103 protein-coding genes, 3 tRNA genes and 1 pseudogene (2 of these 107 cut by a window edge) are annotated in these 113,988 nt (G+C 61.7%); 57 read left to right on the top strand and 50 right to left on the bottom strand.

Translation table 11 applies throughout. The annotated features are described in order from the left end of the window. Positions 1–2,577, bottom strand: the 5' portion of a protein-coding gene (locus ACFSQT_RS38730) for a hypothetical protein (protein ID WP_379027237.1). The gene continues 822 nt to the left of window position 1, outside the view; the window shows 2,577 of its 3,399 coding nt (coding positions 1–2,577); the start codon lies at positions 2,575–2,577; its stop codon lies beyond the left edge, outside the window. Positions 2,578–2,672: 95 nt separating this feature from the next. On the opposite strand from ACFSQT_RS38730, the gene ACFSQT_RS38735 reads away from it, so the two are divergent. The 10 genes from ACFSQT_RS38735 (at position 2,673) to ACFSQT_RS38780 (ending at position 21,573) form a co-directional block, all read left to right on the top strand. Then, entirely contained in the window at positions 2,673–3,140 is a 468-nt protein-coding gene (locus tag ACFSQT_RS38735; protein ID WP_379027238.1) for a peroxiredoxin, read from the top strand. 144 nt (positions 3,141–3,284) lie between these two features. Then, a complete protein-coding gene (locus ACFSQT_RS38740; RefSeq protein WP_379027239.1) occupies positions 3,285–4,583 on the top strand; it encodes a M23 family metallopeptidase in 1,299 nt (432 codons plus the stop codon). Positions 4,584–4,866: 283 nt separating this feature from the next. After that, entirely contained in the window at positions 4,867–7,746 is a 2,880-nt protein-coding gene (locus tag ACFSQT_RS38745; RefSeq protein ID WP_379027240.1) for a hypothetical protein, read from the top strand. A 451-nt stretch (positions 7,747–8,197) separates the two neighbouring features. After that, positions 8,198–9,910, top strand: a complete 1,713-nt coding sequence (locus ACFSQT_RS38750; RefSeq protein WP_379027241.1) for a calcium-binding protein — start codon at positions 8,198–8,200, stop codon at positions 9,908–9,910. A 95-nt stretch (positions 9,911–10,005) separates the two neighbouring features. Further along, a complete protein-coding gene (locus ACFSQT_RS38755) occupies positions 10,006–10,962 on the top strand; it encodes a hypothetical protein (RefSeq protein ID WP_379027242.1) in 957 nt (318 codons plus the stop codon). Continuing rightward, on the top strand, positions 10,946–12,151 hold the full coding sequence (locus tag ACFSQT_RS38760; RefSeq protein ID WP_379027243.1) for a calcium-binding protein: 1,206 nt from the start codon (positions 10,946–10,948) through the stop codon (positions 12,149–12,151). Before ACFSQT_RS38755 ends, ACFSQT_RS38760 begins: the two co-directional genes overlap by 17 nt. 132 nt (positions 12,152–12,283) lie before the next feature. After that, positions 12,284–14,212, top strand: coding sequence for a calcium-binding protein (locus ACFSQT_RS38765; RefSeq protein WP_379027244.1), 1,929 nt, complete (start codon positions 12,284–12,286; stop codon positions 14,210–14,212). A gap of 395 nt (positions 14,213–14,607) precedes the next feature. Further along, a complete protein-coding gene (locus ACFSQT_RS38770; protein WP_379027245.1) occupies positions 14,608–16,884 on the top strand; it encodes a beta strand repeat-containing protein in 2,277 nt (758 codons plus the stop codon). A gap of 586 nt (positions 16,885–17,470) precedes the next feature. After that, positions 17,471–18,061, top strand: a complete 591-nt coding sequence (locus tag ACFSQT_RS38775; RefSeq protein ID WP_379027246.1) for a hypothetical protein — start codon at positions 17,471–17,473, stop codon at positions 18,059–18,061. 38 nt (positions 18,062–18,099) lie between these two features. Beyond that, positions 18,100–21,573, top strand: coding sequence for a beta strand repeat-containing protein (locus tag ACFSQT_RS38780; RefSeq protein WP_379027247.1), 3,474 nt, complete (start codon positions 18,100–18,102; stop codon positions 21,571–21,573). A 133-nt stretch (positions 21,574–21,706) separates the two neighbouring features. Here ACFSQT_RS38780 and ACFSQT_RS38785 read toward each other — a convergent pair. After that, positions 21,707–21,782, bottom strand: a tRNA-Val gene (locus ACFSQT_RS38785). A gap of 217 nt (positions 21,783–21,999) precedes the next feature. Between ACFSQT_RS38785 and ACFSQT_RS38790 the strand changes: the two genes are divergently transcribed. From ACFSQT_RS38790 to ACFSQT_RS38800, 3 genes are all read left to right on the top strand, one after another. Then, positions 22,000–22,076 (top strand) — tRNA-Asp (locus ACFSQT_RS38790). 312 nt (positions 22,077–22,388) lie between these two features. Continuing rightward, positions 22,389–22,949 carry a polysaccharide biosynthesis C-terminal domain-containing protein gene (locus tag ACFSQT_RS38795; RefSeq protein WP_379027248.1) on the top strand — a complete coding sequence of 187 codons (561 nt, stop codon included), beginning with the start codon at positions 22,389–22,391 and terminating at the stop codon, positions 22,947–22,949. After that, positions 22,943–24,184, top strand: coding sequence for a glycosyltransferase family 2 protein (locus tag ACFSQT_RS38800; RefSeq protein ID WP_379027249.1), 1,242 nt, complete (start codon positions 22,943–22,945; stop codon positions 24,182–24,184). Before ACFSQT_RS38795 ends, ACFSQT_RS38800 begins: the two co-directional genes overlap by 7 nt. A gap of 48 nt (positions 24,185–24,232) precedes the next feature. On the opposite strand, the gene rbsK is transcribed toward ACFSQT_RS38800, so the two are convergent. The 3 genes from rbsK to ACFSQT_RS38815 are packed head-to-tail and all read right to left on the bottom strand — an operon-like array spanning position 24,233 to position 26,701. After that, the gene (rbsK, locus tag ACFSQT_RS38805; RefSeq protein WP_379027250.1) at positions 24,233–25,162 is read right to left on the bottom strand and encodes a ribokinase; all 930 of its coding nucleotides are present in this window, start codon (positions 25,160–25,162) and stop codon (positions 24,233–24,235) included. A 4-nt stretch (positions 25,163–25,166) separates the two neighbouring features. Next, positions 25,167–25,619 (bottom strand): RbsD/FucU family protein, encoded by a 453-nt coding sequence (locus tag ACFSQT_RS38810; RefSeq protein WP_379027251.1) that lies wholly within the window; start codon positions 25,617–25,619, stop codon positions 25,167–25,169. 26 nt (positions 25,620–25,645) lie between these two features. After that, positions 25,646–26,701 (bottom strand): ABC transporter ATP-binding protein, encoded by a 1,056-nt coding sequence (locus tag ACFSQT_RS38815; protein ID WP_379027252.1) that lies wholly within the window; start codon positions 26,699–26,701, stop codon positions 25,646–25,648. Between the two features lie 287 nt (positions 26,702–26,988). On the opposite strand from ACFSQT_RS38815, the gene ACFSQT_RS38820 reads away from it, so the two are divergent. The 3 genes from ACFSQT_RS38820 to ACFSQT_RS38830 all read left to right on the top strand — a co-directional run bounded on the left by ACFSQT_RS38820 (position 26,989) and on the right by ACFSQT_RS38830 (position 30,806). Beyond that, positions 26,989–28,665, top strand: coding sequence for an ABC transporter substrate-binding protein (locus ACFSQT_RS38820; protein WP_379027253.1), 1,677 nt, complete (start codon positions 26,989–26,991; stop codon positions 28,663–28,665). Between the two features lie 95 nt (positions 28,666–28,760). After that, positions 28,761–29,882 (top strand): carbohydrate ABC transporter permease, encoded by a 1,122-nt coding sequence (locus ACFSQT_RS38825; protein WP_379027254.1) that lies wholly within the window; start codon positions 28,761–28,763, stop codon positions 29,880–29,882. 6 nt (positions 29,883–29,888) lie between these two features. Next, a complete protein-coding gene (locus ACFSQT_RS38830) occupies positions 29,889–30,806 on the top strand; it encodes a carbohydrate ABC transporter permease (RefSeq protein ID WP_379027255.1) in 918 nt (305 codons plus the stop codon). An 80-nt stretch (positions 30,807–30,886) separates the two neighbouring features. Here the strand turns inward: ACFSQT_RS38830 and ACFSQT_RS38835 are convergent, their stop codons facing one another. From ACFSQT_RS38835 to ACFSQT_RS38845, 3 genes are all read right to left on the bottom strand, one after another. Continuing rightward, a complete protein-coding gene (locus ACFSQT_RS38835; protein ID WP_379027256.1) occupies positions 30,887–31,228 on the bottom strand; it encodes a hypothetical protein in 342 nt (113 codons plus the stop codon). Positions 31,229–31,367: 139 nt separating this feature from the next. Further along, positions 31,368–32,111, bottom strand: a complete 744-nt coding sequence (locus ACFSQT_RS38840) for a creatininase family protein (RefSeq protein ID WP_379027257.1) — start codon at positions 32,109–32,111, stop codon at positions 31,368–31,370. Between the two features lie 3 nt (positions 32,112–32,114). Then, the gene (locus tag ACFSQT_RS38845; RefSeq protein WP_379027258.1) at positions 32,115–32,681 is read right to left on the bottom strand and encodes an SIS domain-containing protein; all 567 of its coding nucleotides are present in this window, start codon (positions 32,679–32,681) and stop codon (positions 32,115–32,117) included. Between the two features lie 152 nt (positions 32,682–32,833). Between ACFSQT_RS38845 and ACFSQT_RS38850 the strand changes: the two genes are divergently transcribed. Beyond that, entirely contained in the window at positions 32,834–33,856 is a 1,023-nt protein-coding gene (locus ACFSQT_RS38850; RefSeq protein WP_379027259.1) for an aldo/keto reductase, read from the top strand. A 166-nt stretch (positions 33,857–34,022) separates the two neighbouring features. On the opposite strand, the gene ACFSQT_RS38855 is transcribed toward ACFSQT_RS38850, so the two are convergent. From ACFSQT_RS38855 to clpP, 5 genes are all read right to left on the bottom strand, one after another. Beyond that, positions 34,023–34,205, bottom strand: a complete 183-nt coding sequence (locus ACFSQT_RS38855) for a hypothetical protein (protein WP_379027260.1) — start codon at positions 34,203–34,205, stop codon at positions 34,023–34,025. A gap of 391 nt (positions 34,206–34,596) precedes the next feature. After that, entirely contained in the window at positions 34,597–34,869 is a 273-nt protein-coding gene (locus ACFSQT_RS38860; RefSeq protein ID WP_006201846.1) for an HU family DNA-binding protein, read from the bottom strand. A gap of 299 nt (positions 34,870–35,168) precedes the next feature. Next, entirely contained in the window at positions 35,169–37,580 is a 2,412-nt protein-coding gene (lon, locus tag ACFSQT_RS38865) for an endopeptidase La (protein ID WP_379027261.1), read from the bottom strand. Positions 37,581–37,886: 306 nt separating this feature from the next. After that, positions 37,887–39,161 carry an ATP-dependent Clp protease ATP-binding subunit ClpX gene (gene clpX, locus ACFSQT_RS38870; RefSeq protein ID WP_023759839.1) on the bottom strand — a complete coding sequence of 425 codons (1,275 nt, stop codon included), beginning with the start codon at positions 39,159–39,161 and terminating at the stop codon, positions 37,887–37,889. 295 nt (positions 39,162–39,456) lie between these two features. Then, positions 39,457–40,086 (bottom strand): ATP-dependent Clp endopeptidase proteolytic subunit ClpP, encoded by a 630-nt coding sequence (clpP, locus tag ACFSQT_RS38875; protein ID WP_379027262.1) that lies wholly within the window; start codon positions 40,084–40,086, stop codon positions 39,457–39,459. Positions 40,087–40,411: 325 nt separating this feature from the next. Here clpP and ACFSQT_RS38880 point away from each other — a divergent pair, with 325 nt between their 5' ends. Beyond that, the gene (locus ACFSQT_RS38880; RefSeq protein ID WP_379027263.1) at positions 40,412–41,002 is read left to right on the top strand and encodes a hypothetical protein; all 591 of its coding nucleotides are present in this window, start codon (positions 40,412–40,414) and stop codon (positions 41,000–41,002) included. Between the two features lie 19 nt (positions 41,003–41,021). On the opposite strand, the gene ACFSQT_RS38885 is transcribed toward ACFSQT_RS38880, so the two are convergent. Next, positions 41,022–42,125, bottom strand: a complete 1,104-nt coding sequence (locus ACFSQT_RS38885) for an NAD(P)/FAD-dependent oxidoreductase (RefSeq protein WP_379027264.1) — start codon at positions 42,123–42,125, stop codon at positions 41,022–41,024. Positions 42,126–42,246: 121 nt separating this feature from the next. On the opposite strand from ACFSQT_RS38885, the gene ACFSQT_RS38890 reads away from it, so the two are divergent. Beyond that, a complete protein-coding gene (locus ACFSQT_RS38890) occupies positions 42,247–43,497 on the top strand; it encodes a cytochrome P450 (protein WP_379027265.1) in 1,251 nt (416 codons plus the stop codon). 81 nt (positions 43,498–43,578) lie between these two features. Continuing rightward, positions 43,579–44,589, top strand: coding sequence for a hypothetical protein (locus ACFSQT_RS38895; protein WP_379027266.1), 1,011 nt, complete (start codon positions 43,579–43,581; stop codon positions 44,587–44,589). Here the strand turns inward: ACFSQT_RS38895 and ACFSQT_RS38900 are convergent, their stop codons facing one another. From ACFSQT_RS38900 to ACFSQT_RS38925, 6 genes are all read right to left on the bottom strand, one after another. Next, entirely contained in the window at positions 44,590–44,934 is a 345-nt protein-coding gene (locus ACFSQT_RS38900) for a cupin domain-containing protein (RefSeq protein WP_379027267.1), read from the bottom strand. It lies immediately after the preceding gene. A gap of 6 nt (positions 44,935–44,940) precedes the next feature. Next, positions 44,941–46,221, bottom strand: a complete 1,281-nt coding sequence (locus ACFSQT_RS38905) for an O-acetylhomoserine aminocarboxypropyltransferase (RefSeq protein WP_379027268.1) — start codon at positions 46,219–46,221, stop codon at positions 44,941–44,943. A 147-nt stretch (positions 46,222–46,368) separates the two neighbouring features. Beyond that, positions 46,369–46,890: a CoA-binding protein gene (locus ACFSQT_RS38910; protein WP_379027269.1), complete on the bottom strand. Its 522-nt coding sequence runs from the start codon at positions 46,888–46,890 to the stop codon at positions 46,369–46,371. A 79-nt stretch (positions 46,891–46,969) separates the two neighbouring features. Next, positions 46,970–47,746 carry an AAA family ATPase gene (locus ACFSQT_RS38915; protein ID WP_379027270.1) on the bottom strand — a complete coding sequence of 259 codons (777 nt, stop codon included), beginning with the start codon at positions 47,744–47,746 and terminating at the stop codon, positions 46,970–46,972. Continuing rightward, positions 47,746–48,168 (bottom strand): VOC family protein, encoded by a 423-nt coding sequence (locus ACFSQT_RS38920; RefSeq protein ID WP_379027536.1) that lies wholly within the window; start codon positions 48,166–48,168, stop codon positions 47,746–47,748. Before ACFSQT_RS38920 ends, ACFSQT_RS38915 begins: the two co-directional genes overlap by 1 nt. Before the next feature lie 2 nt (positions 48,169–48,170). Then, positions 48,171–48,992, bottom strand: a complete 822-nt coding sequence (locus tag ACFSQT_RS38925) for an enoyl-CoA hydratase (protein WP_379027271.1) — start codon at positions 48,990–48,992, stop codon at positions 48,171–48,173. A 154-nt stretch (positions 48,993–49,146) separates the two neighbouring features. Between ACFSQT_RS38925 and ACFSQT_RS38930 the strand changes: the two genes are divergently transcribed. Then, on the top strand, positions 49,147–49,593 hold the full coding sequence (locus tag ACFSQT_RS38930; protein WP_379027272.1) for a PaaI family thioesterase: 447 nt from the start codon (positions 49,147–49,149) through the stop codon (positions 49,591–49,593). A 51-nt stretch (positions 49,594–49,644) separates the two neighbouring features. Here the strand turns inward: ACFSQT_RS38930 and ACFSQT_RS38935 are convergent, their stop codons facing one another. Further along, positions 49,645–50,229 (bottom strand): TetR/AcrR family transcriptional regulator, encoded by a 585-nt coding sequence (locus tag ACFSQT_RS38935; RefSeq protein WP_379027273.1) that lies wholly within the window; start codon positions 50,227–50,229, stop codon positions 49,645–49,647. Positions 50,230–50,320: 91 nt separating this feature from the next. Here ACFSQT_RS38935 and ACFSQT_RS38940 point away from each other — a divergent pair, with 91 nt between their 5' ends. The 3 genes from ACFSQT_RS38940 to rpsI all read left to right on the top strand — a co-directional run bounded on the left by ACFSQT_RS38940 (position 50,321) and on the right by rpsI (position 51,952). Then, a complete protein-coding gene (locus tag ACFSQT_RS38940; RefSeq protein WP_379027274.1) occupies positions 50,321–50,722 on the top strand; it encodes an SRPBCC family protein in 402 nt (133 codons plus the stop codon). 281 nt (positions 50,723–51,003) lie between these two features. Further along, positions 51,004–51,468: a 50S ribosomal protein L13 gene (gene rplM / locus ACFSQT_RS38945; protein ID WP_379027275.1), complete on the top strand. Its 465-nt coding sequence runs from the start codon at positions 51,004–51,006 to the stop codon at positions 51,466–51,468. 1 nt (position 51,469) lies between these two features. Further along, the gene (rpsI, locus tag ACFSQT_RS38950; RefSeq protein ID WP_095081242.1) at positions 51,470–51,952 is read left to right on the top strand and encodes a 30S ribosomal protein S9; all 483 of its coding nucleotides are present in this window, start codon (positions 51,470–51,472) and stop codon (positions 51,950–51,952) included. A 223-nt stretch (positions 51,953–52,175) separates the two neighbouring features. On the opposite strand, the gene ACFSQT_RS38955 is transcribed toward rpsI, so the two are convergent. Continuing rightward, positions 52,176–53,075: a LysR family transcriptional regulator gene (locus ACFSQT_RS38955; RefSeq protein WP_379027276.1), complete on the bottom strand. Its 900-nt coding sequence runs from the start codon at positions 53,073–53,075 to the stop codon at positions 52,176–52,178. 91 nt (positions 53,076–53,166) lie between these two features. Here ACFSQT_RS38955 and ACFSQT_RS38960 point away from each other — a divergent pair, with 91 nt between their 5' ends. Further along, positions 53,167–54,039 carry an aldo/keto reductase family oxidoreductase gene (locus tag ACFSQT_RS38960; RefSeq protein WP_379027277.1) on the top strand — a complete coding sequence of 291 codons (873 nt, stop codon included), beginning with the start codon at positions 53,167–53,169 and terminating at the stop codon, positions 54,037–54,039. A gap of 126 nt (positions 54,040–54,165) precedes the next feature. On the opposite strand, the gene ACFSQT_RS38965 is transcribed toward ACFSQT_RS38960, so the two are convergent. Further along, positions 54,166–55,224, bottom strand: coding sequence for a glycerophosphodiester phosphodiesterase family protein (locus ACFSQT_RS38965; protein WP_379027278.1), 1,059 nt, complete (start codon positions 55,222–55,224; stop codon positions 54,166–54,168). Positions 55,225–55,320: 96 nt separating this feature from the next. Continuing rightward, positions 55,321–56,529 carry an acyltransferase family protein gene (locus ACFSQT_RS38970; protein ID WP_379027279.1) on the bottom strand — a complete coding sequence of 403 codons (1,209 nt, stop codon included), beginning with the start codon at positions 56,527–56,529 and terminating at the stop codon, positions 55,321–55,323. 124 nt (positions 56,530–56,653) lie between these two features. Between ACFSQT_RS38970 and speB the strand changes: the two genes are divergently transcribed. The 3 genes and pseudogenes from speB to ACFSQT_RS38985 all read left to right on the top strand — a co-directional run bounded on the left by speB (position 56,654) and on the right by ACFSQT_RS38985 (position 59,454). Next, a complete protein-coding gene (speB, locus tag ACFSQT_RS38975; protein WP_379027280.1) occupies positions 56,654–57,661 on the top strand; it encodes an agmatinase in 1,008 nt (335 codons plus the stop codon). 30 nt (positions 57,662–57,691) lie between these two features. Then, positions 57,692–58,618 carry an N-acetyl-gamma-glutamyl-phosphate reductase gene (argC, locus tag ACFSQT_RS38980; RefSeq protein ID WP_379027281.1) on the top strand — a complete coding sequence of 309 codons (927 nt, stop codon included), beginning with the start codon at positions 57,692–57,694 and terminating at the stop codon, positions 58,616–58,618. After that, positions 58,615–59,454, top strand: a pseudogene (locus tag ACFSQT_RS38985) (aminoglycoside phosphotransferase family protein). Before argC ends, ACFSQT_RS38985 begins: the two are co-directional and overlap by 4 nt. Positions 59,455–59,473: 19 nt before the next feature. Here the strand turns inward: ACFSQT_RS38985 and ACFSQT_RS38990 are convergent. Next, complete coding sequence (locus ACFSQT_RS38990; RefSeq protein ID WP_379027282.1) at positions 59,474–60,634, bottom strand: COX15/CtaA family protein; 1,161 nt, start codon at positions 60,632–60,634, stop codon at positions 59,474–59,476. 309 nt (positions 60,635–60,943) lie between these two features. Between ACFSQT_RS38990 and ACFSQT_RS38995 the strand changes: the two genes are divergently transcribed. Then, positions 60,944–61,159, top strand: a complete 216-nt coding sequence (locus ACFSQT_RS38995; protein WP_379027283.1) for a DUF2842 domain-containing protein — start codon at positions 60,944–60,946, stop codon at positions 61,157–61,159. Between the two features lie 22 nt (positions 61,160–61,181). Here ACFSQT_RS38995 and ACFSQT_RS39000 read toward each other — a convergent pair whose 3' ends face one another. After that, positions 61,182–62,240, bottom strand: coding sequence for a polysaccharide deacetylase family protein (locus ACFSQT_RS39000; RefSeq protein WP_379027284.1), 1,059 nt, complete (start codon positions 62,238–62,240; stop codon positions 61,182–61,184). A gap of 91 nt (positions 62,241–62,331) precedes the next feature. On the opposite strand from ACFSQT_RS39000, the gene ACFSQT_RS39005 reads away from it, so the two are divergent. After that, positions 62,332–63,561 (top strand): GNAT family N-acetyltransferase, encoded by a 1,230-nt coding sequence (locus ACFSQT_RS39005; protein ID WP_379027285.1) that lies wholly within the window; start codon positions 62,332–62,334, stop codon positions 63,559–63,561. Between the two features lie 2 nt (positions 63,562–63,563). Here ACFSQT_RS39005 and ACFSQT_RS39010 read toward each other — a convergent pair whose 3' ends face one another. After that, positions 63,564–64,277, bottom strand: coding sequence for a GntR family transcriptional regulator (locus tag ACFSQT_RS39010; RefSeq protein ID WP_379027286.1), 714 nt, complete (start codon positions 64,275–64,277; stop codon positions 63,564–63,566). 262 nt (positions 64,278–64,539) lie between these two features. Between ACFSQT_RS39010 and ACFSQT_RS39015 the strand changes: the two genes are divergently transcribed. The 6 genes from ACFSQT_RS39015 (at position 64,540) to ACFSQT_RS39040 (ending at position 70,522) form a co-directional block, all read left to right on the top strand. Next, complete coding sequence (locus ACFSQT_RS39015) at positions 64,540–65,628, top strand: ABC transporter ATP-binding protein (RefSeq protein WP_379027287.1); 1,089 nt, start codon at positions 64,540–64,542, stop codon at positions 65,626–65,628. Positions 65,629–65,661: 33 nt separating this feature from the next. Further along, on the top strand, positions 65,662–66,951 hold the full coding sequence (locus tag ACFSQT_RS39020; protein ID WP_379027288.1) for an ABC transporter substrate-binding protein: 1,290 nt from the start codon (positions 65,662–65,664) through the stop codon (positions 66,949–66,951). Between the two features lie 248 nt (positions 66,952–67,199). Continuing rightward, entirely contained in the window at positions 67,200–68,111 is a 912-nt protein-coding gene (locus ACFSQT_RS39025; RefSeq protein WP_379027290.1) for an ABC transporter permease, read from the top strand. A 1-nt stretch (position 68,112) separates the two neighbouring features. Continuing rightward, the gene (locus ACFSQT_RS39030; RefSeq protein WP_379027292.1) at positions 68,113–68,931 is read left to right on the top strand and encodes an ABC transporter permease; all 819 of its coding nucleotides are present in this window, start codon (positions 68,113–68,115) and stop codon (positions 68,929–68,931) included. Positions 68,932–68,933: 2 nt separating this feature from the next. After that, positions 68,934–69,680 carry an aspartate/glutamate racemase family protein gene (locus tag ACFSQT_RS39035; protein WP_379027538.1) on the top strand — a complete coding sequence of 249 codons (747 nt, stop codon included), beginning with the start codon at positions 68,934–68,936 and terminating at the stop codon, positions 69,678–69,680. A gap of 5 nt (positions 69,681–69,685) precedes the next feature. Continuing rightward, complete coding sequence (locus tag ACFSQT_RS39040) at positions 69,686–70,522, top strand: GNAT family N-acetyltransferase (protein WP_379027294.1); 837 nt, start codon at positions 69,686–69,688, stop codon at positions 70,520–70,522. Between the two features lie 47 nt (positions 70,523–70,569). Here the strand turns inward: ACFSQT_RS39040 and ACFSQT_RS39045 are convergent, their stop codons facing one another. Next, complete coding sequence (locus tag ACFSQT_RS39045; RefSeq protein ID WP_379027296.1) at positions 70,570–72,804, bottom strand: GumC family protein; 2,235 nt, start codon at positions 72,802–72,804, stop codon at positions 70,570–70,572. Positions 72,805–73,062: 258 nt separating this feature from the next. Between ACFSQT_RS39045 and ACFSQT_RS39050 the strand changes: the two genes are divergently transcribed. The 4 genes from ACFSQT_RS39050 (at position 73,063) to ACFSQT_RS39065 (ending at position 77,661) form a co-directional block, all read left to right on the top strand. Further along, complete coding sequence (locus ACFSQT_RS39050; protein ID WP_013532220.1) at positions 73,063–73,626, top strand: polysaccharide biosynthesis/export family protein; 564 nt, start codon at positions 73,063–73,065, stop codon at positions 73,624–73,626. An 8-nt stretch (positions 73,627–73,634) separates the two neighbouring features. Further along, positions 73,635–74,765, top strand: a complete 1,131-nt coding sequence (locus ACFSQT_RS39055; RefSeq protein WP_379027299.1) for a glycosyltransferase family 4 protein — start codon at positions 73,635–73,637, stop codon at positions 74,763–74,765. Positions 74,766–74,860: 95 nt separating this feature from the next. Continuing rightward, positions 74,861–76,396 (top strand): undecaprenyl-phosphate glucose phosphotransferase, encoded by a 1,536-nt coding sequence (locus ACFSQT_RS39060; RefSeq protein ID WP_379027301.1) that lies wholly within the window; start codon positions 74,861–74,863, stop codon positions 76,394–76,396. Continuing rightward, entirely contained in the window at positions 76,393–77,661 is a 1,269-nt protein-coding gene (locus ACFSQT_RS39065; RefSeq protein ID WP_379027303.1) for an O-antigen ligase family protein, read from the top strand. Before ACFSQT_RS39060 ends, ACFSQT_RS39065 begins: the two co-directional genes overlap by 4 nt. 104 nt (positions 77,662–77,765) lie before the next feature. On the opposite strand, the gene ACFSQT_RS39070 is transcribed toward ACFSQT_RS39065, so the two are convergent. The 3 genes from ACFSQT_RS39070 to ACFSQT_RS39080 all read right to left on the bottom strand — a co-directional run bounded on the left by ACFSQT_RS39070 (position 77,766) and on the right by ACFSQT_RS39080 (position 80,796). Continuing rightward, on the bottom strand, positions 77,766–78,866 hold the full coding sequence (locus ACFSQT_RS39070) for a tyrosine-type recombinase/integrase (protein WP_379027305.1): 1,101 nt from the start codon (positions 78,864–78,866) through the stop codon (positions 77,766–77,768). Continuing rightward, positions 78,749–79,051 (bottom strand): helix-turn-helix domain-containing protein, encoded by a 303-nt coding sequence (locus ACFSQT_RS39075; RefSeq protein WP_379027306.1) that lies wholly within the window; start codon positions 79,049–79,051, stop codon positions 78,749–78,751. The genes ACFSQT_RS39070 and ACFSQT_RS39075 overlap by 118 nt, the downstream gene beginning before the upstream one ends. 404 nt (positions 79,052–79,455) lie before the next feature. Next, positions 79,456–80,796: a chloride channel protein gene (locus tag ACFSQT_RS39080; protein WP_379027308.1), complete on the bottom strand. Its 1,341-nt coding sequence runs from the start codon at positions 80,794–80,796 to the stop codon at positions 79,456–79,458. Between the two features lie 166 nt (positions 80,797–80,962). Between ACFSQT_RS39080 and ACFSQT_RS39085 the strand changes: the two genes are divergently transcribed. Together ACFSQT_RS39085 and ACFSQT_RS39090 are read left to right on the top strand one after the other, a co-directional pair. Continuing rightward, positions 80,963–81,262, top strand: coding sequence for a hypothetical protein (locus ACFSQT_RS39085; RefSeq protein WP_379027310.1), 300 nt, complete (start codon positions 80,963–80,965; stop codon positions 81,260–81,262). A gap of 171 nt (positions 81,263–81,433) precedes the next feature. Further along, entirely contained in the window at positions 81,434–82,339 is a 906-nt protein-coding gene (locus ACFSQT_RS39090; protein ID WP_379027312.1) for a LysR family transcriptional regulator, read from the top strand. Here the strand turns inward: ACFSQT_RS39090 and ACFSQT_RS39095 are convergent. From ACFSQT_RS39095 to ACFSQT_RS39115, 5 genes are all read right to left on the bottom strand, one after another. Then, on the bottom strand, positions 82,323–83,027 hold the full coding sequence (locus ACFSQT_RS39095; protein WP_379027314.1) for a peroxiredoxin-like family protein: 705 nt from the start codon (positions 83,025–83,027) through the stop codon (positions 82,323–82,325). The two genes, ACFSQT_RS39090 and ACFSQT_RS39095, sit on opposite strands and share 17 nt — an antisense overlap. 140 nt (positions 83,028–83,167) lie before the next feature. Beyond that, positions 83,168–84,514 carry a dihydrolipoyl dehydrogenase family protein gene (locus tag ACFSQT_RS39100; RefSeq protein ID WP_379027316.1) on the bottom strand — a complete coding sequence of 449 codons (1,347 nt, stop codon included), beginning with the start codon at positions 84,512–84,514 and terminating at the stop codon, positions 83,168–83,170. A 19-nt stretch (positions 84,515–84,533) separates the two neighbouring features. Next, complete coding sequence (locus ACFSQT_RS39105) at positions 84,534–85,928, bottom strand: NAD(P)/FAD-dependent oxidoreductase (protein ID WP_379027318.1); 1,395 nt, start codon at positions 85,926–85,928, stop codon at positions 84,534–84,536. Positions 85,929–85,970: 42 nt separating this feature from the next. Continuing rightward, positions 85,971–87,128 carry a patatin-like phospholipase family protein gene (locus tag ACFSQT_RS39110; protein ID WP_379027320.1) on the bottom strand — a complete coding sequence of 386 codons (1,158 nt, stop codon included), beginning with the start codon at positions 87,126–87,128 and terminating at the stop codon, positions 85,971–85,973. 24 nt (positions 87,129–87,152) lie between these two features. Further along, complete coding sequence (locus ACFSQT_RS39115) at positions 87,153–87,935, bottom strand: 3-hydroxybutyrate dehydrogenase (protein ID WP_379027322.1); 783 nt, start codon at positions 87,933–87,935, stop codon at positions 87,153–87,155. A 259-nt stretch (positions 87,936–88,194) separates the two neighbouring features. Here ACFSQT_RS39115 and ACFSQT_RS39120 point away from each other — a divergent pair, with 259 nt between their 5' ends. Continuing rightward, positions 88,195–89,112, top strand: coding sequence for a LysR family transcriptional regulator (locus ACFSQT_RS39120; protein WP_379027324.1), 918 nt, complete (start codon positions 88,195–88,197; stop codon positions 89,110–89,112). A 33-nt stretch (positions 89,113–89,145) separates the two neighbouring features. Here the strand turns inward: ACFSQT_RS39120 and ACFSQT_RS39125 are convergent, their stop codons facing one another. From ACFSQT_RS39125 to ACFSQT_RS39145, 5 genes are all read right to left on the bottom strand, one after another. Continuing rightward, the gene (locus ACFSQT_RS39125) at positions 89,146–89,610 is read right to left on the bottom strand and encodes a DUF302 domain-containing protein (RefSeq protein ID WP_379027326.1); all 465 of its coding nucleotides are present in this window, start codon (positions 89,608–89,610) and stop codon (positions 89,146–89,148) included. Between the two features lie 98 nt (positions 89,611–89,708). Next, positions 89,709–90,911, bottom strand: a complete 1,203-nt coding sequence (locus tag ACFSQT_RS39130) for an MFS transporter (RefSeq protein WP_379027328.1) — start codon at positions 90,909–90,911, stop codon at positions 89,709–89,711. A gap of 92 nt (positions 90,912–91,003) precedes the next feature. Continuing rightward, positions 91,004–91,486 carry a cupin domain-containing protein gene (locus tag ACFSQT_RS39135; protein WP_379027330.1) on the bottom strand — a complete coding sequence of 161 codons (483 nt, stop codon included), beginning with the start codon at positions 91,484–91,486 and terminating at the stop codon, positions 91,004–91,006. 194 nt (positions 91,487–91,680) lie between these two features. Further along, positions 91,681–92,595 carry a LysR family transcriptional regulator gene (locus ACFSQT_RS39140; RefSeq protein ID WP_379027332.1) on the bottom strand — a complete coding sequence of 305 codons (915 nt, stop codon included), beginning with the start codon at positions 92,593–92,595 and terminating at the stop codon, positions 91,681–91,683. A 224-nt stretch (positions 92,596–92,819) separates the two neighbouring features. Then, positions 92,820–93,128, bottom strand: coding sequence for a hypothetical protein (locus ACFSQT_RS39145; RefSeq protein WP_379027334.1), 309 nt, complete (start codon positions 93,126–93,128; stop codon positions 92,820–92,822). 194 nt (positions 93,129–93,322) lie between these two features. Here ACFSQT_RS39145 and ACFSQT_RS39150 point away from each other — a divergent pair, with 194 nt between their 5' ends. The 9 genes from ACFSQT_RS39150 (at position 93,323) to ACFSQT_RS39190 (ending at position 100,842) form a co-directional block, all read left to right on the top strand. After that, complete coding sequence (locus tag ACFSQT_RS39150) at positions 93,323–94,180, top strand: patatin-like phospholipase family protein (protein WP_379027336.1); 858 nt, start codon at positions 93,323–93,325, stop codon at positions 94,178–94,180. Positions 94,181–94,410: 230 nt separating this feature from the next. Further along, complete coding sequence (locus ACFSQT_RS39155) at positions 94,411–94,680, top strand: BufA1 family periplasmic bufferin-type metallophore (RefSeq protein ID WP_379027338.1); 270 nt, start codon at positions 94,411–94,413, stop codon at positions 94,678–94,680. Between the two features lie 41 nt (positions 94,681–94,721). Continuing rightward, on the top strand, positions 94,722–95,747 hold the full coding sequence (gene bufB, locus ACFSQT_RS39160; RefSeq protein ID WP_379027340.1) for an MNIO family bufferin maturase: 1,026 nt from the start codon (positions 94,722–94,724) through the stop codon (positions 95,745–95,747). Continuing rightward, entirely contained in the window at positions 95,734–96,519 is a 786-nt protein-coding gene (locus tag ACFSQT_RS39165; RefSeq protein ID WP_379027342.1) for an HvfC/BufC family peptide modification chaperone, read from the top strand. The genes bufB and ACFSQT_RS39165 overlap by 14 nt, the downstream gene beginning before the upstream one ends. An 11-nt stretch (positions 96,520–96,530) precedes the next feature. After that, positions 96,531–97,007: a DoxX family protein gene (locus tag ACFSQT_RS39170; RefSeq protein ID WP_379027344.1), complete on the top strand. Its 477-nt coding sequence runs from the start codon at positions 96,531–96,533 to the stop codon at positions 97,005–97,007. Between the two features lie 344 nt (positions 97,008–97,351). Further along, complete coding sequence (locus ACFSQT_RS39175) at positions 97,352–97,489, top strand: hypothetical protein (protein ID WP_379027346.1); 138 nt, start codon at positions 97,352–97,354, stop codon at positions 97,487–97,489. 145 nt (positions 97,490–97,634) lie between these two features. After that, positions 97,635–98,273, top strand: coding sequence for a DUF1326 domain-containing protein (locus ACFSQT_RS39180; RefSeq protein WP_379018816.1), 639 nt, complete (start codon positions 97,635–97,637; stop codon positions 98,271–98,273). A gap of 60 nt (positions 98,274–98,333) precedes the next feature. Then, positions 98,334–99,143, top strand: a complete 810-nt coding sequence (locus tag ACFSQT_RS39185) for a DUF2182 domain-containing protein (protein WP_379027347.1) — start codon at positions 98,334–98,336, stop codon at positions 99,141–99,143. 253 nt (positions 99,144–99,396) lie between these two features. Further along, a complete protein-coding gene (locus ACFSQT_RS39190) occupies positions 99,397–100,842 on the top strand; it encodes an adenylate/guanylate cyclase domain-containing protein (RefSeq protein ID WP_379027349.1) in 1,446 nt (481 codons plus the stop codon). Positions 100,843–101,169: 327 nt separating this feature from the next. Here ACFSQT_RS39190 and ACFSQT_RS39195 read toward each other — a convergent pair whose 3' ends face one another. Beyond that, positions 101,170–103,299 (bottom strand): alpha/beta fold hydrolase, encoded by a 2,130-nt coding sequence (locus ACFSQT_RS39195; protein ID WP_379027351.1) that lies wholly within the window; start codon positions 103,297–103,299, stop codon positions 101,170–101,172. A gap of 610 nt (positions 103,300–103,909) precedes the next feature. Here ACFSQT_RS39195 and ACFSQT_RS39200 point away from each other — a divergent pair. The 3 genes from ACFSQT_RS39200 (at position 103,910) to ACFSQT_RS39210 (ending at position 106,686) form a co-directional block, all read left to right on the top strand. Next, entirely contained in the window at positions 103,910–105,046 is a 1,137-nt protein-coding gene (locus ACFSQT_RS39200; RefSeq protein WP_379027353.1) for an alpha-hydroxy acid oxidase, read from the top strand. Positions 105,047–105,640: 594 nt separating this feature from the next. Next, a complete protein-coding gene (locus ACFSQT_RS39205; protein ID WP_379027354.1) occupies positions 105,641–106,507 on the top strand; it encodes a DUF1194 domain-containing protein in 867 nt (288 codons plus the stop codon). A gap of 102 nt (positions 106,508–106,609) precedes the next feature. After that, a tRNA-Pro gene (locus ACFSQT_RS39210) sits at positions 106,610–106,686 on the top strand. A 1,006-nt stretch (positions 106,687–107,692) separates the two neighbouring features. On the opposite strand, the gene ACFSQT_RS39215 is transcribed toward ACFSQT_RS39210, so the two are convergent. Further along, complete coding sequence (locus ACFSQT_RS39215) at positions 107,693–108,151, bottom strand: YbaK/EbsC family protein (protein WP_379027356.1); 459 nt, start codon at positions 108,149–108,151, stop codon at positions 107,693–107,695. Positions 108,152–108,338: 187 nt separating this feature from the next. Further along, complete coding sequence (locus ACFSQT_RS39220; protein ID WP_379027358.1) at positions 108,339–108,623, bottom strand: helix-turn-helix domain-containing protein; 285 nt, start codon at positions 108,621–108,623, stop codon at positions 108,339–108,341. A 276-nt stretch (positions 108,624–108,899) separates the two neighbouring features. Between ACFSQT_RS39220 and ACFSQT_RS39225 the strand changes: the two genes are divergently transcribed. Continuing rightward, entirely contained in the window at positions 108,900–109,514 is a 615-nt protein-coding gene (locus ACFSQT_RS39225) for a hypothetical protein (protein WP_379027360.1), read from the top strand. A gap of 191 nt (positions 109,515–109,705) precedes the next feature. Continuing rightward, on the top strand, positions 109,706–109,897 hold the full coding sequence (locus ACFSQT_RS39230; RefSeq protein WP_379027362.1) for a hypothetical protein: 192 nt from the start codon (positions 109,706–109,708) through the stop codon (positions 109,895–109,897). Positions 109,898–110,023: 126 nt separating this feature from the next. On the opposite strand, the gene ACFSQT_RS39235 is transcribed toward ACFSQT_RS39230, so the two are convergent. From ACFSQT_RS39235 to ACFSQT_RS39260, 6 genes are all read right to left on the bottom strand, one after another. Continuing rightward, complete coding sequence (locus ACFSQT_RS39235; RefSeq protein WP_379027364.1) at positions 110,024–110,326, bottom strand: hypothetical protein; 303 nt, start codon at positions 110,324–110,326, stop codon at positions 110,024–110,026. A gap of 94 nt (positions 110,327–110,420) precedes the next feature. Next, the gene (locus tag ACFSQT_RS39240) at positions 110,421–110,960 is read right to left on the bottom strand and encodes a MerR family transcriptional regulator (protein WP_027038390.1); all 540 of its coding nucleotides are present in this window, start codon (positions 110,958–110,960) and stop codon (positions 110,421–110,423) included. A 132-nt stretch (positions 110,961–111,092) separates the two neighbouring features. Then, a complete protein-coding gene (locus ACFSQT_RS39245) occupies positions 111,093–111,416 on the bottom strand; it encodes an integration host factor subunit alpha (protein WP_379027366.1) in 324 nt (107 codons plus the stop codon). A gap of 102 nt (positions 111,417–111,518) precedes the next feature. Further along, positions 111,519–112,490, bottom strand: a complete 972-nt coding sequence (locus ACFSQT_RS39250) for a beta-ketoacyl-ACP synthase III (RefSeq protein ID WP_379027368.1) — start codon at positions 112,488–112,490, stop codon at positions 111,519–111,521. A gap of 9 nt (positions 112,491–112,499) precedes the next feature. Then, the gene (gene plsX, locus ACFSQT_RS39255; RefSeq protein WP_379027370.1) at positions 112,500–113,570 is read right to left on the bottom strand and encodes a phosphate acyltransferase PlsX; all 1,071 of its coding nucleotides are present in this window, start codon (positions 113,568–113,570) and stop codon (positions 112,500–112,502) included. Between the two features lie 113 nt (positions 113,571–113,683). Then, a protein-coding gene (locus ACFSQT_RS39260) for a YceD family protein (RefSeq protein ID WP_379027372.1) crosses the window boundary here: on the bottom strand, positions 113,684–113,988 show its 3' portion. Its footprint extends 244 nt past the window's final position; 305 of the gene's 549 nt are visible here — the last part of the coding sequence; its start codon lies off the right edge, out of view; the stop codon is at positions 113,684–113,686.

The raw sequence follows: 113,988 nt of genomic DNA on the forward strand, positions 1-113,988 counted from the left end.
GATGAGAGAGCGGGCATCCAGCGCGTTGCCTGATATGTCGACCGCATAGCCCTTGCCGGATCGTTTCACCGACACCGCGACGTCGTCGCCCCTGTTCAAGGCGACCTTGCTGAACTTTGCGGAAGACAAAGCGCCATTGACCAGCACGATGCCGCCGTCGACGGAAAAGGTCTTTCCGTCGAGGTTGAAGTCGGACAGCGTCGTGGTGTCGCCGGACTTGGTCATGACGAATGTGACAGTGGCGGGGACCCCTGCCCCTTTGCTCCAGCCCGTCCAGGGTATGTCCAGCCTGGCGTTGGTCAGATCGGCCGAGACGTTCTGGTCGCCACTGCCGCTCTTGTCGATCGCGACCTTCACCGTTCCGGAAAGCAGCGGCGTCAAACCGGGCATCGCGGCGGCACGGATCTTGTCGTCGAGCACCAGGGCCACTTTGCGGCTGGGCGGCGGCCCGCCATCTCCGAGCGGGTCAACCAGGTCGAGTTCGGCCGGAATGCCGTTCAGCGACGCCTTGGCGGAGATCACCGCCTTCTCCGGATCGATGGTGATCGAACCGTCGGCATCGGTCACGGTCTGGCCCTCGAACGGCTTGGCCAATGACATGCCGCTATAGTCGAGCGACACCAGCCAATCGAGCTTGGAACTATCCACACCCGACTGCAGCGGAATATCGGCCCTGACATGGCCGGTGACACTGCCCGACAGGTCTTCCGGTAAAAGGCCGACATGGCGCATGGCGTTGATCGGCTCGTAGGAGGCGAGTTCGGCGATGGCGGACGCGTCGCCGTCAACGTCGATGTCGAGCGCGCCGATGACCGGCGGATGGTTGGCCGCCTTGACCGTCAGCGTGCCGTTGCTGGCCGCCACGGTGCGGCCGCTGGGCATGTAGACGGTGCCCGAGGAGAGCGAGATGTCGACGTCGTTGCCATGGAATCCGACGACGCCGACCGCGTCGCGTATCGGTGGAATGCGGCCGGCCGTGTCAAACCGCGATCCCGCGATCTGGAAGCGGCCGAACACCTCATCGGCGGACAGCGGCACGCCATTGCCGAGACGGTCCGGGACGACGTGGAACTGGAGGTTGGCGTCGACGACGCGGCCGCCGAACAAATTGGACAGCACCCACAGCCGGGCGTTGCGTGCCGAAAACCACGGCCAAAGCTGCTTGACGTGAGAGACCTGCATATTGTGGACGTTGAACGCCAGATTGATCCCCGGCGCCTTGCCGTCGACGAACTCCACGGCGGCGGTGCCTAGCACCTCGCCGGAGGCGGCGGAGCGAAGCGCGATCTGCTCGGCCACCAGTCTGTGGCTCACCGTGTTGTAGACCCCGGCAATCCGGGCGAGGAAGGTGAGCGCAGGCTCAGGCGACTCCGAGGGCGCCAGCGACGAACCGTCGCTGGTCAGGTCGTAGCGATAGGACGGTTCCTCACCTGCCGCTCCGGTTGCCGGCTTCGGCCCGATCGAGCCGGCGAAATCGAATGTCGACCGGCCGGTCTTCAGCAGCAATCTGTCCACCTGGACCTTGTTGCTGCCGGCAACCAACGTCGCGTTGACATCGACATCGGCTGGCAGCAACCCGCGTGTGCCAAGATCGAGCACGGAACCCGTTGATGACAGGGCGGCCGTCAGCCGCGATGCATTCGTGCCGGAGCCTTCCGATCCCGTCAGCTTCAGCGCGACCGCGCCCAACTTTCCGGCAGCGGCCGTGGTGTCAGCGGCGCCCGTGGCAAGACTGGCATCCGCCAGATCGATGCTCGCATCCAATGCCGTCACGCGGTGTGCCGCGATATCGCGGGTGGCGGACGCGGTAACGGCAACCGCCCTGCCGTCGACATCCGCTTGCGACGAAAACTGCATGCCGCCCGGTCCCGACTGCACGACCGCGGCGTCGGTGACTTTGACCAGCTTGATCGTTCCGGTTTCGGGCAGCACGAATTCGACATTGCGAAGATCGATCCGGTTGAGCGAATCTTGCCGCACGGCGTCGAGCGCGCTGTGGACGTTGCCGAACACCGCGGCGGACAGTTTCTCGGGATCGATGAGGCCGTCCTGATTGCGCAGCGCCACAGTCCAGTCGCCGCCGGACGGCATTGCCGCCACGACGATGCGCGCGTCGGAAATCCTGGCGCTGGTCAGCCGCACGTCCCCCCACAGCAGCGGTATCAGGCGCACGCCGAAGCGCACGCGGCCCGCATCGGCCATCGGCCTGCCGTCGGCGGTCTTGAGGCTGATGTCGCTGACTTGCAATGCAATGAAGCTCGATCCGTCAAGGGTGATGCGCGCCGGTCCGACCGAAACGTCGACATCGACGCCGGCCAGTTTCTCGATGGCGGTTTCCGCTTCCGTGCGAAGCCGCTCGGAGCCAACGCCGGACACTCCGACCAGATAGACGATGACTACCGACAACAAGACGAAGCTTGCGAAACCGGCGAACACCCTTGCCAGGATACGCAATCCGCGCCCGATCCGCGCCTGACCGAGCGGCGGCACGCGACACGCGGACGGAAACGTCCCCAGGTCGGTGATCTCATCCCGCCTGAACCGGATCTTCTCGTGCTGCGGTTGCTCCTGATCCACGCAATTTTCCGTTGTACGAACTCGATCGTGGACGAATCCCCGCTCGACACTATATCGCTGTGGCTCCGCGCGTAACCACCAACAAGGGCATCGGTATGGCTGACCTCGACATAGGCGATCTCGCGCCGCAATTCGACCTGCCGCGGGACGGCGGCGGATCGCTCAGCCTCGCCGCATCCTCCGGCAAGCCCATTGTGCTCTATTTCTATCCGCAGGACGACACAACAAGCTGCACGCAAGAGGCGATCAGCTTTTCGCAGCTGAAGCCGGAATTCGAGAAGGCCGGCGCCGTCGTGATCGGCCTGTCGCCTGATAACGTAAAGAAGCACGACAAGTTCAAATCGAAATACAGCCTCACCATCGACCTCGCCGCCGACGAGGAGCGCAAGGTGATCGAGGCCTACCATCTATGGGTCGAGAAATCGATGTATGGCCGCAAATACATGGGTGTCGAGCGTGCGACGTTCCTGATCGGCCGCGACGGGCGGATCGCCAGGATCTGGCGCAAGGTCCGGGTCAAGGGCCATGCCGAAGAGGTGCTGGAAGCCATTCGCGCGCTTTGAGATGTTGGCGACACAGCCGACACCCCACAACCTCATTCCCGCGTGGCGGGCAATCGTTGACGGAAAGCCCGCAGCGCAAAACTTTGTTAACCCTAATAATGTGTAATCAAGCTGTCGTGGTGTCGTAAACGAAAGCTTGGTCCCGTGAAGGCAACCGGTCAGTCAGCAGTCTTCGGCAGGCGCAAGGAGCCCCATACGATCATCATCGCCCGGGGCAATGAGATCAGGCACTTTACGATCCGACCTTGGCTCGCCGCCTTTGTCGGCTCGGCGCTGGCGGCAATCGCCATCGGTTACCTCCTGGCCACCTCCTATCTGGTGCTACGCGACGACCTGATCGGGGCCACCACGGCACGGCAGGCACGCATGCAGCAGGCCTATGAAGATCGCATTTCGGCGCTTCGCGCCCAGGTCGACCGCATCACCAGCCGCCAGTTGCTCGACCAGCAGTTGATGGAAACCAAGGTCAGCGAACTTCTCGAACGTCAAAGCCAGTTGAGCCAGCGTCATGGCCGCCTCGGCCCGTTGCTCGAACGCGCCGAGAATGAAGTCGGCACGGCGCCAGCCGAAGATCCGGCAGCGGCCGGCAAGCCGGACAAACGCGCCGAAGTGACCGGCAGCATCAACCCGCCGGCGCGGAACTACGCGGTTGCCAGTCTGAGCGCAGACCTTGGCGCCGGCGACACCAGGCCGTTCTCGCTGTGGTCGACCCGCTCCGATCCGCTGCCCAACGATTCAGCCGCCGATCGTGCCGACAAGCTGTTCGTGTCGATCAACCAGTCGCTGAAGTCCATCGAGAGCGATCAGCTCACCCGCATCAGAACGCTTGCCGACAATGCCTACAAGAATGCCGACGCCATTACGCAGGCGCTCGAAGCGGCCGGACTGCCCGTCGCCAGCGATTTCGGCAAGAGCGATGTCGGCGGGCCGCTGATCCCGCTCGACAGTTCGATGATCTTCGACAGCAAGGTCAAGGAACTGGACGAGGCGCTGGACGCGCTCGACCAACTCAAAAAGGAAGCGCGTCAACTGCCGCTGACCAATCCCGCCCCCGGCCACCCCGTCACCAGCCCGTTCGGCGTGCGCACCGATCCCATCCTCGGCACCGCGGCGCTGCATTCGGGCATGGATTTCAGGGCGCCGATCGGCATGGCCGCCAAGGTCACGGCGCCCGGTGTCGTCACCAAGGCAGGCTGGAACGGCGGCTATGGCCGCATGGTGGAAGTCGACCACGGCAATGGTTTTGCGACGCGCTACGGGCATCTCAGCGAAATCGACGTGACCGTGGGCGAAAAGCTGGACGCCGGCGCCGTCATCGGCAAGACCGGCAGCAGCGGCCGCTCGACCGGCCCGCATCTGCATTACGAAGTCCGCCACAATGGCGAAGCGATCGATCCGTTGCGCTTCCTCACGGTCGGCAAGAAGGTCGCCCAGTATCTCTGAGGCGCGCAGGCCCCGAACTCAGCGGCGGCACCCAATACCTCCAGAGGCGCGGGCTTATTGTATTCCGGCGCTAGCGCAGCAGCACGTAGGCGCCCAGAGCTGCGATGAGGAGGCGGACGCCAGCCTGTTGCACCCAATGCTTGACCGCTAATAGGACTGCCCCGCGGGCGAAAGTCCTAAAGTCACCGCCACAAGGCCGAATAGTGCTGCTTGGCCTGTACTTTAGCGGAATATAATCTACCGTGGCGCTCGGAATATTGGGGATTGCCCAAGGGGGACTGGCATGGCTTTGACCACCACCTACTCCGTCGCGCCGCTGCTCGAGCGTATCTTCCCGGCCGCGGACCCCGCCTTGAACTCGGACACAGTGGCCTTGACCGGCGGCGGCTTCGCGACCGTTGCCGACGTTCCGGTAGGGTATTCGGTCCCCATCTTCTACGACGCCGCCGGCAACCAGCAGCCCCAGACTATCGCCTCATTTGCACCCGATGCCAAAATCGCGCAGCTGACGGATGGCACCGTTGCGATCGTGGGAACGCATAGTGGCGTGGGCATTGATTTGGTCATGCAGACGGCCACCGGCATCATCATCGGTCCATCTGCTATTTCGGTTGCAACCGCCTCGAACCCCGACGTCGCCGCCGTAGCCGACGGCGTTGTCGTTGCCTATCAGGTGCCCATCGGTGGGGCAAACAATGACATCCTGATCTACAACCCCTCCGGGGATTTCGGCTTTACATTTAGCGTGGACTCTTCATCGGCCAACGACCAGAACGCCAGCGTGGCGGGGCTCGCCGACGGCGGCTTCGCTGTTGCCTGGGAGCGGATAGACGCCGGCGGCAACAGCGCGATCTGGTACGCCGTCTACAACCACGACAGCTCCGTGCGGAAGATGCCAGCCGTGGTCTATTCCGGTCACCAGCCGAATGTGACGGCACTCCAATCCGGCGGTTTCGCGATCGGGCTCGCCAGTGAGGTGTTCTGGGGAGGACAGACCGACGCAATGGTGGCAAGCTTCGATTCGGCCGGACAGTCCCTGCATAGCAGTGTGGTGGGCCAGCTGCCCACCGATGACAGCGAGGTCGCCGTTACACAACTGTCCAACGGCATGGTCCTGTCGACCTTCACCAACCTTTCCGATCCCGTCCACGATGATCACGATATCCGCGGAGCACTGGTTGATCCAGCAACCGGAGATTTTATCACCGACACTCACGACCCGCTGACAATCGCCTCCTCAGCGGATGACAACACTCAATCATCGGTCTCGGCGTTTGGCCTTGCGCAGTTCGTGGTGAGCTACAGCGGCAACACATCAGGTGATGTCACTCAAAAGACCTTCCAGCTTGTGCGGACCGTGACCGGCGACGCCGCCGCCGACAGCTTTACCGGCGATGATGCCGTCGACATCGTGAATGGCCTGGGCGGCAGCGACAACCTCGCTGGCGGCGCCAATGACGACACGCTCAACGGCGGCGACGGCAACGACTATCTCGTTGGCGGCAACGGCAACGATACGCTCAACGGCGGAACGGGGGCTGACGCCTTGCTGGGTGGTTCCGGCAATGACGCTTACTATGTCGACAATGCGAGCGACGTGGTCGATGAGGGCATCGCAGCCCTTGGTGCTGGCATCGATACCGTCAACGGCTACATCTCGATCAACCTTGCCGACACCGCCCAGTTCATCGGCAGCATCGATAATGTGGCGCTGCGTGGGCCGACCAGCATCAATGCCACCGGCAATGGCTTGAGCAACACGCTGACTGGCAATTCCGGCAACAACATCCTCAACGGCGGTGCGGGCGCCGATCACATGATCGGTGCGCAGGGCAACGACGCTTACTATGTCGACAATGCGGGCGACGTGGTCAATGAGGGCAGTATGGTCCTCGGCGCCGGCATCGATACCGTCAACGGCTACATCTCGATCAACCTTGCCGACACCGCCCAATTCATCGGTGACATCGAAAATGTGGCGCTGCGCAGCTCGGCTTCCATCAACGGCACCGGCAATGCTCTTGCCAACATCATCAATGGCAATTCCGGCAGCAACATCATCGACGGCCTCGGCGGCGCCGACACGATGAGCGGTGCTCAGGGCGACGACACCTACTATGTCGACAATGCCGGCGACCATGTCATCGAGACCATCGGCCAGGGCACCGACAATGTGCAGGCCTATGTCAGCTTCAACCTCTCCGGCCAGGAGCTCGAAAACCTGCAGCTGCGCACTTCGGCGAACATCAACGGCACCGGCAATTCCATTGCCAACATCATCAATGGCAATTCCGGCAACAACATCATCGACGGCCTCGGCGGCGCCGACACGATGAGCGGTGCTCAGGGCAATGACACCTATTATGTCGACAATGCCGGCGACCATGTCATCGACGTGATTGGCCAGGGCATCGACAATGTGCAGGCCTATGTCAGCTTCAACCTGTCCGGCCAGGAGCTCGAAAACCTGCAGCTGCGCACCTCGGCCTCGATCAACGGCACCGGCAACTCCATTGCCAACATCATCAATGGCAATTCCGGCAACAACATCATCGACGGCCTCGGCGGCGCCGACACGATGAGCGGTGCTCAGGGCAATGACACCTATTATGTCGACAATGCCGGCGACCATGTCATCGAGACCATCGGCCAGGGCATCGACAATGTGCAGGCCTATGTCAGCTTCAACCTCTCCGGTCAGGAGCTGGAGAACCTGCAGCTGCGCAGTTCGGCGTCGATCAACGGCACCGGCAACTCCATCGCCAATGTTATCAACGGCAATTCCGGCAACAACGTCATCAACGGCCTCGGCGGCAACGACACGCTGTCCGGCGCACAGGGCAACGATGCCTTCGTCTTCACCACGGCGCTCAACGCCTCGACCAATGTCGACCACATCACCGACTTCTCGGTGGCCGAGGACGCCATGTGGGTCGATAATGCGATCTTTGCCGCACTTGGTGGCAACGGCACGCTGACCGCCGACCAGTTCATCAAGAACACCACCGGTCTTGCCGGCGACGGCAATGACCACATCATCTACGAGACCGACACCGGCTGGCTCACCTATGACAGCAACGGCAGCGCGGCGGGCGGTTCCACCCATTTTGCCACGCTGGCCGCCAACCTGGCACTGACCAACGCCGATTTCGTCGTGGTGTGACCCTGTCGGTCCGCCCAAAGCGGATCGGGAAAACATCCAACTGACCATCGACGCAGTAATGCCTTCGAAGAACGGCGGTCCGGTTCAAGACATATTTCGGCGACATAGGCCGGATACAGAGCGCACATAGACCGCATCGATCTAAAGCGTCGCGTTGAAAACGGATTCGGGCTACGCGCTGCAAGTCTTTGTTCTATGCATGTGGTTGCCCCAAACCGGGACCGCTTCTGGGCGACATGTACTAGCTGCACCAAAAGTAATTTGAAATGGCACCGATCATGGATGCCATCCCCAGCGCTTTGGAGAACATATGTCTGCCCTCAACGTCACCACGACACATGATTACGCCCCAGACGATTTGACCAATATTACTGCAATCAATTTCACGGGGCCGGTGTATGCGGGGGCAATTTTCAGCGCCAGCCAATTTGGCTCGGGAAAAATCTCAAATTTGGTCGCCATCAACGGCAGCTTTCATGGCGACGAGATCGATATCCGCCTGATCGCCGGAGGCAGTTTTTCGGCGCAAGCATGGACCTTCGGTGGCTGGACCCCCCCTACCGATGCGATTAGCTTCATTGGTACCAGTGGCGCGGACACCGTCACTGGTTCGAGCATGATGGATACCTTCTACACCTATGGTGGCGTCGACATCATCCATGGCGGCTTCGGCGACGACTTCTTTTTGTTTCTGCCATCAGATACGGCCCGCGCCGGTTCGACCTTTGACGGTGGATCAGGTAGCGACACCATTGATCTCAATGCAGGCTTCGGGGGCGTCGGGGTCTATGATTTCTCCACCTCGACTGTCACCGAGATGGAAATATTGCGGGCGCTGAACTCCGATTTTACGGCCATGCTTGGTTCGGAGCAAATCGGCGCTGGCCATATTCATCAGATTGTCGGCAACACGGCGAATACACAGGCGCTGATCGTCAGCGGTGCAAGTATCGATCTTTCAGGCGTGACGTTCGATAACTGGGGTGGCGCACATCAGAGCATCACCCTGAATGGCACCGTTGGTATCGATCACCTGATCGGTTCGAGCCAAAATGATCTGCTTAACGGGGGCATCGGCGCCGACACCATGCAAGGCGGCCTCGGCAACGACACCTACTATGTCGACAATGTCGGCGACCATGTCATCGACGTGATTGGCCAGGGCACCGACAATGTGCAGGCCTATGTCTCGTTCAACCTCTCCGGTCAGGAACTCGAAAACCTGCAGCTGCGCACCAGCGCCTCGATCAACGGCACCGGCAACTCCATTGCCAACATCATCAACGGCAATTCCGGCAACAACATCATCGACGGCCTTGGCGGCGCCGACACCATAAGCGGTGCTCAGGGCAACGACACCTATTATGTCGACAATGCCGGTGACCACGTGGTCGAGACGATCGGTCAGGGCATCGACAATGTGCAGGCCTATGTCAGCTTCAACCTGTCCGGCCAGGAGCTGGAAAACCTGCAGCTGCGCACCAGCGCCTCGATCAACGGCACCGGCAATTCCATTGCCAACATCATCAATGGCAATTCCGGCAACAACATCATCGACGGCCTCGGCGGCGCCGACACGATGAGCGGTGCTCAGGGCAACGACACCTATTATGTCGACAATGCCGGCGACCATGTCATCGACGTGATTGGCCAGGGCACCGACAATGTGCAGGCCTATGTCTCGTTCAACCTCTCCGGCCAAGAGCTGGAGAACCTGGCGCTGCGCACCTCGGCCTCGATCAACGGCACCGGCAACTCCATCGACAATGTCATCAACGGCAATTCCGGCAACAACATCATCAACGGCCTTGGCGGCAACGATACGCTCTCCGGCGCTCAAGGTCAGGACAGCTTCGTCTTCACCACGGCGCTCAATGCCTCGACCAATGTCGACCACATCACCGACTTCGTGGTGGTCGAAGACACCATCCAGGTCGACCATGCCATCTTTTCAGCGCTTGGCGGCAACGGCACGCTGACGGCCGACCAGTTCATCAAGAACACCACCGGGCTTGCCGGCGACGGCAATGATCACATCATCTACGAGACCAATTCGGGCTGGCTCTACTATGACAGCAACGGCAGTGCGGCGGGCGGCTCCACCCATTTCGCCACCCTCGCCGCCAACCTGGCACTGACCAACGCCGATTTCGTCGTGGTGTAGGTGCAGAGCAAGCATAAACGACAGCCTCCGCCACCCGATTGCGCGTGTAGCACCTTGTCAACGAGAAGACCGCAAATATCCTGGAGGAAATCGCCTTGGCCACAGTCAGCTTTGCCAACAATGATCAGAATTTCGATATTAGCGAAGACATAGTCGACTACTCGGGTGGCGTATTGGACGCAACAACTTCCAGCTTACGGAGCTGGATCAGCCCTTTTGGCCATGACAGCGACATCCTCGGCACGGGCTTTACCTACGACGTCGTCCACGCCCCCACCGGCGGCACCGTTGCCGAGTTGGTGCTCGACCTGAACAACGACAACGGGCTTGCCGAACTGCACATAACGGGTCTTTCCTTCAATGCGACGCTGCTGGCGCCGCTCGTCAACGGCGGTCTCACGCCGGAGCAGCAGAATGATCTTTACTGGCGGACCTTCCTGTCCGGCAACGACACGGTCGACCTGGGAAACACAGCTACCACGGGCAACTTCTATGTTGTTTTCGCTGGTGACGGCCGCAACGTCGCATCTGGCCAGACGTTTGTCGGCGGCAACGACATCATCACTGGCGACGCGGGCGGTGGTTACGCCCTGGGTGACTTTATGCGGATCAATGCGGGCGGCTCGGTTTTCGGCGGCAACGATACGATCACCCTTACCGGAGGCACCGGTCTTGGCGACGCATTCAATGTCACCGGTCTCTTGTCCGGCGGCGACGACAAGCTGGCGGGTGGCAGTGCCAGCACGCTGTTTGGCGATGCTTACCGAGTCTACCTTGGCGGCACTGTCATTGGAGGCAATGACACGCTGACGTTATCCGGCGACGCGTATGCCGTGGGCGACATATACCAGGTTGTCGGCAATCTCGCGGGCGGCGACGACATCATCAATGGCAGTGCCGGCGACGATCATCTCATTGGCGATGCAGTAATTATCTACCGGCGGTGGGGCACAGGGTGGCGCCGATACGATCCATGGCGGCGGCGGCGGCGACTTTATCTTCGGCGACTGGCAATTCTTGGAGACAGGCACTGTCGTGATTGGCGGCGATGACCAGCTCTACGGCGATGCCGGCAATGACACGATTTTTGGCGATGACGGCAACGACTTCATTGACGGCGGCGCGGATGCCGACACGATGGAAGGCGGCACCGGCAACGACACCTATTATGTCGACAATGCCGGCGACCATGTCATCGAGACCATCGGCCAGGGCACCGACAATGTGCAGGCCTATGTCAGCTTCAACCTCTCCGGCCAGGAGCTGGAGAACCTGCAGCTGCGCACCTCGGCTTCGATCAACGGCACCGGCAACTCCATCGCCAATGTCATCACCGGCAATTCGGGCATCAACATCCTGATCGGCCTTGGCGGCGACGATACGCTGGACGGCAACACCGGCGCCGACACCATGCAAGGCGGCATCGGCAACGACACCTACTATGTCGACAATGCCGGCGACCACGTGGTTGAGACCATTGGCCAGGGCACCGACAATGTGCAGGCCTATGTCGGCTTCAACCTCTCCGGCCAGGAGCTCGAAAACCTGCAGCTGCGCACCTCAGCTTCCATCAACGGCACCGGCAATTCCATCGCCAACATCATCAACGGCAATTCCGGCAACAACATCATCGACGGCCTCGGCGGCGCCGACACGATGAGCGGCGCTCAGGGCAACGACACCTATTATGTCGACAATGCCGGCGACCATGTCATCGAGACGATCGGCCAGGGCATCGACAATGTGCAAGCCTATGTCTCGTTCAACCTGTCCGGCCAGGAGCTCGAAAACCTGCAGCTGCGCAGTTCGGCGTCGATCAACGGCACCGGCAACTCGATCGCGAATGTCATCGCTGGCAACAGTGGCAACAACATCATCAACGGCCTCGGCGGCAACGACACGCTGAGCGGCAGCACCGGCCAGGACACCTTCGTCTTCACCACCGCGCTCAACGCCTCGACCAATGTCGACCTCATCACCGACTTCTCGGTGGTCGACGACACCATCTGGGTCGACAATGCGATCTTCGCAGCGCTTGGCGGTAACGGCACGTTGACGGCCAACCAGTTCGTCAAGAACACCACAGGTCTTGCCGGCGACGGCGACGATCACATCATCTACGAGACCGATACGGGCTGGCTGACCTATGACAGCAACGGCAGTGCGGCAGGCGGCTCAACCCACTTCGCCACCCTCGCCGCGAACCTGGCGCTGACCAACGCCGATTTCGTCGTGGTGTGAGGAAATTGATAGCCGCGTACTGACTGAAGCTGGCCCGAGGCCTGGCAGCATACCTGCGCGGCTTTTCAACGTTCGAGCCGAAGGCTTACGTTCGAATTGAAGACTATTCTGTGACAAACGATGGGGGCAACTATGACCGACATTCCAGCAGACACGAGTTCGACAGTCACCTTTGAAGGCGATCCGGTGAGCTTCGCTTCAATCTCCGGCGAGTTCGAGACCTTCGGCGACCAAGATTGGATCAGGATAAGCCTGGAGGAGGGGCAAACCTATACCTTCTTCGGTAGCTCCGAAAGGCCTGGTGCAAACGCGGGCAATTCCTACCTGCAGCTCATGAATTCGGCGGGGACGGTGATCGCCGATGATTACGATGGTGGGGTCGGATATAATTCCGTCCTCACGTTCTCGGTGGCCACGAGCGGCGTGTATTTTGTAGGCATTTCCGAGACGGCTGGCAGCCCCGGTCAATATTCCCTTGGCGTGACCGCTAATTCATTGCTGCCCCTTAGCGAGGGTACGGATGCTGATGACGTGGCCACATTCGCCGGAGGAACTGTATGGAAGCTCGGCGGAAAGGGCGACGACATGTTCACGGATTTTAGTCATGTCCTTGGCGAGCAAGGAGACGATACGCTGACTGGATCCACTGGTGACGATGTGATGTCGGGCGGCCTCGGCAACGATACCATCTTTGGTTCGAGTGGTGAGGACAGGCTGTTCGGTGACGCCGGTGGCGATTATATCGACGGCGGCGACGGCACGGACCTGATATTCGGCGGCGACGGCGGCGATGAGATCCATGGCCGCTCTGGCTTCAACCAGATACATGGAGGTTCAGGCAGTGATCAGATCGTCGGGGACATCGATGCCGAGAGTTTGTGGGGCGATGACGGGGACGACTATCTCAACGGCTTTGATGGTGCAGACACGATATTGGGTGGAACAGGAAACGACACGTTAGACGGTGGTACAGGCGCCGACACCTTGCAGGGGGGTATCGGCAGCGACACTTACTATGTCGACAATGCCGGCGACCATGTCATCGACGTGATTGGCCAGGGCACCGACACCGTCTTCAGTTCCGTCTCCTTCAATCTCTCCGGTCAGGAGCTGGAGAATCTGACGCTGACAGGCGCGGCTTCCATCGACGGCACCGGCAATTCCATTGCCAACACTATCACCGGCAACAGTGGCAGCAACGTCATCAACGGTCTCGGCGGCGCCGACACCATGCAGGGCGGCACCGGCAACGACACCTACTATGTCGACAATGCCGGCGATCATGTGATCGATGTCATCGGCCAGGGCACCGACAATGTGCAGGCCTATGTCAGCTTCAACCTTTCCGGCCAGGAGCTCGAAAACCTGCAACTGCGCAGTTCGGGGTCCATCAACGGCACCGGCAATTCGATTGCCAACATCATCAATGGCAATAGTGGCAACAACATCATCGACGGCCTTGGCGGCGCCGACACCATGAGCGGTGCACAGGGCAACGACACCTATTACGTGGACAATGTCGGCGACCATGTCATCGACGTGATTGGCCAGGGCATCGACAATGTGCAGGCCTATGTCAGCTTCAACCTGTCCGGCCAGGAGCTCGAAAACCTTCAGCTGCGTAGCGCGGCTTCCATCAACGGCACCGGCAATTCGATTGCCAACGTCATTGGCGGCAACAGCGGCAACAACATCATCAATGGCCTTGGCGGCAACGACACGCTGAGCGGCAGCACCGGCCAGGACACCTTCGTCTTCACCACCGCGCTCAACGCCTCGACCAATGTCGATACCATCACCGACTTCTCGGTGGTCGACGACACCATCTGGGTCGACAATGCGATCTTCGCAGCGCTTGGCGGCAACGGCACGCTGACGGCCAACCAGTTCGTCAAGAACACGACAGGTCTCGCCGCCGACGGTGACGATCACATCATCTATGAGACCGACACCGGCTGGCTCACCTACGACACCAACGGCAACGCGTCAGGCGGCTCGACCCACTTCGCCACTCTGGCCGCAAACCTCGCGCTGACCAACGCCGATTTCGTGGTGGTGTGAGAGGCTGAATAGCAGCAAAAACTTGCTTAAGGACCGGAGCGGGCGCTGCTAAACTGAATCCAGTTGTGACGGTCGGGCGTCTTACCAATCGCTAGCCAACAAGAAATACAGACAGATAGACAGCCGCCCTCTGCCGGGGCGGCTTTTGTTCTTCCTGTTCCTCACGGTGTTCCTGAGAATCGAGCCAGTAAGCGACTGACCGGCGCCTCCAAACTGTAGTGCTTTCTCGAAAAACTTCGGTTCTGCCAAACAATACTATTGCCACTCGAATTTCCAGATACCTCGTTGGCGAGAAACAGAATGGCTCTAAGACTCTCTCTGTATGAGATGACTCTAATGCAACCTTCAGCTACGATGTTCCTTGGGGCAATACCAAACAGCGCGGGAGGACTAAAATGGCTGTCATCAACGGAACCATCGGCAACGACATCGATCCCGACATTCAGGACCTGGTCGGCAACGACACCATCAACGCATTGGCCGGCGACGACTACATTCGCATGGCGATCGGCGGCACCGACCAGGTGAATGGCGGGGACGGAACCGATGTTGTTATCTACGAGACCTACACAAACGGTTTGACCATCAACATGCAGACTGGTGTCGTCACCGACGGCTTGGGCAACACCGATACGCTCAACAGTGTCGAGGGGCTGAACGCCAGCCACTTCGCAGACAACATCACGATGCGAAATGACGGCTTTTATGTATTTGCCCGGGCAGGCAACGACATTATCCATCTGGGATCAAGCGGCGGCTTGGTATTCGCGGGAAGCGGCGCGGACACCATAATTGGCGGTGCCGGCGAGGATACGATTTCCTATAGGGACGACAGTCTTGACTATGGAGTTGACGTCGACGGCGGCGGCATCATCACGCATGGCGCAACGATCAATTTGGCGAACGGCACGGCAATCGACGGCTGGGGCTTCACGGACACCCTGAGCGGCATCGAGGACGCTGAAGGCAGCCAGTTCGCCGACACAATCACCGGCACAGCCGGCAGCAACTATCTTTTCGGTGACGACGGCGGCGATACAATCAATGGCGGCATGGCGGCCACTGTGGACGACTTCGATTTCTTGAGTGGCGGCAACGGCAACGACACCTTGACGGTGGTTGCCGGTAGCGTGCTGGGAGGCCAGGGCAATGACAGAATCATTGCGCAGACCTCCGGAAACACAGACATCGACTATGCCGAGGTCCGCTACGACAGCGCGACGACTGCCATCGTGGCTAACCTTACGGCGCAGGCTCGCGCTGGCCTTGCGGCCGGATCGAACGCCATCGGTTTTGCCATCGCGGATGGGCAAGGTGGTGTCGATCGCGTATCCGGTATTCACTCCATCGTCGACACCGCCTTTGGCGATACTTTCGTCGTCGATGCCTCGTTCACCAACACATTCGGCGGCTACATGGATTTCTATCTATCGGCCGGAAACGATGTTGTAAGATTCCTGGCCGGGGCGACGGGAGGCCGGGTCAACTACAACCAGGCGGACGGTGCGGTTCTGGTCGATCTGCAGGGCGGCTATGCCCAAGACATGGATGAGAGCAACCTCTTCATCGGCTACGACACATTGGTCGGCGTGAACAACGCGCGTGGAACGGCGTTCAACGACGCGCTTTATGGCAACGCGGCTGACAATTCGATGCGTGGCCGCGGCGGCAACGATGTGCTGATGGGCCACGATGGCAACGACACGCTCTGGGGCGATGAGCGTGACGGTAACGGCGACCCGAACTACGGCAATGATTCAATTTACGGCGAAGGCGGAAACGACACGTTGTATGGCGGCCGGGGCGTCGATCTTCTGGATGGCGGCACAGGCGCCGACACAATGCGTGGAGGTGGCGAAAACGACACCTACTATGTCGACAATGCCGGCGATCTTGTCATCGAGACCATCGGCCAGGGCACCGACAATGTGCAGGCCTATGTCAGCTTCAACCTGTCCGGCCAGGAGCTCGAAAACCTGCAGCTGCGCAGTTCGGGGTCCATCAACGGCACCGGCAATTCCATTGCCAACATCATCAATGGCAATAGTGGCAACAACATCATCGACGGCCTTGGCGGCGCCGACACCATGAGCGGTGCACAGGGCAACGACACCTATTACGTGGACAATGTCGGCGACCATGTCATCGACGTGATTGGCCAGGGCATCGACAATGTGCAGGCCTATGTCAGCTTCAACCTTTCTGGCCAGGAGCTCGAAAACCTTCAGCTGCGTAGCGCGGCTTCCATCAACGGCACCGGCAATTCGATTGCCAACGTCATTGGCGGCAACAGCGGCAACAACATCATCAATGGCCTTGGCGGCAACGACACGCTGAGCGGCAGCACCGGCCAGGACACCTTCGTCTTCACCACCGCGCTCAACGCCTCGACCAATGTCGATACCATCACCGACTTCTCGGTGGTCGACGACACCATCTGGGTCGACAATGCGATCTTCGCAGCGCTTGGCGGCAACGGCACGCTGACGGCCAACCAGTTCGTCAAGAACACGACAGGTCTCGCCGCCGACGGTGACGATCACATCATCTATGAGACCGACACCGGCTGGCTCACCTACGACACCAACGGCAACGCGTCAGGCGGCTCGACCCACTTCGCCACTCTGGCCGCAAACCTCGCGCTGACCAACGCCGATTTCGTGGTGGTGTGACGCCGAATGTTAGGGATGCGCGCGCCTGCGCTACGACGGATAGTAAAAGGCGCGGGCACGGGGGCGATCTGCCTTCCACGACCACAGCTACCTCCGAATTAAGTATTGGACTATTAACCTTAAATAAGATATCGCTAAAATGAGGGAAAAACTGGGGAAGCTACCCAAAAAAGGGCGGCTGCGGAGATAAATTCGGGAGGCCTCAACCATCCGAAGTGGGTCACTTGTTGCGCAGAGCGGACTAACCGCCAGCAGCGAGCTCCGAGCTACTCCCATCACCGGGTAAAACCCCATGGTATTGTGAGGGATGTGTACCATGGTGAGCAAGTTGCCAAAAATAATAAGGCCGCCAAGTACGGCATCAAAGACCGGCTTTCCTGAATGGTCTTCCGAGACTCTGTTCGCGATAGATTGATCGCATGCTCTATCTTAAGTTCTCGGCCTTTCAGGGGAAGCCCGCTGGGTTTGCGGCGCCCATAAACATCGCCGATACCGACAATCTCCGTACAAATTTGTTAACTCAACTTTTTTAGACGTCAGCAAGAAACGTAATACCTACGTCCGCCAAGTAATCGAGTAGGCAAGAATGGGTAACATCATCAATTTTGCCGATGCAGCCGGAACGACAGTGTCGTTCTCTTTTTCAGAGGATCAGCTAAGCTTCGATGGACTGTTCTCTGCCGGCAAGCAGACGCTTATGCAGCTTGGCTCGGATGTGGCAGTGACGTGCAACGGCACTACGGTCACGCTCGCTGCTGTCACCATAGATGAATTGCTGGATGCCGATTTCGCGTTCGCCGACGGTAGCGTCGTTCGTTTCGATACTTCTAATCAGCTGACGGGGTCGGACCAAGCCGACTATTTCTATTTTCGCAACAGCAGTTCTGACGCCGTAACGGCCGGCGCCGCGGACGACACGATCGTTGTGGGAGATCACCTAGAAGCAACCGATGCCATAGATGGCGGCGGCGGCAACGACACGGTGACCGTTTCTGGCAGTCTCTCGGTCGCGCTTTCACCAACAACGATCACTGAAGCGTCAGGGATGAGCATCACAAGCGTCGCCACACGCTGTATTGGCTTCAGGCGGTTCCGGATCGCTCTGACCGGGCGAAAGCGATCCCACCCTGTCCGGTCAAAGCGCGCTTCTGTCGCTCCACACATAAGTTCTCAATGAACGATTTTCGACTGCATTGAAGTATCTGGGAGGGTGAAATGGCCGACAGGTTTGGAACTAATGGCAGCGATGTCATCAATGGCACGGCGGACGACGATTTCATGTCTGGCGGTCCCCAGGGCGGGGACCCGGCGCTCGAGACCGGGGACGACGTGATCAATGGCGAGGGCGGCAACGACACCATCCTTGGGCTTGGCGGCAACGACACGCTGACCGGGGGCGACGGCAGCGATACAATCGAGGGCGGCGACGGCGAAGACGAACTTCACGGCGGCGCCGGCGATGACACGATGCTCGGCGGCGATGGCTCGGACGTGTTCCACGGCGGGGCAGGCAATGACACTTTTGACGGCCAGGGCGATTTCGATGACGTCTGGTACGCCGGTGAGGGTGGCCTGCAGGGGGTTGCCGTCGATCTGGCTGCCGGGACCGCGACGGATACGTTCGGCGATACCGACACGCTGACCAGCATTTCCGGCATCGCCGGATCTGATCTCGCGGACACGCTTCTCGGTGATGACGAAGACAACATTATCCGTTCCTTCCGCGGCAACGACATTGTCGACGGACGCGGCGGCAGCGACGAAGCGCACTATGCCAATGACCAGAATCTCATCTCCGTGACAGTGAACCTGGCCTTGGGCACGGCGGTGGAGGTCTATGGGGATGGCACGTCCACCGACACACTCATCGGGATTGAGCGGATCCGAGGAAGCCTCGGTGACGATTCACTCACTGGCGACGACGGGAGCAACAGAATCCGAGGTATTGCAGGCGACGATTTGATCAATGGCGCCGGCGGCCGCGACATGGCGGATTACAGCCAAGACGCGCGGTACGGCGGCAACCAGGGGGTAACTGTCAATCTAGACACAGGCAGCGCTGTCGACGGATTCGGCGACACCGACACGTTGACGGGTATTGAAGACGTTCGCGGCACCATGTTTGGCGACATTCTTACTGGCGATGATGGTGAGAACCAACTGGAGGGCGATGGCGGCGACGACACCATCAATGGCCTTGGCGGCGCCGACACGATGAGCGGCGCTCAAGGCAACGACACCTACTATGTCGACAATGTGGGCGACCAAGTCATCGACGTGACTGGCCAGGGCACCGACAGCGTCTTCAGTTCGGTCACCTTCAATCTTTCCGGCCAGGAACTGGAGACCCTGACATTGACCGGCGCGGTGTCCATCAACGGCACCGGTAATTCCATTGCCAACATCATCACCGGCAACAGCGGCAACAACATCATCAACGGCCTTGGCGGCGCCGACACCATGCAGGGCGGTCTCGGCAACGACACCTACTATGTCGACAATGCCGGCGACAAAGCCATAGACGCGACTGGCCAGGGCACCGACAACGTCTTCAGTTCGGTCACCTTCAACCTCTCCGGCCAGGAACTGGAAACCCTGACGCTGACCGGCGCAGCGTCCATCAACGGTACCGGCAACTCGATTGCCAACATCATCACCGGCAACAGCGGCAACAACATCATCAACGGCCTTGGTGGCGCCGACACCATGCAGGGCGGTCTCGGCAACGACACCTACTATGTCGACAATGTGGGCGACCAAGTCATCGACGTGACTGGCCAGGGCACCGACAGCGTCTTCAGTTCGGTCACCTTCAATCTTTCCGGCCAGGAACTGGAGACCCTGACATTGACCGGCGCGGTGTCCATCAACGGTACCGGCAACTCGATTGCCAACATCATCACCGGCAACAGCGGCAACAACATCATCAACGGCCTTGGTGGCGCCGACACCATGCAGGGCGGTCTCGGCAACGACACCTACTATGTCGACAATGTGGGCGACCAAGTCATCGACGTGACTGGCCAGGGCACCGACAACGTCTTCAGTTCGGTCACCTTCAACCTCTCCGGCCAGGAACTGGAAACCCTGACGCTGACCGGCGCAGCGTCCATCAACGGTACCGGCAACTCGATTGCCAACATCATCACCGGCAACAGCGGCAACAACATCATCAACGGCCTTGGTGGCGCCGACACCATGCAGGGCGGTCTCGGCAGCGACACCTACTATGTCGACAATGCCGGCGACAAAGCCATAGACGCGACTGGCCAGGGCACCGACAACGTCTTCAGTTCGGTCAGCTTCAACCTCTCCGGCCAGGAACTGGAGACCCTGACATTGACCGGCGCGGCGTCCATCAACGGCACCGGCAATTCGATCGCCAACGTCATCACCGGCAATTCAGGCATCAACACGCTGACCGGTCTCGGCGGCAACGATACGCTGGACGGCAAGGCCGGCGCCGACACCATGCAAGGCGGCATCGGCAACGACACCTATTATGTCGACAATGCGGGCGACCATGTGGTTGAGACCATCGGCCAGGGCACCGACAACGTCTTCAGTTCCGTCTCCTTCAATCTCTCCGGCCAGGAGCTGGAGACCCTGACACTGACAGGCGCGGCGAACATCAACGGCACCGGCAATTCGATTGCCAACATCATCACTGGCAACAGCGGTGTAAATACACTTTTGGGCCTCGGCGGCAACGACATCTTCAGAGGAGGCCTCGGTCATGATGTTATGGATGGTGGAGATGGTCTCGACACGGCCGACTACAGCAACCAGGTCGCTGCTGTTGCTGTAAGTCTAACCAATGCCGTTGACGCTCAAGTCACGATCGGCGGGATCGCGGAAGATACTATTCGCAACATCGAGAATGTCACCGGCGGCAGTGGTGGCGACACATTGACCGGCGATGGTTTCGTCAACGTTCTCATCGGTGGAGGCGGCAACGATACAATAAGCGGCAGGGACGGGAACGACACGCTCATTGGGGGAGACGGGAATGACATCATCAACGGCAACTCAGGCGACGACAGGCTGATTGGCGGACGTGGAAATGATACGATCAATGGCAATTCCGGCCTTGACACGGTCGACTACAGTACCGACGTCAACAGCGGCGCCGTACATGGTATCGTCGTCAATCTCTGGGCTGGCGGCGCGCAACTCGGGGTGGCAGCCGATACCGCAACGGATTCGTTTGGGAATACGGATGTCGTAACCAATATCCGCAATGTCACCGGTACGCAGTTTGCGGATCAGATATTTGGCGGCGGGCATGACAACATCCTGACTGCCGGCGCGGGCAACGACGTCCTCGACGGCCACCTGGGCAACGACACACTGATCGGCGGAACTGGCAGCGACTTCTTCGTTTTCCATACAGCGCTCGACGCGTTGACCAATGTCGATACCATCACCGACTTCGCGGTGGTCGACGACACCATCCAGGCCGACAATTTGATCTTTGCAGCGCTTGGCGGCAACGGCACGCTGACGGCCAACCAGTTCGTCAAGAACACCACTGGTCTTGCCGGCGACGGTGACGATCACATCATCTATGAGACCGACACCGGCTGGCTCACCTATGACAGCAACGGCAATGCGGCGGGCGGTTCCACCCACTTCGCCACGCTCGCCGCAAACCTCGCGCTCACCAACGCCGATTTCGTCGTGGTGTGAGGAGGTAACGCAAACAGCCCGTCACATGGGGCCCGCCACATCAAGGACTGTGTGACGGGCTCTCGACGCCAGTTGAGGCTGTGCGGTTGCTGGCTCCAGGGGAAGCGCCACAGGGCTTTTTGTTGGAGAAATCTGGTGGGCGATGACGGGCTCGAACCGCCGACATCTTCGGTGTAAACGAAGCGCTCTACCAACTGAGCTAATCGCCCGCTCCGGGCCGGACCTTTAAGCGGTCGAGGTCGGCTTCGCAAGGCCAAATGAGTGGGGGATGCCCTGGTTGGAGGCTGGATTTGCCAACAAAACGCCGGCTGTCAAAAAACCTTCTCCTGTTTGCTGTTATGCTGTCTTGCCGCGCTTGACACCCGGTGGCGAACCCCTTATCCAGCGGCCCAACGACGAACACGGCTGACACGTGCTCGTCAATGCGCGGGTGTAGCTCAGTTGGTTAGAGTGCCGGCCTGTCACGCCGGAGGTCGCGGGTTCGAGCCCCGTCACTCGCGCCATTTCTCCCAAGGGATCAAACCCTTGGCTTCGGAGAAATGTCGACGTAATTGTCAAAAAAATCATCTCGGATGAGGCAACTCGGATCTTCTCGGATCTGAGTTTGATCTCTCAAGCCTGAACCCAGGAACACGCTCACGGGCCGGGCCGGGGAACGTCTCGGGCAGAGCCGAGCTACCCCACACCTGCGGTTCGGCTCCGGCGCCCGAAAAAGTCATCCTCGCTACGCGAACCTGTTGGCCGATCGGGACATCCATCGCAAATTGTGAGAGTTAGGGCCGATCTGAGGCGGCCAAATAGCAGGGACTTCGTTCATGAGCGACCACACCAGCCCGAATCTTCTGGAGGCCACACTAGCCGCCGCTCAGCAGGATCAACGCACTCTGGATGAGCAGCGGCAAAGCATTGCGCCACTCGTGGACGGCATGTCCTTTTTCGACAGCGTCCGGCACAATGACGACCGTGGCAGCGTCACGGAGGTCTATGACCCGCGCTGGGGTTGGCATGCCGACCCGCTGGTCTTTTCCTACATCTTCACAATTCGCCCCGGTGTGGTGAAGGGCTGGGGCCTGCACAAGCTGCACGAGGACCGCTATTTTGTGATCAGCGGCGAGCTGGAACTGGTCCTTTACGACCCTCGCCCCGAATCCAGCACATACGGCAAGATTTCGAAGGTCTACCTCTCCGGTGATCGCCCCCGCCTGGTCAATATTCCGAAGTTCGTCTGGCATGCCGACCGGAGCATCGGAACATCCGACCTCGTCGTCATCAACTTCCCGACAATACAGTACGATCACTCGAATCCCGACAAGTACCGCCTGCCCATCGACACCGATCTCATTCCCCATGATTTCGGCAGCGCCAAGGGATGGTGAGCAAGCCCCGCTTTTCCATCCTGATGCCGACCCACTCGCGCGTGGATGTCATCGGCATGGCCATCCAGTCGGTGCTGGATCAAACCGTCGAGGACCTTGAGCTGCTGGTCGTCGGCGACGGCTGCGCGCCCGGCACGGCCGAAGTGGTCGAGGCCTTTCAGGACGCCCGCATTCGCTTCTTCGATTTGCCCAAGGCGCCGAACTTTGGCTACGCGAACCGCAATATCGCGCTGCGCGAGGCACGCGGCGAGCTGATTGGCTTTGCCGCCGATGACGATCTCCTGTTTCCGGATCATCTGGAGATCCTGGCGGACGGCCTCAAAGGTGGGGCTGCCATCGCCTACAGTCAGGCGCTGTGGGTTTCCACCGATGGCATCGCAGCCCCCTTCCTGACCAATCTGGAGCTGGCCGACGAGTTCAGGGTGTTCATGGAGGTCGGCAACACGATACCCGCCAGCTGCTTCCTGTATCGCGCCGATTGCCTGCCGTCGCGCGATGTCTGGCCGGAAGACGTCGCATCGGCCGGGGACTGGCAGATATGGCGGCGACTCATTCGCGAGAACCCGCGCAACCCCCTCGCCTATTGCCGCGTTCCAACCGTCCTGCATTTCAGCGCCAAATGGAAAAACTCGCGTCACTCCCAGGCACCGCAACTGGCTATTCTTCTCGATATCGCGGACGAGGCAGGCTGGTGGCCCCCAGCCTTGCGCGTTTGGATACCGAACGCCAGCAAGGAACAATCCGAGTATTCGCGCCTCATGCGCGGTGATCCCGCCGCCTGGAGCGAGCAGATGCGGCGCGCCGCCGGCGATCTGGTGGCGCGGCTTGCCTGGGAGGATGTGCAAACGATCCGACCGATGCTTGCAGGCGCCGAGGCCGAAAAAGCGACGCTGCAGCTTGAAATCTCAAGGCTGCATAGTGAGCTGCAGTTGGCTCAGCAGGGCAATGCCGAGCTACAGAGGGCCGCTTCGGATGCGCTCAACAAGGAAGCTGCGTTGCAACCGGAAATCTCGAGGCTGCGCGATGAGCTCGATCTGGCTCGCCAAAGCAACGTCGAGCTACGGAGCGCCGCTTCGGAGGCAAGGAACGAGAAAGACGAGATCGAACAAGCGCTGCAAGCGTGCCAAATGCAAATCGCGGCCTTGCATCAGTCCAGAAGCTGGCGCTTCACAGGTCCCCTGCGCAGGATCTCAACAGGCTTGCGTTCGAAGAAATCTCCAGGCTCAAAGTCTTAAGCCAAGCTTGCTTGCCGCAGCCGGCGTCAGCGGTTCACCACGCCGACCTCACAAACTGGCCAGCAGCGCCTCGACTTCCTGCAGCGTCGGCATCGACGGCGCGGTGCCGGGCCTCGTCACCGAAATGCCGGCGACCGCGCTGGCGAAGCGCACCGCCTGCAACGGCTCGACACCGCGCGACAGCGCCGCGGCGAGCCCGCCATTGAAGGCGTCGCCCGCGCCTGTCGTTTCGACCACCGGGCCGGCATTGACCACGCCGACATGGTCGGAACGATGCGCCGTGTGCAGCAGCGCGCCTTTTTCGCCGAGCGTCACGACAACTGTGCCGACGCCCTTTGCGAGCAGGCTGTCGGCGGCGCGGCGGGCGTCATCGATGGAGGAGACCTTGATGCCGGTCAGTTCCCCGGCCTCGGTCTCGTTGGGCGTGAGATAGTCGCACAGCGTGTAGATGCGGTCGGGAAGCGTTGCCGCCGGGGCCGGGTTGAGGATGGTCGTCACCCCTGCCCCGCGTGCGATCTCCAGCGCCCGCAGCGCGGCGTCGATCGGCTGTTCGAGCTGGGTGACAAAGACGCCGGCGCCACCGATCAGCCCGGCATTGGCCTCGATATCGGCCGGCGAGATCAGCATCGCCGCCCCGGGGCTGACGATGATGGCGTTGTTGCCGGTCGTCTCCTCGACGAAGATGTAGGCCGCACCGGTGTAGCTTTCCGGCGTGTCGATGACGGCATTCTTGACGCCCGCCTGGGCCCAGGTCTGCATGGCCATGTCGGCGAAGGGGTCGACGCCGAGGCGCGTCAGGAAGGTGACGTCGGCGCCGAGCTTGCCGGCGGCGACCGCCTGGTTCGAGCCCTTGCCGCCCGGCCCCAGCTTGAACGAGTTGCCGAGGATCGTCTCGCCCATGCGCGGCTGGCGATCGGCGCGATAGGCGGTATCGGCGACGAACACACCCAGGATGACGATCGGCTTGCCCGAGGCCATGGCGCTACTCCGCATCCGGGGGCACGACGCCCTTGCGGAAGGCGAAGCAGCCATAGAAGCGGCGCTCACCGGTCTGGATGACGCAATAGGCCTGCTTGGCGCGCTCGTAGAAGGCGTAGCGCTCGACCGCCATCATCGGCCACGACTTGCCTTCGGCTGCGTCGACCTCCTTTTGCACTTCCTTCTGCACGGGCGGAATCTCGTCCGGCTTGCCGACGATCTCCATGCGCGCGGCGGCATCGTCGACAAACGTATCCAGCGGATAAAGCGACAGCACCGCCTTGACCACCTCGGCAGCCGGCGCATCGATGCGCAGCAGGCGGCCGAGCGCCGTCTGGCGCGCCACCGAATCGGACGGGAAGTTGGTGTCGGCGATGATCAGATCATCGCCGTGCCCCATCGCCCGCAATGCCTGCAGCACATCGGCATTGAGCAACGGATTGATCCCTTTGAGCATGGTATTCCTCGTGAAGTCGTTTGAAATCAGAGACGCTTGCCGGTCTCGGCGTCGAAGAGATGGATCTGGTCGAGCCGCGGCTTCAAGGTGAGCGTGTCGCCGGGCTTGAAGTCGTGGCGCTCGCGAAACAGCGCCACCATCTCGCCGTCGCCGAAGCGCAGGAACACCAGCGTCTCCGAGCCGGTCGGCTCGACCACCGAAATCTTCGCCGGCACACCATCGGGATGGATCTCGAGATGCTCCGGCCGCACGCCATAGACGACCGCCTGCCCGTCCTGCGCGGCATTGTCGGCAATCGGGAATAATGTGCCTGCGATCTCGACGCCGGCCTTGGCGCCCTTGCGCATGGTGCCCTTGAGCAGGTTCATCGAAGGCGAACCGATGAAACCGGCGACGAACAGGTTGGCCGGCCGGTCGAACAGCTCCAGCGGCGCGCCGACCTGCTCGATGCGGCCATCGCGCATGACGACGATCTTGTCGGCCATGGTCATGGCCTCGATCTGGTCATGCGTAACGTAGATGGTGGTGGTCTTCAGCCGCTGGTGCAGTTCCTTGATCTCGGTGCGCATCTGCACGCGCAGCTTGGCGTCGAGGTTGGACAGCGGCTCGTCGAACAGGAACACTTGCGGATTGCGCACGATGGCGCGGCCCATCGCCACGCGCTGGCGCTGGCCGCCCGAGAGCTGCCGGGGATAGCGTTTCAGGTAGGGATTGAGATCGAGGATGTCGGCGGCGCGCTTGACCCGCTCGGCGACCACGGCCGGATCGGTTTTCCGCAGTTTGAGGGCAAAGGCCATGTTCTGCTCGACCGTCTTGTGCGGATAGAGCGCATAGTTCTGGAACACCATGGCGATATCGCGCTTGGCCGGCGGCAAATGATTGACGACGCGATCGCCGATGGCGATCGTGCCGCCGGAGACGGTTTCGAGCCCGGCCACCATTCTGAGCAGCGTGGACTTGCCGCAACCCGAAGGGCCAACCAGCACCACGAACTGCCCGTCGGCGATGTCGACGCTGACTTCGTGCAGAACCTTGACGGTTCCAAATGCCTTGGCCACCTTGCTGATTGCGACTTGAGCCATATCTCCCCCATCGGCCCCACTGGCCGTAGGCAGAAGCTAACCAACGCGACCTGCCAGGGCAAGTCGGTCTCTTATAGATAAAAACCGTTCTCGTTGACACGGCGTTTGGTTGCGAGAATAGTGGCAGGCGCTGGTCTAAATGTCGTTACCTGATCCGCAATCGGAACCTAAAATCGACGCAGGGTGGGGTCCTGCCCAATTCGTTTCCGAGCCGGGAGAATCGCTGGTGCTCCAGCGTCCGACAGGTTGGCCACATCCATCACACTGGTGTTTTGGGAGGAATTGCGATGAGAACAGGTCTTTACGAGAAACTGGTTCGTGCCGGCGCCACCAGGCGCGATATATTGAAGGGAGCGGCCAGCATGGCCGCTATCGCAGCCGCATCCGGCGCCGGGCTTGGCGCCCTGACGCGCCCTGCTTCCGCGGCAAGCGACCTGCGCGCCAAAATCCTGCAGATCCCCGGCGTCGGCAAAGGCCAGCCCACGGATGCCGATTTCCAGAAAGTCGGTGAACTCTGCCTCGACGCGACCAAGGCCAATGTCAAGGAAGGCGAATTCGCCGGCGTCGAACTCACCTTCATGGGCCTCAACAACCAGAACCTGCACAACGTGCTGTTCCGCGGCTTCCTGAAGCCGTGGGAGACCTATACCGGCGCCAAGATCAACTGGATCGACCTGGCGCAGGCTGACTACAACCCACGCCTGCAGCAGGCGATCGCCACCAATACAATCGATTTTGATATCGTCGAGATGGGTGCGCCTTTCGAAGGCGATGTCTGCGGCAAGGGCCTCACCTCCGAAATGCCGGACTGGGTGAAGAAGCAGATAGATATGGACGACCTGGTGGCCTATCTGAAGCCGCCGGTCGGCACCTGGAATGGCAAGCAATATCGGGTGACCGTCGACGGCGACACGCACAACTTCAACTACCGCACCGACGTGTTCTCCGACTCTGATCTGGCAGCAGCTTGGAAAGCAGACGGTGGCGACAAGGCAGGCCTGACGGAATGGGGCGTGCCGAAGACCTGGCAGCAGGTGCAGGTCGTGACCAAATTCCTCAAGGGCAAGCAGGTGAAGGGCCAAGACGTCTATGGCTATCTCGACGCGCCCAAGCCCTGGGGCGGTTTCGGCTTCTACTTCCTTGGCAGCCGCGCCAGCGCCTATGCCAAGCATCCCGACGACAAGGCATGGCTGTTCGATCCGGATACGATGAAACCGCGTGTCAACAACCCGGCCTGGGTGCGGGCGATCCAGGACGTGATCGACGCGCTGCCTTTCGAACCGAAAGATCAAATCAACGCCGACCCTAACCAGACCTGTTTCTCCCAGTTCCTGGGCGGCACTGGTTCGATGCTGGCTTGGTGGGGAGATGCTGGCTCGAATGCGAAGACCAGCGACTCCTCGGTCGTCGGGGACGTCACCGGCTTCTCGATCCTGCCGGGCTCCGACGATGTCTACAATTCCAAGACCGGCAAGTGGGACAAACTCGCCAGCGGCCCGAACTACGCGCCGAACTGCGCCTATCTCGGCTGGGGGGTCTATGTCATGGCGCGCGTCGACAGCGACGAGAAGAAGAAAAAGGCAGCCTGGTCGGCGGCAGCCCATCTCGGCGGCAAGGACCTGTCACTCTGGTGCGCGGCGTATCCGTCCGGCTTCCAGCCGTACCGCAATTCCCATTTCGACATTCCGGAGTGGGTGGCGGCCGGCTATGACGAGGCGTTCATCACCTCGTATCTCAAGTCGGAAGCCGACAGCTACAACCATCCCAACGCGGCCATCGAACCGCGCATCCCCGGTATCTTCCAGTATTACAGCGCCGCCGAGGATATCCTGGCCAACACCTTCGCCGGCAAGATGAAGGCGCAGGAAGGCGCCGACGCGATCGCGGCTGCTTGGGAGAAGCTGACCGACCAGATCGGCCGCGACAACCAGGTCAAGCTCTACAAGGCCTCGCTCGGCATGTAGGCTGATATCATAGTGAACCGTGTCCGGCGGCTTTCGCCGCCGGACCTCGACCGGCCGCAAGCCGGTCGAGGAGCTTGTTTGAACGGACGGGACGCGTGGCTGATCAGACTTTGCCCACCGATGCATGGCCGGCAAACGGCGTTCCAGGCGATCTGGTCGCACCGGGCCGCAAGCGGCTCGGTTGGGCTTTGATGGCGGCTGCAACGCTTGGCCTGCTGGCGACGATCGCGCTGGAGATTCTGTACAAGACCGAAGCCATCACTGTCGGCTTCGAAACCTGGCGCCCTGTCGTCTACGCCTATGTGTTGTGGGGCGTGGCGCTTGGCATCGGCCAGGTGCTGACGCGCGGCGAGGACGGCCAGCGTGCGCTGTTCCTGCTGCCGGCGCTGTTGTTTACCATCGCCATGGTGATCTTCCCGACACTGTTCGGTTTCTACATCGCGCTGACCGACTGGAACCTCAGTTCCTTCTCCGGGCGAAAATTCAACGGGCTCGCCAATTTCTGGCAGATGCTGGGCGATCCCTACTACCGCAACGCACTGTTCAACATGGTGCTCTATGTGCTGGCGGTGGCGGTCGAATACGTCATTGCCTTTGGCCTGGCCCTATTGCTCAACGCCCAGATCCGGGCGCGAAAATTCTTCCGCGTTGTCTTCCTCTTGCCCTTGATGCTGTCACCCGTCGCGGTGTCGTGGATGATCGGCAAATCGCTGATGGAGTACCGCTTCGGACCGGCGGCGACGCTGGCGCGCCATCTCGGCTGGGACAATCCTGCCTTCTTCTCCGACCCGATCACCGCCCGCATATCGATCATGGTGCTCGACGCCTGGACCTTTATCCCCTTCATGATGATCATGCTGCTTGCCGGCTTGCAGGCGATGTCGCGCGAGGTGCTCGAAGCCGCACGCGTCGACGGCGCCACCGCCTGGCAGACCTTCTGGCAAGTCACCTTCCCGCTGATGCTGCCGGTGTCGGTGACGGCGGTGATCCTGCGCATCATCTTCAAGCTGAAGCTTGCCGACATCATCATCACGGTGACTTCGGGCGGTCCGGGCGGCGCCACCGATTCGGTGTCGAGCTTCATCTACCGCGAATACCGCGACCGTTCGAATGTCGGTTACGGCACCATGCTGGCGATGGCCTATCTCATCATCATCGTCGTGTTCGTCACGTGGCTGTTGAAATTTGCCAACCGCTTCGTGCGCAATGTGAATTGAGACAAGATGAGCGTTCAGACCACCGAATACGTCGCCTCTGAGATTCGCTCGCCCGCGAGATTCGTCGCCAACCGCGCCTTCATCTATGGCGCGCTGGTTTTCTGGGCCTTCATCTGCCTGTTCCCGATCTATTGGACGATCACCACTTCGTTCAAGACGGCGGTCGACGTCACCCAAGGCCACCTGATCCCGTTCGTCGACTTCCAACCGGACTGGAAGGGCTGGCGCTCACTCGGCCTGTCGCCGGACTCGATCTTCCAGACCTCGACGGTGCGCGAGGAATTCCTCAAGCGCTTCATGAACTCGGTCATCACCTCGGTCGGCGCGTCGAGCCTCGCCATCATCATCGGCAGCCTCGCCGCCTACGGGCTGACCCGCTATCGCTACCATTTCGCCTGGTTCAAGAACGAGGACATCTCGTTCTTCTTCCTGTCGCAGCTGATCCTGCCGCCGGTGGTGCTCGCTTTGCCCTTCCTGGTGCTCTACCGGGAAGTCGGGCTGCTCGACACACGCATCGGGCTGATCCTGCTCTACACGCTGATGGTGCTGCCGATCGTCATCTGGATCATGCGCGACCAGTTCAATTCGATACCGGTCGAACTCGAGGAGGCAGCGCTTGTCGACGGGCTGTCGATCTGGGGCGCCTTCTTCCGCATCGTGATGCCGATCGCGCTGCCGGGCATGGTCGCCGCCTTCATCCTGGCGATGGTGCTGTGCTGGAACGAGTATTTCTTCGCCGCGCTTTTGACCTCGACCGACGCCAAGACAATCCCGGTCATGGTTGCGAGCCAGACCGGCTCGCAAGGCATCAACTGGTGGTCGATGGCGGCACTCGCCACCGCCGCGATTGCGCCGCTCGCGGTCATCGGCATTGCGCTGGAGCGCTACCTGATCATGGGCATGACGGCCGGAGCGGTGAAGTAGGCATGGCGATGCCGGCGAGCGCCCTGATCGGCTATTGATCGCCGGGTACGGGGGGTCGATCGGCGTGGGGCGAGCATGCCCTACATCGCCTCCGACGGCGCAAAGAAGCAGTTTTCGTGCTCCTCGGTCGGATGCAGGCAGATATGGAAGTTGTCGTCACCGGACGGAATGACACTGTCGTAGGGAACGAAATATCGGTTTTGGTGAGTGACCTTCTGATGGTCGCCTGGCCGCAAAATGATCACGTAGCCATCGGCCTGCGGTGTCACGGTGATGCTGGGAATCGTGCCGCACTCGCCTGTCGTTGGATCGCCGTGGCAGCAGGCCGGCGGATAAATCCAGCCGCTTTCGGCATTGTGCGCAAACGCAGAAACATTCTGAAGTGCCGCAGCCGTGGCGATCACGCCTGCCAAGCTTGCCATGCATCGTTTTCCGACCGCGTGCACCGGAACGGCTCCAATGGCCAACGGCGTGGTTGGAGCTATTATATATTATTCTCACTTGCTAATATATGGACGGCAGTGCGTCCTGATGTTCTGGTTCGAAAAGGCATCAGCCAGACTAGCCCCTAAACGTCGTGCGCAGATGATCGAGGATCATGGCGACGCCTTTGTTCCCCAGTTCCGCCGAGGCTTCCGGCGCGCTCACCGTGTACCAGCCTGTATTGGCGGCGAAGTGAGCGACGTCGACGGCTTCGGGGCATAGCGCCAGCATGAGCGAGGTCTCGCCGATGCCGGCATGGTCGAACGGATACTTGCCGTTCATTGCCGCCGGCATCAGCGGATGCACCTGCACCCAGTTGAAGAAATTGCCGCCCTCGGCGTGCTCGGCGTAGTAGCCGGCCATCGCCTGCGAGCCCCACCAGCCCTCGCCGCGTTCCTTCTCGAGGAAGCGGAAGATCGCCTGGCGGCCGGCGGTCTTGAAGGCGAGGTCGGTCGGCATGCCGGCGGCGAAGTTCTCTGTCTGGTGGTGGATGATGGCGTGGATGTTGCGAAAGCCGATGCGCAGCAGGCTGTAGAACAGCTCCTCACCGAACGGCGCCAGCGCATTGCCGCCGACCTGCACCGAGCCGCTGCCTTCCGGCGCCGCGACGGCATAGCTTGCCGCGCCATAGTAGAAGGGCGGCAGGATGACGATGTCGGCCTCCTTCTCGAACAGTTCCAGCGTCTTGATGACGGCCAGCGTGTCCATGCCGACGGCCATGTGCTCGCCATGGTATTCGAGCACGCCGAGCGGCAATACGACCGGCCAGTTCTCGGCGATCGCCTTGCGGATCTGGTGCGGCAGCATCAGTTCGTAGCGCATGGTCTATTCCATGTTGGTGTGGCGAGAGCGCATGGCTTCCGGCGACGCGTTGGTCAATTCCCTGAGCTTCAGCACCATCACCTCGAACATAAGGAACAGCGCCCCTTCGAACACCGATCCCATCGGCAGCGCCGAGGTTTTTTTGGTCCCCTGGTCGCTGGCCATGGTTTGCGCGGGAATGAGCAGCGTGAAATCGGCCTGCCCTGCAGCACTGCTGTCGGCCTGAGCGGTCAGCAGGAGGTTCGTTGCACCGGCACCGTGCGCGACCTGCATCAAGGTCAACACGGTCGAGGTTTCTCCCGGCCCCGAACTGACGAGAAAGACATCGCCAGGCCCAAGCGGCGGCGTGGTCATGTCGCCGACCACCGACACCGGCAGGCCGAGATGATAGAGCCGCATGGCAAAGCCCTTGACCTGCAAGGCCTCGCGGCCACAGCCGTAGACGACGATCTGTCTGGCGCCGGCGAGCATCTTGCAGGCGGCGTCGATGCGGCTCTCGTCGACGCGCGCCAGCACGCCGCCGAGTTCGCCAAGTGCCGTCGAGAACGGGTTTTCGTTGTTGTCGCTCACGGCGAACCTGCCATCGAAATCATCCCGGGAAGCTTGATTTCGTTCATGCTAGCAACGGCGAAAAAGCGTGTCCAACGGTCCGCAACGCTTTTGCCGAGCCACAGGCATGATAGTGTCATGTCAGACAAATCACGTGAGGCAACCAGCAGGATATGAAGACACGGCATTTCGACCGCATCGGCAATGGCGGCATCACTTTTACCGAGCTCGGCTTCGGAACGGCGCCGCTCGGCAATCTCTACCGCGCCGTCTCGGACGAGGACGCCAATGCCACGCTGGAGACCGCCTGGGCGACCGGATGCCGCTACTACGACACCGCGCCGCTCTACGGGCTTGGCCTGTCGGAAACGCGGCTCAACCCGTTCCTGCGCTCCAAGAAGCGCGACGACTATGTACTGTCGAGCAAGGTCGGCCGCATCATGCGCGCCTGCCCGCCGGAAGAGCGCACCGGCATCGGCAAATTCTTCGACACGCCGTCGCGCCGCGAGGTCTACGACTACAGCTATGACGGCGTCATGCGCTCGTTCGAAGCCTCGCTCGAGCGCCTCGGCGTCGACCGTATCGACATCCTCTTCGTGCACGATGTCGACATCTTCACGCATGGCAGCAAGGAAGCGTCCGACCGGCGCATCGAGGAATTCATGCGTTCAGGCTATTACGGGCTGCTGGCGCTGCGCGACCAGGGCGTCATCAAGGCGTTCGGCGGCGGCATCAATGAGTGGCCGGTTGCCCAGACGCTGGCCGAGCGCGGCGATTTCGACCTGTTCCTGCTTGCCGGGCGCTATACGCTGCTGGAACAGGAGGCGCTGGCATCCTTCCTGCCGCTCTGCCAGGCGCGCGGCATCGGCATCGTTCTCGGCGGCCCTTACAATTCCGGCATCCTGGCAACCGGGCCGAAGCCTGGCGCCCACTACAATTACAGCGAAGCGCCCAGGGACATCCTTGACCGGGTCGCCAGCATCGAGAGCGTCTGCAAGCGCCATGGCGTGCGGCTGATCGAGGCGGCGCTGCAATTCCCGTTGCTGCACCCCTCGGTCGTCTCGGTGATCCCCGGCGGCCAGCGGCCGAGCGAAGTCGAGAGCAACCGCTCGCTGCTCGACGCGAAGCTGCCGGCAGCGCTTTGGGCCGATCTCAAGAAGGAAGGCTTGATGCGCGCCGACGCGCCGAATGGCTAATGCATGTCGCCCAAAGGTGGACCCGGTTTTGGGACAACGACATGCATAAGAACAAAGACCCAAAGCGCGTCGCCTGAATCCGCTCATGGTACACGACCCAGGCGTGTTTTGAGATCATCCTGGATCGTGCGGACCAGGGGGTTAGCCCTCTACCCCTTGGCCGCCATCACCGTTGATTGTCCTGATTTCGCCGCAACACCTTGCGTACCACCAGTGCAATTCCGATGGCGAGCAGAACGATCCCGGCAGCCATATATCCCGTCGATGCGGCCCGGTAACCCGATGCCGCCAGCAGGAAGCCAAGGACGATAAAGACCAATCCGGCAAGCTTGTCGATCAATAGGTTCATTTCCGAACACCCCTAGGCATGGGGAACCTCTTCCCGACGTGGAGCAGCACCGCCAATGCCCTAGGTCCAGGATAGTATGGCCAGGGCAATCGGTCGAGCGCAAAACGCGGACTCGCGTTAAGCGCCCTTCCATCCCGGTTCTCTGGACTCGCGAGTTTGGCTGCTTCGCGCCCTCATTTTCCGGACGGCCTGACCCAGAGATTGTCCACTCCAGGCCCGGCAAATGAAAAGCCGGGCAAGCCCGGCTTTTCTGGTCGCGTGTACCGGCGTCGGGCACAAAAATGAAAAGCCGGGCAAGCTCGGCTTTTCTGGTCGCGTGTACCGGCGCCGGACACAAAAATGAAAAGCCGGGCAAGCCCGGCTTTTCTGGTCTCTGAAAGAAAAAAGGCGCTTAGTTGACTGCGTCCTTGAGGCCCTTGCCGGCCGAGAACTTCGGCACGGTGCGTGCCGGGATCTTCACTTCGGCGCCGGTCTGAGGATTGCGGCCGGTCGACGCCGCACGCTTTGACACGGTGAAATTGCCAAAGCCGACAAGCCGGACATCGCCGCCCTTCTTCAGTTCGCCGGTGATCACGGAAAAGACCGCATCGACCGCCGACTGCGCGTCACCCTTCGAAATGCTCGCGGCGTCGGCGACAGCGGACACCAGTTCGTTCTTGTTCATAAAAATTCCCTTCCATGAGAACACCGGAACTTACGACTCATCCGGCAGGAAACGGACTTTAGAAAGAAGCGTTGCCGCAACCAAGTCGAAATACCCAAGAAAAAGCGGAAAAAGCCCGGAATTCCGGGGTTTTTCACATGAAAAAGCCGGGCGCGAAGCCCGGCTCTCTGTTTGTGCACTGCAACCTTGGCGAAAACCAACGCAAGGCCCCGAAAACCGTAGTCGGTTTTCGGAAAGGACCATGCGCAAGTCTTAGGCATTAGAGCGTCCTTTGCGCGTCCAAGTGGACGCGCGGCGCTCTAGTGCGCCAGCGTCTTGCCGGCATCGTCCGCGCTGTCGGTCGCTGCCGGCGGATTGACCGGTTCGACCCATTCGATCGGCTCCGGCATACGCACTAGCGCGTGGCGCAACACCTCACCGACCCGCGAGACCGGAATGATTTCCATGCCGTTCTTCACGTTGTCCGGAATCTCCGCCAGGTCCTTGGCGTTGTCTTCCGGGATCAGCACCTTCTTGATGCCGCCGCGCAATGCGGCCAGCAGCTTCTCCTTGAGGCCGCCGATCGGCAGCACCCTGCCGCGCAGCGTGATCTCGCCGGTCATCGCCACATCGGCCTTGATCGGAATGCCGGTCAGCACCGAGATGATCGCGGTCGCCATCGCCACGCCGGCCGACGGTCCATCCTTGGGCGTGGCGCCTTCCGGCACGTGCACGTGGATGTCGCGCTTGTCGAACAGCGGCGGCTCGATGCCGAAATCGATGGCGCGCGAGCGGACATAGGAGGCCGCCGCCGAAATCGATTCCTTCATCACGTCGCGCAGGTTGCCGGTCACCGTCATGCGGCCCTTGCCGGGCATCATGACGCCTTCGACCGTCAGCAGCTCGCCGCCGACTTCCGTCCAGGCAAGCCCGGTGACGACACCGACCTGATCGTCAGCCTCGACCTGACCGAAGCGGAAGCGCGGAACACCGAGGTAGTCGGCGAGGTTCGCCGCCGTGATGCTCACCGTCTTCTTCTTCGTCTTCAGGATCTCGGTCACCGCCTTGCGCCCGAGCTTCATCAGCTCGCGCTCCAGGCTTCTGACGCCCGCTTCACGGGTGTAGGTCTGGATGATGGCGCGGATCGCGTCCTCGCCGACGGAGAACTCCTTCGGCTGCAGGGCATGGTCGCGCACCACCTTCGGCATCAGGTGCCGCTTGGCGATTTCGATCTTCTCGTCCTCGGTGTAGCCGGCGATACGGATGATCTCCATGCGGTCCATCAGAGGCGCAGGGATGTTCAGCGTGTTCGCCGTCGTCACGAACATAACGCTCGACAGATCGTATTCGACCTCGAGGTAGTGGTCCATGAACGTCGAGTTCTGTTCGGGATCGAGCACCTCGAGCAGCGCCGACGACGGATCGCCACGGAAGTCCTGGCCCATCTTGTCGATCTCGTCGAGCAGGAAGAGCGGGTTGGACTTCTTCGCCTTCTTCATCGACTGGATGACCTTGCCGGGCATCGAGCCGATATAGGTGCGCCGATGGCCACGGATCTCGGCTTCGTCACGCACGCCGCCCAGCGCCATGCGGATGAATTCGCGACCGGTCGCCTTGGCGATCGACTTGCCGAGCGAGGTCTTGCCGACGCCGGGAGGGCCGACGAGGCACAGGATCGGCCCCTTCAGCTTCTTCTGGCGGCTTTGCACGGCAAGGTACTCGACGATGCGGTCCTTGACCTTGTCGAGGCCGAAATGGTCGGTGTCGAGCACGTTCTGCGCGAAAGCCAGGTCCTGCTTGACCTTGGAGTTCTTGCCCCACGGGATCGACAGGATCCAGTCGAGATAGTTGCGCACCACGGTCGATTCAGCCGACATCGGCGACATCGTCCTGAGCTTCTTCAACTCGGCTTCCGCCTTTTCGCGGGCCTCCTTGGAGAGCTTGGTCTTCTTGATGCGTGCCTCGATCTCGGCAGCCTCGTCGCGGCCGTCCTCGCCCTCGCCGAGCTCCTTCTGGATCGCCTTCATCTGCTCGTTGAGGTAGTATTCGCGCTGCGTCTTCTCCATCTGGCGCTTGACGCGCGAGCGGATACGCTTCTCCACCTGCAGGACGGAGATTTCGGCTTCCATGAAGCCCATCGCCTTTTCCAGCCGCTCCTTGACCGAGAGCGTGGCCAGCATTTCCTGCTTCTCGGGGATCTTGATGGCGAGATGCGAGGCGACCGTGTCGGCGAGCTTGGAATAGTCGTCGATCTGGCTGGCGGCACCCACCACTTCGGGCGAGATCTTCTTGTTCAGCTTGACGTAGTTCTCGAAGTCGGTGACGACCGAACGCGCCAGCGCCTCGACCTCGACCTCTTCCTCTTCCGGCTCGACCAGCGCCGTGGCGCGGGCCTCATGGAAGTCGGGACGGTCGGTGAACGAGACGATTTTCGCGCGCGAGGCGCCTTCGACCAGAACCTTGACGGTGCCGTCGGGCAGCTTCAGCAATTGCAGCACATTGGCAAGCGTGCCGATGTCGAATATGGCATCGGGCTCGGGATCGTCGTCGGCGGCATTCATCTGGGTGGCAAGCAGGATCTGCTTCTCCTGACCCATCACCTCTTCCAGCGCCTTGATCGACTTCTCACGCCCGACGAAGAGCGGAACGATCATGTGCGGGAACACCACGATGTCGCGCAGTGGGAGGACTGCGAAGACGCCGTCGCTGGGAGCCTTGGATATTTTGGCCATTGTCCAACCTTTCATGTCGCGGCCGCCAATCGGCCAACCGCGAATCCTATATTAACGACCGGGGATCGTTCCGCCTACCACCGTTTATGACGGGAGTTTTACAGCACAGAAATCGGGCACCTCGGCCTTCTCCAGTTAGTTGGATGCACGATCCACAAAGATCAAGGGGCCAGTACAAATCCGCTCCTCCAACGTGCCCGCAAGTGACCGATTTGCGACGGCAAGACCGGACGCAGCCGCAAAACCCTGCGTGACAGCAAAACGGCGCCTTGCGGCGCCGTTTCAAAACTCCGCTGCGGGCTCATGTCAGGCGCTGACATTGCCCTTCTTTTCCTTCTGCTCGGAGTAGATATAGAGCGGCCGGGCGCTGCCGGTAACCACCTCTTCCGAAATCACCACTTCGCGCACGCCTTCGAGTGCGGGAAGTTCGAACATCGTGTCGAGCAGGATCGCTTCCATGATCGAGCGCAGACCGCGCGCGCCGGTCTTGCGCTCGATGGCGCGCTTGGCGATCGCCGACAGGGCGTTCTCGTGGAACGTCAGGTCGACATTCTCCATCTCGAACAGCCGCTGATACTGCTTGACCAGCGCGTTCTTCGGCTCGGTCAGGATCTGGATCAGCGCCGGCTCGTCAAGGTCCTCCAGCGTCGCCAGGACCGGCAGACGGCCGACAAATTCGGGGATAAGACCGAATTTCAAGAGATCCTCCGGCTCGACCAGGCGGAAGACATCGCCGGTGCGGCGATCCTCGGGCGAAGCGACGATGGCGCCGAAGCCGATCGAGGTTTTTCTGCCGCGATCCGAGATGATCTTGTCCAGCCCGGCGAAGGCGCCGCCGCAGATGAACAGGATGTTGGCGGTGTCGACCTGCAGGAACTCCTGCTGCGGGTGCTTCCTGCCGCCCTGCGGCGGCACGGAGGCGACGGTGCCTTCCATGATCTTCAAGAGCGCCTGCTGCACGCCCTCGCCCGACACGTCGCGGGTGATCGAGGGATTGTCGGACTTGCGCGAAATCTTGTCGATCTCGTCGATGTAGACGATGCCGCGCTGGGCCCGCTCGACATTGTAGTCGGCCGACTGCAACAGCTTCAGGATGATGTTTTCGACGTCCTCGCCGACATAACCGGCTTCGGTCAGCGTCGTCGCGTCAGCCATGGTGAAGGGCACGTCGATGATGCGGGCCAGCGTCTGCGCCAGCAGCGTCTTGCCGCAACCGGTCGGGCCGATCAGCAGGATGTTCGACTTCGCCAGCTCGACATCGTTGTTCTTGCCGGCATGCGCGAGGCGCTTGTAGTGGTTGTGGACCGCCACCGACAGCACGCGCTTGGCGTAGGGCTGGCCGATGACATAGTCGTCGAGAACCTTGAGGATCTCCTGCGGTGTCGGCACGCCCTCGCGCGACTTCACCATCGAGGTCTTGTTCTCCTCGCGGATGATGTCCATGCACAGCTCGACGCACTCGTCGCAGATGAAGACCGTCGGACCGGCGATCAGCTTGCGCACCTCGTGCTGGCTTTTGCCGCAAAACGAGCAGTAAAGCGTGTTCTTTGAGTCGCCGCTGTTGTTGCCGACCTTGCTCATTTTCATGTCCTTTCATGGCCGCCCGCCGATGGTCTGGCTGAAAGGGCGCATACTCAATCTATCGCGGGAATCCGCCGCCGCCAGTATCCCGGCTCCCGCAACGCATTCCGTACGAAACACAAATCAGAAAACGTGGCAATGATTCGCGACAGCCCCGCATAAAGCTAAGCCGCCGAAACTCAACATAGCCTTAACGTAGGCAATCCTGTCCGCCGAGGGAACAGCCAATTGTGGCCGAAATGCCGCAAGACGCGCCAAAAGCGTGTGATGCCGCCATCCAACTGCCAACTAGCCCTTATGCCACAGCGCTTTCCGCCGCCTCGCGCGACGAAATGACCTTGTCGATGAGGCCGAACTCCCTGGCTTCGTCGGCGGTCATGAAATGGTCGCGGTCGAGCGTCCTCTCGATCTCTTCGTAGCTCTTGCCGGTGTGCTGGACGTAGACCTCGTTGAGGCGACGCTTTAGCTTGATGATGTCCTGGGCATGGCGCTCGATGTCAGACGCCTGGCCCTGGAAGCCGCCGGACGGCTGGTGAACCATGATGCGGGCATTCGGCGTGGCGAAGCGCATGCCCTTGTGGCCGGCGGTCAGAAGCAGCGAGCCCATCGAGGCCGCCTGGCCGATGCAGAGCGTCGACACGGCCGGCTTGATGAACTGCATGGTGTCGTAGATCGCCATGCCCGAGGTGACGACGCCACCCGGTGAATTGATGTAGAGGTTGATTTCCTTCTTCGGATTCTCGGCTTCGAGGAACAGAAGCTGCGCGCAGACCAGGGTCGCCATGCCGTCCTCGACCGGACCGGTGATGAAAATGATGCGCTCCTTGAGGAGGCGGGAGAAAATGTCGTAGGCCCGCTCGCCGCGATTGGTCTGTTCGACCACCATCGGAACGAGGTTCATGTAGGTTTCGACGGGGTTCTTCATTAGTTATCTCTTATCTCGCGGTGGGATTCCGGCGCCGGGACACTGGAAGATCGGGCAGAATCGGTACTGGATCGTTATTCTGTAAATAGGATGCCGGCTCATCCTTGTGCAAGGCCGACCCGTCCTAGCCATCTGGGTAAGTCGAATCAAGGTTATTCGCGGGATTCATCGACCAGCGCCATCGTCGTTCGCCGACGTCGCCGCCATCCGTAGCAATTTCTTAACCGCATCGCTTAACGAAATGCGGCAAATCCCCTTTTCCCGGACGCCTCTTCCCCTACAATCCAACGTTGAACGTCATCGGCCGTTCAACAGGGGGAGTGTCATGTTCAGGAAAACCGCATGCTTCACCATTGCCGGGCTGACCATGCTCGGCACGATTTCGCAGACAGCGGCCGGCGGCCGCGCCGTCGAATGCTATGAACCGGTCCGCACGCCTGATGTCTACGACACGGTCTACGAAGACGTGCTGGTGAGCCCGCCCGGCCAGCAGGTCGACTATGTTCCGGCCATCTACGGCACCCGCGAACGCGTGGTGATGACGGTTCCGGCGCAAGTCACCTACGAGGTCGTGCCTGCCATCACCCGCACCGTCTACCACACGGTCCAGGTCGACGATGGCGGCTATTCCTGGGAATGGCGCGTCATTCATGGCCGCAAGGTGCTGTGCAAGATCTGGCACAAGGCGCGCTACGGGCGCGTCGCCGAGACCGTGGTGATCCAGCCCGAACGCACCCGGCGTGTCGTCACCCCGGCGCAGTACGACAGCATCGCCGAGGAGGTGCTGGTGCAGCCGGAACAAAGGCGTATCATCAATGTTCCGGCGTCCTACCAGACGGTCGCGCGGCGCGTGCTGGTCCGCGAAGGTTCATCCAGCTGGCGGCGGGTGCATATTCCGAGGCACTGCCAGAATTAGGTCAAGCGCCGGCGGCGTTTCAAGCGACCTCCGCCCGCAGCCATGCCTTCAGGCCGGCGACGTCGCCATCGCCGACTGCGGCGGCTACGCGCCGGCCGACCGCTGCACCGAATTTATAGCCATGGCCCGAGCAAGCCGAGACGATCAGGCACCTGCCCTTTTCGTGCGCCATGAATTTCTCGTCGGCGGTGAAGGTGTAGGCGCAGGTCACGACCTCGGTCACCCGGTACTCATCGATGCGGGCGATCGGCGGCGAAAACAGGTTGCGGATCGCCTCGCCCTCGCCTGGCACCGGCTCACGGTTCCAGTCGGCGTCACTGGTCGGCACCCGGTGCAGCCCGGAACCGAATTTCATGCCGGCGCCGCCGGAAGGCGGGATCACATAGCCGTCGACCGCGCCGCCGATATCGAGAACGACCGGTGCCGCCTGCCAGGCGGCCTTGAGATCGGACGGCGGTTCGACATAGGCAAGTGCCGTCCGATAGGTCTTCAACTCGCCGTCCAGGTCCGGGAACAGTTTCAACACCCAGGCGCCGGCAGCGACGACGATGCGATCGGCCTGCATGGTTTCGCCGCTTTCGAGCACGACGCGGCCGGCCTCGGCATCGACTTCGACGACCTTGCTGTGCTCGTAGACATTGGCGCCATTGGCGCGCAGCCATTTGGCGAGGCCGGACGCGATCTTGCGGCAATGCAGCGCGCCGCCTTCGGTTGAAAAATAGGCATAGCGGAACGAACCTGGCACAAGGAACGGCCAGCGTTGCGCGGCAGCAGCCGCTTCCAGCAATTCGAACGGGAAATTCCCCTCCTCCAGGCCCTCGCGGTATTCCTCGGCCTCATCGCCCGGCTCGCGCGAAATGCAGACGAAGCCGCGCGCATCGAGGTGGCTTTCGCCGAGATCGGCCCACATTTCATCCCAGGCCTGATAGGCCTCGGTGATCAGCCGGCCATAGCCGGTTCCGGCCCGGTAGGCGCGGCGGATGACGCGGTGATGGTCGCCCGATGCGGCCAGCGGATTGGGGATCGGTCCCTGCTCGACGATGGACACGCTGTGGCCGGCCTTGACCAGGGACCACGCCGTGGAAAGACCGGCAATGCCCGCGCCGACAACGATCACATTCATCAGGTCAGTCTTTCCGCAGCCGTGTCGGCTGGCTCAACGCATTGGGCCGCCGATGTTTTTGTTCACGGGCCGCCAACATACGGTCTGGAACCAGGCTGGCAAGCCGCGCTATTGGTCTGGCATGACCAAATTGACGCCACCCTATCTGGCCTTTGATCCCGCCACTCGCCAGCTCAGGCTCGACCCGCACGAACCTGCCTTTTTCCAGGACCCGTACGAGGCCTATGCCTTCCTGCACGGCGCATCGAACGCATTCTTCTGGGAAGAGTTCGGCATCTGGTGCTTTGGCGGCTTCGACGACGTCAACCGGCTGCTGCGCGACCGCCGCTTCGGCCGCCAGAACCCGGCCGGCATTCCAGACAGGCGCGGCACCGGTCAGGACCGAACTCATCTCAGGGCATTCGACGGCATCGAAGCCAATTCGATGCTGGAGCTGGAGCCGCCGGTGCACACGCGGCTGAGAACGCTGGTCAACCGTGCCTTCGTCTCGCGCCAGGTCGAACGGCTGCGGCCGCGTGTCGAAGCGCTCGCCAACGACCTGATCGACCGTCTCGAACCAGGCGGGGCCGTCGATCTGCTGCCCGCCTTCGCGGCGCCGCTGCCGATCACCATCATTGCCGAAATGCTCGGCGTGCCGGTCGAGATGGGGCCGCAACTGCTCGACTGGTCGCACCGGATGGTCGCCATGTACATGCACAGCCGCACGCGCGAAACCGAGGAGACGGCCAACCGGGCCGCAAGCGATTTTGCCGATTTCCTGCGCTTCCATGTCACCGAGCGGCGCAAGAACCCCGGCGACGATCTGCTGTCGCTGCTGATCTCGGCGCAGGAGGACGGCCAGAAACTGTCGGAGGACGAGATGGTGTCCTCGGCGATCCTGCTGCTCAATGCCGGCCACGAGGCGACCGTGCATCAGACCGGCAACGCCGTGCGCTCGATCCTGGCGCAAGGCGGCGACCCGCGCCGCTTCTTCGGCTCACCCGAAGCAACCGCGGCAACGGTCGAGGAATGCCTGCGCTTCGATGCGCCGCTGCACATGTTCACGCGCTACGCCTATCAGGACATCGAAGTCGCCCCCGGTATCGTCGTGCAGCCGGGCCAGACGATCGGATTGCTGCTGGGCATGGCCAATCATGACCCGCGCGCCTTCGCCGAGCCGCTGGCCTTTCGGCCCGATCGTGCGGACCAGAAGAACGTGTCCTTCGGCGCCGGCATCCATTTCTGCATCGGCGCGCCGCTCGCCCGGCTCGAGTTGCAGGTGTCGCTGAAAACCTTGTTCGACCGGCAGCCAAAGCTGCATCTTGCCGAACGGCCGCGCTTCCGCGACACTTACCACTTCCATGGGCTGGAAACGCTCGCCGTCGGCTTCTGACGATCGCGGGCCTGGGGCTGCGACATGAGGTTGTTTTCGAGACGGGCGACATCTTTCGCCCTGGCTCTGGCATGGGCAGGCATGGCCAGCGCATGGGCACAAGAGCAGCCGGAAAACATCCCGCAGGAAAACAGTGACGCCATCGCCCGGGCCATGGCTGGCGGCCTGCTTGAACGTCAAACGGGGGCGGCTGTGCCTGCGGACAAGTTCTGGGCATATGAGGCCGACTTCAACCTCGACGGTTTGTCCGAAATCTATGCCTATGTCGCGGATCCCAACTGCGATGGCGTGAAATGCGGGCTGTTCCTTTTCGTGCTGGAAGGCGACAGCTACCGCGAGGTTTTTGGCGATATTCCCGGTGCCAGGCTGACGCCTCCAGACAAGGTCAGCCTCGGTGCTTTCAAGCGCAATGGCTTTTTCGACCTGCAACTCGACAAGAAGCTGTTTGGCTGGACGGGCGATCATTACGCGGATGTCTCGACCCTCCCCGCCACGTCGCTCGACGGCACCGCCTTCATCGCGGCCTGCCAGAAAAGCAAATCAAGCGAACAGCCCGAAGAAGGCGAGGCCGAGCGGGTCGCCGGTGAATGCCAGTGCCAGCTCAACCGGTTTCAGACGATCGGCTTCGCACAGGCCGACCTTGACCAATATGCCGCCTCGCTGGGAGAGAATTTCGAATATCCCGACGGCGGCAAGGACAAGGCATGGCAAGCCGTGGCCACGAACGGCAGCGACGTCGCAACCGGCTGCGATGTCGCCAGCGGCAAGAGCCAATGGCCGCCGCCCTATTTCAATCATGGCGACCAGCCGCAACAGAGGCTCGATTTCGACGGCTTCATCGCCGCCTGCCCGGCACAGGATTTCATCCTCACCAACCACAAGGTCGGCTCACCGGACCGTGCGCTCAGCCTGTGCAGCTGCATTGCCCGCGAGATGCCGACCCAGGGCATCAGCCAGGAGGGACTCGATCTCGTGGCGCAATATTATCGCAACGAGATCTCCGACGCCGACGTCGAGGCACAGGACGCCGACGCCCTGGCTTTCCACGACAAGGCGTCGGAGGCGTGCCTCAGCCAGTTTCCGGGGAAGTGATCAAAGCTTGATCACATACTCCTTGCGGGTCGTTTCAAGCACTTCCCAGCTGCCCTTGAAGCCGGGCCTGAGCACAAAGCTGTCGCCGGCCTTGACGGTACGCGCTTGCCCACCGTCCTCCGCGATCACCGAAACGCCGGACAGGATGTGGCAGAATTCCCATTCGTCATAGACGATGCGCCACTTGCCCGGGGTCGATTCCCAGATGCCGGCATAGAGGCCGCCGTCCCGCTCCTCGACATTCCAGGTGCGGAATTTCGGATCGCCCGAGATCAGCCGATCCGGCGCCGGCGCGCCGGATTCGGGCTCGACGTTTTTGGTGTCGACGGAAAGAAACGCGGTCATGAGCGATCAGACCTTGGCAAGCGCCTGTTCGAGGTCGGCGACGATGTCGTTGACGTCCTCGATGCCGATGGAAAGCCGCACGGTGTCCGGACCGGCTCCTGCCTTGACCTTCTGCTCGTCGGAAAGCTGGCGGTGCGTGGTCGAGGCCGGATGAATGACCAGCGACTTGGTGTCGCCGACATTGGCCAGGTGCGAGAACAGTTCGAGCGCCTCGACGAATTTGACGCCGGCGTCATAGCCGCCCTTGAGGCCGAAGGTGAACACCGCGCCGGCGCCTTGCGGCGAGTATTTCTTCTGCAGCGCGTTGTTCTTGTCTGAGGGCAGGCCGGGGTAATTCACCGAGGCGACCTTGGGGTGGTTGGACAGCCAGGCGGCAACCGTCACTGCATTGTCGCAGTGGCGCTGCATGCGCAGCGGCAAGGTCTCCAGGCCGGTCAGGATCAGGAAGGCGTTGAACGGCGAGATCGCAGGGCCGAGGTCGCGCAGGCCAAGCACGCGCGCGGCGATGGCGAAAGCGAAATTGCCGAAGGTTTCGTGCAGGACGAGGCCGCCATATTCGGGGCGCGGCTCCGACAGCATCGGGTACTTGCCCGATTTCGACCAGTCGAAGGTGCCGCCGTCGACGATGGCGCCGCCGATCGAATTGCCGTGGCCGCCGATGAACTTGGTCAGCGAATGGACGACGATATCGGCACCGTGCTCGATTGGCCGGATCAAGTAGGGTGAAGCGAGCGTATTGTCGACGATGAGCGGCAGGCCGTGCTTGCGGGCGATGTCGCCGATCTTCTCGATGTCGACGAAAGTGCCGCCCGGATTGGCAAGGCTCTCGATGAAGATCGCCTTGGTCCTGTCGTCGATCTGGCTCTCGAAGGTCGAGAGGTCGTTGGTGTCGGCCCAGCGCACCTCCCAGCCATAATTCTTGAAGGCATGGCCGAACTGGTTGATCGAACCGCCATAGAGCTTGTTGGCGGCGACGAAATTGTCGCCCGGCTGCATCAGATTGTGGAACACGATGATCTGCGCCGCATGGCCGGAGGCGACCGCAAGTGCTGCCGTGCCGCCCTCGAGGGCCGCGATGCGCTCTTCCAGCACCGCCTGCGTCGGGTTCATGATGCGGGTGTAGATGTTGCCGAAGGCCTTCAGCCCGAACAGCGAGGCGGCGTGATCAGCATCGTCGAAGACGAAGGAGGTCGTCTGGTAGATCGGCGTGGCGCGGGCGCCGGTGGCCGGGTCAGGCTTGGCGCCGGCATGGACGGCGAGCGTGTTGAAACCGGGCGTGCGGGTCATCGAAAACCTCCCTTTTGAAAACTCTTGAAATGGCCGGGCATTCTTGGCGAAGCCCGGGCGCGAATGCAAAGAAGAAAATGCCCTTCGGCGAACGATCTGCGGCCGGGACGCGAGAAAATACACCGCCTTGCGGAATAATTTTTGCTTCTACTTCTGGCGCACACCAAAACTCTGGAATCCGGACCGCATCAGCGGTTTCTTCGACGACAAGACGCCGGAATTGACGCCGGTCCAGCCGATCTCGCCGGACAGCTTGCCATATTCGATCTTGGGGCAGCGGTTCATCACCACCTTGATCCCGGCGGCCTCGGCGCGTGCGGCTGCCTCGTCATGACGCACGCCAAGCTGCATCCAGAGGACTTTCGGCAAGGGATCGAGCCGCAACACCTCATCGACAATGCCGGGCACCGCGGTCGCCGCGCGAAAGATATCGACCATGTCGATCGGTTCGGGAATTTCGGCCAGCCTGGCATAGGTCATCCGGCCGAGGATTTCCTTGCCGGCCTGGCCAGGATTGATCGGGAACACCGAAAACCCCTTGGCCAGCAGATACTTCAGCACGAAATAGCTTGGCCGCACGTCGTTGGCGGACGCGCCGACCATGGCGATGGTCTTCACCGAATTGAGGATGCCGGCGATGTAGGTGTTGTCGTAACTATCGTGGTTCATGCGTGTTCCTGCGGTGGGGAGACGGCCGGCCAGATGTTGCGGCAGGCCTGCTCGATGCGCCAATTGAGATCGTCGTTAGTCACGCGTCGTCCTCTCTCAGCGCTTCCTCCATAAAGGCCTGCGGGTCGGAGCAGAAGTCGCGCATCATGCGAAAATGGTCGGTGTCGCTGAAATCGGTCGGATCGAGGCCGAAGCGGCTGATGCGGAACAGCCGCGCGCCGGGGCAGGCCATCAGCAGCGGCGAATGCGTCGCAATGATGACTTGCGCGGTGCCCGACTGGTCCATCCGCCGCAGCATCTTGAGCAGTTCGATCTGGCGCGACGGGGAGAGCGCGCTCTCGGGCTCGTCGAGGATGTAGATGCCTTGCCTGCGGCAGCGCTCCTCGAAGAAGCGGATGAAACCCTCGCCATGCGACCAGGACAGGAAGTCCGGTGGCGTCCCGCCCGATTCCCTAGCTGCCTCGTCGAGGTAACGGGCAACGGAATAGAAGGATTCGGCGCGAAAGAACCAACCGGCGGTAACCTTGGGCAGCCAGTGGCAACGAAAATTGTCGGCCAGTGCGGCACCGCTCTTGTCGATGGCACGAGAGTGGTCGACCGGCATGTAGCCCTTGCCGCCACCGGCCTCATCATAGCCGGCGAGTGCGCCGATCGCCTCGAGCAGCGTCGATTTGCCGGTGCCGTTCTCGCCGACGATGATGGTGATCGGCGTGGTGAATTCGAGTTCGAAGTCGTGGCCGCGAAACAGCGGCAGGTTCCAGGGATATTTTTCCCAGTCCGCGACCCGCGCCGGGTCAAGCAGGATGCGCTTGAGATAAGGTGCCTTGAGCCGCGTCAGCTGCTTGCGGTAAGCCATTAATCGGGCAGCGAAATCGTGCCGTCTTCCGCGATCGGGAAGGCCGGATTGTGCGCCACTTCCCAGACATGCCCATCCGCATCGGCGAAATAACCGTACCAGCCGCCCCAGAAGGCGCGGCCGGCCGGCTTGACGATACGCCCGCCGGCTTTTTCCGCCATGGCCAGCACCTCGTCGACTTCAGCATCGGAGCGGGTGTTGTAGGCGAGATAGACCGCGGACGGCGCCCCAGCGAAGGCAACGCCCGAATCCTCCTCGGCGCTGGCGCGCGGGAACAGGCCGAGAATGGCGCCGCCCATCTGGAAGAAAGCGACGCCGTCGGTGATGCCGGCATGACGGGCGAGGCCCATCGCCTCGTAGAAGCGCACGGCGCGGTCGAGATCGTCTGTCGCGATGGTGATGATGGAGATGCGCGGCTCCACGATTACTCGTCCGTCCATTGCGGCTTGCGCTTGCTGATGAAGGCGCCGATGCCCTCCTCCGCGTCACGCGCCAGCATGTTTTCGACCATGATGCGGCCGGTATAGGCATAGGCGTCGGCCAGCCCCATCTCGGCCTGCGCGTAAAAGGCTCCCTTGCCGGTCTTGACCACCAAAGATGATTTGGAAGCAATGGTTTGCGCGTATTTGGTGATGATCTGATTCAGATATTCGCGCGGCACGACGCGGTTGACCAGGCCGAACTCCTTGGCGGTTGCCGCGTCGATCGTCTCGCCGGTCAACAGCATCTCCATCGCATGCTTGCGCGAGACGTTGCGCGACAGCGCCACCATCGGCGTCGAGCAGAACAGGCCGATGTTGACGCCCGGCGTGCAGAAGGTCGCCTCATGCGACGCAATCGCCAGATCGCAGCTGGCGACCAGTTGCAGCCCGGCGGCGGTGGCCAGGCCGTCGACTTCGGCAATCACAGGCAAGGGATGGCGCACGATCGCCTGCATCAGCGCCGCGCAAGCGGCGAAGGTCTGTTCGAAGAAGGCCTTGCCACGATCGGCGTCAGCGCGCCGCGCGGTCATTTCCTTGAGATCGTGGCCGGCGCAGAACACCTTGCCGGCCGCCGACAGCACGATGACGCGAACCGCCTTGTCAGCCTTGGCACGATCGAGTTCCGCCGTCAGTGCCGCCATCACCGCCAGCGACAGAGCGTTGGCGGGCGGATTGGCGAGCGTCAGGCGCAGCACGCCGTTGTCCAGTTGTGCGACAACCGGACCGTCAACGGCGGCAGGCTTGATGGCAAGGATTTCAGCCATGGATCGGGTCTCCGCGATTCCGCTCAGGGTTGGGAGAATATCTAATATCGGATCGGGTTTCATCCAACACCGATCGCTTGCGCCAGGAATGAAGGTGTTGCCAGAAATGCCGCGCTGCGTTCATACAGGGCCTGGCGCAAAACGAGAGGCCGACATGCCCGCCCAAACCAATCTCAAGCCCGTGCTGACCGCAGCGCAAGTCAATGCGCTGATGGAGACGGTCTATCCCCAACTCAACGACCAGTTCAAATATTACGAGGCAATCGACGTGTTCCCAGGCGGCTGCACCGTGCGGCTCCATGCCGACGAACAGCACCTGCGTCCCGGCGGAACCGTGTCCGGTCCATCGCTGTTCACGCTGGCCGACATTGGCGGATATGTCTGTGTGCTCTCGCATGCCGGGCCGGACGCGCTTTCCGTTACCGTCAATCTCGACATCAACTTCGTCCGCAAGGCCGAGGCCGGGCCGATCGACGGCCATTGCCGCATCCTGAAGTTGGGAAAAAGCCTGATGGTGTTCGACATCGACATCGTCGCCGGCGAGGGCGGACACACGGTCGCGCACGCCACCGGCACCTATTCGATCCCGCCGAAGCGTTAGACGAATTCCTCCCGCCAGTGTTTCCCAACGCAGGACCATCTGCGTCTGCTGCTATGTGCCTGCCGACGGCCCCAGAATGCGCATAACCGTCTCGCGAATGAGGCGTCGCAAGTTTGCAGGTTTATCAAGATGGCTGGCGACCAGCAGTCCGTCGTTGGCAACCGTCAGCACATCGGCCGTGGTTTCGGGATCCGGGCTACCGTCGGCTCCAAGTAGACCGCGCAGGAGATCACGCTTCCATTGCCTGTGCTCGTCAATCGCCTGCCGTACTGGATGGCTCGGCTCGGGATATTCGGCGGCAGCATTCAGAAACGGGCAGCCGCGGTAGCCAGGCTGAGCGGCGGCGTCCGCAACGAGATCAAAAATAGCCAGGATCGAATCCCGCGCAGATCGCTCGCTGATCCTGTCGATCATGGCCCTCCCTTGCCGGCTTTGGTTCTGAATGTAGGCGCGGACGAGTTCGTCCTTGGCCGGAAAGTACTTGTAGAAAGTGGCCTTGGCCACGCCCGCCTCAGCAATGATCCGGTCGATGCCGACCGCGTGCACGCCCTCGGCATAGAACAGGTTCGTGGCCGTATCGAGTATGCGGCTGCGCGCAGCACTTTCCCGGCCGATATCAGTAGCGTGGTTTACCATATCAAATACCCTTTGACGTCAACCCTATTCCGCCATACAGACAGACTTGTCTAGTAGACAATCCTGTCTGCTCTTGAACGAAAGGTGCCAAATGGGATCAGTTATCAGAGAAATGATAGTCGACGCATCGCCGGAGAAGGTCTGGCAGACCGTAGGCAACTTCGCCGAGGGGCCGCGACTGACAACGCCAGATATTTTCGTGGATTGCCTGTTGATCGAGCCCGACTTGAGGCAAATGACCTTCGCCGATGGCAAGATCGTGCGGGAGAGGCTCATCGCCCGCGACGAACCGGCGCGCCGCATTGTCTGGGCGTGGCAAGGGGAAGAGGTGAAGCACGACAACACCTCGATGCAGGTCTTTGCAGAGTGTGATGGACGTAGCCGGTTGGTATGGATTCATGACACATCGCCGGACGACCTTTGCGACTGGCTTGCCGTCGCAATGGACCAGCTTGCGCCGGAGATACGCCGCTCGCTAGAACGAGCCAACTGAAGACCGGGTCGGTCAATGGACGTTCCGGCCATGCTCCGGAACGTTCTTTCTTGCGGTATTATAATACCGCTTTATCAACCCATTGTTTTTGCATGATCTTTTGGTAATACTCCCGAAACGGCAGACTTGACGTGCCCCCTCGCCCTCGCCTATAAGCCGTCACGAAGCAGCGGCCCGCAAAGGCCGCCGTTTTGTTATTGGCGGCGGGCAGGCGCTTTTCGCCAATCCAAGCAACAAGAAACGCCTTCCCTTTGTGAAGGTCCGAACCGAAAGCAGAAAATATGACAACCTTTTCGCAGAAGCCTGCGGATGTGGTGAAGAAGTGGATCCTGATCGACGCCGAGGGTCTCGTCGTCGGCCGTCTCGCCACTGTCATCGCCAATCATCTTCGCGGCAAGCACAAGCCGACCTTCACCCCGCATGTCGACGACGGCGACAACGTCATTGTCATCAATGCCGACAAGGTGGTGTTCACCGGCAAGAAGTTCGCCGACAAGGTCTATTACTGGCACACCGGCCACCCCGGCGGCATCAAGGAGCGCACCGCGCGCCAGCTGCTCGAGGGTCGTTTCCCCGAGCGTGTCGTCGAGAAGGCCGTTGAGCGCATGGTGCCGCGTGGCCCGCTCGGCCGTCGGCAGATGAAGAACCTGCGCGTCTATGCAGGTGCAGAGCATCCGCATGTCGCCCAGCAGCCCGAAGTTCTCGACGTGGCCAAGCTGAATTCCAAGAACAAGAAGGTCGCATAAGATGGCTGAGCTTTCCTCGCTCGCAGAACTGGGCGCCGCCACCGGCAACACCAACGCGCAAGCCGCGGCCCCCGTCCACGTCCAGAAGCTCGACAAGTCGGGCCGCGCCTATGCCACCGGCAAGCGCAAGAACGCCATCGCGCGTGTCTGGGTGAAGCCGGGTTCCGGCAAGATCATCGTCAACGACAAGGAATTCGCGACCTATTTCGCGCGTCCGGTCCTGCAGATGATCCTCAACCAGCCGATCATCGCCTCCAACCGCTCGGGCCAGTACGACATCGTCGCCACCGTCATCGGCGGCGGCCTCTCGGGCCAGGCCGGCGCTGTGCGTCACGGCATCTCCAAGGCGCTGACCTACTACGAGCCGGCGCTGCGCGCAGTGCTCAAGAAGGGTGGCTTCCTGACCCGCGACAGCCGCGTCGTCGAGCGCAAGAAGTACGGCAAGGCGAAAGCCCGCCGCTCGTTCCAGTTCTCGAAGCGCTAAGCGCTCCGCAGTTTTACCAATCGAAAAGGCCGCCTTCGGGCGGCCTTTTTGCGTTTAGGGCTCTTTGTTTGCGGCTCGGCATTCACCCCACCCGGCGCTGCGCCGACCTCCCCATCAAGGGGAGGTAGGGCGCCGTGCTCTTCGACCTCCCCTCGAGGGGAGGTCGCGCCGAAGGCGCGGGTGGGGTGGCAGCGCCGACGCAGGCCATGCCTGGCGCCAGGTCTCAGGTTCTGCCGGTCTTGATGAAGTCGATGAACGCCCGCAGCGGGGCAGGCACAAGGCGCCGGCCGGGGTAGTAGAGGAACGGCCCGGTAAAGCTCTGCCACCACGGTTCGAGAATGGGCTCAAGCGCGCCGCTTTCGAAGTGAGGGCGAAGCCAGCCCTCGAAGAGGCCGATGATGCCGGTGCCGGCGATGGCCGCATCGACGGCCAGATCGGTCGCGCCGCCGATTCGCACGATCAGCGGCCCCGTCGGATCGATGCGCACCACCTCACCCTCGCGCTCGAATTCCCATGGCAGCATGGCGCCGCTGGCGAAGCGGCCGCGCACGCAAGCGTGGCCGAGCAGGTCGCTCGGATGTTGCGGCCGTCCATGGCGATCGAGATAGGCAGGGCTAGCGGCGGTGGCGAAACGCTGCACGCGCGGCCCGATCGGCACCGCGATCATGTCCTGTTCCAGCCGCTCGTCGTAGCGGATGCCGGCGTCGCAGCCGGCCGCCAGCACGTCGACAAAGTTTTCGTCGGCGATCACCTCGAGCCGGATGCCGGGATAGGCAGCAAGGAAGCGAGGGACAATGTCGGGCAGTATCAGCCGTGCGGCGCTGACCGGTACATTGAGGCGCAGCGAGCCCGCCGGCCTGTCACGAAAGCCATTCACAACGTCGAGCGCCGCCTCCACCTCCGACAGCGCCGGACCGAGCCGCTCCAGCAGGCTGAGGCCCGCTTCGGTCGGGACGACACTGCGCGTGGTGCGGTTGAACAGCCTGACACCGAGCTGCACTTCCAGGCGACGCACCGCCTCGCTCAAGCCCGAGGCGCTGCTGCCACTGGCACGCGCACCGTCGCGAAAACCACCGGCGTGCGCCACCGCCACGAAGGCGTTCAGATCACTGAGGTTCATCATTGTTCGCCATTCCGCACAGCCCGTGTGGATTGTAGCCGATTATCACGCGGTTGAGCAGCGCCTATCTTCGCCTCCTCACAGGAGATCGATCATGTCCAATATCCAACCGGCCGGCACCTTCACCCTTGGCAGCCACACCGTGAAACGGCTCGGCTACGGTGCCATGCAGCTTGCCGGGCCCGGTGTGTTCGGGCCGCCCAGGGACCATGACGCGGCAGTGGCCGTGCTGCGCGAGGCCGTTGCTCAGGGGATTGACCATATCGACACCAGCGACTTCTATGGCCCGCACGTCACCAATCGGCTGATCCGCGAGGCGCTGGCCCCCTACCCCCAGGATCTGGTCATCGTCACCAAGATCGGCGCCCGGCGCGGCGCGGATGGATCGTGGCTGCCGGCCTTTTCCGCCGAAGCGCTGACCCAGGCGGTGCACGACAATCTGCGCAATCTCGGCCTCGAGGCGCTCGATGTGGTCAATTTGCGCATCATGTTCGACACGCATGGTCCCGCCGAAGGATCGATCGAAGCGCCGCTCACCGTCCTGGCCGAGCTTCAGCGGCAGGGTCTGGTCAGGCACATCGGACTGAGCAACGTGACATCGGCGCAGATCAAGGAAGGACGCCGGATTGCCGAGATCGTCTGTGTGCAGAACCAGTACAATCTGGCGCATCGCGGCGACGACGGCCTGATCGACGGCCTTGCCCGCGACGGCATCGCCTATGTGCCGTTCTTCCCGCTCGGCGGCTTCAACCCGCTGCAGTCTTCGACGCTGTCCGATGTGGCGCGGCGCCTCGGTGCCACCCCGATGCAGGTCGCGCTCGCCTGGTTGCTGCGTCGTGCGCCCAACATCCTGCTGATCCCCGGCACATCGTCGGTCGCGCATTTGCGGGAAAACCTCGCCGCGGCAGAGCTTGCGCTTTCGGATGAGGTGCTTGAGGCGTTGGATGGGATTGCGATGGCCGCTTGACGGCAGGCGCTGCGCGCAGTTGCATAAGCAAAGGGCCGTCCTTCGGCCGGCCTGTTAGGGCTCGGCAGTCACCCCCGGGTGGGGTGATGGCGCCGGCGCTCCCAGGCGGGTGCGGCACCAGTGCTCCTAGTTGATGCTCGCTGTATTCGCCGGCTCGGCCGATCGCGCCTCGTCGGCATAGGGCACGCGAAAACCGTTGGCCGCCAGCCAGTCGATTGCCGCCTTCGGCTCGTCGGTCTGGATGATGGTGGCGCCGCGATCGGCCCAGAAACCCCAGGCTTCGCGCGGCAGGCTGGCCTTCACCGCCAGTTCGTCGCCGCGGCCGCCGGCGAGGAAGCCGCCCGGCTTGTTGACGATGGCGTAGGTGTCGGCCCAGATGTGCCAGTTGCCCCGCACCGCGGCCGCGCGCATGCGCGTGCTGAACAGCGGTCCGCCGGTCTCGGTCAGCGTCTCGGCGCCTGCCCGCCAATTGATCAGCTCGGTCGCGCGCGGCGAGAAGGCGTGGTCGACCGTTTCGGCGAAACCGGCATCATGCACCGCGTCGTCGGCGATGATCGGCATGAACTGGAAGCCACCGCCGATGGCATCCATGGCGGCCTTGACCGAGGCAATCCTGTTCTGGTTCCACAGGTTTTCCTTGACGATGACCTGTTCGGCCATGCCGAGCTCACGAGCCACCGCGATCATGCCTGTGAGATCGCCGACCTCGAGCTTGTTGTCGAGGTTGATGAGGATCCTGTCCCTGGTCGCCATCAGCATCTCGCGCAGCGTCGAAACCGTTTCACCCGACACCGCGCCGGTGCCTTCGACCACCAGCCTGCAGGTTTTCAGTTCGGCCAGCGTGTACGTGACCACCTCGCCCTTGCAGGTCGTGGTGCGGTCGAGCCAGCTGTCATGCATGACGACGAACTCACCATCCTTCGAGCGTCTGATGTCGACCTCGACGATTTCGGCGCCCATGGCGATCGAGCCTTTCACGGCCGCGATCGAATTTTCGGGATAGAGCGTCTTGCCGGCCTGCATGCTGCCGGCGCGGTGCGCGGCGATCATGACGTGGTCGCGCCACTGGTTGGCATGCTCGAAGCGGTCGAGAATCTGCCTGGCGCGGGTTTTGCCGGCCACGGCCTGGCCAGAGGAAGCCGCAAGTGCCGCGGAAAGCAGAAGGCTCAGACAGATGGTCCGCATCGAGAATCGCTCCTTGCCGGGTCGAGACCCGGATAGGCGATGCCCGTGACAGGCGGGTGAACGAAGCCGGCTAGAAGCTTTCGCGTCAGGTGCGCGTCAGATGCGTTTCGAGAGCCGGCGGAACCAGGCCATGGCCGGCATTTCGACAAAACGCCAGGTGATCCAGGAGACGGCAATGGTGGCGACGAGCATGACGGCAATCGCCACGGCCCCTGTCCAGCCGGCGCCGAAGCCAGTCGCCGGCTGCCCGCGCAGCACGATGTCGCCGACGACGCCAAAGCCGAGCTTGCGCTCGACCAGCCCGGCGACGTTGATCATGCGCGCCTGGACGAAGATGTGGACCATGTAAATCGAATAGGACAGTGCGCCCAGCGTCAGCATGAACGGCGTCCTCAACAGGGCGCTGATCCAGCCGCCCTCGTGGCCGAAAAGAAACAGCGCCAGCGCGAACACCAGTGGCGCCGCGATGCCGAAATCATTGTTTCCCGCCAGCGAGACAAAAATCACGATGACGGCCACCATGACGATCTCGGCAAGGGTCCAGGCCATGCGCGGGTCGCCCTTGGCCAGCGCCAGTCGCGCCTCCGCAATCGAATCATGCTGAAACCAGGCAAGCAGGGCGCCGAGCGAGAAGCCGTACAGGCAGCGGATGAAGCCGAAATCGAAGGACACATCCATATGATGGGTCGAGAAGCCAAGCAGGAACAGCGGCGCGGTGACGGCAGCGGCGACGAACCATACCCAGGCGCGCGCGCCGGCGACGAAGACCACGCCCGCAAACAGGAGATAGGCGAAGAACTCGGCCGAAATGCTCCAGCTTGGCGCGTTCCAGGTCAGTTGATCCTCGAAGCCGACGCCTTGCAGCAAGAGAAGATTGGCAAGCAGGCTCCTGAGGTCGAAGCCACCGGTGAAGGGAGCTGCCCCGGTACCATGCAGTTGCGGCAGCACCAGCCGCAGCAGCTCGAAGCCGGCAAAGGCGGCCAGCATGAGCAGATGCAGCGGGTAGATGCGGCCGAAGCGGACCAGGGCGAAGCGAGCCACCTCTTCCGGCTGGCTCAGCCGGTTGCCGTAGCTGCTGGCGATGACGAAACCGGAAAGAACGAAGAAGAAGTCGACGAAAAGATAGGACGAACCGACGAAGGCGCTTTGCGAAATCGTCGAACCGGTCGGGAAGTGAAACAGCGCCACCAGCAGCGCGCAGATGCCGCGCCACGAATCGAGAACCAGGAAGCGTTCGCCGGCGATCGTGCCTATGTGGGTCGACACCACGGCGCGGGGAGGATTAAGAAACGCCGTCTGCGTCATGGTGATACAAATCCTGTTTTGTCATGGCATTTGAGGGGCGCCGTTTCGTCTCGCCAAGCTGTGACTGGCATGTTGCGTGCCGGTTCTGTAGTTGTTGCACCCCGATGAAGAACAAGGATCCGTAATGGCGACCAAGAACATCGACCACGCCTTCACCGCCCGTTCCAAAACGGGCGCTGCCCTCGAGCCGACCTATGCCGGCGCGCTGTCGTTCATGCGGCGCAAATACACGAAGGACGTGAAGGGCGCGGACGCGGTGGTATGGGGCATTCCCTTCGACGCCGCCGTCACCAACCGGCCCGGCGCCCGCTTCGGGCCGCAGGCGATTCGCCGCGCCTCGGCGATCCTCGACAATGACCCGCAATACCCGTTTTCACGCGACCTGTTCGAGCATCTCGCGGTGGTCGACTATGGCGATTGCCTGCTCGACTCCGGCAACCACCAGAAGACGCCCGGCACCATCGAGCGCGAAGCGTCGAAGATCCTGAAATCCGGCGCCTTCCTGTTGTCGCTGGGCGGCGACCATTTCGTCACCTGGCCGCTGCTCAAGGCGCATGCCGCCATCCACGGCCCGCTTGCCCTGGTGCAGTTCGATGCCCATCAGGACACCTGGCCGGACGACGGCAAGCGCATCGATCATGGTTCCTTCGTCGGCCGCGCCGTCAATGAAGGCATCATCGATCCCGACCGTTCGATCCAGATCGGCATCCGCACCCATGCGCCGGACACGTTCGGCATCAAAATCCTCTACGGCCATGAAATCGAGGAGATGCGGGCGTCCGACATCGCCTACGCCATCGTCGACCGCACCGGCGGCAAGAAGACTTATCTCACCTTCGACATCGACTGCCTCGATCCGGCCTATGCGCCCGGCACCGGCACGCCGGTTGCGGGCGGGCCGTCCTCGGCAAAAATCCTGTCGACGCTGCGCCAGCTCAACCAGATCGATATTGTCGGCGCCGACGTCGTCGAGGTTGCGCCGGCCTATGATCACGCCGATATAACGGCGATTGCCGGCTCGATGGTGGCCATGCAGTATCTCGGTTTGCTGGCGGAACGAAAAGCACGGCTTGAAGAGCTGAACAACGGCAACCACAATGCTGCCGCGGTGAATCAGGGTCATGGCATATAGTCTTGAAATCTCAGGGAATTTGATCAGGCAATGAAACCGAAAATCTTCATCGACGGCGAGCACGGCACCACCGGCCTGCAGATCCGGGCGCTGCTTGCCGAGCGCGGCGACCTGGAGATCATCTCCATCCCGGCCGAGCGCCGCAAGGAAACGGCGGCGCGCGCCGAGTTCCTCAATGCGGCCGATGTCGCGATCCTGTGCCTGCCCGACGATGCGGCAAAGGAAAGTGTCTCGCTGATCGCCAACGACACCACCAAGGTCATCGATGCGTCGACCGCGCATCGCGTCGCCGAAGGCTGGGCATATGGTTTCGCCGAGATGGACAAGGAGCAGGCCAAGACGATCGCCTCGGCCAAGCGCGTCGCCAACCCCGGCTGCTGGCCGCAGGGACCGATCGCGACACTGCGGCCGCTGGTCACCGCTGGCCTGCTACCGGCGGATTTCCCGATCGCGGTCAACGGCATTTCGGGCTATTCGGGCGGCGGACGGCCGATGATCGAGGACTATGTCGCCAAGGGCGAGGACGCCTCGGAGTTCCTGCCCTATGGCCTCACCTTGCAGCACAAACACGTGCCGGAACTAAGGGCCTATGCCAGGCTGTCGCACGATCCGATCATGCAGCCGGCGGTCGGCAATTTCGCGCAAGGCATGATCACGGTGGTGCCGCTGCAGCTCGGCGGTCTCGACCGCGTGCCGACGGGTGCGGAGCTTCATGCGGCGATTGCCGACCATTTCGCCGCCATCAAGGGCAGCGTGGTCGAGGTGGCACCCTATGCGCATCTGGAGCGCGTGCCGGAGATCGATCCGGAGATCTACAACGGCACAAACCGGATGAAGGTCTACGTCTTCGCCAACGACAAGCGCGCGCAGGCCCTGCTGCTGGCGGTTTACGACAATCTCGGCAAGGGCGCCTCGGGTGCCGCCGTCCAGAACATGGATCTGATGCTCGGCCTCTGATGGACGCGCCGGCATTTCCGGCGCGCTGGAAGGTCAGCGCGCCCGAACTCATCGCCGACCTTTTCGAGCCGCATCTGGAAAGTACGGCGCGAGGACGGTTCGCCGGCGATCGTCAAGGCGCTCAGGCCCTTCGATGACGTCGCCGACGAATTGCGCGGCGAGCATTTCCTCGCCTGGCGGTGCGGCGAGGGCGCGGTGTGCCTGCTCGGCCGCGACGGCCACGGCATTCTGCTCGAATACGCCGGTAAACCCTGCTGCAGCAGGTTCTCTGCGAACAGGGCGACAACGCCGCGACCGCAATCGCGGCGGATGTAATGGCAAGACTGTTTTCGCCTGCGAAAGACCCCTTCCCGCCCGAGCTCCAACCGCTCAAGGAGCGGTTTTCAGGCCTGTTCAGAAAGGCCGCGACCGACCGCGATGCCGGCCATGACAGCATCTATGTCGAGGCCGCCGTCATTGCCGACCGGTTGCTCGCCAATCCGCACGATACCAGGCCTCTGCATGGCGACCTGCACCACGACAACATCCTGCATGGGCCGCGCGGCTGGCGGGCGATCGATCCGAAGGGCGTTCTCGGCGATCCCGGCTTCGATGCCGCCAACATGTTCTACAACCCGCTCGACCGGGACGATCTTTGCCTCGATCCGGAGCGGATCGCGCATATCGCCGAAGTCTTTGCCAGGACACTGGGCCAAGCACCGCCAGCCATCCTCGACCACGCCATCGCCTATGGTTGCCTGTCGGCCGCGTGGCACCGCGAGGACGGGAATGTGGTCGATGAGACCCGTGAGCTGTCTGTCGCCGAGACGGTCCGACAGGTGCGGCTCAGCTTCTGAGCGCCGCAGTCACATCGCGTTAGACGTAGCGAGGCAGTTCGATTGCAATGTAGACTATTGCAGCTGCCAAGAGACCAAAGAGAATGTATCTGCGTTTCATGGGTGGCCGTGTCGGCAGTGGATAGGCGCCCTTGGTGCCGCGCCAATGCGCGGCGGCAAAGCCCAATACGATCAAAGCAAATGCCTGATGCGTCAGTGCCATATGCAGCGGCACCTGCATCAACAGCGTGCCGATGCCGATCGAAGCCTGCACCAGAACCAGCAGAAACAACAGCGTCGCGCGGCGGGCATGGGTCGAGCCGGGCAGCCGACGACGCGTGGCGATCATGTGCCAGAGCGCGACAGCGAAGACCGTGTAGGCGCCGAGCCGATGGATGAACTGCACCGTCTTCGGGCTCTCGAAGAAATTGCGCCACGCCGGCTCGAGGATCAGCAAATCACCCGGGATGATCTTGCCGTCCATCAGCGGCCAGGTGTTGTAGCTCAGGCCGGCGTCGAGCCCTGCGACAAGGCCGCCGAGATAAATCTGGATCAGCGCCAGAAGCACGATGAAACCGGCCAGCCTCTGCGTCGACCGATCGGCGGCGGGTTCGGAATGTGGCGCCAGCCCACGCGCCACGACCATGGTGGCGGTGAAGATCAGTGCCGCCAGCGTCAGGTGGGTCGCCAGCCGGTACTGGCTGACAGAGACCCGGTCGACCAGACCGGACGCCACCATCCACCAGCCGATGGCGCCCTGCAGGCCACCGATCAAAAGGATGCCCACGAGTTTCGGCCCGAGGCCACGCTCGATGCGGCGCGTCGCCCAGAAGAACAGCAGCGGCAAGGCGAAGACCAGGCCGACGCTGCGTGCCAGGATGCGATGCACCCATTCCCACCAGAAGATCGACTTGAACGCCTCGATGCTCATGCCCTTGTTGAGCTCGGCATATTGCGGGATCTGCTGATAAAGCTGGAATTCCTCTTGCCACTCGGCGTCGTTGAGCGGCGGGATCACGCCGTGAATCGGCTTCCACTCGGTGATCGACAGCCCGGCACCGGTGAGCCTGGTGGCGCCGCCGACCAGCACCAGCGCAAACAGCACCAGCACCACCACATAGAGCCAGCCGCGCAGCAGCGCCCGGTTGTACAGGTCGCGGTCGCGGGCCACGAGGGGCGCGGCAGCTGATATGGCAGCCATGGTCTTGTCCCGGCAGGTTGATTTGGCGGATTGGTGGACCATCCCACCCGTGCTGGCAAGACCAGACAGCGCGGCACGCCGTCGCGCCGCGTCTCACCGGTTGCACAGGGTCGCGTCAAGGCCTATGCGAAGCCGACACACTGAGCTTGCCGGATCGTTACCCGAATTCCAGGCAGCCTCGACCAGAGCCGGATGATTTCAGGTCGAATCGACCTGAAATCTGAATCCGCCTCTAACTCAAAGAGATAGAGCATGATGTCGTCCGAAAACCGCTTCACACTTTTCGGCATCATGCTCTAGGAGCCAACCATGCCCGTGCGCCTGAAGAAGCTGATCGGAGCGTTTCTGCTGGTGGCGCTTGTCATCATCTATGCGCTGTTGGCATCGATCTTCGCGGTCGCCCAGCTGTCGGAGTCGGGCCCGTGGGTGCATTTCCTGTTCTTCCTGCTCAGTGGTTTGCTGTGGGTGCTGCCGGCGATGGGCATCATCAAGTGGCTGATGCTGGAGCCAAAAGCGAAGCGCTAAGCCGTGCCTCGGCCGGCTGCCGTCAAATGGTGACGACCATCTTGCCGGCATTGGCGAGCGGCGTCGTCACGCCCGACAGCATGGTGCGGATGTGGGCGAGGCTCTGGTAGCGGCCATTGACCGAAATACGCGGCAAGGCATGCAGGAAGCCGGAATGTTCGGCGCGCAGCACGCCGTGGCGCGTGGTCACGGCGGAGGTATAGCCGGCGTCGCGGACAAAGCCCACTTCGCGGCAGCCTACGGCGCTGGCATAGCCATAGGGATAGGCGAAATGGCTGGGCTTTTCGCCGAGCTCAGCCTGCAGGATGTCGCGCACGGCGCCGATCTCGTGCCGCGCATCGGCTTCGGAAAGCCGCTTCAGATTGCTGTGATTGATCGTGTGGGCGCCAATCGCCACCAGCGGATGCGCGGCGATGCTGCGGATTTCGTTCCAGCTCATCAACGTCCGCTGGCGCGGGCCGTCGGCGTCGACGCCATTTGAGCGAGCCAGGTCACGCAGCACGGCCTGCAGATCCTCCTCGCGGACCTCGGAGGTGAGATAGGCGTGCAGGCGTGCGTTGGCCTGCAATTTCTTCGCAGGCGTAGAGCAGTCGATCGTCAGGGGACCGTTCGGCCGCGTCAGAGTGAGGCTGTCGCGTGCGTTGACAACGTCCTCGACCACATCCCACCACAGGTCGGCGGTGCCGTTGATCAGCCCGGGCGCGACATAGATGGTGATCGGCGCGCCGTGCTTTTCCAGCACCGGCAGCGCCTCGGTCATGTTGTCGCGATAGGCGTCGTCGGCGGTGATGGTGGCGAACTCGCCACCCTTGCCGCCTACCTTGATGCGCTCGACGGCTTCGTCCATGGAGACGAAGGCATAGCCGCTCGCCTTCATGTCGGCGATCACGGCATCGAGGAAGCCAGGCGCGATGTTCAGATGCCGGTTGACGCTGTCCGGCTTTTCCGGCGTCGCGGTAACGCGGTGCAGCATCAATATGGCGCCAATGCCGCCGATGAACGGCTTGGCCAGCGGTGCAAGCCCGGTATAACGGGCGACGTTCAGCGCCAGTTTCCGGATTGCCTCGCCCCCGTCGATCATTCATTCACCTTTTGCGCCTAGGCTGATCCAAGCACGGAATGCGCCTACGCGAACCCCCAAATTGCGATCAATACGCCCTAAGGATTGAGGTATGGTTGACGCAACAGCGTCATTTGACGGCAATCGGCTTGCAGCGACCGAGTCGTCTTCGCGCGCCTTGCCACTGCATCAGGCCGGCCTGTCGATTTCCGTGGTGTCCGCGGAAGGGCTAGCCGCCTATGCCGAGTTCTGCCGCTCGGCCCTGTTCGCGCCGGCGCAGAGTGCTGCCTGGATCCTGAACTGGGCCGGGCAGGCCGGACCGAATCTGGTTGTCGCGACGCTGAGTGCCGAAGGCCGGCCGGTTTTTGCGCTGGCCCTGGAGGTCACCGTCAGAGGTCCGTTCCGCGTCGCCTGCTTCATGGGCGGCCGCCATGCCAATGGCAATTTCGTCGCCGCCGACCCGGACTGGCTGGCCAAGGCGGATGTCGCGGCCATCCGATCGATGCTGGGGGCAATCGCCAAGGCGCGTCCGGACATCGATCTCGTCGCGCTGGAGCGGTTGCTGCCCGATCTCGACGGCGTCGCCAACCCACTCGCCCTGCTCGACCATTTCGCCAGTCCCAATTTGTCGCTGGCCGTCGACCTCGCCGGTGGCTTCGACGCGCTGCTTTCTCGCGCCAGCGGCAAACGCAAGCGCAAGAAGCACCGCTCGCAGATGCGCAAGTTCGAGGCCGTCGGCAGCCACCGGCGCATCGAGGCGCGCACGGCGGACGAGGTGGACAGGCTGCTCGATGCCTTTTTCGAGATGAAGGAACTCCGTTTTCGCAAGATGGGCATCATCAACGTCTTCGGCGACGACCGCGTGCGCGCCTTCTTCCGCGCGCTGTTCACGGACGCGCTCGCCGAGGACAGACCTTGCTTCGTGCTGCACGGGCTCGAGGTTGCCGGCAAGCTTCGCGCCGTCACCGGGTCAAGCCGCTCGGGCAAGCGCCTGATCTGCGAGTTCGGGGCCATCGCCGAGGATGATCTCGGCCATACCAGCCCCGGCGACTTCCTGTTCTTCGACAACATCCAGGAGGCCTGCCAGACCGGCATCGAGGTCTACGACTTCTCCGTCGGCGACGAGCCCTACAAGCGGCTGTGGTGCGATATCGAAACCCAGCATTTCGAGGTGCTGGTTCCCTTGACCCTGAAGGGTCGCGTGCTGGCGCTGACGCTTCGGCAAGGGGCTGGGATCAAGGCCTTCATCAAGAACAGTCCGACGATTTGGAAGCTGACCAAGATGCTGCGCCGCAAGGCGGCCGGACAGGCAGCGGCCGCGACCGGCGAGGATGAGAGCTAGTCTCAGAAGTTGAGGGCTTCGCGGAGCGCTGGGCCAGCCCTGACGCGCAGATCGAGGTCCGCCTCGATGTGGTCGATGTGGTGCAGCATCAGCCGGCTCGCCAAACTGGAATCGCCGCTCTCCAACGCGCCGACAATCCCCGTGTGCTCGCTATGCCCGCAGGCTGACACGCCAGACCGCCCGTAAAGCGCGATGACCAGCGAGGAGCGCGCCACCAGTTCCTCCATGAAGCGCTGCAGGATGGCATTGCCGGCGACCGAGGCCAGCAGCAGATGGAAATCGCCCGACGCCTTGATCTCGGAACGCCGCGCATTGGGGCCTCGCTCGGCGATGAAGCGGCCCTCCTCGTCGAGCTGCACCCTGAAGGCGGCGATGTCGGCAGCGGAGACGCGCCCGCAGGCGGCAACGGCTATGCCGGGTTCGATCAGCCGGCGCGAGGCGAAGACCTGGCGCGCTTCCTCGGGCGAAGGATTGGCGACGAAGGCGCCACGGTTGCGCTCGGTGCGCACCAGACCCTCGAAGGACAGCATCTGCAGCGCCGCGCGCGCCACGGTGCGGGAGACATCGAACAGCGTGCCGACCTCGCCTTCCGACAGCTTGGTGCCCGGCGCCAACCGGCGGTCGACGATGGCGTCGCGCAGCTGGTCGCGGATCGCCTGGGCGCGATCCTGCGTGGCGCTGTCGGTGGCGGAGTAGATCTGGTCGGCAATGTTCATGGCGGAAATCTTCCTGTCTCCTTCTAACGCGACTCGTCGTCCGTGCACGAGAGGCAAAGTGAATACGAAGCCAAAAAAGATTGCATACGATTTTTGTGCATTTCGCTGACAATAGCCCATAATTTGTGCAACGCACAAGCCAGCCCATTCGATGGGCAGCGGGCAAAAGTGCTGATTTTCCCGACAATTCAATCGCTTGGACGGCCACGCCGCGATTGGCACGCATGATGCATTGGTTAGTGCGACCAACCGAGGAAGCCTGATGTCCAAAGCCGCCGAAATCGACATCGTGTCCGTTTCGAAAGTCTATGGAACGACGACGGCCGTCGAGGACATCAGCCTGAAGATCCCGGCTGGCACCTATTGCTGCCTGCTCGGCCCATCGGGATGCGGCAAGACCTCGACGCTGCGCATGATCGCCGGCCATGAGAGCATCTCATCCGGTGACGTGCGCCTCGGCAACACCGTCGTCACCGACCTGCCGCCGGCCAAACGCGGCACGGCGATGATGTTCCAGTCCTACGCGCTGTTCCCGCATCTCGACCTCATCGACAATGTCGCCTTCAGCCTCAAGATGAAGGGCGTCGACAAGCAACAGCGCCGCGCCAAGGCGCTGGACATGCTCAAGCTGATGCAGATGGAGGCCTATGCGACGCGCCGGCCGGCACAGCTTTCCGGCGGCCAGCAGCAGCGCGTGGCACTGGCGCGCGCGCTGATCACGGACCCGGAGGCGCTGCTGCTCGACGAGCCGCTGTCGGCACTCGATCCGTTCCTCAAGATCCGCATGCGCGCCGAATTGAAGAAGCTGCAGACGTCGCTTGGCATCACCTTCGTCCACGTCACCCACAGCCAGGAGGAGGCGATGGCGCTTGCCGACCTGATCGTGGTGATGAATGACGGCCGCATCGAGCAGGCGGCCCCGCCGCGCGACGTGTTCGAACGGCCGGCCACCGCCTTCGTCGCCCGCTTCATGGGCGACCACAACGTCATCTCCGGCCGCGCCACCGGTGAGCGCGACGGCATGGTCGTCTTCGACGTCAATGGCGGCGGCTCGCTGGCGGCCAGTGGGAAACCACACGAGGTGGGACAGCCGATCGACATCGCCATCCGCACCGACCATGTGCGCATCGGCGCCGCGCCCTCGCCCGGCCTTGGCTTCACCGGCATCGTCGCCAACATCGAATACCGCGGCGCCACGGTGAAGCTGTCCGTCACCGGCGGCGGCATCGACGATTTCACCGTCATCATCGACGATTGCGACTTCTTCGCCAGACCCGTTGCCATCGGCGACGCCGTATCGCTCGCCTGGGATAGCGAGGATGCGATCGTTCTCGGCCGCCTTCATTCATGACGTCGACGAAGCAAACCAAAACAGGGGAAAAACATGACAAACAGCATAGAAACCAAGACAGGCATTTCGCGCCGCTCGCTGCTCAAGACGGGTGCGGCCGCCGTCGGCCTTGCCGCCGGCTCGGGCGTGATATCAGGCTTCCCGACCATCTGGGCGCAATCCAACATCACGCTGCGCCAGTTCGGCACCGGCGTGTCGAACCTCAATGCCATCGCCGACAAGTGCAAGGCCGACCTCGGCATCACACTGGAGATGACAGCGACCGATTCCGACGCCGCCGCCCAGCGCGCCGTGACCCAGCCCGACAGCTATGACATCGCCGACATCGAATACTGGATCTGCAAGAAGGTATTCCCGAGCGGCGTGCTGCAGCCGATGGATGTCAGCAAGCTGAAATATTACGACGAGCTGGTGCCGCTGTTCAAAACCGGCAAGCTCACCCCCGACAGCGTCATTGCCCAGGGCACCGCGCCGCACACGGTCGGCTTCGTCGAGGCGCAGGACTCAAAGACCTTCGCCAAGGCGCCGACCAACTGGTTCACCATGGTGCCGACCATCTACAACGCCGACACGCTGGGCATCCGCCCCGACCTCGTCGGCCGCGACATCACCACCTGGGCCGACATCATGGACCCGGCCTTCAAGGGCAAGACCGCGATCCTCAACATCCCCTCCATCGGCATCATGGATGCGGCGATGATCATGGAAGCCATGGGCAACATCAAATATGCCGACAAGGGCAACATGACCAAGGAAGAGATCGACAAGACGATCGACTTCCTGATCAAGGCCAAGCAGGGCGGCCAGTTCCGCGCCTTCTGGAAGTCCTTCGACGAGAGCGTCAACCTGATGGCGTCGGGCGAAGTCGTCATCCAGTCGATGTGGTCGCCGGCCGTCGCCGCCGTGCGCTCCAAGGGCATCGCCTGCCGCTTCCAGCCACTCAAGGAAGGCTACCGCTCATGGGGCGGCGGCCTTGGCCTCGCGGCCCATCTCAAGGGCGCCGAACTCGACGCCGCCTACGAATACATCAACTGGTACACGTCGGGCTGGGTCGGCGGCTATCTCAACCGCCAGGGCTACTACTCGGCCAACATGGTCTCGGCCAAGAAGTTCATGACCGAGGACGAGTGGGGCTACTGGATCGAAGGCAAGCCGGCCAAGGGCGACATCAAGGCGCCCGACGGCACGGTCATGGAAAAGGCCGGCGCATTGCGTGACGGCGGCTCGTTCGAGGAGCGCATGGGCCATGTCGCCTGCTGGAACTCGGTGATGGACGAGGACCGCTACATGGTGAAGCGCTGGAACGAGTTCATCGCGGCGTAAGGTAGCCAGTCTGAGATGTCTCATTCCTTCCCACCCCCCTCAGTCCTGCCGGACATCTCCCCCGCAAGGGGGGAAATCGGCAGTTTCGCTGCCGATGTTATTCTTGCAACGTTGGTGGTTGGCGAAAACGGCATTGAGAGCGAAATCTCCCCCCTTGCGGGGGAGATGTCCGGCAGGACAGAGGGGGGTGGGAAGGATCGCTACCTTGCAAGATGTTCTTTGGCGAAATTGCACCAAGGGCGTTTTGCATGACAGTCGCGCTCGAACGCCCCGCAATCGCCGCCGCCAAACCGGCCACACGCCGCCGGCTCTCGCTTGGCGCGGTCGCGCCTTACCTGCAATCGGCGCCGTTGGCGCTGATCCTCGGCGCGTTCCTGCTTTTGCCCATTGTGATGATCGTCGTCGTCTCCTTCTGGGACTACGACTTCGCCGCCATGTATCCGGATTTCCTGACCACCAACTATTCCGACGTGCTCGGCTCCTGGGTGACCTGGAAGACCTACCTCAACACCATCAAATTCGCCGCTATCGTCTGGGCGCTGACCTTGTTCATCGGCTTCTGGGTTGCCTATTTCCTCGCCTTCCACATCCGCACCACGGCCATGCAGATGGTGCTGTTCCTGGTCTGCACGGTGCCGTTCCTGACCTCCAACATCATCCGCATGATCTCGTGGATTCCGGTGCTCGGCCGCAACGGCCTGATCAACTCGACGCTGGTGCAGTTGGGCCTGGTGCCGAAGCCCATCGAATGGCTGCTCTATTCCGAATTCGCGGTCGTTCTGGCCATGGTGCATCTCTACACGCTGTTCATGGTGACGCCGATCTTCAACACGCTGATGCGCATCGACAAGTCGCTGGTCGAGGCCGCGCGCGATGCCGGCGCTTCGGGCTGGCAGGTGCTGTGGAACGTCATCATTCCACTGGCCAAGCCCGGCATGGCGATCGGCACTATCTTCGTCGTCACCCTGGTGATGGCGGACTTCTCGACGGTCCAGGTGATGTCGGGCGGACAGAGCGCGTCGGTGGCGCTGATGATGAAGAACCAGATGTCGCTGCTGCAATATCCGGCCGCCGCCGCCAATGCGGTGGTGCTTCTGGTGCTGGTGCTCTTGATGGTCGCCGGCATCCTGCGCATCGTCGATATCCGCAAGGAGCTTTGACGTGAGCCGCGAAAAGCGCACCCTCGAATTCTACGTGCTGGCGGCCTTCTTCACGCTGTTCGCGCTGTTCCTCTACGGCCCGCTGTCGGCGATCCTGATCCTGTCCTTCCAGGGCGAAACCGGCGGCCTCACCTTCCCGCTCAACGGCGTGTCGCTGCACTGGTTCGCCAATTTGTTCGAGCGCCAGGCGGTCGGCGATTTCGGCGGCAGCTTCAAGCGCTCGCTGGTGCTGGGCGTCATGGTGATGATCGTCACCGTCGCGGTGTCGCTGCTCGCCGGCCTCGCCTTCCGCCGAAAATTCCGCGGTGCCACCGCGCTGTTCTACCTGGCGGTCGCCAGCCTGGTTGTGCCCTCGATCATCATTTCACTGGGCATCGGCGTCGTCTTCCAGCAGATCGGCCTTCGGCCGGCCTGGTACACGTCGGCTTTCGGCGCCCATCTGACCTGGACCCTGCCCTTCGGCGTGCTGATCATGTTCGCCGTCTTCAACCGCTTCTCGCCTGCCTATGAGGAAGCCGCGCGCGATCTCGGCGCCTCCTCCTGGCAGACCTTCGCCCATGTCGTGCTGCCGATGATCGCACCGAGCCTGATCGGCGTCGGGCTGTTCGGCTTCACGCTGTCCTACGACGAGTTCGCCCGCACGCTGATGACGTCAGGCACGTTCAATACGCTGCCGCTGGAAATCTACGGCATGACCACCAATGTGACGACGCCGGTGCTCTATGCGCTGGGCACGGTGACCACGGTCTTTTCCTTCCTGGTGATCCTGGCGACGCTGGGCGCCATCCTCTATGTCGGCCGCCGCCGGGCGAGAGCTTGAACGTGCGGATTCTTGTGGTGAACCCCAACACGACGGCGAGCATGACCGAGACCATAGGTGCCGCGGCGCGTGCCGTCGCCGGCGCCTGGACGGAGGTCGTTGCCGTCACCTCGTCCATGGGACCGGCCTCGATCGAAGGCTACTATGACGAGGCGCTGGCGGTGCCCGGCCTGCTGATGGAAATCGCCGCCGGCGAGCGTCGCGGCGCGCAGGCGGCGATCATCGCCTGTTTCGACGACACTGGCCTCGACGCCGCGCGCGCCATGGCCTCCATTCCGGTCATAGGCATTTGCGAGGCGGCACTCGGCACGGCGTCCTTCATCGCGCAGCGCTTCACCGTGGTGACCACCACCGAGCGTTCGCGCGTACCGGTCGAGGGGCTTGTGCAGCGCTACGGCATGGCGGGCCGCGCGCGCGTGCGCGCCGCCGACATTCCGGTGCTTGCGCTTGAAGATCCGGCATCCGGCGCGGTCGAGAAACTGCGCGACGAAATCGCCCGGGCGATCGACGAAGACCGCGCCGAGGCTATCGTGCTCGGCTGCGCCGGCATGGCCGATCTTGCGCACCGGCTGCAGGCGGAGTTCGATCTGCCGGTCATCGACGGCGTCGGCGCGGCGCTGAAGCAGGCGGAAACCCTGATAGCGCTCGGCCTTTCGACTTCGAAGCGCGGCGCCTATGCCAGCCCGCTGGCCAAGCCCTATCTTGGTATGCTGAAATCCTTCTCACCCGGCGCCGTCGCCGCGGAGTGAGCGCAATGAAGCCGACCATCCGCACACTGTCGCTGCACGAGCTGGCGGTTCTGATCGACTGGGCGGCGGCGGAAGGCTGGAACCCCGGCCTCGAAGACGCGGCGATGTTCCAGGCTGCGGATCCCCTGGGCTTTATCGGCGCCTTTGTCGGCAACGAAATGGTCGCGGCGATCTCGGCAGTGGCCTATGGAAGCGAATTCGGTTTCATCGGCCTCTACATCTGCCGGCCGGACAAGCGCGGCAAAGGCTACGGCAAGGCGGTGTGGAATGCCGGCATGAACAGGCTTGCAGGCAGGACCATCGGCCTCGACGGCGTCGCCGAGCAGCAGGCCAATTACCTGCGCAAGGGCTTCAGACCCGCCTACGAGACCATCCGCTATAGCGGCCGCGCGGCAGGCCCGGCGGTCAGGGCCGACGGGCTGCGCACGGTGACGGCCCAGCTCGTGCCCGACATCATCGCTTATGACGCATCTTGTTTTCCGGCACCTCGGCGAGCCTTCCTGCAGCGATGGCTGCAGGCGCCGCACCACGGGCTGGCGGCGATCAGCTCGCGCGGCACCACCGGCTATGCCGTGGCTCGGCCGTGCCGCTCAGGTTTCAAGATCGGCCCGCTGTTTGCCCACAACATAGACACGGCACTGCAACTGCTGGACGGACTGGCGGGTGCCTGCGAGGGCGGCGACCTGCACATCGACGTTCCGGCCGAGAACATTGGTTTCATTGCGGCGCTCGAGGCGGCCGGCTTTGCGCCGACCTTCAGCACCACCCGCATGTACAAGGGCCTGCCTCCGAAACTCGACCTGCAGCGGCTGTTCGGCGTGACGACCCTGGAACTGGGATAGCACCTGGCGGACCTCAGAGAGGCTTCCGCCGCGGATCCACGGCTCTTTCAGGCAGCCGTGCGCCGTCCCGGCACCGGATTGCCGGGCGGTTCGTGGCCGAGCGGCGTCACCAGCGTCAGGTCGGGATAGCCGCTTTCGATGAGCTTGACCGCGGCCTGCGTCACTTCATCATCCGGCTCCAGCATGGACAGGAACACCTCGGTGGCATCGCCGGCCAGACGGCCGATGCCTTGCGCATCGGCCGGCCCGCACTCGACCACGACCAGATCATAGGCCGTGGTCAGCGACTGCATGATGATCGGCAGCCGGTCGGCGGCGCGCATGGCGCGGACCGGATCGGCGGTGCCGACGGGAATGACGTGACAGTCCGAGTAGAGATCGGCGTGGATGACGTCGCTGAACTGCGCTTCCGAAGCGAGCAGGTTGGTGATGCCGGGAAAAAGGCCGCTGTCCAGCATCGGCCGCGAGGCGGCCCCCGAAGCGGTTAGGTCCAGCAACAGGACGCGCAGGCCGGCATCGGACACCTCGCGGGCCACCAGGACCGCGGATGCGGCTGCCTCGTCGCCCTCCGGCGAGACGAATATGGCGCGCGCCGCACCACTGGCGATCAGCTTTTCGGCGGCCTTCTCGACGTCGATCTCACCCAGGGTGGAACGAGCCGGTTCGACCTCGACAGCCGTCTCCTGCGCCATCGCCGCATCGGGCATCGCGACCCTGTCAGCCGCCTTGGCCCCATAGGGCATCGCGGCCGCGTAGGCCTGCGCCTCGGCTTCAGCCTGACGTTCTGCCATTTCCCGGCGAACGACAGAATCCTGCAGGATGACGGGCTCATGACGAACATCCGGCATCGAGACCTCATCGATGCGTTCGAAGCGCGAGCCTGGCGCCGGCCGCATCGCACGGCCCGAAAACAGCTCCCGCAGCAGCGTCACAATGGCCATGACCAGCAGCGACGCGACGAAAGCAGCGCCGACGATCGGCAATACCTTCGGGAAATAGGGCTCGGACGGGACCTGGGCGAGAGACACCACCCGGGCATCGACGGGTAGATAGTTGCGGTCCTTGCGCGACGCCGCGCTGAGGTAGTTGGCCTGGTACGATTCGAGCTGCTGGCGCTTGGCGGTCGCATCGCGCTGCAAGGCATCAAGTTCGACCTGCTGTTCGCCGGCGCGGGCCGATGCGGCCTTCAGGGCGTTGACGTCGGCAACGAGCTGGTTCTCACGAGCCTGCGCGGTCTGCGCCTGGGTCATCAGACCTTTCATGAGTTTTTGCGCCTCGTTGCGGATCTGGCCGTCGAGGTCGGCAAGCTGAGACTTCAACGCCCGGATGCGCGGGTGATTGTCGAGCAAGGTTGTGGAAAGATCTGCGATGTTGGCCCTGAGCTCCACCTGCCGCTCGCGCAGGCGCTGGATCAGGTCGGAAGACAAGACCTCGGGCACGGCATCGAGCGAACCGCCGCCCTGCAACGCCTTGCGCACGCTGTCGGCGGTCGCTTCCGCCGAGGCACGGTTGGCGCGCACCCGCATCAGTTCGCTCGACAGTTCGGAAAGCTGCTGGGTGGCAAGCACCGAATTGTTGCCGCCCATCAGAAGATCGGATTGGGCACGGTAGGTGGCGACCTTGGCCTCGGCATCCTTGACCTTCCGCTGCAGGTCGGCGATCTCCGGCGCCAGAAAATCAGCGGCGGCATTGTTCGATTCGAGCTTGGCCGCTCCTTGCCCCGCAATATAGGCGGCGGCGATGGCGTCTGGTACGGCGGCGGCGAGCTTGGGATCTTCCGAGGAGAACTCAATGGCAATGATGCGGGTCTTTTCGACCCCATAGACGTTGAGTTTCTCGTGCATTTTCTTGAGGACGCGTTCTTCCGCCGGAATTTCCATCGGGTCGCTCTTCAAGCCGACAAGGACCAGAGCGCGGCTCAACGGCGACATGTCGAGCGCATCGTCGAACTCGGGCAGCTTTTCCAGACCAAGCTTTTGCGCGACCTGCTTGAGGATTTCGTTGGAGGAAATGATCTGGACCTGGGTGGCCACGCCTTGTTCATCGAGAATCGGCTTGTCGGTGTCGTTGTTGCTGGCCGGCCGCGTGTAAACGGATTCACGCGGAGCGATCTCCACCTGCGTCTGAGCCTTGTAGTGGCGCGTGGCAAGCGAGGCGAATGCGAAAGCCGCGCCGGTCACCACAAGGGCTACGATAAGGATGCGCAGCCAGTTCCTCGCCAGGCTGGCGAAGAGCTGCCTGAGATCGACGTCGACATCTGCGGCCGCGGACTGAACGGACATGCATCCCTACTCCGATACTGGGTCAGGACACACCGTAAACAACTATGGTAACTCAGCCGTTAAGACTGCGGTAAGCTTCCGTTAGGGTTTACTGGCGAGCGACAAACAAAACCGCCAAAAATCCTAAAACTCTTTCCGGCGCGCCGAGTGTTCGCCGCTCCCTTTACCGGCCATTAACCCTAACAGGATGATAACGGACCCTGATCCCTAGAGTTGCTGCGAGGCTGCAGCGGCCCAGTCGAAGGTACCTGTCCGGTCATGAAAAGCACTGCTTCCCTGTTTCGCGCGCTGCTTGCCGTATCGATGCTTGCCGGCTGTTCCAGCTACCGGCCGACACCGGCAGCCTTCCACGAGGTACTCGATCAACCCTATCGTCTTGGCGCCGGCGACCGCGTCCGCGTCACCGTGTTCGAGCAGGACGGGCTGACCAACACCTACAGCGTCGACCAATCCGGCTACCTCTCCTTCCCGCTTGTCGGCGCCATACCGGCACGTGGCCACACCGCGCAGCAGATGGAGAAGGAAATCGCCGACAAGTTGCGGCAAGGCTATCTGCGCGACCCCGACGTTTCGGTCGAGATCGACCGCTACCGGCCGATCTTCGTCATGGGCGAAGTGGGCGCCGCCGGCCAATACTCTTACGTCCCCGGCCTGACGGTGCAAAAGGCGATCGCCATTGCCGGCGGCTTCACGCCGCGCGCCAACCAGGAAAGCGTCGACATCACCCGCGACATCAACGGCAAGGTGATGACCGGCCGCGTGGTCACGTCCGACCCGCTGCTGCCTGGCGATACCGTCTACGTCCGCGAACGCCTGTTCTGACGAACCACGTGGCGGACAACCTCAGGATCGTCCACTGCTTTCGCTCACCCGTCGGAGGGATTTTCCGGCATGTGCGCGACCTGACCGAGGCGCAGGTCGCCGCCGGGCATTCCGTCGGCATCGTCTGCGATTCGACCACCGGCGGCGCGTTCGAGGAACATCTCTTCGACCAGATGAAGGATATGCTGGCGCTCGGCATCCATCGCACGCCGATGCAGCGCCATGTCGGCCTGGGCGACCTTGCGTCGGCCTTGCGCACCTACGGGATCATCAAGGAATTGCGGCCGGACGTGTTGCACGGGCATGGCGCCAAGGGTGGCGCCTATGCCCGTCTGTTCGGCTCATTGTTGCGGGTATCAAGGTCTCGCGTAGCCCGCCTTTATTCGCCGCATGGCGGCTCCCTCCACTATGACGAGAACACGACCACCGGAAAACTGTTCTTCGCGCTCGAGCGCTTCATGGCGCGTTTCACCGACTGCCTGCTGTTTGTCTCCGACTACGAGAGGCATACCTATCGCCGCAAGGTCGGCGAGCCGCCGATCCCCAACACCCTGGTCTACAACGGCCTGCGGGCCGCGGAGTTCGAGCCGGTGCCGAGCAAGCCCGACGCGGCCGATCTGCTCTATATCGGCATGATGCGCGACCTGAAGGGACCCGACATCTTCATCGATGCGCTGGCCAATGTCGGCCCGCGGATCGGTCGGGCGCTTACTGCGGTGATGGTCGGCGACGGCGACGACCTGCCCCGCTACCACGCTCAAGTGAAGCGACTGGGGCTAGAGAGCCATGTCCGCTTCCTGCCGCCGATGCCGGCCAGGGAGGCCTTTGCGCTGGCCGCGCTCATCATCGTTCCCTCGCGCGCCGAAGCCATGCCCTATATCGTCCTGGAAACGCTGGCCGCGGGAAAGCCGATGATCGCCACGTCCGTCGGCGGCATCCCGGAGATCTTCGGCACCGGTTCGCCCGCCCTGATCCGGCCTGACCCTGTTGAGCTTTCCGACAAGATGCACCAGGCGCTGGTCGACCCCGCCGCCTATCGCAAACTGATGCCCGACGGCGCCAGCCTCAAGGCACGCTTCGGCGCCGATGTGATGGCCGCCGACATCGAGAAGGCCTACTTCGCCGCGCTCAACAAATAGGGCCGCAGCCCCAAGCTGCTCCAAAGCCACGCGTTGTTTCAAGGGTTTCTTAGCTCTCTTTTGCTATCCACCGTAGGAAGCTTGCGGAAAGCCCCATGAACGAGATCGATCCCGCGCGCCGCTTTTCACCAGAAGCGGTGCGGAAATTCGACGGCCCGACCGATGGCGACACGCCCGGCGGCATGAACGATGTCGCCCGCCAGGTCGCGTCGCAGTACAGGCGCGATACCACGTCGCCGATCATGGTCAGCGGCGTCCTGCGCATGGTCGAATTCGGCCTGCTGTTGCTGTCCGGGGTCGTCGTCTATGTCTACTATGTCGGGTTCTTCAACTATCTGGGCTGGCAATATCCGCTGACAATCGCCGCCTCGTCGTTCCTTGCCGTGGTGCTGCTCGACGTCACCGACTGCTACCAGATCGTGGCCCTGATGCGCCCCATCGCCAATTTCGGCCGCGTGCTGCTGGCCTGGGCCGGCACTTTCGCCCTCATGGCGCTGACGGCGTTCGTCATGAAGATATCGGAGGACTATTCACGCCTGCTCTTCGGCACCTGGTTCGTCGTCGGTTTCGTCCTCCTCTTCGGCCTCAGGCTGGTGATGTCGAAGGTGATCCGGCGCTGGGCGCGCGATGGCCGCATGGAGCGGCGCGCCGTCATAGTCGGCGGTGGCAAGGCGGCTGAAATCCTGATCCGCTCGGTCGAAAAACAACCCTATAACGACATCCGCATCTGCGGCATCTTCGATGATCGCGGCGACAAGCGCTCACCGCCCATCGTCGCCGGCTATCCCAAGCTCGGCACCATTTCGGAACTGATCGAGTTCGCCCGCATCGCCCGCATCGACATGCTGATCGTGTCGCTGCCGCTGACCGCCGAATCGCGTGTGCTGCAGCTGTTGAAGAAACTGTGGGTGCTGCCGGTCGACATTCGGCTGTCGGCGCATTCCAACGCGCTGCAATTTCGCCCACGCGCCTATTCCTACATCGGCTCGGTGCCGATGCTCGATATCTTCGACAAACCGATCAACGACTGGGATTCGGTCGCCAAGCGCGCCTTCGATATTATCTTCAGCCTCATCGGCATCGTCGTGTTCTCGCCGGTGATGCTGGCGACCGCGATCGCCATCAAGCTCGACAGCAAGGGGCCGGTGCTGTTTCACCAGAAGCGGCACGGCTTCAACAACGAGATCATCGAGGTCTACAAGTTCCGTTCGATGTATACGGACAAGGCTGACCCGACCGCCAAGCAGACGGTGACCAAGAACGACCCGCGCGTCACCCGCGTCGGCCGCTTCATCCGCAAGACCTCGATCGACGAACTGCCGCAGTTCTTCAACGCGCTCCTGGGTTCGCTGTCGCTGATCGGCCCGCGCCCGCACGCCATCGCCGCGCAGTCGCACAACCTTCTCTACAACGAAGTGGTCGACGGCTATTTCGCGCGCCACAAGGTCAAGCCCGGCGTCACCGGCTGGGCGCAGATCAATGGCTGGCGTGGCGAGATGGATACCAACGAGAAGATCCGCATGCGGACGGAGTACGACCTCTATTACATCGAGAACTGGTCGCTGCTGTTCGACTTGCGGATCCTGTTCCTGACGCCGGTCCGGCTGCTGAACACGGAAAACGCCTATTGAGCGCGATCTCCCATGAGCTGCCGCAGGCCGCGGTCAACACCAAGCTGATCGCACTGATTTCCTCGGCCGCGGTCTTCGTCGGCATATTCCTGTCCGGCTTCGTCATCAGCGAACCGGCGCCCTATGAACTCTACATGGCCGGGCTGATCGCCATCTGGGCCCTTTTTGGCCTCAGAGTGTCGCGCGCGGCAATGCCGCTGCTGGTGCTGCTGGTGACGATGAACATCGGCGGCATGATGGCGATGACGCAGATGGCGGACCTGGCCAACACGCCGCTTTATCTCGCCGTCTCGCTGTTTCTCGCCTTCACCGCGGTGTTCTTTGCCTCGGTGACCGCGGTGCAACCCAGCCTCTACCGGCTGATCTTCTTCGCCTATGTCGTGTCGGCGGTGATCACCTCGCTGCTCGGCATAGCGGGCTATTTCCACGCTTTTCCGGGCGCGGAGATGTTCACCAAATACGACCGTGCCGCCGGCGCCTTCCAGGACCCGAATGTGTTCGGACCGTTCCTGGTGCTGCCCGGCATCTATCTTCTTTACCTGCTTTTGAGCGGACCGATCTCGCGCATGCCGCTGCTGGCGGTGCCGCTGCTGATCATCACTGCCGGCATCTTCTTCTCCTTCTCGCGCGGCGCCTGGGGCATGTTCGCCGTCTCGGCTGTCCTGCTCACCGGCTGCCTGTTCCTGCAGAGCGCCAGCGGCATGTTCCGGCTGCGTGTGGTGGTGATGACGATCGCCGCGCTGTCGCTGCTGGTGGTCGCCATGATCGTCATATTGCAGCTGCCCGGCGTGTCGGAAATGTTCTCAAACCGCGCCCATCTCGAACAGAGCTACGACACCGCCCGGCTCGGCCGCTTCGCCCGCTACGCAATCGGCTTCCAGATGGGGCTTGAGCATCCGTTCGGCATCGGCCCGCTGGTCTTCGGCACGATCTTCGGCGAAGATACCCACGATATCTGGCTGAAGATGCTGATGGATTATGGCTGGGTTGGATTCGTGTCGTTCCTGACGCTCGTCGCCTGGACGATATCAGCCGGATTCCGCATCCTACTGCGCGACCGGCCATGGCAACCCTACCTCTTGTGCGCCTATGTCGCCTTCGTCGGCAATATCGGGCTCGGCACCTTCATCGACATCGATCACTGGCGCCACGTCTACCTGCTGCTCGGCCTGATCTGGGGCGCCATCGCGCTGGAATACAGGCACCAGCGGCTGTTGCGGCCGGCATTGCAGGGTTCGCCGGCACTCGCAGTCGCAGCAGGATAATAGTCGCGGAATTCGGTTGACCCGAGCGGGGTTATCACGATACATCGCGACCGGTCCGGAGTGTAGCGCAGCCCGGTAGCGCACTTGACTGGGGTCAAGGTTGCTCAGGCCGATTTCTTCTTTTCTTCCAAACTGTTAAAAGCTGGGTCCGCTGCTCCGGTGTGATTTGCTGCATCCATGGCCACACGCATGTCCTCGATCATCGCATGGGCGTATTTCGCCGTAGTGGTGATGTCTTCGTGGCCGAGCATTCTCTGGACTACCTTCATGTTGCCGGTGCGAAGCGTTCGCGTGGCCGCGGTGTGGCGCGTGTCGTGGAACCGGAAGTTCTCCACACCGGACTTGTCGCGGTAACGCCGCCAGGCAGTCTTGAAACCCTCCATCGTGATCGGATAGCGTTTCCCGCGAATGAGGTTCCGGCGCTTGCTGGTCCTCTTTGCCAAATAAGTGAAGACCGCGCTCGAATGGTCACCCTTCAAGGCCCAAAGCAGCTCGTAAACGACGTTCGTCATCGGCAGGATCCGGGTCTTCTCGCCCTTGCCGGTGACCGTAATTGTCCTGCCAAAGAAATCCACGCGCGACCAGGTGAGATCAACGATCTCCATCCGTCGACACCCAGTGAGGATCGCAAAACGGACTGCCGGCGTGTAGTCGTCGCGCATTGCGATCAGAAGGCGTCTCTCCTCATCCACGCTGGCCTCTCGGACGCGCTCCTTCGGCTCCTTGAGCAAGTGGCGGCTCCAGTCGATGTCCGCGACGGGCACCTTCCAGGTCTTCTTGGCGCGCGTCATTATTCCGCGCAGAGGAACCGTCGCGGTGCGATTGACGGTGGCGTTGCTGATGTCGTCGGCGCGGCGCTTTGACACCATGGCTGCGACCATCGAGTCGGTGATGCGATCGAGCGTGACACTCTTGCCGAAATGGCCCAAGAGCCAACCCAAGAACCGCCAGTAGTTGTCGGCGTTGGCAAGGTGCTGGCCGACCTCATGCCAATAGCGGGAGGTGGCGATCTCAAGAGACATAGGGCCTTCGGCAGTGAAGCTGGCAGCCAATTTAAGCTGGTCGCGCGCTTCTCGCCGCTTCTCTTCTAGAATGCGTTCCGCCTGGCGCTTGTTGCTGGTGCCCGTGGGGCCTGAAAATCTACGACCGTGAAGCTGGAAGTCGAAGGTATATTCTGGTTTGCCGTGCTTTCGATATAGCGGCATGCTTTTTGACTCCGATTCTCAATAAACACCGCGAGGTCGTCTTGTTTGTAGCGACGGGTCGGTCTTTTACCTTCAAGGCCGATGTTAACCCAACGCAAGGCGCCCTCGTTCGTCAGTTCAAGCAAGTGCTTGGGCGTGACGGCGAGCAATTCTGCAGCTTGCGCGGGAGTTAAGAGTTTCGACATTTTCGAGGTTATAGCGTTCTGTCGGTGGCAAGACTTCACGAATTGTTACAGAGTTTCCGTTCGGCGAATGACCACAGCCACTGAGAAATCCTTGCGCGTCATCGTCGTGCGCGCCAGTATATCTGTTGGCCTGCGAGGACGTAGTTGTGCGAGCTCGGCCCTGCGGTGATCGGGACCGACCGCGCGACGATAATTGTCTCGTATGCATGGTTAGGAACACTCGTTCCTTAGGTGCAGGATCTCGTCCTCGTGACAAAACGATCACGCCGCGACCGCTCTTCGACTAAGTAAGGGCATCGAGACGCTGCGAGAGAGGATTGAACTCTGAGTTGTATTAATAATATCAATGACTTACAGGACGATTTGTAACACTGTGACGACCGCCAGAATGACCGCTGTCGCAATCATGTCGGAATGGTCTCTGCCCTGCGACGCCTGATCGCTTCTGCGATAAATACCCGCGACAGTGCGTGATAGAGCGGCTCATGCGAGATCATGCGCGCCGTGCCGTAACCCAACATCGAGGCGCTCATCAGCGCGATGACGTTGTCGTGGTTTCCGGTCATCTCGAGGATGATAACGAACGCCGTCATCGGCGCCTGGACCACGCCAGCGAAATAGCCGGCCATGCCGAGCAGCGCCGCGACACCTGTGCTGACGCCGAATATCAGGCCGAGTGAACTTCCAATACCGGCGCCCACGGCGAGCGATGGCGCGAAGATGCCTCCGGGAATCCCGGAAATCATCGACAGCAGCCCGGCCAGCAATTTCTCGGCAAAGAAGAACCATGGCAGCGGCGTGCCTTCCACAGCACTGCGCGCCTGTGCGTAACCAGTGCCGAAGGTCAAGTCACCGGAAGCGATGCCGATGATCGCCACCGCCAGCCCGCAGACGACAGCGACCAACAGTGTGCGCCGCAGGGGCTGATTTGCGTTCCAGCGCCGGATCCGCCGCGTCGCCTTTAGTGCCAGCAGGGAGAACAGGGCGCCGAGGGCGCCACCAACGACGCCGCAAGCGATCACCAGTGGCCAGGCGGCAAAGGAGATCGTCTCATTCGACACGCCGAAATAGGTGTAGTTGCCGAGCAAGCCGAGGGAGGCTAGGCCGGCCAGGATCACGGCCGTCAGCACCAGGCCGTTGGTGCGCGCCTCATAGGTGCGACCCATCTCCTCGATGGCGAAGACTATGCCGGCAAGCGGCGTATTGAAGGCGGCCGCGATGCCGGCGGCCGAACCGGCGAGGATCAGGCCCCGCGCCTGCGCCATGCCGCCCCAGCGCGCTGCTTGCAGCATCAGGGACGCGCCGACCTGCACGGTCGGCCCCTCGCGGCCGATGGAAGCACCGCAGAACAGGCCGACGATGGTGAGCGCGATTTTGCCCACCACCAGCCGCAGCGACAGAATGTGGCTGCGGTCGTCGTCGTCGCGCAGGTGGCGGGCGGCGATTGCCTGGGGAATGCCGCTGCCTTGCGAGCCCGGAAAGAAGGCATGGGCGAGCCAGGCGCACAGCAGGAAGCCGAGCGGCGTGACGATGAGCGGCAGGTAGCAGCGCCAGCCGCCATGATCGCCGATCATGACGTGGAATAACGCCTGCGCCTTATCGGCCAGCACCGCGAACAGCACGCTGATGACGCCGATCGAGACCGCACCGGCCCAGAACACCAGGCGCGGCTGCCAGACGCGCCGCGCCGCCCACATCGCGCGCGAACGCCGCAGCATGGGGTATTTTCGGGATGTTCCGGCCATATTGATCCCTAAACCCGGCATCGGTTGAATTGTCAAAAGGTTCTCGTGTCAACGCTCGAGGGATTCGGCCCGCAGGGATCACGTGTTCGTGTTGATGTAGCTTTCCCAAATGCAGTGGCGAACCTGAAAGGGGCAACTATGCCTCTTCGAAATGGGAGTATGCAGAATGAACTCGATCAAGCTCGCCGTCATTGCCGGTCTCATCGGCCTTTCCGCCTCGCCGGCCTTCGCCGAGGACGCAATGGGGACGATGACCATGATGAAGGGTGGAGAGGTGATGGCCATCATGCCCGATGGGCATATGGGAACCATGATGCCCGATGCAAAAATGGGCGCCGACATGATGAAGATGGCGAAGCCGATCAAGCATTGCATGATGATGATGACAGATGCCAAGGGCAAGGCATACATGATCGACACATCGTCCAAGAAGGCCCAGGCCGAATGTAAAAAAATGGCGATGTGACAGGAGCCACGCTGACGAACCCGCCGGTAGAGCCGGCGGGCACTCAGGGTGCCCGGTGCACCGCTTGCGCCGCCACAAGTCCCCGCCTTTGCCTCGGCCTCCTCTTGCGTTAGCATGCGCAGAAATTAGCTATGCCTGACGAATCGGATTTCGCTGAGGGGGCGAAAATTCATGGAAATGCAGCAGGTCCGCTATTTCCTGGCCCTGTCCAGCACGTTGAACTTCACCAGGGCGGCTGAAGAGTGCAATGTCACCCAGCCTGCGCTGACACGCGCCATCAAAACGCTTGAAGACGAGTTGGGTGGCGAGCTTCTTCGGCGCGAGCGCCAGCACTCCCACTTGACTGAACTTGGGCGACGCATGCTGCCATTGCTGCAGCAGTGTTACGATGCAGCAAGTTCCGCCAAGTCACTCGCCAAAGCCGTGCAGAGCAGTGACGTGGCGCCTCTGAACGTCACCATCTCCAACAGCGTCAACATAGCGCTTCTGGTTTCGCCATTCAGCGAGCTTTTCCGCGCCTATCCCGGTGTCCATCTCAAGATCAGCCGCGGCTCGCCGACGACGGTGGTCGAAACACTGAAAAATGGCGACGTCGAGCTGGCGGTGGCTGGCCCACTCGGGCCGGCTTGGGATCGGCTCGACATCTGGCCACTTTTCCAGGAGGAAATCGAGTTGGTGGTCAATTCCGATCACCCGCTTGCCCGTCGCAACGAATCCGACGTTGCGCTCAGCCAGCTTGCAGCAGAGCCGTTCCTCAGCCGGATCGATTGGGAGACAAGCGAGGAACTGTCGCGCTGCCTCGCTGCGAAAGGGCTGACGCCACGGACCGCGCATGAAATCGAGACCGACCACGATCTGCTGGCGCTGCTGGAAGCCAACGCCGGCGTGGGCTTCGTCTCGGCGACAGCGCCTCGGTCGGCAAATATCCGCAGGCTCAAGCTACGGGACGTCGAAATTTCGCGGATCGTCTCGATCTATGCGGTCGCCGGTCGTCACCGGTCGCCGGTCGCCACGACACTGCTCAATCTACTGCGCTCGACGGACTGGTCGCCATTTGGCGTCAGCGAGCCCGCCTGAGCGCCGCAATCAGGTCATCGATATCCATTCGCCGACGGTAGTCGGGATCGACGAACCGGTCCGTGATCAGCCCGTCCATGCCAACAATGAACGTGGCGGGGATCGGCAGAAACCAACTGCTGTTACCTTGATAGTTTGGCAGATCATAGGCAACGCCCATCAGCCGCTCCATCTCGGCCCCGATCCAGATCGCAAGGTTGAGCGAGAGGGCATAGCCATTGTCCATGTCGGTCAGGAATGGAAACTCGGCGCCGACGGCAGCCTTCATGGCCTTCGCGAATTTGCGCCGTTCGGGCATGATTGCGACCACCTGGCCGCCCAGCGCTGCGATCTCCTGATGGGCCTCGACGATGCCTATGGCGTTCAAACGACAATAGGGGCACCAGTGACCACGCTGGAAGGTTATGACGGCAGGGCCCTGTTGCAGGATGCTCGGAAGGCCGATCAGTTTGCCGTTGTCGTCAGGCAGCAGGAACGCTGGCATCGGGTCGCCAGGGGCCGGCGACATCGCTCCTGCCCCCTGGTCCTGCAAGCGTGCCACCAGGCGGTCGACCGCATCGGCAAAATCGGCATTGAGGCGACGGACGGCCCTCGCGATCACGTTCAGCCGTTCGTTCAACGGCGCATCAAGCTCAATGGCCGCCTGCACGGATTGTTCGAACGTCATATTCTCGCCATCGGCAGCCATTCGGGCACTTTCGCATTTCGCAGCTAGCCTATCATCGAAAACACCCGGCCGTGGCCATGCCCTTTGTGCATGATTTCGATAAGCGGCATGCATTCTCGCATCCGGCAGTCGTTGTTTGTTCGCGTCTCGTCCCGAATTCGTTACATCATGTTCCCGATGTCGGCGGAAAATGTCGGGAAACTGTAGACCGCATCGGACAATTGCGGCGCCGTAATGCCGTGTTTCATCGCGAGTGCAAACATGTGGATCAGTTCCTCACCCGCATGTCCGACCATGTGGGCACCAAGGATCTTGTCTGTCGTCGTCTCCACGATGATCTTTGACCAAGCGGCAGTCTCGGCATGGGTTCTGGCTGACAGCCAGTCCTGCATGTCATTCGCGTAAACCTTGACGGCGAACCCCTGCTCCCTCGCCTTGGCCTCGGTCAGCCCGACGCTGGCGACGGCCGGGATCGTGTAGACAGACGCCGGTATCTGGGCGTAGTCCGGCCGGTGGATGGGCCCGTCGACAATATTGCGACCGACGAGTGTTCCCTCATAGGTCGCTACGGGTGATAGTTGCGATGAATTCCAAACGGCGTCACCGCAGACATAGACATCCGGATTGGAGCGCGAGCGCAGGTGCTCGTCGATTTCAATGCGCCCTTCGCGATGCACGACAACACCAGCGCCAAGATCGAGTTCATCGACATTGGCAACCCGCCCCGCGCCGTTCACCACCCGATCGGCGTCTATCGTGGACTCGTTGCCATCGATCGCGAAGGTCACGCGCAAGCGTTTGTTGGAACTTTCGATCCGCTTGACCCAAGCAAGCGTGAACAGCCGAATGCCGATTCGCTCGCTCTCACTACGGATCTGCGCGACAGCGTCGGCGTCGAGGCTGCCGAGCAGATGCGGCAGCGCCTCGAGGATCGTCACCTTGGCGCCGGCACGTGCATAGACGTGGCCGAGTTCGAAGGCGATGACGCCGCCGCCAACAAACACGACATCGCGAGGCAGCACAGGATCGTTCAGGACATCGTCCGAGTTGGCCATATGTTCGGCCCCCGGGACAGGCAACGATCGGGGCTTCGAGCCGGTTGCAATCACGATGTTCTTGGCTTCGAGCCTGCGGCCATCGACACTGATCGCATGGCTGCCAATGAACGCGGCCTTGCCGAAGATGACGTCGACGCCACGCTTGGCCATCACCCCGGCGAGGCGATCCGGAATGTTCCGTATGATGTCCTTCTCGCGGGCGATCAACGCCGCCCAATCAAGCTTCGGTTTGCTGACAGCGATGCGATGCTGGCCGGCGCGCTCGATGTCGTGAACCGCATGCGCGGCAGCAACAAGAACTTTCTTCGGCGTGCATCCACGATTGGGGCAAGTGCCGCCGAGATCGCGCGCCTCGATCATTGCCACCGACAGGCCGGCCGCGCGTGTCGCGACCGTCACACCCATGCCGGCATTGCCGCCGCCGAGGATCACGACATCGTAGTTTTCCACCGTCTTGCCCTCCCGAGGTTCAATGCAGCTTGACACGCGGCCTGGTGCGGCGCCCCAGGATCGCGGCGATCGTGTCCAGCGCGGTCTTCAAAGACCCGTGCACAGCCCTCAGATGCAACTTGTGGAGCGAGCGATACATCAGCCGTGCAAGCAGACCTTCGATCTTCAAACCGCCGATCAGGCTGCCGAACGCGCCATAGTCCGCGAGCGAAACCAGTGAGCCGTAGTCGCGGTAGCGGAACGCCGGCACCGGTTGTCCCTTGATGCGCGCCGCGATGACCTTGACGACATGGTCGGCCTGCTGGTGGGCGGTCTGCGCGCGTGGCGGCAACGGGCTATCTTGTCCGGGGAGAACGCAGTTGGCACAGTCGCCAATCGCAAACACGTTCTCGTCGCCCTTGGCCCGCAGCGTATCGTCGACAATCAGGCGGTTGATCCGATCGGTCTCGAGACCGTCCAGATTTTTGAGAAAATCCGGTGCCTTGATCCCGGCGGACCAGACGACAAGCTCGGCAGCGACAAAGATCTTGTCGCCAAGCCTGACGCCATCCGCCGTCACTTCAGTGACCTTGATCCCACAGCGTATCTGGACTCCGAGGTCGCGAAGGAGATGCGCGGAAGCACGCGCCATGTGCTCAGGCAAGGCCGGCAGGATGCGCGGCTCCGCCTCGATGATCGTGATGCGGATCAGCTTGTCGAAATTGATGTTGTCAAGATTGTGCGAAGCGATCTGACGCATCGACTTGTGCAACTCAGCCGCCAGTTCGACGCCGGTGGCTCCGGCGCCAACGATCACGCAATGGAGCTGCCCTGGCGATAGCTGCTCGTATTGCGCGTTGGCCCGCAGGCAGGCGTTAATCATGCGCCGGTTAAAGCGGGCGGCCTGGCTTACTGTATCGAGCGCAATTGCGTTCCGGAGTGCGCCCGGCGTGTCGAAATCATTGCATACGCTGCCGACAGCCATGACAAGCGTATCGTAGCCAAGCACCCGCGGCGGGATGATCTGTCGGCCATCGTCATCGAAACTGGGGGCGACGAAGGCCTGGCGCTTGGCACGGTCGATACCGACGACCTCGCCAATCCGGTATCGATAGTGGTGGCGGCTGGCATGCGCGATGTATTCTATCGCTTCGGTCGATGCGTTCAGGGTGCCCGAGGCGACCTCGTGTAGCAGCGGCTTCCACACATGTGTGCGGTTGCGATCGACGAGGGTGACCGAGATCTGCCGCTTGCCGAACTTGCGGCCGAGACGTGTCGCAAGCTCCAGCCCGCCGGCGCCGCCTCCGACGATCACCACGCGATGCAGCGACCGATCCGTATGCGATGGCGTTTCCGCGATCTTGCGGAAAAGAGCAGCGTCGTTGGCTAGCACCGCTTCTGGAACAAGCCGCATCCCGGGAGTGATGATTTGCATCGGGGTCTCCGTAACTTTCTCCAGCGCGACCGCTGCAACAATTCACTCTTGCGACTCGTGGATGACGATGCCTTGCAGCATGTCGACGTCGCATTCCCACGGCTTCTCCGACAGGACACGCTGTGCGTGCTCATACCCGGCCTGCCAGCGGGCGCGGATGCCGGCGCGGGTGAAGTCGATGTCCTTGGTGTGGTCTTCGCCGTCGAGGCGTGGTGAAAGCAATCTCACCAGGTGCATGACTGACGGGCAGCCATAGGACGCGAGTTCCTTGAACATTGAATCCTCGCGCCGCTCCTCTGGGACGAGCTTTCCCATTTCACGCACGACGTGGCGCAGACGATGCAGTTGCTCCTGCCGGGCCACGTGGCTTTTGCCGCGACTTGCGAATTGAAGGTCCTTTTGCCGCCCCATCACCTGCCAGATCGACTTCGGCTCAGTGGCGCTGGGCTGCCACATGTTGACCGCGAAGATCAGCGCATCGCGCCGCGGACGCGCGTCCAGCACGACTTCGATAGGCGTGTTCGAGTAGATGCCGCCATCCCAATAGGGCTCGCCGTCGATGCAGACTGCCGGAAATGCCGGCGGCAAGGCGCCCGACGCCATGATGTGCGCCGCCGACAATGTCATCTCGCGGGTGTCGAAGTATTTGAGTTCGCTGGTGTTGACGTTGACAGCGCCGACCGTCAGCCGCGTATGGCGTCGGTTCAGATAGTCGAAATCGATCAGGTCATTCAGCGTCCGCTTGAGCGGATCGGTGGTGTAGTAGGAGGCATTCTCCACACCCACTTCGCGATTCACCCCGAACATCGCGCTCGGGTTCGGTTCGAAGAAGCCGGGTATGCCGCGCATCACCGTGCCCATATTGGCAAAGATGTTGCTTGGAACCATCATCGCGAAAAACTCGTCGAGCGGGCTGCTGCGGCTGACCCCGTTCCAGAATTCCTGAAGCTTCGGTAAGCGGTCCTTCGGTTCGTTTCCCGCGATCAACGCGGCGTTGATGGCGCCGATCGACGTGCCGATAACCCAATCGGGTTCGATGCCGCCCTCGACGAGGGCCTGGTAGACCCCGGCCTGATAGGCGCCGAGCGCGCCGCCACCCTGAAGGACCAATACGGTCTGGCGCTTGGCTGCACTGCCTGCCAGACGATCGACCTCCGGCTCGGCTTCGGACACGGACGGATTTCGAGTGATCTTGTTCATGGGCTTTATTCCTCATTTCGGGGTCTAGTGAGCCGTCCAGCCGCCCTCGATCGGCATGACTGCGCCGGTGATCGAAGCTGCATCGTCCGAGGCCAGGAACAGGCAGAGCGCTGCAACCTGAGCAACTGTCACGAATTGTTTGGTCGGTTGGGCAGCCAGAAGGACGTCCTTGATCACCTGCTCCTCGGTGATCCCGCGTGCCTTGGCGGTGTCAGGTATCTGCTTTTCAACCAGCGGGGTCAGCACATAACCGGGACAGACCGCGTTGACGGTGATGCCCTGCTCGGCGACTTCCAGCGCGACCGTCTTGGTGAGCCCGGCGACGCCGTGCTTAGCGGCGACATAGGCGGATTTGTAGGGCGACGCGACAAGAGCGTGGGCCGAGGCGACATTGATGATGCGGCCCCATTTTCGCTCTTTCATCGCGCCGAGCGCACGGCGGATAGTATAGAAGGACGACATCAGGTCGATGGCGACCACCGCCTCCCATTTTTCGATCGGGAACTCGTCGATCGGCGCGACATGCTGGATACCGGCATTGTTGACCAGGATGTCGACCGCACCGAACTCGGCGATCGCCTTGTCCATCATCGCGGTGATTGCATCACCCTTGCTCATGTCGGCGCCGTCATAGCGAACGGTCACGCCATGCTCGGCGGCAATCCTTGCCCGCAGCTTCTCGATCTCCCCGGCGTCGCCGAAACCGTTGAGGATGATGCTGCAGCCCTTAGCGGCAAATGCTTCGGCGATACCCTGGCCAATGCCACTGGTAGACCCTGTGATGAGCGCGGTTTTTCCTTTGAGCATGGTGGTGGCGTCCTTCGATCTGAGCGAGAGCTGGCCATGACCGCCTGCCGCCGTGTTTGTCTGTTGATGAAAGTATGACCCCTCGCCACGGGCATCGGAAATGCCGTTGAGACATGGATTCGATAGCCGCCAATCAGAGCGGTCTGATCCCCTTGGCCGGCTGAGGTTCGAGCAAGGCTGCCTTGTTTGACGTTACGGCAACCAGTATGCTGCGCCACTACGGCAAGGGTGCTGCGATGCGCGTATGTGGGAGCGTGCAGTGGAGATCAGCCAAGTCAGGTATTTTTTGGCCGTCGCTCGGGAACTGAATTTCACCCGGGCCGCCGAGGTGTGCAATGTCACCCAGCCGGCACTTTCGCGTGCCATCAAGCTGCTTGAAGACGAGTTCGGTGGCGAATTGTTTCACCGTGAGCGGCGCAATACCCACCTGACCGAGCTCGGCCGGATGGTCGAGACCTATCTCGAGGGCGTGTTCGAGAATTCACTGCTCGCCAGGCAGATCGCCGACCAATACGTGCACATGAAGAAAGCGCCACTCAAGGTGGGCATCATGAGCACGATCGCACCGGACGAAATTGTCGAACTGATCTCGTCCGTGCGTGCCCGCCATCCCGGCGTGGAACTGCACCTATGCGATGCCGACGCCACCAGCTTGCGGCGAAGGCTCCTGGCGGGAGATCTCGAAGTGGCGATCTACGCCCTGCCTTCGAACACGCCCGACGACGACGTGCATTCCTTGCCGCTTTTCCGCGAACAGATGGTGATGGCCATCCATCCGGAGCACCGGTTGGCCAACCAGCCTTTCGTTCGCGTGAGGGACATGAACAGCGAAAGCTACATTCACCGCAACAATTGCGAATTCGCCGGCTACGCCGATGCCATATTGTCGCAACAGGGCGTGACAGTCCGTCCGGTCTATTGGAGCGACCGGGATGACTGGACACTGTCGATGATTGCGGCCGGACTGGGCTTCGGTTTCATGCCACAGCATTCCGTCAACCATCCAGGTGTCGTGGGCTTGCCCATCACCGAGCCGGAATTCTGGCGCGAGGTCAATCTCGTCACGGTGCGCGGCCGCAGGCACTCGCCGGCGGTCGGCGCACTCGTTCGCGAGGCGGTGCAGAAGAAATGGTTCGGGGAACCGGCGAGCACCCTGCCCGCCGCTGCCGCGGAATAATCTCGCTCCTGAAACCAGCTGGGTCCCGGGCGCTTAGTTCTTTTTGATCGTCGATGTCACCGACTGGATGACCTCAGTGGCCATCTTGAACTGGGCGACGCGATCCGTAATGCCATGGCGCTTGGCGATCCAGTCGAAATCGGTATAGGCGGCATAAACCCCGCCGTCGGCCGTCTGATAGACCAGCACGCGCACCGGCCAGTCGAGGCCGGCTTCAGGATTGGCCGTGATGAAGGTCGTGCCGAGGGCCGGATTGCCGAACATCACCAGCCGCGACGGTTTGACATCGTTGCCTGCTTTCTTGCCAAGCTGCGCCTGGTCGATGACGCCGAAGAACATGATGCCTTTCTTGAGGACATCCTTCTTGATGCGGGCAACAGTTTCCGCGACGGAGTAGTCACTCTTCACCGTGACGACGCCATCCGAGGCGGCGGCAGGGACGACGATCGCGACCAGCATGGCAGCGCCGGCAATCAGGGTTTTCAGATAGATGGTCATGTCAGTCTCCTTCGGTTGTTGTGACGTTCAGTTGGTCATTGGAATTCACTGCGCCTTGCGCGTTGGCGCGAATTGCTTCGGCGCGTCGTTCGTGCCGGTCAGACTGTCGGCGTCTTCAGCACCTGCGCGACAGCAACCGCACAGGCGAGCACAGCGACAAGCACCGCCACACATGCGGTCCAGCCAATCCGGTCATAGATCTGGCCGAGCACGAAACTCCCCGCGAGTCCGCCCGCATAGTAGGATGCGAGGTAAATGCCGCTTGCCGCAGTGCGATCGCGCGATGCAGTTCGGCTGACGTGGCCGGTGGCTATCGCCTGCGCCAGGAATGTGCCGACGGCGATCAACGCCATGCCAAGAAGAACAACCGGCAGGCTGGTCGTGAGCAGCAGAAACAGGCCGGCAATTGCCAATGCAAGCGTGGCGCCAATCCCCACCCTGGGGCCCAGGCCGGCAGCAACGCGCCCGGCCAGCGGCGTGGTCAGCATGGAGGGCAGAAAGACGAAATAGACCAGGCCCAGTGCCATCGGCGACAGCGATAGCGGAGTGGCGACGAGCTGGAAGTTCACATAGGTAAAAGTGCCTATGAACACAAAGAGGATCAGGAAGCCTATCGCGAAACAGGCGCGCAGCTCGGCGTCTTTCAGCGGGCCTTTCCAGGCCGCGCGGGCCGGCTCGCCCATCGCGTCGGCGCGCATCATTGCGGATGTCTTCTGCAGCGTGAACCATACAAGAGCCGCGCCAATCAGATTGAGGGCGGCGAACGTCAGGAAGTTGGTGGAAATGCCGAACGTATCGGCGACGGCGGCCGACATAAGTCTGCCGAAGAAATTGCTGGCGACGTTGCCGGTCACGTAGGCCGCAAGCGCGCTGGTCGTTTGCCGTGATGAAAAGTGCTCGGCCAGATAAGCCATCGTCAGCGTAAAAGCGGTTGACATGCACAGGCCCTGGGCGACCCGCAACAAGGCAAACATGATTATGTTGTCGGTCTGCGAAAGCAGTGTCGTCGGTATCGCCAGGACGGCCAGGCTGATCCAGATGCCGTTGCGGCGATCGATGCCGCGCCCGAAAAGCGCGACCGCGATGCCAGCCACGGCCATGCCGAACGTGCTGGCATTGACCGCGAAGCCCATCGTGGCGCGGCTGACGCCGAACTTGATGACCAGCGACGGAAGTATGGCCTGGGTGGCGAAGAGATCGACAAGCGTCAGGAACGCGATGAGTGCAATCAGGCCGAAGCGCCGGCTGTCTGCAGCAACCATTCGGAGCCGCGTTGGTTCAGTCAATTCACTGGTCGTCATGACAGGGCTCCGTGGCCACACGTCCCCAGGCGGCTGCCCGAGGACGCGCTTTCGATGGTCGGTTAAGGGAAGACGTCGTCAAAAGACGAAGCTTACATCATATGATCTTCGTGCATCGCCGGCGGCAGGACGTCGGCCGAATAGAGCACCGCGGGAACCTTGCCATTGTTCTTCCACCAGTGGGCGAGCTGACCGAACTCGGCGGTCACGTCGCCGGCCGGGTGCTCGATCCCCACCTTGCAGGTGCTGCGATATTCGGTGATCGAGCCCTCGACGACCAGGATGTTGGCCGGGCGGACGTTGTGCTCATGCCACGGCACGACACCGCCTGGCTGAACGACGAGCTTGCGAAGACGCAGCATGTTGCCTTTCCAGGCGTCTCCCTTGGGGCTGAGATCGATTGCCGAAAGCACATCGTCGGTCACGCCAACCGGCTTGCTGGGATGCTCCTGAATGTCAGTGGTCGCGGTCTGGCCGGCCGGGCAGTCTCCGGCGAAGGCCGGCGCAACGGAAAATGCTGCGGTCGCCGAGAGCAGCCCCAGCGCAAACGTCAGGTTGAGTTTTTTGGTAGCCATGTCGTATTTCTCCTTTGTCGGTGCCCAAACGCGGGAGGCGGGGCATGACAAGGAGAGTGCCCGGCTCATGGACGAAAGAGAAATGCTGCCTGGCTCTCAATTCGATACCTGAAAACTATCGTGGATCATTCGCACGGACATGTCAGGGAGCCACGAGACAACGGGCCTCGAGTGTAAAAAACTTCCGCTATATTTCACGCAGCGGTTTTGCGGATTGCCAGCGGTATGGCGCTGGTTGTCCACCCATGCGCCTTAACACTGCTGACGAAGGCCGAGGCAGCCGGCGAGAACCTGCGCCCTGCGACGACCACCAGCGACACTTCCCGCCAGACCTCGGGATCGATAACCGGTCGCACCTGCAAGCCGGGGATCACCGCGCTGAACTCGGGGATGAAGCAGATGCCCAGTCCTCCGGAAACCATGTTCTGGATCCAGTCCTCGCGCTCGCTGGCGTAGGAGATCCTGAGCTTGACGCCGCGATCGTTGCAGAGCCCGGCAAGATGATCGCGATACTCGCAATTCAGGCGCCTCAGATAGTTTTCGCCGTCGAGCTCGGAAATGGCAACATTGTCGTTGCGGGCCAGTCGATGGCCGTTGGGAAACGCCAGCACAAACCGCTCCTGATAGAGCGGGGTGACATCGAAGCGGTCCGGAAAACTGTCGCTTGACGCCATGATGGCGACGTCGATCTCGCCAGATTCAAGCAGCTGGGAAAGTGATGCCGGCACACCCTCCACGAGCTGGAGCTGGATACCTTGCTGGCGCCTGTTGAAGTCGGCCAGCAGGCCGGTGAACCGGCGCGGCCCGATGGTGCACATCACGCCAACCTTGAGGTTCGCATTTTCCAGGCACAGGAACCTGGATGCCTCTTGCCGCACGCCTGTCAGTTCGTCGAGAATCTGCTGGAAACGGGGGCGCAGCAGGACACCCAGATCAGTAAGATGCGTGAGGTTTCGTTCCCTGCGAAACAGCAAGCCGCCGACCTCGTCCTCAAGCTGCTGAATTGCACGCGACAGCGCCGGTTGGGTGACATTGCATTTTTCGCCGGCCCGCGTGAAGTTTCGCGTCTCGCTCACGGCAAGGAAGTAGCGGATGTGATGGATGTCCATGCTGCTCGTCCCTTGACTGCATATGATGCATCTGCTGACTATGACCCTGCCGCAAACCGTTCCGCGGTGCCAATGCACGGCGGCTATAGAGTCGATAGCGGCCCGTCATGGCATTTATCGCGCCAGCGGACATCGGTTGGAGCGCATCCTCCAGAAACGATGATGCGAGCAAGGTGCTCGCCATCATGTCGACCCTGGATGACTGAGACAGCTCAGGGGGCAGCTCAGTTGGCGCCGCCGAGCGCCAACACGTTTGCGCAGAACGGCGCATGCGCCTTGCTCATCGCCGGGTCGTTGCACGCCTTCTTCATCGCAGTCCGATCGCGCTTTGGCATTGCGAGCCAGGCCTTCTTGAAATCAGCCATCGGCTTCATCGTTTTCATCCCGGCATCTGTGTAGAAAGTCGGGAATGACACCAAATCACTGAGCGGATCGGCGGCCGCCGCGCCGGCAAAGAGACTGAGAGCAATCGCCCCCAGGCAGACAGTTCGAATTCTCATGATGCACTCCTCTAGACGCTGAAGGGTTTCCAACCCGCCGACTTGGCGCCGGTGTCAGAGCGAGCAAGATCGCGTTGTCCTGCTTGCTTGGACGAAGGTTGCCGCGCTGGGAATTGCAGCCAATGCAATCTGCCTATGGACTTCATGCCACCTTGGCATTTCGCGACAAAAGGCAGGTCGGGCAGTCTCTCCATAAGACGCCCTGGCGTTTTGGGAGGAGACTGAAAATGCACGTCCAGACTCGAATCGGAACCAATGAGGCCATCATTGCTGAGGCAAGCCCTGCAATGGAAGAGAGCCAACTCATCGACATAGTGCTGGCAAGCGATGCGCACGGCGCTTTTATCTGGGGTGTGTTCGACCGCTTGCTGGATGAGCCCGACCTTGCCATAGGCAGCATCACCTCGTCTGGGTTCGGCGCGATGGAGGCGGCAGTGCTGGCCTATGGGCTGGCCCTGGGCGGTCGACGTGGCGCACGGACGGCCCTGACCAACTTCTGGCGACGCGTCAGTCACGCATCGATGTTCAAGGCTGATACCGCCAATCCCCTGAAGCCGATTTTGGAACAATCAATCGACATTGAGGAGATCCGCAAGAAAAACTGCCCGGTGAAATTGAATATCCTGGTTTCGAATGCTCGCAACGACACCGTGAAGATGTTCCCAAGCGACCAATTGTCGATCGAAGCGGTCCTAGCAGCGGCCACAATCCCATTCCGCTTCCCGGCGGTGGAGATCGACGGCGAAATCTATTGGGGCGATGGCGATATTTCGGTTTTGCCACGATGCCAGTCGATCGAAGCTGGGCTGCGGCTGATCATCACCGGCAAGCCCGCAGGGTTCATCACGCCATGTGCGAATCGCTGCCTCACAGCCAATCCCGTCACGCCGAAGCCGACGCTGCACACCATCTTCGACAGTGAGTATCGGGCTGGCGCAGCACTGTTCACTAGGCCCTGGACCGACTGGGGCGAGCTGACCGAAATGCGTGACCGAGGACATGGACGAGCCGACGATTGGCTTGTGGTCAATCATCCTTTTGTGGACGAACGCTCGGCCGTCGACAGCAAAAACCGATACGTCTAGGCGCCTCCCTCCCGCCTGGCCGCGCCTGCTCGCGGTGCTCACGAACGCAGGCGCCAAGCCCTCCGGTTTCCCCGCCGGAGGGCTTTTTGCTTGGGGCTCCTCCAACATAGTGGCGGCGTATCAAATCCATGCCGAGACAGCATTTCAGCTTGGGCGGCTGATCGGGGACACTGCTTGCAGACAGGCCGCAAGGTCGGTCTTTCCCTCGAACGCAACCAGGAGACACGTCTGTGATCAACACCAAAACCCTCATCGGATCGGCTCTCGCAGCCGCCACGTCGCTCGCCGCTACGGCCGCCTATAGCGGTCCCGCCGCCCAGCCAAACTTCTCGTTCGAGAAGTGCTACGGCGTCGTCAAGGCTGGCCAGAACGATTGCCAGACCGCGACGCATTCCTGCGCCGGCACTTCCACCGCGGACAACCAGCCGGATTCCTGGCTTTACGTGCCTGCCGGCAGTTGCGCCAAGATCACCGGCGGCAGCGACAAGTCGAAAGCCTGAGCGATCCAGAACTTCGAGCCAACCCTGGAAGGAGCCGACCGATGTCCCGTGCATTTCAGTATCTTGCGATCCCCGCCACAGCGGGCATCGGTCTGCGATCTCCCCACATCGGCGAGATGCTGACCCGGCGGCCTTCTGCAGGCTGGCTCGAAGTTCATGCCGAAAACTACATGGGCGACGGCGCCGCCGCCGAAGCGCTGGAACGACTGCGCCAAGCCTATCCGCTGTCGGTGCATGGCGTTGGTTTGTCGCTGGGCAGCGCTGGAGGAGTTGACCGTGATCATCTGGAGCGACTGCGCAGGGTCTGTGAGCGATTCCAGCCCGATCTCGTTTCCGAGCATCTTGCCTGGAGTGTCGCAGACGGTGCCTATCTGAACGATTTGCTGCCACTACGCTATGACGAAGACGCGCTGGGGATCGTGGCACGCAATGTCGCGACCGTCCAGGAGACGCTAAAGCGGCAGGTGCTGATCGAAAATCTGTCCGCCTACCTTGCCTTTGCGGACTCCTCGATGAACGAGGCAGAATTCCTGGCCGAACTCGTGGCGCGGACCGGCTGCGGTCTCCTTCTGGACGTAAACAACGTCCAGGTCTCGGCGCATAACCTCCAATATGATGCAAAGGCATTCATCGACGAGCTGCCGGCCGCAGCGATTGGCGAGATCCATCTTGCCGGGCATGCGACCAATCAGGTCGGAGCCGACACCGTGCTCATCGACGACCACGGCTCGCGCGTGCCGCCGGTAGTCTGGTCGCTCTATCAGCATGCCATAAGCCGGCTCGGACCGCGCCCCACGCTGATCGAATGGGACACCGATGTCCCGGTTCTCGATGTGCTCCTTGGCGAAGCCATGTGGGCCGACATGCTCACCGCTTCGATCATGTTCAACCGCAAGCAGGCTGCGAGACAAGCCGAGGCAGCCAAATCCCGACCGATGTCCCTCACCCCCTTCGAAAGCGTGGGGACCAGCATGCCAGTGCTAGCAGCATTCGCTGCCGCCAAGGCCGGAGCAGTCATACCGGTAGCGTTGACACCAATGGAAGGAGGATACGATGTTGCCGCTTGAAAACCTGCAGACCACCATTGCGCGCTCGGTGCTTGCCATCGAACCAATGGTCTCCGCGAAAATGCTGACCGCCGGCAAAGCCGATCCGCTGGCCCGCCTGCGCATCTACCAAAACAACACGCGCAGTTCCCTCACCGCGGCGCTGATGGCGGTGTTTCCCATCACCGTCCGCCTGATAGACGAACGCTTCTTCCGTTACGTGGCGAGCGAGTTCATTCGACGGTATCCGCCGGTTGAATCGCGTCTTTCGCGCTATGGAGCCGGCTTCCCGCGCTTCCTGAAGACGATCGACGCGCTGTCCGACATGCCGATCGTCGCCGAAACGGCGCGGCTCGAATGGGCCATAGCGGAGGCGCTCGATACAGCTTCGCTGCCGCCCCGCAGCCTCGCAGAATACGACAACACCGACCTTGGGCTCTCACCGGATATCCTGCTCCAGCCCTCACTGCGACTGATCGTCTCGTACTGGTCGATCCTGTCGGTATGGATGGCGCATCAACAGGAGACGGCGGTCGACGAAAACATCACCTGGACAAGACGCCCCGAACGCGTGGCGTTGTGGCGATCGGGGAACTACGTGCGGCTTTTTCTGCTCGACCGCGCTAGCTTCGCCTTCTGGCATTCGCTGAAGCACTGTTTCGGCCTCGAGCATGCCACTGGCCGTGCCTTGGCGCTCGACCCGGCCTTCGACCTAGTTTCAGCCCTTGTGCGGCTGTTCCGCGACAGGCTCGTCACCGACGTGCGGGTCGCCGCGAATTCCCCCTCAAACTGACGGAGACAGTCATGACCGCAATTTCAGATCATTCCTCGACTAGCCCAGGCGGCCTTGTTGGCGTCTACAGGCGCATCATCAAGTTGCCCGAACGCATTCCATTCTCGCTGATCCAGCTCGCGGCCCGGGTCGCGGTCGCACATGTGTTCTGGCAATCCGCGCAGACCAAGCTGGCATCCTGGCCAGTGACACTGCAGCTGTTCGCCAACGAATACAATCTGCCGTTCGTCGACCCGTCGATCGCAGCGCCACTGGCGACTGCCGCCGAACTTACAGGCTCGGTATTGATTTTCTTAGGGCTGTTTTCGCGTCTCGGCGCGCTGATGCTGCTGGGTGTCGTGTTGGTAATCCAGATCTTCGTATTCCCGGAGAATTGGGCCGAGCATCTTCTGTGGGCCTCGTTGCTACTTCTCGTGCTGACACGCGGCCCCGGCGCATTCTCGCTCGACTACGTCGCCGAGCGGACTTTTTCGGCATCTGGAAAGTGAAACATTCTAACCGAAGGAACTACGGTGCGCATCTTCATCGTTCATGCCCACCCCGAGCCCAACAGTTTCAACGGCGCCCTGACACGCGCAGCACAGGGGGCGCTGTCTTCGTCAGGGCATCAGGTCGTTATCTCCGATCTTTAAGCTATGGGCTTCAATCCGGTGTCGGATCGCCGCAACTTCACGACCGTGCGCGACGGGAACTACTACCGACAATAGGCTGAGGAGGCGAATGCGGCAGCCTTCGACGGATTCGCTTCAGAGCCTCGACGTCAAGGGCTTCCGAAAGGCCGCACTGATCAAGACCGGCGGCCGGACCTTCTGTCGTCGGTGAATGGAACGACATGGACAACCTCGCTGCGGCGCGGCCGCAGATGATTGGCCTTTTGGATACGATGCGCGACATGCTTGAGGATCTCGGCGGCGACCTCGGCGTCACCGATCCTGTCTCCGGAACGGTCGTCGCCGACATCGGGACCTGAAGTGACCCATCTCCGGGCTTGGTGTGCACCGCTCGACCACTAACGTGGGGGCTCGTCCATCAAAATCACCGAGCGACGCGCGAACTACTGGAGTGCGCCCGGCCTTCGACGTATAAATGGCCCTGAATTTCGGGAGGAAAGAGCCATGGACGCAGTGCCTCAATGGCGCCTCGCGGGCGACTGGTTCGACATCTGCAGTTGCGACATCCCTTGCCCGTGCGAGTTCGCCCAGCGGCCAACCGGCAATCACTGCCAGGGCGTGCTTGCCTGGCATGTGCGCGAGGGTCAGTATGGCGACGTGAAGCTCGACGGCCTGACGCTGGTGGCGCTCGGCGAGTTCGAAGGCAATCTATGGGCCGGCGAGGCAAAGGCCGTGATGGGCATGTACCTCGACGAGAAGGCGAATGAGTCGCAGCGCGAAGCCCTGCAGGCGATCTTCGGCGGCCACGCCGGCGGCTGGCCGGCGGGCTTTGCCGCCAATGTCGGCGAGATGCGTGGCATGGAGTTCGTGCCAATCACTTTCGAGGTGGCGGGCGACCTGGCCACCTGGCGGGTCGAAATTCCTGGCCTCGTCGTCGGCCGCGCGGAAGCGCTTTCCGGTCCCACAACACCGCCCGGCAAGCGGGTGCAGACGATCAACCCGCCCGGCTCGGAGGTCGGCCCGGGCCAGGTTGCCACCTGGGGGCGTTCTGTCGAAGTCAGCACCAAGGGCTTCGGGCTAGACTGGACGGGCACGGCCCGCTCGAGCAAGCACATTCCATTCGACTGGACCGGCCCCAACTAGAGCGTGCCGATGCCCGACGCGTTCCCCAGGAAATCGTGGCGGCTCCGGAATTTGCGTGGCATGCCGCTCGGCCTTCTCGCATCGCTCGTCGTGCTCACAGTGGCGGCGTGGGCGCTCACCCTCTACCAGACCTTCAGCATGGATATGCCCATGGGCATTGCGGTGCGCGGCGGGATGGAGGGTATGGAAGGCATGGCCGGCATGGCGATGGCCGGAATTGCGGCCGACGGCTGGTCACTCGCCGGCATCGCCGCCTTTCTCGCTGTATGGACTGTGATGATGGCGGCTATGATGCTGCCGGCCGCGGCACCCATGATCTTTATGTTCGCGGCGGCGCAGGCTAGGCGCGGACGGCAGGTGGCCGTCCCGACGTGGATCTTCGTCGCCGGCTACATGCTGGTCTGGGTGGCGGCGGGCCTTCTCGTGTATGTTCTGGTCCAGCTCGGCAGCGAGTTTGCGACGAGCCTCGATCCACCTCAGCGTTCGAAATGGGCGCCGCTCGCGCTCGGTGTCACGCTTGGCGTCGCCGGACTCTACCAATTCACGACCCTCAAGCACATTTGCCTCAGCCATTGCCGTTCGCCGCTCGCTTTCGTTGCGCAGCACTGGCGCGACGGGCGGGTTGGCGCGCTCGAGATGGGGCTGCGCCACGGGCTGTATTGCTTCGGTTGCTGCTGGGCTCTGTTCGCAGTGCTGGTCGCAGCGGGCGTCATGAGCCTCGCCTGGATGCTGCTTTTGACACTGATCGTCTTCGTCGAGAAGCTGATGCAGCGTGGCCGACGCTTCGAAGGTGCTTTGGGCATTGCGCTTGTGGCCCTCGGCATCGTCGTATCGTTCGGGGCGATCGAGATGCCTTGGATAAGCGGCTAGCGGCTTTCGCTTCCATTCCTGCCAAACCGCGCCCAGCAATCGCATGGCGTGCGCGACCGTCACCCTAGGTGTCGACTTCGACTGGGTCAGCATGAGCGTGACTCCCGACGTGCCGGTTGTCACGGCGCACATCCGATGCGGACGTTTCGGCGCGTCTGCTCCAGCGCGCCGCGTGCCAACAAAGGAAATTCAGTCCATTCGCACCGCGCTGGTTCTTTGGTAGCCTGTCGCGAGGCAAGGTTGAGGATCCGATGTGACGGTAGTCGACGATCGTCTTCTCGAAAGCAAGATGACCAAGGTGGAGCAGGCGCGAGCCTGGAGCCCACGCGTCATCTCGAAATTCGAGACGCTGATCAAGAGCGCTGACGACCACTCACTCTATCGCGTTAATCCGCTGAGCTTTGCTCGCGACCGCGCAATCGCCGAGCCTGAAGCAATTGACCTCTTCCTTCATGCCGCCCGCTGTGGCTTGTTCGACATGAGCTGGGATGTGCTGTGTCCCCAGTCCGGGATGGTGCTCGATAGTTTCGGCGCCCTGCGCACGCTGAAGACCCACTACGTCTGTGGCCTGTGTGACGTATCGGGCGAAACCGACCTCGACGACTTCATCGAGGTCACCTTCTCGGTATCGCCGAAGTTGCGGCGCCTGCCATATCACGATCCAGAGACGCTCCCAGTCGAGGATTTTCACTGGAAGCTCCACTTCGGACATGACGGGCGGCTGCCGGGGCAAGACGTTCGCTTTCTTGACGTCCTGCGCGGCTTCGTTCGGGGCATGACGTTTCTGCCGCCTGGCACCACCACAGTGCTCCGCGCCGACCTGGGACCGGGCGCCCTTTCGGGCGTCAACGTCCAGACGCAGGCCGCGTTCGCTGTGCCAATATCAGGCGATCCGGTGTTGGAGCCGACGCTTCTGAAGATCGATTATGACGGCAAGCGTTTCTTGCCGGCGTTGCCCACTGTGCCACCTGGTCCGATTGTCATCGAGGTAGCGAATAGAGGGCCAGTGCGAGGTTCGTTGCTTGTCATCAACTGGCCGCCCGAGCTTGTCGCGCTGACGACCAAGCCGGCGCTCGATTTCGACCCTTATGTTTCGGGTGGAGCGCTGCTTGCGCGGCAAACCTTCCGCCAACTCTTCCGGTCCGAGCGTGTCGACGAGAAGGAGGGGCTTGGCATCCGGCAGATCACCTTCCTGTTCACCGACCTCAAGGGCTCGACCGCCATGTATGAGCGCCTGGGCGACCTCAACGCCTATGCTTTGGTCCGCGAGCATTTCGCTCTGGTCAACGCGGCGGTTCAGCAACATTCCGGAGCGGTGGTCAAGACGATTGGGGATGCGGTGATGGCTGTGTTCTCGCAGCCGTCGGATGCGATTTCGGCTGCACTCCACATTTTTGAAGAAATCGATCGCTTCAACGGCGACCATGACGGGCCGGGGATCATCCTCAAGATCGGTGCCCACTGTGGACCATCGATTGCCGTGACGCTCAACGACAACCTCGACTACTTCGGCCAGACCGTGAATGTCGCCGCGCGCGTGCAGTCCTTGGCAGAAGCCGGACAGGTCTGCATTTCTGAGGCGCTCTATTCTGCGCCCGGGGTTCGCGAAATGCTTGCCGGCCATCGTGTCGTGGCTTTTGACGCACCTCTTCGAGGTGTGGAGGGTGATGCAACTGTCTATCGCATTATGCGGGGATAGACACGATTGCGTGCCAACGCCATTTCGCACCTCCTGGAAACTGGAACTCAGGGCGTCCGTCAAGGTCTTGAGCAATTCAATGGATAGGCTGGTGCTGCGCGAGGATTGAACTCTGGATGATATTAATAATATCAAACACTTACCAGGCATTTTGTAACATTGTGACGTCCGATAAAATGACCTCCCGTCGCCGCGCCCGCTAACCTACGATCGTAGGATCAGCGGTATCATGCCGGTCGAACTGGTGATCCGCGGCACAACAGGCCCGCCGCGTCGCTAGGTTCGTTGAAAACCCGCGCGGAACTTGCGCCGACTTCGGGCCCGCGGTCAGTCTGCTGGCCCACCGACGGAAAAAAGCTGCAGGCTACCGGGCAGCCCGCTCGCTTCCATCTCGCCATGCTCTTTGAATGCCAGGCCGGAGCCGACCATGAGATCACGCACCGTCCGCGACACGATGATCACGCCCGGCCCGGCATGATCGAGCAGCCGTGATGACAGCTCGATCGCGATGCCGGAAAAATCATCGCCACGCTCCTCGCACTCGCCGGTATGGACTGCAGCGCGGACTTCGAGACCGGATTGCCTCAGGCGATGGCGGATCGCGATTGCGCACTGGATTGCCCGCGTCGGCCGTTGGAATACGGCGAGGACGCCGCTTGCCGAACGTCTGATCTGCCGGCCTTCGGCAGCAAGCAGTTCGCCACGGATTTCTTTGGTGTGCCGCTCAATCAGATCGACAGGGGGAGGCGCGCTGTCGATCTCCAGTGACAGCACCGACACCAGGAGCCGCTCGACCGGCGCCGCCGGCAGCCCGGCGGTGACGAAAGCCTGAATTTCGTCGACGATACGATCCGAATTCTCGCCCCAGATCACATGATCCCGGCCGGCAAACTCGATGTATCGGGCGCCTTCGATATGCGTAGCCAGGTAGCGTCCTTCTTCCCGTCTCGCCCAGCGGTCGCCCGTCGTCTGCATGATCAGTGCCGGAACATGAATAGCAGGCAGTATGTTGCGAACATCGATTTCGGTTCCCCAGCGCCAGAGCGCGATCGCGTCGGCAGGCGACGCTGAATTCCTCAAGTTGGCGGCGAACCATTCTCTCTCGACAGTGTCGTTCATCAGGCTGGGCGCCGCGTTGCTCATGTCAGCCGGCTCTCCCCACTCTCTCTCGACGACGGTGAGGTCTTCTTCCACCTGCTCGGCTGTCCTTGCCCAGGGGTAATCGTTCGACCATCTGCCGCGGGCATAAGCGCCGTTCAGCACGAGCGCTGCCGTGCGTTCGGGATAGGTCGCAGCGAACAGCATGCACATCGGGCCGCCCTCGGAGCTGGCGAAGAGAACCGTGCGCTTCGAGCCGACGGCATCCAGCACCGCCCGCACGTCTTCCATCCGCTCTTCCAATGTCGGCAAACCGACATTGCGGTCGGACAGACCCGTGCCGCGCTTGTCCATGCGGATCAGACGGCAGAAGCTGCCGAGGCGCTGGAGCACATGTGATAGCCGCGGCCCGGCCCAGGCCAGGTCGAGGTTGGAGACCCAACCAGGCACATAGATCATGTCGATCGGCCCGTCGCCCGTCACCTGATAAGCGATGTTGATCCCGGCCGATTTGACGTAGTGCGTTGGGGGCCTGACGGACTGACCTGAGAAATCCGGACGCTCATCGGCTTGGGATCGCGTCTGTGGCGAAGTTGAACCTCTGGGTATTGGAAAAGCCGCATCCGATGTCATGCGGCGCGCCCGAAGGTCGTCATACAGCTTCCGGGTTTCGGCCTCGGGCCGCAAATCGAGCTGCCGCTGCAGGGCATCGCGGCAGCGCTCATATTGTTTCAGGGCTAGGTTGACGCGGCCCTGGGCTACATAGGCCCGCATCAGGGCGCGGTGGATGTCTTCCCGTAGCGGTTCCAAAGCCAACAAGCGCGTCGCCGCCCGAACGCATGATGCAAGATCGCTTGTTGTGGAATGGTGGGCGACCAGCTTCTCCAGCACCGCGATCACGATTGCCCTCAATCGCTCGCGCTCTAACCTCAGCCAGTCTTCGAACGGCTCCTCGTTCAGACCGAAGCCTTCGAGGAGGTCGCCACGATAGACAGTAAGCGCCTGCTCGAGTTGCTCGGGGGCGGAGCCCGCGGCCAGCGCCTCGAACCGCGCGACATCGAAATCGAGATCGTCGAGATTAAGGCTGATGGTGTCGCCCCCGGTGAGGAACCTCCCGCCCCCGGATGCGTGCGTCGCCTTCCTGACGGCAGACAAGGCCTGCCGCAGGTTCGTCCGGGCCTGGGATTCACTGTTGCAACCCCACAAAAGGGAAGCGAGCTTCTCGCGGGACTGCGAGTGTCCGGACTGCAGGGCGAGGTAAGCCATCATGGCACGCGCCTTGCGGCTGAGGAGCGGAACCGTCGCTACATCGCTGGCAAAATCGAAACCACCGAGCAGACAGAGATGAGAGTGCGTCATCGAATCCGCCACAGCCATAGCTCTACCGGCAATCATTTCCCCTAGCTGCCCTTATTTCAACCGCGATTTTGCCGGCGTGACGCTTTTCACGAATTCATCACGCTCGTTCCAACGCATTTCTCACGGGCGGTGGAGGAGATTGTCCCGACGAGGCAGGCCTGTCTCAGGAGGATGCTATGCTACACCCGAACGAGTGGCCCATCTGGCATGATGATCCCTGGCAAAATCCGCAGCCGCGCGACGAGGTTGTGCCCCTTCGCCAAGATATTGCGCTTGCGCGTTATCTTGAGAAACAGCGGGCCAGGCGGGCATCGACGATCCGCCGGTTCGATCTCTGGACTTCCGCGATTGGCCTGTGCGCGCTGGTAGCGCGTGTCGGGCGAGTTTCTTCCGGCGCCCGGGTCCTCCCATCGGAGCGGCCGAGTAGTAGTTATCGAGAGAATGATATGGGGTATCCGGGGCGATGATCTTCATGCGTGACGGTGACGAAGAAATCCTCAGAACTGCTTGCGAACGTGCTTTCGGTGGAAAGCCGATGAAGGATCAGTCTTGCAAGCCCACATACGCACACGTTCGCAGGGAGGCCACGTCATCGCCGGTAGCTTCATCGATGAAGAAAATGACCTGCATCGAAGACCTTCGGCGGGCAGCTCATCGCAAAGTTCCTCGCGCCTTCTTCGGCTATGCTGAGGCGGGCTCATATTCGGAAGAGACGTTGCGCGCCAACCGCGCTGACATGGAACGCGTAAGGCTCCGTCAGCGGGTGCTAATTGACGTTTCGGAACGCGACACCAGCACGAAAATCCTCAACGAGAAAGCCTCGCTCCCGATCGCGCTGGCGCCGATCGGAATCGGCGGACTTCAATACGGCAATGGCGAGATTCTCGCCTGTCGCGCCGCTCAACTCGCGGGCATTCCATACACCCTAGCCACGATGTCGATCTGCTCGATCGAGGACGTTGCCGGTGCAGTAGAGAAGCCGTTTTGGTTCCAACTCTATGTTATGAAGGACCGGGGGTTCGCACGCTCCCTCATCGAGCGCGCTGCCGCCGCTAAATGTAGCGCTCTGGTGCTCACCGTTGATCTGCAGATACTCGGGCAACGCCACGCTGACATCAAGAACGGCCTTTCAGTTCCGCCGTCACTTAAGATCAGAAACCTCATCGATATGGCAACCACGCCGGCTTGGGTCTATCGCGTGCTCACTGGAAAGCGCTGGACATTCGGTAATCTCGCCGGCCACGTAAAGGATGAGGAGGGGGTCACAGCGCTGGCGGAATGGATCGCGCATCAATTCGATCCCACCCTGAACTGGAAAGATGTCGAATGGATTCGGAGCATCTGGCCAGGAAAACTGATCATCAAGGGCATTCTCGACGTGGAGGACGCCAAGCTCGCGAGCAAGACCGGTGTCGAAGGCATCGTCGTGTCCAATCACGGCGGCAGGCAACTGGACGGCGGTGCGTCGTCGATCTCGCTACTTCCCAAAATCGCGGACGCAGTCGGCTCAGAGATTGAGATCCTGTTCGACGGTGGCATTCGCTCCGGACAAGACCTGATGCGCGCGCTCGCGCTCGGCGCCAAGAGCTGCATGATTGGTCGCGCCTACATCTACGGCTTGGGCGCCGGCGGCCAGGCAGGCGTCGCCAGGGCGATCGAGATTATCCGGAAGGAACTGGATGTCACAATGGCGCTCACTGGGGTCAGGACCGTCGACGAAATCGATCGGCGCGCCTTGGTGGGTTGAGGCAGTTTCATCGCGCTCGGCAACGCGAGCAAGAGCCTCATGCTCGGATATGCACATTGCACGTGCGAGAGTGCGCCAGTCGTCGGAGCCGAACTGAGCGGTGGTGTTGCCGAGCTTGCGATATCGTTCGACCCGATCGCCGACTAGAATCAACAGCTCTTCATCGGTTAGACGGCTTGCAGCACGCTGTCCATTAGCATATTCTAATTTACTTGATCGAGCTTGCGAAGCAACAAGTGGAGAGGGTTATGGGGAAGTATTTGTGGTTAGGGCTGTTGTTAGCATGCTCGGGAATATTTTTGGACACCGTCACCGCCGAGGCAAAAGCCTTCAAAAACTTCCAAGGCAAGGAATGCAGACCCGACTACAAACGGCTTTGCCCAATGACACCAATCGGCAAATGTGATCTTCAAAGCATGATCGATCAGCTGTCACCCGCATGCAAAGCTTTCGTCGAGAAGCACAAATAAGAGTTGCAGCGATATCTGCACGCTGACCGCATTCACCTATGTGAGGCGCGTGACGACACCACACCTGGCGACGCTTGTGTTTCCTGTGAAGCGCGTTGAGGCACGCCTGCGAGGGCGATTGAAGATGGAAACTCTCTCGTTTTCTGTTTTGACCGCGGGGCTGTTAGGAATTCTGGTGATCGCTGACCAGTCTATTCATGATGGTTCCGTCAGCGCCAGCGAGAAGTTGCTCCGTGAAGAGTCGATGGCGGTCGACGTCGCTATTGTCCTTGCAGCCGATATGTCCGGCTCAATCAACCAAATCGAAGCAGATTTACAACGCGAGAGCTACGCAGCTGCTTTGGAATCGTCCAGCGTGCTCAAGATAATCAAAAGAGGTATGCACGGCAAAATAGCTGTCACATTCGTCGAATGGTCGAGCTTCGGCTCCTTGGAAACTCGGGTGGACTGGACCATTCTCGCTGACGCAAATGATGCCGCCACTATCGCAGATGCCATCCGGAAAAAGTCGGACAGGCGATACCTCGGTCCGCACGGATCGAAAACGTCCATTTCATATGCCATTGACGCATCTGTTGATGCTTTTGAAAAACTTCCGGTCCCGACTTTGCGCAGGGTCATCGATGTCTCAGGCGACGGAACAAACAATGATGGATCGTCGCTTGCGGACAGCCGCCAGAGAGCGCTTCAGAAAGCAATCGTCATCAACGGCCTGCCGATCGGAGCCGAAATAGAAAATGGCGAGACTACTGAGGAATATTATGAGCGGCACGTCATCGGAGGGCCTGGTTCATTTGTCATTCCAGCTGACAGTTTCGCTGACTTCCAGTGGGCCATACGAAACAAACTAATTCGAGAAGTCGGTTCCATCCCGGCAAGATGCCGGTATCTTTCGAATCTCGAGCAGTGCCTGCCGAAGTGGAACACGGTGGGGAAGAATCTCCAGGAACACAACAGGAACTTCCGGTGTGATTTTCGGTGTGACTTTTGACCACCCAAGGCACACCGGGACACCATTTGTTCTAGTTTTGTGGATTTTGTCAGATTGGGGCCTTGCGCTGGAACCCTTGAGAATATAGGGCTTTCCGCGGTCCGGAGTGTAGCGCAGCCCGGTAGCGCACTTGACTGGGGGTCAAGGGGTCGTCGGTTCGAATCCGGCCACTCCGACCATTTTAAGACAAGGACTTGCCCCCAAAAGTCCACCTTCATTTTCCAGCGCATTTTCCATCCAGGGTAACGCAAGGGGTAACACTCTCCCTTTCGGGGGCGAGCCGGCGGGCGCATCGTCCGCGTGTGCCGGTCGGTCAGGACTTCTTGTCCCCGTTTGGATTTGGTACCGGTGCCTCTCGCACATCTCGCGGTGGCGGATAGACATGTTCAAGCTCCGAGGGCGCTTGATTGTCGCGACGAGGGACTGGTGTCTTCTTCGGCTCGGGCTCCTTCGGTGGATCTTTGATTTTGTTTTGCATATCCAGTTTCCTCCACCCCCTGCCGGCCCCGGGGAGTAGAGCGCGGCGCTGCAACAGGGAAACCGAATCGTCAGCCTCTTGTTCCCGTTGTGCCCGTAAAAACCCGCCACCGTGAGGCAGCGGGTGCCGGCGCGGAATGAGGCTGCGGAAATGACGCTGGAATTCGTCAGGCGCACCTTGCGCTTGAGACACTACACCTTTCGGCGGTAGCCCTTCATGCGGATGCGCTCTGGCTCTTACATTGGAGTAAGCGCACGCTTCGGGTCAGCCAGCACAGCGCTTCCTCGAGCCAGACTGGTCAGGCCCAGCGGCCACCGCTGCTAGTCCCCACTACGACCCAAGCCGCTGGGCCGCTCCATGGAAGAAACCCTCACCGGTATGCGCGCCCTTTGTCGGTCATCGCCCGCCCCTTGATGCCAAACGGCTCCTTGGTCTCCCACTCCAATTCGGCTGTCTGGCGCATGCTGGCTCAACGAAAATCGGGGCTGGTGACATGCTCCTCGCGCCGGGATTTGCCGGCGCGTCGGGGCCGACCGATCGCGAAGCTTTCACCAAGGTCGCGTCGGACGCTCGGCCAGAGCCGAGCGGTGCCTTACCCAGAGCCGCCTGGGCTCAGGGAGCAGGTGCGCCTTCGTGGATAGATTTCCTGACCTCGGAGCGAAACTCAGGCGTATCGTGTTACCCGGGTGTAGAGCATCGCTCGACCACTATTGGCAGACATCGACCCATTCGGCGCCGGTGAGGTCGACCATGCGCTGAGGGCTGAGCCGCACGGCGGCGTTGGTGGCGCCGGCGGCGGGCACGACCTCGTCGAAATCGCGCAGCGACGCGTCGCAGTAGACCGGCAGCGGCGCCGGCAGGCCGAACGGGCAGACACCGCCAACCGGGTGGCTGGTTGCCTCGACAACCTCCGCGGCGTCGAGCATGCGCGGTTTGCCGCCGAACTGGTCCTTGAACTTGCGGTTGTCCAGCCTGGCGATGCCGCTGGTCACCACCAGCATGGTGCGATCGCCGACGCGCAGGCAGATCGTCTTGGCGATCTGCGCCGGCAGCACGCCATGCGCCTGCGCCGCCAGCGCCACTGTCGCCGAGCTCACCTCGGTCACGATGACATCGATGTCGGGCGCCTGGGCGGCGAAGAAGGCACGAACGGAGTCCAGGCTCATATCGAAAACCCACGGTTCGAAACTTGTGGAAAGCCAATGCGACCGGCAGCGGACTGAGCCGCCGCGCGTATAAACACGCGCCCTGCACAAATCGGCAAGCCCCAGGCTGGCAGGACGGCTGCGGCACCAACAAAAACAAACCCGCCAAGGGTACCTTGGCGGGTTGTCGGGCATGCCTGATGTCGGTTTATGCCAGGGATCGACCTTGCGCGGCCGGCGTGTGCACGGCCGAAGCGATCAGGGTGTCCTGCGGAAGTCGAAGCGCGGACACAATACGACGCATCTTCGACGGATCGGTCACCTTGCCGCTCTCGATATCCTCAATCTCGTCGGCAGCCAGACCACATGTCAGGGAAAGCTCTTCCACACTGTAGCCGCGGGTCTCCCGCATCGCTCTAAGGGTGCTGTAATCTGGCCCGATCTCATTGGCTACCGGTTCGGAGAGGGCTTGGTTTTTTGCATTGTGGGGCATTGGCAACTCCGTGGGCTGAAAGAGTTTGATCAAATCACGATGTTGCCTGAGACGATCGGGAAGATGCCCGCTCGCTAGCGATTTGCCAAGTACCAAACTGACCGTCACGCTATCGTGAACCAGGCGGCATGCGCGGCCGGATCGCGCCAAGATCAAGTTGTTTTGACCGTCCCATCGCGCTTTGTTCGGCAGTTTCGCCGCGCCCGTTCGTTATCCCAGGGTCGCTGGCATGAAACCATCCGGTTCCAGCCGGCCGTTCCCGGAAGGATCTCTGCAATGAACTTGAAGACACTCATCGTCGTGCTGGGCACGATTTCCAGCCTTTCCGTTGCCGGTATCAGCAGCGCTCACACGGCGGATACTGTGCGCGTGCGCGGCACCGTGGTCGGTTTCGAGCCGTCGCTGCTCACCGTGAAAACCCGCCAGGGCGATATCGCCGCGATCAAGCTCAATGCCGGCTGGAATATTTCGGGCGTTGCCAGCGCCTCCATGAAGGACATCAAGCAAGGCGACTTCCTCGGCATCGCCTCCGTGTCGAAAGCCGATGGCGGCAGTGGCGCACTGGAGGTGGTGGTCTTTCCGGCCGCTTTGAAAGGCACCGGTGAGGGCGACCGGCCCTGGGATCTGCAGCCAAACAGCCGCATGACCAACGGCACCGTCGCCGACGTCACCGATATAAACGGCCGAGCGGTCACGCTGACCTACGACAATGGGCAGACGAAGAAGATCTCGATACCCGACACCACGCCTGTCGTGACCTTCGCGCCGGCCACGCCGACCGACCTCAGGCCAGGTGCGACGGTCTTCGTCGCCGCTCAGCGCGAGGCTGACGGCACGCTGAGTTCCGGCCGCGTCGTGGTCGGAAACAATGGCGTGGTTCCGCCGATGTAAGCGGTAGGCGGAAGAGGCGGTAAAGAGCAGCTTTTCGGCCTGGCGATGATGATGGTGGGAGCTTGGATTCCGCAGAAACAGTCCGGAAACAAAATTCTACAATCGGGAAATACTGACGAAAAAATTCAGGAGCGTAATCCCGTTCGCGGCGATCGGGTCATCGACCTGCCTGCTAAAGAAGGAAACGATCCATGAAGAAGTCCCTCCTCTCAGCCCTCGGGCTCGCAGTTGCTCTTGCTTTCACGGTGCCGGTGATCGGCGCGACGAGCGCGGATGCAGCCCCGATGGCAAAGCATCATCGTCATCATCATCATCCCTATCACCCCGTCCATCACCGACATCACTACCATCATCACTACCACCACGTGAAGAAGGCATACTAAGCATACCAGGCTGCCAACGAGAGGACCGGCCTTGGCTTCTTGTTCAAGGCTGGTCTTCTCTTGGCAGGGCGAGCCGACATTTCTCGTTCCTCCAATTCCCTGTCCGACGACCGGAGCGCTTGGTCCTCAGCGCCGGCTGAACAGCAGACTGGCAACGAGACCGACCACCACAAGGCCGACCGCGGCGGCAGCCGCTGGATGGTCGCGGGCCGATTTCTCGATCACCCTGCCCTGTTTGCGGATCGCCGGCATCGCATCCCGCAGACGCCCCGCAAGATCTGAATAGGTGTCTAGGGCGGCATCGCGACCGTCTTCGTAGTAGGCGCCGCCTCGCCTCGACACGGCCTTCTTCAGGCTGGCCAAGTCCCTGGTGAGAGCCGCGACCTGCTTGTCGAGGTCGATGTCCGAGAAGGTCGAAAATGATGCCATGACGTTTCTCCTTGCTTTGAAGAAGGAAACGTAACGCCTCACCGGAAGACGGGTTCCGGCTTTCGAAATATCGATGTCGCTCCCTGCGGCGCGGTCAGCGCACCTGGTCGAGCAGGCGCTTGCATTCCAGGAGGTCGAACAGCGCCTCCTGCAGCAGCGCGCGATTGTCGCGCGAGAGTTTCGACGCGTCCGGTTGCACCGGACCGTCCTCGTCGCTCTTGCCCAGGCCGAAAAAGCGGCGACTGGGTTTGACGCGCGGCTGGCCAACCAGTTCGTCATCCATGCCGCGCGGCTGGGCTGCCGGCGTCAGTGGCACCTGATCGGCCTGTTTTCGCTGCGAGATCGCCTCGACGGCAGCCATGTCGCCATTGCCGATGGCGACCAGGAAATGATTGCCGTTCTCGCGCAGCAGCTTCTGCACACCCTTGATGGTGTAGCCCTGGTCGTAGAGCATGTGGCGAATGCCCTTGATCAGTTCGACATCCTGCGGCCGGTAGTAACGACGGCCGCCACCACGCTTCATCGGCTTGATCTGGTTGAAACGCGTTTCCCAGAAGCGCAGCACATGCTGCGGCAGGTCGAGATCTTCGGCGACCTCACTGATGGTACGAAAGGCGTCGGGGCTCTTGTCCATGGGCGAATCCTCACGCTGGACGATGATCCGGCCTATCTGCCGAATCGGGTCTTATTTCAGCGGTTTGTGAAGCAATATTCAAGCCCGGCGTCATGGCGCGGCACGGTTTTCAACCGCGCGGTGGAAATGAGGCTACTTGCCGCTTTTGGCCTTGCTGCTTTGATGAGACCGCAGGATGCGGCTCTTCAGCACGTTCGACGACTTGAAGGTCATCACCCGGCGCGGCAGGATCGGCACCTCTTCGCCGGTCTTGGGATTGCGGCCGATGCGCTCGTTCTTGGAGCGGACGTGGAATGTCGCGAAGGACGACAGCTTCACCGTCTCGCCACGCACGATCGCTTCGCAGATTTCGTCCAGCACCGCTTCGACAAGTTCGGCCGATTCAGTGCGCGACAGGCCGACCTTCCGGTAAACAGCTTCGGCAAGGTCGGCGCGCGTAAGTGTCTTTCCCCCCATGCGACCGTCCCATCAATTCAAAACATCAAATTCGGCACAACAACGATAGAGCCTAAGTAATTGATCCGGCAAGGTCAAGGACCGAACCGGACCGTCCGGCACTTACCAGCGAACCAGGACGGCACCCCAGGTGAAGCCGCCACCCATCGCCTCCAGAAGGACGAGATCGCCCTTCTTGATGCGGCCGTCGGCGACGGCCACCGAAAGCGCCAGCGGCACGGAAGCAGCCGAGGTGTTACCGTGCAAATCGACCGTAACCACCACCTTTTGCTCGGCTATCCCGAGCTTCTTGGCGGAAGCGTCAATAATTCGTTTATTGGCCTGGTGCGGCACGAACCAGTCGAGATCATCGGCTGATATGCCGGCTTGTGAGAACGTCGCCTCGATGACGTCGGTGATCATGCCGACCGCATGCTTGAAGACTTCGCGGCCCTCCATCCTGAGATGGCCGACCGTGCCGGTGGTCGACGGCCCGCCGTCGACGAAGAGCTTCTCTTTGTGGGTACCGTCGGAGCGCAGGCTGGCCGCCAGAACACCCCTGTCGTCGATCGTGCCTGCGCCCTCGCCTGCTTCCAGAATCACGGCGCCGGCGCCATCGCCGAACAGCACGCAGGTCGAGCGGTCGCTCCAGTCGAGGATGCGCGAGAATGTCTCCGAGCCGATCACCAGGACGCGCCTGGCCAAACCACCGCGGATGTAGAGATCGGCGGTGGTCACGGCGTAGACGAAGCCGGAGCAGACCGCCTGCATGTCGAAGGCAAAACCGTGATGCATGCCGAGCCGGTTCTGGATCTCGACGGCGGTGGCCGGAAAGGTGTTGTTGGGCGTCGAGGTCGCCAGCACGATCACATCGATGTCGGCAGGCGTCAGGCCGGCATTGGCAAGCGCGGCACGCGCCGCCGCTTCCCCCAGCGAAGCCGTCGTCTCGTCATCAGCCGCGATATGGCGCTGGCGGATGCCGGTGCGCTGGGCGATCCACTCGTCGGAGGTTTCCACCATGCCTTCGAAATCGGCATTCTTCATGATTCGGCGGGGCAGCGCAGCGCCCGTGCCGCGCACGACTGATCTGATCAAAGTTCTTTCCTATTCCTTTGCGTCGATAACGACGTCGGATTTCCTAGATGTCTGAGTATGCGGATTGCGCGCATGAAACAGATCCAGATCGGCCTCGATGCGGTCGAGCAGATTGTTGCGAACCATATCGTAGGCCAGTTCGATCGCCGCGGCGAAGCCATCCGAGTCGGCTCCGCCGTGGCTCTTCACAACGATCCCGTTCAATCCCAGGAAAACGCCACCATTCGAGCGCCCGACATCCATCTTTTCACGCAAGCGGTTGAAGGCGCCCTTGGCGAAGACATAGCCGATCCTGGCCATCAGCGTGCGGCTCATCGCGGCGCGCAGATAACCCGCTATCTGGCGCGCCGTGCCTTCCGCCGTCTTCAGGGCGATATTGCCGGCGAAGCCCTCCGTCACCACAACGTCGACCGTGCCCTTGCCGATATCGTCGCCTTCGACAAAGCCATGATAATTCATCGACGCCATGTTGGCCTCGCGCAGCATGCGCCCCGCTTCCTTGACTTCTTCCTGGCCCTTGATCTCCTCGACACCGACGTTGAGCAGGCCAACAGTCGGTCGCGCGACGCCGAAGACGGCGCGCGCCATGCCGGTGCCGAGAATGGCGAAATCAATCAGCTGATGGGCGTCGGCACCGATGGTGGCGCCGACGTCGAGCACCACGCTTTCGCCACGCGTCGTCGGCCAAAGCGCTGCAATCGCCGGCCGATCGATGGTGGCCATGGTGCGCAGGCAGAATTTCGACATCGCCATCAACGCACCGGTGTTACCGGCGGAGACACAGGCGTCCGCCGAGCCGGCCTTGACCGATTCGACAGCCTTCCACATCGACGACTTCCAGCGGCCGTGTCGCAGCGCCTGGCTGGGCTTGTCGTCCATCCTGACTGCTATCTCGCAATGGACGAACTCTGAGACCTCGGCCAGCTTTGGGAATTTGGCCAGTTCGGGGCGCACGACGTCCTCACGCCCGAAGATGACGAAGCGAATGTCGGGACGGCGAGTCGCGACCGTCATGAGCGCTGGAATGACCACGGCTGGTCCGTGATCGCCGCCCATGGCATCGATGGAAATCCTGATCACGCGGTATTTATCTCACGGTTAGGCGGCAGGTCGCTTTAGTGATCGCGAAGGTTCGGCGAAAATAACGGTTTTGGGCCGCCGCACAACCGACTTTTCCGTCGCGGGCGAGGTTTTCAGGATTTTCGCAGCAAGGATCGCAGTTTTTGCTGAAATTCATTCTCCGCCGGTTGGGTATCGCCACCGGCATCCAGAGAGGCGCCCTGCTTGCGCGGATATGGGTCGATCGCCAGTCCGAAGAACTGTTCGGCGAGCGCCCCGACATCGATCGTGTCGCCGGAAAATGTCTCTGGACTGTCGGGACCGTCCGCGTCGAGCACGATCTCGCCGCCGCCATCGAAGCCCTGCCGTCCGAGCTTGGAGTCCTCGGGCAGCAATAGCGCTTCGATCGCCTCGTCGATATGAGCTTCGACAGGATCGA

It is taken from the genome of Mesorhizobium calcicola, from assembly GCF_042682105.1.
GTDB lineage: Bacteria > Pseudomonadota > Alphaproteobacteria > Rhizobiales > Rhizobiaceae > Mesorhizobium > Mesorhizobium calcicola.

Excerpts from the sequence above, each read along its gene's own strand:
- ACFSQT_RS38735 (WP_379027238.1), top strand. The coding sequence starts at position 2,673 with ATGGCTGACCTCGACATAGGCGATCTCGCGCCGCAATTCGACCTGCCG.
- ACFSQT_RS38745 (WP_379027240.1), top strand. The coding sequence starts at position 4,867 with ATGGCTTTGACCACCACCTACTCCGTCGCGCCGCTGCTCGAGCGTATC.
- ACFSQT_RS38765 (WP_379027244.1), top strand. The coding sequence starts at position 12,284 with ATGACCGACATTCCAGCAGACACGAGTTCGACAGTCACCTTTGAAGGC.
- ACFSQT_RS38770 (WP_379027245.1), top strand. The coding sequence starts at position 14,608 with ATGGCTGTCATCAACGGAACCATCGGCAACGACATCGATCCCGACATT.
- ACFSQT_RS38775 (WP_379027246.1), top strand. The coding sequence starts at position 17,471 with ATGGGTAACATCATCAATTTTGCCGATGCAGCCGGAACGACAGTGTCG.
- ACFSQT_RS38780 (WP_379027247.1), top strand. The coding sequence starts at position 18,100 with ATGGCCGACAGGTTTGGAACTAATGGCAGCGATGTCATCAATGGCACG.
- ACFSQT_RS38795 (WP_379027248.1), top strand. The coding sequence starts at position 22,389 with ATGAGCGACCACACCAGCCCGAATCTTCTGGAGGCCACACTAGCCGCC.
- ACFSQT_RS38800 (WP_379027249.1), top strand. The coding sequence starts at position 22,943 with ATGGTGAGCAAGCCCCGCTTTTCCATCCTGATGCCGACCCACTCGCGC.
- rbsK (WP_379027250.1), bottom strand. The coding sequence starts at position 25,162 with ATGGCCTCGGGCAAGCCGATCGTCATCCTGGGTGTGTTCGTCGCCGAT.
- ACFSQT_RS38810 (WP_379027251.1), bottom strand. The coding sequence starts at position 25,619 with ATGCTCAAAGGGATCAATCCGTTGCTCAATGCCGATGTGCTGCAGGCA.
- ACFSQT_RS38815 (WP_379027252.1), bottom strand. The coding sequence starts at position 26,701 with ATGGCTCAAGTCGCAATCAGCAAGGTGGCCAAGGCATTTGGAACCGTC.
- ACFSQT_RS38820 (WP_379027253.1), top strand. The coding sequence starts at position 26,989 with ATGAGAACAGGTCTTTACGAGAAACTGGTTCGTGCCGGCGCCACCAGG.
- ACFSQT_RS38830 (WP_379027255.1), top strand. The coding sequence starts at position 29,889 with ATGAGCGTTCAGACCACCGAATACGTCGCCTCTGAGATTCGCTCGCCC.
- ACFSQT_RS38835 (WP_379027256.1), bottom strand. The coding sequence starts at position 31,228 with ATGGCAAGCTTGGCAGGCGTGATCGCCACGGCTGCGGCACTTCAGAAT.
- ACFSQT_RS38840 (WP_379027257.1), bottom strand. The coding sequence starts at position 32,111 with ATGCGCTACGAACTGATGCTGCCGCACCAGATCCGCAAGGCGATCGCC.
- ACFSQT_RS38850 (WP_379027259.1), top strand. The coding sequence starts at position 32,834 with ATGAAGACACGGCATTTCGACCGCATCGGCAATGGCGGCATCACTTTT.
- ACFSQT_RS38855 (WP_379027260.1), bottom strand. The coding sequence starts at position 34,205 with ATGAACCTATTGATCGACAAGCTTGCCGGATTGGTCTTTATCGTCCTT.
- ACFSQT_RS38860 (WP_006201846.1), bottom strand. The coding sequence starts at position 34,869 with ATGAACAAGAACGAACTGGTGTCCGCTGTCGCCGACGCCGCGAGCATT.
- lon (WP_379027261.1), bottom strand. The coding sequence starts at position 37,580 with ATGGCCAAAATATCCAAGGCTCCCAGCGACGGCGTCTTCGCAGTCCTC.
- clpX (WP_023759839.1), bottom strand. The coding sequence starts at position 39,161 with ATGAGCAAGGTCGGCAACAACAGCGGCGACTCAAAGAACACGCTTTAC.
- clpP (WP_379027262.1), bottom strand. The coding sequence starts at position 40,086 with ATGAAGAACCCCGTCGAAACCTACATGAACCTCGTTCCGATGGTGGTC.
- ACFSQT_RS38880 (WP_379027263.1), top strand. The coding sequence starts at position 40,412 with ATGTTCAGGAAAACCGCATGCTTCACCATTGCCGGGCTGACCATGCTC.
- ACFSQT_RS38885 (WP_379027264.1), bottom strand. The coding sequence starts at position 42,125 with ATGAATGTGATCGTTGTCGGCGCGGGCATTGCCGGTCTTTCCACGGCG.
- ACFSQT_RS38890 (WP_379027265.1), top strand. The coding sequence starts at position 42,247 with ATGACCAAATTGACGCCACCCTATCTGGCCTTTGATCCCGCCACTCGC.
- ACFSQT_RS38895 (WP_379027266.1), top strand. The coding sequence starts at position 43,579 with ATGGCCAGCGCATGGGCACAAGAGCAGCCGGAAAACATCCCGCAGGAA.
- ACFSQT_RS38900 (WP_379027267.1), bottom strand. The coding sequence starts at position 44,934 with ATGACCGCGTTTCTTTCCGTCGACACCAAAAACGTCGAGCCCGAATCC.
- ACFSQT_RS38905 (WP_379027268.1), bottom strand. The coding sequence starts at position 46,221 with ATGACCCGCACGCCCGGTTTCAACACGCTCGCCGTCCATGCCGGCGCC.
- ACFSQT_RS38910 (WP_379027269.1), bottom strand. The coding sequence starts at position 46,890 with ATGAACCACGATAGTTACGACAACACCTACATCGCCGGCATCCTCAAT.
- ACFSQT_RS38915 (WP_379027270.1), bottom strand. The coding sequence starts at position 47,746 with ATGGCTTACCGCAAGCAGCTGACGCGGCTCAAGGCACCTTATCTCAAG.
- ACFSQT_RS38925 (WP_379027271.1), bottom strand. The coding sequence starts at position 48,992 with ATGGCTGAAATCCTTGCCATCAAGCCTGCCGCCGTTGACGGTCCGGTT.
- ACFSQT_RS38930 (WP_379027272.1), top strand. The coding sequence starts at position 49,147 with ATGCCCGCCCAAACCAATCTCAAGCCCGTGCTGACCGCAGCGCAAGTC.
- ACFSQT_RS38935 (WP_379027273.1), bottom strand. The coding sequence starts at position 50,229 with ATGGTAAACCACGCTACTGATATCGGCCGGGAAAGTGCTGCGCGCAGC.
- ACFSQT_RS38940 (WP_379027274.1), top strand. The coding sequence starts at position 50,321 with ATGGGATCAGTTATCAGAGAAATGATAGTCGACGCATCGCCGGAGAAG.
- rplM (WP_379027275.1), top strand. The coding sequence starts at position 51,004 with ATGACAACCTTTTCGCAGAAGCCTGCGGATGTGGTGAAGAAGTGGATC.
- rpsI (WP_095081242.1), top strand. The coding sequence starts at position 51,470 with ATGGCTGAGCTTTCCTCGCTCGCAGAACTGGGCGCCGCCACCGGCAAC.
- ACFSQT_RS38955 (WP_379027276.1), bottom strand. The coding sequence starts at position 53,075 with ATGATGAACCTCAGTGATCTGAACGCCTTCGTGGCGGTGGCGCACGCC.
- ACFSQT_RS38960 (WP_379027277.1), top strand. The coding sequence starts at position 53,167 with ATGTCCAATATCCAACCGGCCGGCACCTTCACCCTTGGCAGCCACACC.
- ACFSQT_RS38965 (WP_379027278.1), bottom strand. The coding sequence starts at position 55,224 with ATGCGGACCATCTGTCTGAGCCTTCTGCTTTCCGCGGCACTTGCGGCT.
- ACFSQT_RS38970 (WP_379027279.1), bottom strand. The coding sequence starts at position 56,529 with ATGACGCAGACGGCGTTTCTTAATCCTCCCCGCGCCGTGGTGTCGACC.
- speB (WP_379027280.1), top strand. The coding sequence starts at position 56,654 with ATGGCGACCAAGAACATCGACCACGCCTTCACCGCCCGTTCCAAAACG.
- argC (WP_379027281.1), top strand. The coding sequence starts at position 57,692 with ATGAAACCGAAAATCTTCATCGACGGCGAGCACGGCACCACCGGCCTG.
- ACFSQT_RS38990 (WP_379027282.1), bottom strand. The coding sequence starts at position 60,634 with ATGGCTGCCATATCAGCTGCCGCGCCCCTCGTGGCCCGCGACCGCGAC.
- ACFSQT_RS38995 (WP_379027283.1), top strand. The coding sequence starts at position 60,944 with ATGCCCGTGCGCCTGAAGAAGCTGATCGGAGCGTTTCTGCTGGTGGCG.
- ACFSQT_RS39000 (WP_379027284.1), bottom strand. The coding sequence starts at position 62,240 with ATGATCGACGGGGGCGAGGCAATCCGGAAACTGGCGCTGAACGTCGCC.
- ACFSQT_RS39005 (WP_379027285.1), top strand. The coding sequence starts at position 62,332 with ATGGTTGACGCAACAGCGTCATTTGACGGCAATCGGCTTGCAGCGACC.
- ACFSQT_RS39010 (WP_379027286.1), bottom strand. The coding sequence starts at position 64,277 with ATGAACATTGCCGACCAGATCTACTCCGCCACCGACAGCGCCACGCAG.
- ACFSQT_RS39015 (WP_379027287.1), top strand. The coding sequence starts at position 64,540 with ATGTCCAAAGCCGCCGAAATCGACATCGTGTCCGTTTCGAAAGTCTAT.
- ACFSQT_RS39020 (WP_379027288.1), top strand. The coding sequence starts at position 65,662 with ATGACAAACAGCATAGAAACCAAGACAGGCATTTCGCGCCGCTCGCTG.
- ACFSQT_RS39025 (WP_379027290.1), top strand. The coding sequence starts at position 67,200 with ATGACAGTCGCGCTCGAACGCCCCGCAATCGCCGCCGCCAAACCGGCC.
- ACFSQT_RS39040 (WP_379027294.1), top strand. The coding sequence starts at position 69,686 with ATGAAGCCGACCATCCGCACACTGTCGCTGCACGAGCTGGCGGTTCTG.
- ACFSQT_RS39045 (WP_379027296.1), bottom strand. The coding sequence starts at position 72,804 with ATGTCCGTTCAGTCCGCGGCCGCAGATGTCGACGTCGATCTCAGGCAG.
- ACFSQT_RS39050 (WP_013532220.1), top strand. The coding sequence starts at position 73,063 with ATGAAAAGCACTGCTTCCCTGTTTCGCGCGCTGCTTGCCGTATCGATG.
- ACFSQT_RS39060 (WP_379027301.1), top strand. The coding sequence starts at position 74,861 with ATGAACGAGATCGATCCCGCGCGCCGCTTTTCACCAGAAGCGGTGCGG.
- ACFSQT_RS39070 (WP_379027305.1), bottom strand. The coding sequence starts at position 78,866 with ATGCCGCTATATCGAAAGCACGGCAAACCAGAATATACCTTCGACTTC.
- ACFSQT_RS39075 (WP_379027306.1), bottom strand. The coding sequence starts at position 79,051 with ATGTCGAAACTCTTAACTCCCGCGCAAGCTGCAGAATTGCTCGCCGTC.
- ACFSQT_RS39080 (WP_379027308.1), bottom strand. The coding sequence starts at position 80,796 with ATGGCCGGAACATCCCGAAAATACCCCATGCTGCGGCGTTCGCGCGCG.
- ACFSQT_RS39085 (WP_379027310.1), top strand. The coding sequence starts at position 80,963 with ATGAACTCGATCAAGCTCGCCGTCATTGCCGGTCTCATCGGCCTTTCC.
- ACFSQT_RS39090 (WP_379027312.1), top strand. The coding sequence starts at position 81,434 with ATGGAAATGCAGCAGGTCCGCTATTTCCTGGCCCTGTCCAGCACGTTG.
- ACFSQT_RS39095 (WP_379027314.1), bottom strand. The coding sequence starts at position 83,027 with ATGGCTGCCGATGGCGAGAATATGACGTTCGAACAATCCGTGCAGGCG.
- ACFSQT_RS39105 (WP_379027318.1), bottom strand. The coding sequence starts at position 85,928 with ATGCAAATCATCACTCCCGGGATGCGGCTTGTTCCAGAAGCGGTGCTA.
- ACFSQT_RS39110 (WP_379027320.1), bottom strand. The coding sequence starts at position 87,128 with ATGAACAAGATCACTCGAAATCCGTCCGTGTCCGAAGCCGAGCCGGAG.
- ACFSQT_RS39115 (WP_379027322.1), bottom strand. The coding sequence starts at position 87,935 with ATGCTCAAAGGAAAAACCGCGCTCATCACAGGGTCTACCAGTGGCATT.
- ACFSQT_RS39125 (WP_379027326.1), bottom strand. The coding sequence starts at position 89,610 with ATGACCATCTATCTGAAAACCCTGATTGCCGGCGCTGCCATGCTGGTC.
- ACFSQT_RS39130 (WP_379027328.1), bottom strand. The coding sequence starts at position 90,911 with ATGACGACCAGTGAATTGACTGAACCAACGCGGCTCCGAATGGTTGCT.
- ACFSQT_RS39135 (WP_379027330.1), bottom strand. The coding sequence starts at position 91,486 with ATGGCTACCAAAAAACTCAACCTGACGTTTGCGCTGGGGCTGCTCTCG.
- ACFSQT_RS39140 (WP_379027332.1), bottom strand. The coding sequence starts at position 92,595 with ATGGACATCCATCACATCCGCTACTTCCTTGCCGTGAGCGAGACGCGA.
- ACFSQT_RS39150 (WP_379027336.1), top strand. The coding sequence starts at position 93,323 with ATGCACGTCCAGACTCGAATCGGAACCAATGAGGCCATCATTGCTGAG.
- bufB (WP_379027340.1), top strand. The coding sequence starts at position 94,722 with ATGTCCCGTGCATTTCAGTATCTTGCGATCCCCGCCACAGCGGGCATC.
- ACFSQT_RS39165 (WP_379027342.1), top strand. The coding sequence starts at position 95,734 with ATGTTGCCGCTTGAAAACCTGCAGACCACCATTGCGCGCTCGGTGCTT.
- ACFSQT_RS39170 (WP_379027344.1), top strand. The coding sequence starts at position 96,531 with ATGACCGCAATTTCAGATCATTCCTCGACTAGCCCAGGCGGCCTTGTT.
- ACFSQT_RS39175 (WP_379027346.1), top strand. The coding sequence starts at position 97,352 with ATGGACAACCTCGCTGCGGCGCGGCCGCAGATGATTGGCCTTTTGGAT.
- ACFSQT_RS39180 (WP_379018816.1), top strand. The coding sequence starts at position 97,635 with ATGGACGCAGTGCCTCAATGGCGCCTCGCGGGCGACTGGTTCGACATC.
- ACFSQT_RS39185 (WP_379027347.1), top strand. The coding sequence starts at position 98,334 with ATGCCGCTCGGCCTTCTCGCATCGCTCGTCGTGCTCACAGTGGCGGCG.
- ACFSQT_RS39195 (WP_379027351.1), bottom strand. The coding sequence starts at position 103,299 with ATGACGCACTCTCATCTCTGTCTGCTCGGTGGTTTCGATTTTGCCAGC.
- ACFSQT_RS39200 (WP_379027353.1), top strand. The coding sequence starts at position 103,910 with ATGAAGAAAATGACCTGCATCGAAGACCTTCGGCGGGCAGCTCATCGC.
- ACFSQT_RS39205 (WP_379027354.1), top strand. The coding sequence starts at position 105,641 with ATGGAAACTCTCTCGTTTTCTGTTTTGACCGCGGGGCTGTTAGGAATT.
- ACFSQT_RS39215 (WP_379027356.1), bottom strand. The coding sequence starts at position 108,151 with ATGAGCCTGGACTCCGTTCGTGCCTTCTTCGCCGCCCAGGCGCCCGAC.
- ACFSQT_RS39220 (WP_379027358.1), bottom strand. The coding sequence starts at position 108,623 with ATGCCCCACAATGCAAAAAACCAAGCCCTCTCCGAACCGGTAGCCAAT.
- ACFSQT_RS39225 (WP_379027360.1), top strand. The coding sequence starts at position 108,900 with ATGAACTTGAAGACACTCATCGTCGTGCTGGGCACGATTTCCAGCCTT.
- ACFSQT_RS39230 (WP_379027362.1), top strand. The coding sequence starts at position 109,706 with ATGAAGAAGTCCCTCCTCTCAGCCCTCGGGCTCGCAGTTGCTCTTGCT.
- ACFSQT_RS39235 (WP_379027364.1), bottom strand. The coding sequence starts at position 110,326 with ATGGCATCATTTTCGACCTTCTCGGACATCGACCTCGACAAGCAGGTC.
- ACFSQT_RS39240 (WP_027038390.1), bottom strand. The coding sequence starts at position 110,960 with ATGGACAAGAGCCCCGACGCCTTTCGTACCATCAGTGAGGTCGCCGAA.
- ACFSQT_RS39245 (WP_379027366.1), bottom strand. The coding sequence starts at position 111,416 with ATGGGGGGAAAGACACTTACGCGCGCCGACCTTGCCGAAGCTGTTTAC.